107 protein-coding genes (2 of these 107 only partly in view) are annotated in these 110611 nt (G+C 70.4%); 66 read left to right on the top strand and 41 right to left on the bottom strand.

Annotated elements, in window-relative coordinates; translation table 11 throughout:
• Both ACZ5WE_RS01080 and ACZ5WE_RS01075 read left to right on the top strand, forming a co-directional pair.
• Window positions 1-591: the 3' portion of an NAD(P)-dependent oxidoreductase gene (locus ACZ5WE_RS01080; RefSeq protein ID WP_467690044.1), read on the top strand. Its footprint begins 303 nt before the window's first position; 591 of the gene's 894 nt are visible here — the last part of the coding sequence; the start codon falls outside the window, past its left edge; it ends in the stop codon at window positions 589-591.
• Window positions 592-739: 148 nt separating this feature from the next.
• On the top strand, window positions 740-2653 hold the full coding sequence (locus ACZ5WE_RS01075; RefSeq protein ID WP_467690046.1) for an FUSC family protein: 1914 nt from the start codon (window positions 740-742) through the stop codon (window positions 2651-2653).
• 68 nt (window positions 2654-2721) lie between these two features.
• Here ACZ5WE_RS01075 and ACZ5WE_RS01070 read toward each other — a convergent pair whose 3' ends face one another.
• The gene (locus tag ACZ5WE_RS01070) at window positions 2722-3207 is read right to left on the bottom strand and encodes a DUF3574 domain-containing protein (RefSeq protein WP_467690048.1); all 486 of its coding nucleotides are present in this window, start codon (window positions 3205-3207) and stop codon (window positions 2722-2724) included.
• 267 nt (window positions 3208-3474) lie between these two features.
• On the opposite strand from ACZ5WE_RS01070, the gene ACZ5WE_RS01065 reads away from it, so the two are divergent.
• On the top strand, window positions 3475-4554 hold the full coding sequence (locus tag ACZ5WE_RS01065) for a phosphatidylinositol-specific phospholipase C domain-containing protein (RefSeq protein WP_467690050.1): 1080 nt from the start codon (window positions 3475-3477) through the stop codon (window positions 4552-4554).
• Window positions 4555-4582: 28 nt separating this feature from the next.
• Here ACZ5WE_RS01065 and ACZ5WE_RS01060 read toward each other — a convergent pair whose 3' ends face one another.
• Window positions 4583-5539 (bottom strand): endonuclease/exonuclease/phosphatase family protein, encoded by a 957-nt coding sequence (locus ACZ5WE_RS01060; protein ID WP_467690051.1) that lies wholly within the window; start codon window positions 5537-5539, stop codon window positions 4583-4585.
• A 106-nt stretch (window positions 5540-5645) separates the two neighbouring features.
• On the opposite strand from ACZ5WE_RS01060, the gene ACZ5WE_RS01055 reads away from it, so the two are divergent.
• From ACZ5WE_RS01055 to ACZ5WE_RS01040, 4 genes are all read left to right on the top strand, one after another.
• Window positions 5646-7007, top strand: coding sequence for an amidohydrolase (locus ACZ5WE_RS01055; protein ID WP_467690053.1), 1362 nt, complete (start codon window positions 5646-5648; stop codon window positions 7005-7007).
• Window positions 7008-7058: 51 nt separating this feature from the next.
• On the top strand, window positions 7059-8270 hold the full coding sequence (locus ACZ5WE_RS01050; protein ID WP_467690055.1) for a cytochrome P450 family protein: 1212 nt from the start codon (window positions 7059-7061) through the stop codon (window positions 8268-8270).
• A gap of 140 nt (window positions 8271-8410) precedes the next feature.
• A complete protein-coding gene (locus ACZ5WE_RS01045) occupies window positions 8411-9100 on the top strand; it encodes a DUF899 domain-containing protein (RefSeq protein WP_467690057.1) in 690 nt (229 codons plus the stop codon).
• A 116-nt stretch (window positions 9101-9216) separates the two neighbouring features.
• Window positions 9217-9405: a hypothetical protein gene (locus ACZ5WE_RS01040; protein ID WP_467690371.1), complete on the top strand. Its 189-nt coding sequence runs from the start codon at window positions 9217-9219 to the stop codon at window positions 9403-9405.
• 130 nt (window positions 9406-9535) lie between these two features.
• On the opposite strand, the gene ACZ5WE_RS01035 is transcribed toward ACZ5WE_RS01040, so the two are convergent.
• A complete protein-coding gene (locus ACZ5WE_RS01035) occupies window positions 9536-9988 on the bottom strand; it encodes a hypothetical protein (RefSeq protein WP_467690059.1) in 453 nt (150 codons plus the stop codon).
• A gap of 45 nt (window positions 9989-10033) precedes the next feature.
• Window positions 10034-10474, bottom strand: coding sequence for an ATP-binding protein (locus ACZ5WE_RS01030; protein ID WP_467690060.1), 441 nt, complete (start codon window positions 10472-10474; stop codon window positions 10034-10036).
• A gap of 191 nt (window positions 10475-10665) precedes the next feature.
• Between ACZ5WE_RS01030 and ACZ5WE_RS01025 the strand changes: the two genes are divergently transcribed.
• Window positions 10666-11526: a helix-turn-helix domain-containing protein gene (locus ACZ5WE_RS01025; protein ID WP_467690061.1), complete on the top strand. Its 861-nt coding sequence runs from the start codon at window positions 10666-10668 to the stop codon at window positions 11524-11526.
• Window positions 11527-11619: 93 nt separating this feature from the next.
• Entirely contained in the window at window positions 11620-11835 is a 216-nt protein-coding gene (locus ACZ5WE_RS01020) for a DUF397 domain-containing protein (RefSeq protein ID WP_249593092.1), read from the top strand.
• 66 nt (window positions 11836-11901) lie between these two features.
• On the opposite strand, the gene ACZ5WE_RS01015 is transcribed toward ACZ5WE_RS01020, so the two are convergent.
• The 3 genes from ACZ5WE_RS01015 to ACZ5WE_RS01005 all read right to left on the bottom strand — a co-directional run bounded on the left by ACZ5WE_RS01015 (window position 11902) and on the right by ACZ5WE_RS01005 (window position 15329).
• Entirely contained in the window at window positions 11902-13392 is a 1491-nt protein-coding gene (locus ACZ5WE_RS01015) for a glutamate synthase subunit beta (RefSeq protein WP_467690063.1), read from the bottom strand.
• 149 nt (window positions 13393-13541) lie between these two features.
• Window positions 13542-14021: an anthrone oxygenase family protein gene (locus ACZ5WE_RS01010; protein WP_467690064.1), complete on the bottom strand. Its 480-nt coding sequence runs from the start codon at window positions 14019-14021 to the stop codon at window positions 13542-13544.
• Between the two features lie 609 nt (window positions 14022-14630).
• On the bottom strand, window positions 14631-15329 hold the full coding sequence (locus tag ACZ5WE_RS01005; RefSeq protein WP_467690065.1) for a DUF2293 domain-containing protein: 699 nt from the start codon (window positions 15327-15329) through the stop codon (window positions 14631-14633).
• A 479-nt stretch (window positions 15330-15808) separates the two neighbouring features.
• Here ACZ5WE_RS01005 and ACZ5WE_RS01000 point away from each other — a divergent pair, with 479 nt between their 5' ends.
• From ACZ5WE_RS01000 to ACZ5WE_RS00990, 3 genes are all read left to right on the top strand, one after another.
• Entirely contained in the window at window positions 15809-16450 is a 642-nt protein-coding gene (locus tag ACZ5WE_RS01000; protein ID WP_467690066.1) for a nucleoside/nucleotide kinase family protein, read from the top strand.
• 45 nt (window positions 16451-16495) lie between these two features.
• Window positions 16496-16900, top strand: a complete 405-nt coding sequence (locus ACZ5WE_RS00995; RefSeq protein ID WP_467690067.1) for a PPOX class F420-dependent oxidoreductase — start codon at window positions 16496-16498, stop codon at window positions 16898-16900.
• A 146-nt stretch (window positions 16901-17046) separates the two neighbouring features.
• A complete protein-coding gene (locus tag ACZ5WE_RS00990) occupies window positions 17047-17466 on the top strand; it encodes a CBS domain-containing protein (RefSeq protein WP_467690069.1) in 420 nt (139 codons plus the stop codon).
• A 38-nt stretch (window positions 17467-17504) separates the two neighbouring features.
• On the opposite strand, the gene corA is transcribed toward ACZ5WE_RS00990, so the two are convergent.
• Window positions 17505-18641: a magnesium/cobalt transporter CorA gene (gene corA / locus ACZ5WE_RS00985; RefSeq protein WP_467690071.1), complete on the bottom strand. Its 1137-nt coding sequence runs from the start codon at window positions 18639-18641 to the stop codon at window positions 17505-17507.
• 147 nt (window positions 18642-18788) lie between these two features.
• On the opposite strand from corA, the gene ACZ5WE_RS00980 reads away from it, so the two are divergent.
• On the top strand, window positions 18789-19589 hold the full coding sequence (locus ACZ5WE_RS00980) for a methyltransferase domain-containing protein (RefSeq protein WP_467690072.1): 801 nt from the start codon (window positions 18789-18791) through the stop codon (window positions 19587-19589).
• A 426-nt stretch (window positions 19590-20015) separates the two neighbouring features.
• Here ACZ5WE_RS00980 and ACZ5WE_RS00975 read toward each other — a convergent pair whose 3' ends face one another.
• From ACZ5WE_RS00975 to ACZ5WE_RS00965, 3 genes are all read right to left on the bottom strand, one after another.
• Window positions 20016-20975, bottom strand: a complete 960-nt coding sequence (locus tag ACZ5WE_RS00975; RefSeq protein ID WP_467690074.1) for a carbohydrate kinase family protein — start codon at window positions 20973-20975, stop codon at window positions 20016-20018.
• Window positions 20976-21224: 249 nt separating this feature from the next.
• Window positions 21225-21377, bottom strand: a complete 153-nt coding sequence (locus ACZ5WE_RS00970) for a hypothetical protein (RefSeq protein ID WP_467690075.1) — start codon at window positions 21375-21377, stop codon at window positions 21225-21227.
• Entirely contained in the window at window positions 21374-22288 is a 915-nt protein-coding gene (locus tag ACZ5WE_RS00965; RefSeq protein ID WP_467690372.1) for a pseudouridine-5'-phosphate glycosidase, read from the bottom strand. The genes ACZ5WE_RS00970 and ACZ5WE_RS00965 overlap by 4 nt, the downstream gene beginning before the upstream one ends.
• A 159-nt stretch (window positions 22289-22447) precedes the next feature.
• On the opposite strand from ACZ5WE_RS00965, the gene ACZ5WE_RS00960 reads away from it, so the two are divergent.
• Both ACZ5WE_RS00960 and ACZ5WE_RS00955 read left to right on the top strand, forming a co-directional pair.
• The gene (locus ACZ5WE_RS00960) at window positions 22448-22891 is read left to right on the top strand and encodes a VOC family protein (protein ID WP_467690077.1); all 444 of its coding nucleotides are present in this window, start codon (window positions 22448-22450) and stop codon (window positions 22889-22891) included.
• A 44-nt stretch (window positions 22892-22935) separates the two neighbouring features.
• Window positions 22936-23304: a cupin domain-containing protein gene (locus ACZ5WE_RS00955; protein WP_467690079.1), complete on the top strand. Its 369-nt coding sequence runs from the start codon at window positions 22936-22938 to the stop codon at window positions 23302-23304.
• A gap of 109 nt (window positions 23305-23413) precedes the next feature.
• Here the strand turns inward: ACZ5WE_RS00955 and ACZ5WE_RS00950 are convergent, their stop codons facing one another.
• From ACZ5WE_RS00950 to ACZ5WE_RS00940, 3 genes are all read right to left on the bottom strand, one after another.
• On the bottom strand, window positions 23414-24676 hold the full coding sequence (locus ACZ5WE_RS00950; RefSeq protein ID WP_467690081.1) for an MFS transporter: 1263 nt from the start codon (window positions 24674-24676) through the stop codon (window positions 23414-23416).
• A 67-nt stretch (window positions 24677-24743) separates the two neighbouring features.
• Window positions 24744-25334 (bottom strand): methylated-DNA--[protein]-cysteine S-methyltransferase, encoded by a 591-nt coding sequence (locus tag ACZ5WE_RS00945; protein WP_467690083.1) that lies wholly within the window; start codon window positions 25332-25334, stop codon window positions 24744-24746.
• Window positions 25335-25412: 78 nt separating this feature from the next.
• Window positions 25413-26333, bottom strand: a complete 921-nt coding sequence (locus ACZ5WE_RS00940) for a glycerophosphodiester phosphodiesterase (protein WP_467690084.1) — start codon at window positions 26331-26333, stop codon at window positions 25413-25415.
• Window positions 26334-26582: 249 nt separating this feature from the next.
• Here ACZ5WE_RS00940 and ACZ5WE_RS00935 point away from each other — a divergent pair, with 249 nt between their 5' ends.
• The 6 genes from ACZ5WE_RS00935 (at window position 26583) to ACZ5WE_RS00910 (ending at window position 34930) form a co-directional block, all read left to right on the top strand.
• Window positions 26583-27449: an MHYT domain-containing protein gene (locus ACZ5WE_RS00935; protein WP_467690086.1), complete on the top strand. Its 867-nt coding sequence runs from the start codon at window positions 26583-26585 to the stop codon at window positions 27447-27449.
• A gap of 40 nt (window positions 27450-27489) precedes the next feature.
• Window positions 27490-29628, top strand: coding sequence for an excinuclease ABC subunit UvrB (gene uvrB / locus ACZ5WE_RS00930; RefSeq protein ID WP_467690088.1), 2139 nt, complete (start codon window positions 27490-27492; stop codon window positions 29626-29628).
• Between the two features lie 134 nt (window positions 29629-29762).
• Window positions 29763-30341 carry a TerD family protein gene (locus ACZ5WE_RS00925; RefSeq protein WP_249590593.1) on the top strand — a complete coding sequence of 193 codons (579 nt, stop codon included), beginning with the start codon at window positions 29763-29765 and terminating at the stop codon, window positions 30339-30341.
• Window positions 30342-30436: 95 nt separating this feature from the next.
• On the top strand, window positions 30437-32389 hold the full coding sequence (locus ACZ5WE_RS00920; RefSeq protein WP_467690090.1) for a TerD family protein: 1953 nt from the start codon (window positions 30437-30439) through the stop codon (window positions 32387-32389).
• 297 nt (window positions 32390-32686) lie between these two features.
• Window positions 32687-33682, top strand: coding sequence for a TerC family protein (locus tag ACZ5WE_RS00915; RefSeq protein WP_467690092.1), 996 nt, complete (start codon window positions 32687-32689; stop codon window positions 33680-33682).
• A gap of 150 nt (window positions 33683-33832) precedes the next feature.
• Window positions 33833-34930, top strand: a complete 1098-nt coding sequence (locus tag ACZ5WE_RS00910; protein WP_467690094.1) for a calcium:cation antiporter — start codon at window positions 33833-33835, stop codon at window positions 34928-34930.
• A 22-nt stretch (window positions 34931-34952) separates the two neighbouring features.
• Here ACZ5WE_RS00910 and ACZ5WE_RS00905 read toward each other — a convergent pair whose 3' ends face one another.
• The gene (locus tag ACZ5WE_RS00905) at window positions 34953-36263 is read right to left on the bottom strand and encodes an MFS transporter (RefSeq protein ID WP_467690095.1); all 1311 of its coding nucleotides are present in this window, start codon (window positions 36261-36263) and stop codon (window positions 34953-34955) included.
• A 79-nt stretch (window positions 36264-36342) separates the two neighbouring features.
• Here ACZ5WE_RS00905 and aroQ point away from each other — a divergent pair, with 79 nt between their 5' ends.
• A complete protein-coding gene (gene aroQ, locus ACZ5WE_RS00900; RefSeq protein WP_467690097.1) occupies window positions 36343-36804 on the top strand; it encodes a type II 3-dehydroquinate dehydratase in 462 nt (153 codons plus the stop codon).
• 30 nt (window positions 36805-36834) lie between these two features.
• On the opposite strand, the gene ACZ5WE_RS00895 is transcribed toward aroQ, so the two are convergent.
• Window positions 36835-37491, bottom strand: a complete 657-nt coding sequence (locus ACZ5WE_RS00895; RefSeq protein WP_467690099.1) for an MBL fold metallo-hydrolase — start codon at window positions 37489-37491, stop codon at window positions 36835-36837.
• 10 nt (window positions 37492-37501) lie between these two features.
• Window positions 37502-38185, bottom strand: coding sequence for a maleylpyruvate isomerase family mycothiol-dependent enzyme (locus ACZ5WE_RS00890; protein ID WP_467690101.1), 684 nt, complete (start codon window positions 38183-38185; stop codon window positions 37502-37504).
• Window positions 38186-38408: 223 nt separating this feature from the next.
• Here ACZ5WE_RS00890 and uvrA point away from each other — a divergent pair, with 223 nt between their 5' ends.
• Window positions 38409-41468 carry an excinuclease ABC subunit UvrA gene (gene uvrA / locus ACZ5WE_RS00885; protein WP_467690102.1) on the top strand — a complete coding sequence of 1020 codons (3060 nt, stop codon included), beginning with the start codon at window positions 38409-38411 and terminating at the stop codon, window positions 41466-41468.
• Between the two features lie 120 nt (window positions 41469-41588).
• A complete protein-coding gene (locus tag ACZ5WE_RS00880) occupies window positions 41589-42371 on the top strand; it encodes a crotonase/enoyl-CoA hydratase family protein (protein WP_467690104.1) in 783 nt (260 codons plus the stop codon).
• An 80-nt stretch (window positions 42372-42451) separates the two neighbouring features.
• Here the strand turns inward: ACZ5WE_RS00880 and ACZ5WE_RS00875 are convergent, their stop codons facing one another.
• A complete protein-coding gene (locus tag ACZ5WE_RS00875) occupies window positions 42452-43390 on the bottom strand; it encodes a carbohydrate kinase family protein (RefSeq protein WP_467690106.1) in 939 nt (312 codons plus the stop codon).
• A 276-nt stretch (window positions 43391-43666) separates the two neighbouring features.
• Here ACZ5WE_RS00875 and ACZ5WE_RS00870 point away from each other — a divergent pair, with 276 nt between their 5' ends.
• Entirely contained in the window at window positions 43667-44089 is a 423-nt protein-coding gene (locus tag ACZ5WE_RS00870; protein ID WP_467690108.1) for a Rieske (2Fe-2S) protein, read from the top strand.
• 16 nt (window positions 44090-44105) lie between these two features.
• Here the strand turns inward: ACZ5WE_RS00870 and ACZ5WE_RS00865 are convergent, their stop codons facing one another.
• Entirely contained in the window at window positions 44106-45053 is a 948-nt protein-coding gene (locus ACZ5WE_RS00865) for a hypothetical protein (RefSeq protein WP_467690110.1), read from the bottom strand.
• A 227-nt stretch (window positions 45054-45280) separates the two neighbouring features.
• Here ACZ5WE_RS00865 and ACZ5WE_RS00860 point away from each other — a divergent pair, with 227 nt between their 5' ends.
• The 13 genes from ACZ5WE_RS00860 (at window position 45281) to pgi (ending at window position 61811) form a co-directional block, all read left to right on the top strand.
• The gene (locus tag ACZ5WE_RS00860; protein ID WP_467690111.1) at window positions 45281-45886 is read left to right on the top strand and encodes a papain-like cysteine protease family protein; all 606 of its coding nucleotides are present in this window, start codon (window positions 45281-45283) and stop codon (window positions 45884-45886) included.
• A 5-nt stretch (window positions 45887-45891) separates the two neighbouring features.
• Window positions 45892-46758, top strand: coding sequence for a hypothetical protein (locus ACZ5WE_RS00855; RefSeq protein ID WP_467690113.1), 867 nt, complete (start codon window positions 45892-45894; stop codon window positions 46756-46758).
• Between the two features lie 885 nt (window positions 46759-47643).
• Window positions 47644-49719, top strand: coding sequence for an excinuclease ABC subunit UvrC (gene uvrC / locus ACZ5WE_RS00850; protein WP_467690114.1), 2076 nt, complete (start codon window positions 47644-47646; stop codon window positions 49717-49719).
• The gene (rapZ, locus tag ACZ5WE_RS00845) at window positions 49716-50651 is read left to right on the top strand and encodes an RNase adapter RapZ (RefSeq protein WP_467690116.1); all 936 of its coding nucleotides are present in this window, start codon (window positions 49716-49718) and stop codon (window positions 50649-50651) included. The genes uvrC and rapZ overlap by 4 nt, the downstream gene beginning before the upstream one ends.
• Window positions 50648-51655 (top strand): gluconeogenesis factor YvcK family protein, encoded by a 1008-nt coding sequence (locus ACZ5WE_RS00840; protein ID WP_467690118.1) that lies wholly within the window; start codon window positions 50648-50650, stop codon window positions 51653-51655. The genes rapZ and ACZ5WE_RS00840 overlap by 4 nt, the downstream gene beginning before the upstream one ends.
• Window positions 51646-52635 carry a DNA-binding protein WhiA gene (whiA, locus tag ACZ5WE_RS00835; protein WP_160504363.1) on the top strand — a complete coding sequence of 330 codons (990 nt, stop codon included), beginning with the start codon at window positions 51646-51648 and terminating at the stop codon, window positions 52633-52635. The genes ACZ5WE_RS00840 and whiA overlap by 10 nt, the downstream gene beginning before the upstream one ends.
• A gap of 160 nt (window positions 52636-52795) precedes the next feature.
• Window positions 52796-55786 (top strand): M14 family metallopeptidase, encoded by a 2991-nt coding sequence (locus tag ACZ5WE_RS00830; protein WP_467690120.1) that lies wholly within the window; start codon window positions 52796-52798, stop codon window positions 55784-55786.
• A gap of 189 nt (window positions 55787-55975) precedes the next feature.
• On the top strand, window positions 55976-56986 hold the full coding sequence (gene gap, locus ACZ5WE_RS00825; protein ID WP_467690122.1) for a type I glyceraldehyde-3-phosphate dehydrogenase: 1011 nt from the start codon (window positions 55976-55978) through the stop codon (window positions 56984-56986).
• Between the two features lie 113 nt (window positions 56987-57099).
• Window positions 57100-58311 carry a phosphoglycerate kinase gene (locus tag ACZ5WE_RS00820; protein ID WP_467690124.1) on the top strand — a complete coding sequence of 404 codons (1212 nt, stop codon included), beginning with the start codon at window positions 57100-57102 and terminating at the stop codon, window positions 58309-58311.
• 6 nt (window positions 58312-58317) lie between these two features.
• Window positions 58318-59094 carry a triose-phosphate isomerase gene (gene tpiA / locus ACZ5WE_RS00815; protein ID WP_467690126.1) on the top strand — a complete coding sequence of 259 codons (777 nt, stop codon included), beginning with the start codon at window positions 58318-58320 and terminating at the stop codon, window positions 59092-59094.
• Window positions 59095-59219: 125 nt separating this feature from the next.
• Entirely contained in the window at window positions 59220-59450 is a 231-nt protein-coding gene (gene secG / locus ACZ5WE_RS00810) for a preprotein translocase subunit SecG (RefSeq protein ID WP_067430519.1), read from the top strand.
• Window positions 59451-59644: 194 nt separating this feature from the next.
• The gene (locus ACZ5WE_RS00805; RefSeq protein WP_078077905.1) at window positions 59645-59980 is read left to right on the top strand and encodes an RNA polymerase-binding protein RbpA; all 336 of its coding nucleotides are present in this window, start codon (window positions 59645-59647) and stop codon (window positions 59978-59980) included.
• 178 nt (window positions 59981-60158) lie between these two features.
• Complete coding sequence (gene pgi, locus ACZ5WE_RS00800; protein ID WP_467690128.1) at window positions 60159-61811, top strand: glucose-6-phosphate isomerase; 1653 nt, start codon at window positions 60159-60161, stop codon at window positions 61809-61811.
• A 66-nt stretch (window positions 61812-61877) separates the two neighbouring features.
• On the opposite strand, the gene pgl is transcribed toward pgi, so the two are convergent.
• From pgl to tkt, 5 genes are read right to left on the bottom strand one after another with little or no spacing between them, the layout of a single operon-like run.
• Window positions 61878-62657, bottom strand: coding sequence for a 6-phosphogluconolactonase (pgl, locus tag ACZ5WE_RS00795; RefSeq protein WP_467690130.1), 780 nt, complete (start codon window positions 62655-62657; stop codon window positions 61878-61880).
• Window positions 62654-63700: a glucose-6-phosphate dehydrogenase assembly protein OpcA gene (gene opcA / locus ACZ5WE_RS00790; RefSeq protein ID WP_467690132.1), complete on the bottom strand. Its 1047-nt coding sequence runs from the start codon at window positions 63698-63700 to the stop codon at window positions 62654-62656. The genes pgl and opcA overlap by 4 nt, the downstream gene beginning before the upstream one ends.
• Window positions 63697-65220, bottom strand: a complete 1524-nt coding sequence (gene zwf / locus ACZ5WE_RS00785) for a glucose-6-phosphate dehydrogenase (protein ID WP_467690134.1) — start codon at window positions 65218-65220, stop codon at window positions 63697-63699. The genes opcA and zwf overlap by 4 nt, the downstream gene beginning before the upstream one ends.
• Window positions 65221-65225: 5 nt before the next feature.
• Window positions 65226-66344, bottom strand: coding sequence for a transaldolase (gene tal / locus ACZ5WE_RS00780; RefSeq protein ID WP_467690136.1), 1119 nt, complete (start codon window positions 66342-66344; stop codon window positions 65226-65228).
• 35 nt (window positions 66345-66379) lie between these two features.
• Window positions 66380-68473: a transketolase gene (tkt, locus tag ACZ5WE_RS00775; protein ID WP_467690137.1), complete on the bottom strand. Its 2094-nt coding sequence runs from the start codon at window positions 68471-68473 to the stop codon at window positions 66380-66382.
• A 388-nt stretch (window positions 68474-68861) separates the two neighbouring features.
• On the opposite strand from tkt, the gene ACZ5WE_RS00770 reads away from it, so the two are divergent.
• From ACZ5WE_RS00770 to ACZ5WE_RS00760, 3 genes are all read left to right on the top strand, one after another.
• Complete coding sequence (locus ACZ5WE_RS00770; protein WP_467690374.1) at window positions 68862-69815, top strand: heme o synthase; 954 nt, start codon at window positions 68862-68864, stop codon at window positions 69813-69815.
• 95 nt (window positions 69816-69910) lie between these two features.
• Window positions 69911-70258 (top strand): hypothetical protein, encoded by a 348-nt coding sequence (locus ACZ5WE_RS00765; RefSeq protein ID WP_467690139.1) that lies wholly within the window; start codon window positions 69911-69913, stop codon window positions 70256-70258.
• 101 nt (window positions 70259-70359) lie between these two features.
• Window positions 70360-71448 (top strand): amidohydrolase family protein, encoded by a 1089-nt coding sequence (locus tag ACZ5WE_RS00760; protein WP_467690140.1) that lies wholly within the window; start codon window positions 70360-70362, stop codon window positions 71446-71448.
• 2 nt (window positions 71449-71450) lie between these two features.
• Here the strand turns inward: ACZ5WE_RS00760 and ACZ5WE_RS00755 are convergent, their stop codons facing one another.
• From ACZ5WE_RS00755 to ACZ5WE_RS00740, 4 genes are all read right to left on the bottom strand, one after another.
• The gene (locus ACZ5WE_RS00755) at window positions 71451-72440 is read right to left on the bottom strand and encodes a COX15/CtaA family protein (protein ID WP_467690375.1); all 990 of its coding nucleotides are present in this window, start codon (window positions 72438-72440) and stop codon (window positions 71451-71453) included.
• 92 nt (window positions 72441-72532) lie between these two features.
• Entirely contained in the window at window positions 72533-73303 is a 771-nt protein-coding gene (locus ACZ5WE_RS00750) for an ABC transporter permease (RefSeq protein WP_467690142.1), read from the bottom strand.
• A complete protein-coding gene (locus ACZ5WE_RS00745; RefSeq protein WP_467690144.1) occupies window positions 73300-74226 on the bottom strand; it encodes an ABC transporter ATP-binding protein in 927 nt (308 codons plus the stop codon). The genes ACZ5WE_RS00750 and ACZ5WE_RS00745 overlap by 4 nt, the downstream gene beginning before the upstream one ends.
• A 46-nt stretch (window positions 74227-74272) precedes the next feature.
• Complete coding sequence (locus ACZ5WE_RS00740) at window positions 74273-75085, bottom strand: AAC(3) family N-acetyltransferase (protein ID WP_467690145.1); 813 nt, start codon at window positions 75083-75085, stop codon at window positions 74273-74275.
• 161 nt (window positions 75086-75246) lie between these two features.
• Here ACZ5WE_RS00740 and ACZ5WE_RS00735 point away from each other — a divergent pair, with 161 nt between their 5' ends.
• The 8 genes from ACZ5WE_RS00735 (at window position 75247) to ACZ5WE_RS00700 (ending at window position 81799) form a co-directional block, all read left to right on the top strand.
• Complete coding sequence (locus tag ACZ5WE_RS00735; protein ID WP_467690147.1) at window positions 75247-75969, top strand: helix-turn-helix transcriptional regulator; 723 nt, start codon at window positions 75247-75249, stop codon at window positions 75967-75969.
• Window positions 75966-77387, top strand: a complete 1422-nt coding sequence (sufB, locus tag ACZ5WE_RS00730) for a Fe-S cluster assembly protein SufB (RefSeq protein ID WP_399385939.1) — start codon at window positions 75966-75968, stop codon at window positions 77385-77387. The genes ACZ5WE_RS00735 and sufB overlap by 4 nt, the downstream gene beginning before the upstream one ends.
• Before the next feature lie 62 nt (window positions 77388-77449).
• Window positions 77450-78631 carry a Fe-S cluster assembly protein SufD gene (gene sufD, locus ACZ5WE_RS00725; protein ID WP_467690149.1) on the top strand — a complete coding sequence of 394 codons (1182 nt, stop codon included), beginning with the start codon at window positions 77450-77452 and terminating at the stop codon, window positions 78629-78631.
• Window positions 78628-78945, top strand: a complete 318-nt coding sequence (locus tag ACZ5WE_RS00720; protein ID WP_190083272.1) for a bifunctional 3-phenylpropionate/cinnamic acid dioxygenase ferredoxin subunit — start codon at window positions 78628-78630, stop codon at window positions 78943-78945. The genes sufD and ACZ5WE_RS00720 overlap by 4 nt, the downstream gene beginning before the upstream one ends.
• Window positions 78946-78950: 5 nt before the next feature.
• Complete coding sequence (gene sufC, locus ACZ5WE_RS00715; protein ID WP_467690151.1) at window positions 78951-79715, top strand: Fe-S cluster assembly ATPase SufC; 765 nt, start codon at window positions 78951-78953, stop codon at window positions 79713-79715.
• Entirely contained in the window at window positions 79712-80980 is a 1269-nt protein-coding gene (locus tag ACZ5WE_RS00710) for a cysteine desulfurase (protein WP_467690153.1), read from the top strand. Before sufC ends, ACZ5WE_RS00710 begins: the two co-directional genes overlap by 4 nt.
• Before the next feature lie 16 nt (window positions 80981-80996).
• Window positions 80997-81467 carry a Fe-S cluster assembly sulfur transfer protein SufU gene (gene sufU, locus ACZ5WE_RS00705; protein WP_223773964.1) on the top strand — a complete coding sequence of 157 codons (471 nt, stop codon included), beginning with the start codon at window positions 80997-80999 and terminating at the stop codon, window positions 81465-81467.
• Window positions 81464-81799: a metal-sulfur cluster assembly factor gene (locus tag ACZ5WE_RS00700; RefSeq protein WP_160504340.1), complete on the top strand. Its 336-nt coding sequence runs from the start codon at window positions 81464-81466 to the stop codon at window positions 81797-81799. Before sufU ends, ACZ5WE_RS00700 begins: the two co-directional genes overlap by 4 nt.
• 56 nt (window positions 81800-81855) lie before the next feature.
• Here the strand turns inward: ACZ5WE_RS00700 and ACZ5WE_RS00695 are convergent, their stop codons facing one another.
• Window positions 81856-82986 carry a DUF7847 domain-containing protein gene (locus tag ACZ5WE_RS00695; protein ID WP_467690155.1) on the bottom strand — a complete coding sequence of 377 codons (1131 nt, stop codon included), beginning with the start codon at window positions 82984-82986 and terminating at the stop codon, window positions 81856-81858.
• A 136-nt stretch (window positions 82987-83122) separates the two neighbouring features.
• On the opposite strand from ACZ5WE_RS00695, the gene ACZ5WE_RS00690 reads away from it, so the two are divergent.
• From ACZ5WE_RS00690 to ACZ5WE_RS00675, 4 genes are all read left to right on the top strand, one after another.
• Window positions 83123-83443: a DMT family transporter gene (locus ACZ5WE_RS00690; protein ID WP_467690157.1), complete on the top strand. Its 321-nt coding sequence runs from the start codon at window positions 83123-83125 to the stop codon at window positions 83441-83443.
• Window positions 83443-84018 (top strand): TetR/AcrR family transcriptional regulator, encoded by a 576-nt coding sequence (locus ACZ5WE_RS00685; RefSeq protein ID WP_467690159.1) that lies wholly within the window; start codon window positions 83443-83445, stop codon window positions 84016-84018. The genes ACZ5WE_RS00690 and ACZ5WE_RS00685 overlap by 1 nt, the downstream gene beginning before the upstream one ends.
• Before the next feature lie 43 nt (window positions 84019-84061).
• On the top strand, window positions 84062-85051 hold the full coding sequence (gene dapD, locus ACZ5WE_RS00680; protein WP_467690161.1) for a 2,3,4,5-tetrahydropyridine-2,6-dicarboxylate N-succinyltransferase: 990 nt from the start codon (window positions 84062-84064) through the stop codon (window positions 85049-85051).
• A gap of 119 nt (window positions 85052-85170) precedes the next feature.
• Window positions 85171-85785 (top strand): hypothetical protein, encoded by a 615-nt coding sequence (locus ACZ5WE_RS00675; RefSeq protein ID WP_467690163.1) that lies wholly within the window; start codon window positions 85171-85173, stop codon window positions 85783-85785.
• On the opposite strand, the gene dapA is transcribed toward ACZ5WE_RS00675, so the two are convergent.
• Entirely contained in the window at window positions 85745-86698 is a 954-nt protein-coding gene (gene dapA, locus ACZ5WE_RS00670; RefSeq protein WP_467690164.1) for a 4-hydroxy-tetrahydrodipicolinate synthase, read from the bottom strand. The genes ACZ5WE_RS00675 and dapA overlap by 41 nt on opposite strands.
• Window positions 86699-86893: 195 nt before the next feature.
• On the opposite strand from dapA, the gene ACZ5WE_RS00665 reads away from it, so the two are divergent.
• From ACZ5WE_RS00665 to ACZ5WE_RS00645, 5 genes are all read left to right on the top strand, one after another.
• Window positions 86894-87061: a hypothetical protein gene (locus ACZ5WE_RS00665; RefSeq protein ID WP_467690166.1), complete on the top strand. Its 168-nt coding sequence runs from the start codon at window positions 86894-86896 to the stop codon at window positions 87059-87061.
• Window positions 87058-87726 carry a hypothetical protein gene (locus ACZ5WE_RS00660; RefSeq protein ID WP_467690168.1) on the top strand — a complete coding sequence of 223 codons (669 nt, stop codon included), beginning with the start codon at window positions 87058-87060 and terminating at the stop codon, window positions 87724-87726. The genes ACZ5WE_RS00665 and ACZ5WE_RS00660 overlap by 4 nt, the downstream gene beginning before the upstream one ends.
• A 71-nt stretch (window positions 87727-87797) precedes the next feature.
• Window positions 87798-88589, top strand: a complete 792-nt coding sequence (locus tag ACZ5WE_RS00655) for an SDR family NAD(P)-dependent oxidoreductase (RefSeq protein ID WP_467690169.1) — start codon at window positions 87798-87800, stop codon at window positions 88587-88589.
• Window positions 88590-88735: 146 nt separating this feature from the next.
• Window positions 88736-89299 carry an antibiotic biosynthesis monooxygenase gene (locus tag ACZ5WE_RS00650; protein ID WP_467690170.1) on the top strand — a complete coding sequence of 188 codons (564 nt, stop codon included), beginning with the start codon at window positions 88736-88738 and terminating at the stop codon, window positions 89297-89299.
• 80 nt (window positions 89300-89379) lie between these two features.
• A complete protein-coding gene (locus ACZ5WE_RS00645; protein ID WP_467690172.1) occupies window positions 89380-90120 on the top strand; it encodes an SRPBCC family protein in 741 nt (246 codons plus the stop codon).
• Between the two features lie 3 nt (window positions 90121-90123).
• On the opposite strand, the gene ACZ5WE_RS00640 is transcribed toward ACZ5WE_RS00645, so the two are convergent.
• Window positions 90124-91980 (bottom strand): endonuclease/exonuclease/phosphatase family protein, encoded by a 1857-nt coding sequence (locus tag ACZ5WE_RS00640; protein ID WP_467690174.1) that lies wholly within the window; start codon window positions 91978-91980, stop codon window positions 90124-90126.
• A 243-nt stretch (window positions 91981-92223) separates the two neighbouring features.
• Between ACZ5WE_RS00640 and ACZ5WE_RS00635 the strand changes: the two genes are divergently transcribed.
• Window positions 92224-93684, top strand: coding sequence for a hypothetical protein (locus tag ACZ5WE_RS00635; protein ID WP_467690176.1), 1461 nt, complete (start codon window positions 92224-92226; stop codon window positions 93682-93684).
• A gap of 54 nt (window positions 93685-93738) precedes the next feature.
• Here the strand turns inward: ACZ5WE_RS00635 and ACZ5WE_RS00630 are convergent, their stop codons facing one another.
• The 3 genes from ACZ5WE_RS00630 to ACZ5WE_RS00620 all read right to left on the bottom strand — a co-directional run bounded on the left by ACZ5WE_RS00630 (window position 93739) and on the right by ACZ5WE_RS00620 (window position 95659).
• Window positions 93739-94185: a hypothetical protein gene (locus tag ACZ5WE_RS00630; RefSeq protein WP_467690177.1), complete on the bottom strand. Its 447-nt coding sequence runs from the start codon at window positions 94183-94185 to the stop codon at window positions 93739-93741.
• A 28-nt stretch (window positions 94186-94213) separates the two neighbouring features.
• Complete coding sequence (locus ACZ5WE_RS00625) at window positions 94214-95368, bottom strand: chymotrypsin family serine protease (RefSeq protein WP_467690179.1); 1155 nt, start codon at window positions 95366-95368, stop codon at window positions 94214-94216.
• Between the two features lie 63 nt (window positions 95369-95431).
• Window positions 95432-95659 carry a hypothetical protein gene (locus ACZ5WE_RS00620; RefSeq protein ID WP_467690180.1) on the bottom strand — a complete coding sequence of 76 codons (228 nt, stop codon included), beginning with the start codon at window positions 95657-95659 and terminating at the stop codon, window positions 95432-95434.
• A 374-nt stretch (window positions 95660-96033) separates the two neighbouring features.
• Between ACZ5WE_RS00620 and ACZ5WE_RS00615 the strand changes: the two genes are divergently transcribed.
• The 4 genes from ACZ5WE_RS00615 to ACZ5WE_RS00600 all read left to right on the top strand — a co-directional run bounded on the left by ACZ5WE_RS00615 (window position 96034) and on the right by ACZ5WE_RS00600 (window position 99631).
• A complete protein-coding gene (locus ACZ5WE_RS00615; protein ID WP_467690182.1) occupies window positions 96034-97494 on the top strand; it encodes an alkaline phosphatase PhoX in 1461 nt (486 codons plus the stop codon).
• Window positions 97495-97556: 62 nt separating this feature from the next.
• Window positions 97557-98201: a GntR family transcriptional regulator gene (locus ACZ5WE_RS00610; protein ID WP_467690184.1), complete on the top strand. Its 645-nt coding sequence runs from the start codon at window positions 97557-97559 to the stop codon at window positions 98199-98201.
• A 16-nt stretch (window positions 98202-98217) separates the two neighbouring features.
• Window positions 98218-99240, top strand: coding sequence for a 1-aminocyclopropane-1-carboxylate deaminase (locus tag ACZ5WE_RS00605; RefSeq protein WP_467690186.1), 1023 nt, complete (start codon window positions 98218-98220; stop codon window positions 99238-99240).
• 163 nt (window positions 99241-99403) lie between these two features.
• Complete coding sequence (locus ACZ5WE_RS00600; protein ID WP_249590658.1) at window positions 99404-99631, top strand: CarD family transcriptional regulator; 228 nt, start codon at window positions 99404-99406, stop codon at window positions 99629-99631.
• A gap of 80 nt (window positions 99632-99711) precedes the next feature.
• On the opposite strand, the gene ACZ5WE_RS00595 is transcribed toward ACZ5WE_RS00600, so the two are convergent.
• The 7 genes from ACZ5WE_RS00595 to ACZ5WE_RS00565 all read right to left on the bottom strand — a co-directional run bounded on the left by ACZ5WE_RS00595 (window position 99712) and on the right by ACZ5WE_RS00565 (window position 107339).
• Entirely contained in the window at window positions 99712-100938 is a 1227-nt protein-coding gene (locus tag ACZ5WE_RS00595; RefSeq protein WP_467690376.1) for a TerD family protein, read from the bottom strand.
• Window positions 100939-101066: 128 nt separating this feature from the next.
• Entirely contained in the window at window positions 101067-102056 is a 990-nt protein-coding gene (locus tag ACZ5WE_RS00590; protein WP_467690188.1) for a zinc-dependent alcohol dehydrogenase family protein, read from the bottom strand.
• Window positions 102053-102922 (bottom strand): carbohydrate ABC transporter permease, encoded by an 870-nt coding sequence (locus ACZ5WE_RS00585; protein WP_467690190.1) that lies wholly within the window; start codon window positions 102920-102922, stop codon window positions 102053-102055. Before ACZ5WE_RS00585 ends, ACZ5WE_RS00590 begins: the two co-directional genes overlap by 4 nt.
• Window positions 102919-103875 carry a carbohydrate ABC transporter permease gene (locus tag ACZ5WE_RS00580; RefSeq protein WP_467690191.1) on the bottom strand — a complete coding sequence of 319 codons (957 nt, stop codon included), beginning with the start codon at window positions 103873-103875 and terminating at the stop codon, window positions 102919-102921. The genes ACZ5WE_RS00585 and ACZ5WE_RS00580 overlap by 4 nt, the downstream gene beginning before the upstream one ends.
• On the bottom strand, window positions 103872-105245 hold the full coding sequence (locus ACZ5WE_RS00575) for an ABC transporter substrate-binding protein (RefSeq protein WP_467690193.1): 1374 nt from the start codon (window positions 105243-105245) through the stop codon (window positions 103872-103874). The genes ACZ5WE_RS00580 and ACZ5WE_RS00575 overlap by 4 nt, the downstream gene beginning before the upstream one ends.
• 132 nt (window positions 105246-105377) lie before the next feature.
• Complete coding sequence (locus tag ACZ5WE_RS00570) at window positions 105378-106148, bottom strand: DeoR/GlpR family DNA-binding transcription regulator (RefSeq protein WP_467690195.1); 771 nt, start codon at window positions 106146-106148, stop codon at window positions 105378-105380.
• 381 nt (window positions 106149-106529) lie between these two features.
• Entirely contained in the window at window positions 106530-107339 is an 810-nt protein-coding gene (locus ACZ5WE_RS00565; RefSeq protein ID WP_467690197.1) for an NAD-dependent epimerase/dehydratase family protein, read from the bottom strand.
• A 305-nt stretch (window positions 107340-107644) separates the two neighbouring features.
• Between ACZ5WE_RS00565 and ACZ5WE_RS00560 the strand changes: the two genes are divergently transcribed.
• The 3 genes in view from ACZ5WE_RS00560 to ACZ5WE_RS00550 are tightly spaced (at most 48 nt apart) and all read left to right on the top strand, a layout consistent with a single transcriptional unit that may run on beyond the window.
• A complete protein-coding gene (locus ACZ5WE_RS00560; protein ID WP_467690199.1) occupies window positions 107645-108598 on the top strand; it encodes a 5-dehydro-4-deoxyglucarate dehydratase in 954 nt (317 codons plus the stop codon).
• On the top strand, window positions 108595-109782 hold the full coding sequence (locus ACZ5WE_RS00555) for a hypothetical protein (RefSeq protein ID WP_467690200.1): 1188 nt from the start codon (window positions 108595-108597) through the stop codon (window positions 109780-109782). Before ACZ5WE_RS00560 ends, ACZ5WE_RS00555 begins: the two co-directional genes overlap by 4 nt.
• A 48-nt stretch (window positions 109783-109830) precedes the next feature.
• Window positions 109831-110611, top strand: partial view of a S28 family serine protease gene (locus ACZ5WE_RS00550; RefSeq protein ID WP_467690202.1) — the 5' portion only. It continues 563 nt past the right edge of the window; only the first 781 of its 1344 coding nucleotides appear in the window; its start codon is at window positions 109831-109833; its stop codon lies off the right edge, out of view.

Genomic DNA, 110611 nt, shown 5'->3' with positions numbered 1-110611 from the left:
GGCGCGCGTGAGATGGCCGCCTGGGCCGCCGCGCGCGGGGCCCGGTTCCTCGACGGCGCGGTGAAGAACGTACCCGCGGCCGTGGGAAAGCCGGACACGCTGCTCTACTACAGCGGCGACAAGGCCGTCTTCGACGAGCACGCGGCGACCCTGTGCGTGCTGGGCGGCGACACCGTCCACCTCGGCACCGACGTGGACCTCGCAGCTCTGTACGAGTCAGCCGTCGGCGCCACTCTGCTGCCCGCCCTCCTGGGCTTCTTCGAAGGTGCAGCCCTCATCACCGCGCGCGGCCTGGAAGCGCGCACGATGGTGCGGTACACCGTGAAGTGGCTTGAGATGATCGCCTCCATCCTGCCCACCCTGGCGAGCGAGATCGACTCCGGCGACTACACCGAACCCGCCTCGTCGGTCGGCCTCTTCCACGACGCCATCGGCTACGAGCATCAGACGGGCGCGGAAGCGGGCATCGACCTCTCCTGGCACGAGCCCATGAACGAACTGCTGCGACGCGCGGTCGCCGACGGCCACCGCGACCACAGCATCTCGGCGCTTGTGGAGGTACTCAGGAAGCGGCCGGGGCAGATCGCCTAGCCGGGCACGCCCACCCGCCGCGGCGTCCGCGAGAACGTCACATTGCGGAAACGCTCGCGTCCCTTTCTCTCCAGGAACACCCCTTACGGTTGATCACAAGCCCAGGCCGACGTCGTCCGGCGGCACGTACCCGTCCATGCCCGTCCCGATGACGACAGGAACAACGGTGAGCCCGGTGATCCCGCGAGCAGCCTTTCCGCGCGCAGTGTCCCTTCCGCCCTGGCTCGGCCACGCCCTGCGTACGCAGCGTGGTCCCGTGCCGTGGCATGCCGTGTTGCGGGGTGCCGCGGCCGCGGGGCCGTTGCTGGGCGTGGGCGTGGTCGCGGGGCGGGTCTCCGTGGGGGTGGTGGCCGCGCTCGGGGCCATGCTGGCCGGGATCAACGACCGGCCGGGGAGCCGGCGCGCAGCCGTGCGGCGGCTCGGGGTGCCCGCGCTCGCTGGGGCCGGCGGGCTCGTCTTCGGGGCGTACGTCGCCGGAGTCGCCGGAGGGCCCAGTCTGCTCCCTGTGCTGTTCGCCGTCCTCGGTCTGTTCGCCGGAGCCTTCAGCGCTCTCGGGCCCGTCGCCTCCGCCGGTGGCACGCAGCTGCTCGTCGCCGCCGCCATCGGGGCGGGCATGCCATCGCCCGAGCCCGGCTGGCAGCGGGCGCTGTTCTTTGTCGCCGGGGCCGCCTGGCTGATCGTGCTGCGGCTCACGCTGCCGTCGCCCGACAGTCGCAAGCATCGCAAGGGTCGCAAGGGGCACAAGAGTCGCAAGGGAGTTGCCGGGGCTTTTCGCCTCGACGGCGAACGCGCCGCCGTCTCCGCCGTCTACGAGGCCGTCGCCGAGCTTCTTGACGCAGTCGGATCCCCCCACTCCACCACCCGCCGAGCAGCACTCACCGCCGCGCTCGACCAAGCCCAGGACGCCCTCTCCGGGCCGCGCCTGCGCAGGCACGCCGGTTCGGCGGCCGAGCGGCGGCTGCACGCGCAGTACCTCGCCGCGCTGCCGCTCGGTGAGGCGGCGACCGCGCTCGCCTGGACCGGTGAGCCGCTCCCGGCGCGTACGGGAGAAGGGCCGCGCCGCCTCGCCGCCGCCGTCCGCGACGGCGTCCCCGGCGGACCGCTTCCCGCGCCCGCCCGCTCCGGCGCCGGGTTGCGCGCCCTCGACGACGCGCTGCTGCACGCCGCCGAAGCCTTCGACAGCGGCAGCGACAGCACGACCGGGCCCCCGCACGCGCGACGCCGGCGCCCCGTCGACGTACTGCGGACCGCGGCCGGTCCCGGCGGGCGCGAGTACGGCGTGCGGGTCGCGCTCTGCTTCGGGGCGAGCGCCGCGGTCGCGCAGGCCCTGCACCACCCGCACTGGTACTGGCTGCCCGCCACCGCTGTCTTCCTGGTCAAGCCCGACCTCGGGCCGCTGGCGTCACGCGTCCTGTGCCGTGCTCTCGGCACCGTCCTGGGTGCCGTCCTTTTCGCGGGGATCGCCGCCCTGCTGTCACGGCCCGCCGGGCTCGTCACCGTCGTCGCCGTGTGCGGGGCGCTGATCCCCGTGGCCACCCGGCACTTCGCCGCCCAGACCGCCGTCGTCACCGTCCTCGTGCTCGCCCTCGTCATGGTGGGCGGGGAGCCGCAGGCCTCCTGGGGGCGGATCGGCGAGACCCTGCTCGCCTGCGGGATCGTCCTGCTCGTCGGGCATCTGCCCTGGCCGGTGCAGCGCGGCGGCCGCGTACAGGACCGGATCCTGGCTGCCCGCGCCTGTGCGCACGCGTATCTGCGCCATGTCCTGAGCGGCGCCGGTGACGGCGGTCCCGCGGGCGCGGACCACCGCGCCGCCCGCTGGGCCCTGCGGCGCGAGGCCTACCGGACGCTGGCCGAGGCACGCGCCGCGATCGACCTGGCGGCCGCCGAACTCCCCACCCTGGCGAAGCACTCCGAGGGATCGGAGCGGGTGGCGGCCACCCTCGAACACCTCGTCGACACCACGACCGCCTGCGCGGTGCACGTCGACGACACGGGACGCCTGCCGCGGCGGCACGCGGAGCGCATCGACGCGTTGCTCGTGGAGCTCACCGCGGTGGCGTGAGTACGCCGGGCCCAGGGCCCGGCGCGCGCCTCTGAAGTCGACGCGTACCGCAGAAGTCGACGCGCATCTCAGAAGTCGACGCGCACCTTGTCGTCGAGCCGCGCCACCGAATCCTGCTCGTACTTCCGCACGTAGTCCTCGCGGATGTCCTCGATCGCCGCGTCGAGCTTGTGCGCCCGCGACGTCCGGTACAGCAGGATCAGCTCGTACGAACGCTCACGCTCGATCCTGCCGTTCGAGTCCCGCCACTGGCCGCGGCCGTCCTGCACCGTGAGCCCGTCGGGGAACGACGGCGTCACCTCGACGTCGATGAACCTCATGAACTGCTTGTCCGTCACATCGGGGCCGCCGTCGGGGCGTTCGGTCCCGAAGAGGAGACGGGTCTCGGCGTACGCCTGGCCGCGGGACACCTGCGACGTGGTGGTCGTGCCGGGCGCGCGCGTGTCCGTGTCGAACGAGGCGTACGCGGCCGGGGCGCCGACCGCGAGGACCGTGGCGACGGCCGCGGTCACGGCGAGGCGGGTGCGGGAGATGCGGGAGAGGGCGAGAGGCATGGGGGTCCCTTTCTCTGCGTGGCTTGATCCACAACGTGGTCCACAACGTGATCCACAACGTGGTCCACAACGTGGTCCATAACTTGATCCATATCGGGCGCAGACGGTAGCCGACACGCCACACCCCGTGCCCCCTCCCGTGCGGCCGTACGGCTGGATATCTCTCCCCTCCCCTGTCCCCGCCCGTAAGTCGCCGTCTTCCCATGCGACACACAACTCCCATACGTTTCGCAGGACTTGACCGAAGCGGTGGAGGGGATGGCCGGCATGAAGGCACGTACTGGAGCAGGTCTTGCCATGGCGGTCGCGGCGGCGGGCGCACTGGCGTTCGGCACCGCGGGCTCCGCGAGCGGCACGGCCGGCACCGCGGGCGCCGCCTCGGTCGCCGACGATCCGGCGCCGCGGTCGCCGTACGCGGCCACCACCGGCGTCGGCGTCCACAACGCCTACGAGAAGGCGAAGTACCCGTACTTCGCCGACGCGCTCGACTCCGGCGCCGGGATGCTCGAACTCGACGTGTGGACCAATGTGTTCGGCAGCGGCTGGCGGGTCTCGCACAGCAACCCGGTCGGGAACGACAACAACTGCGAGAACGCCGCGACCCCGGCCGAACTGCGCACCAAGCCGCGCAACCAGACCCTCGCCGGATGTCTCGCGGACATGAAGAGCTGGCACGACGCCCACCCCGGACACCGTCCCATCCTGATCAAGATGGAGCTGAAGGACGGCTTCCAGGGGAGGAACGGCCGCGGGCCCGCCGACCTCGACGCCCTCCTCAAGAGCAGGCTCGGCGACGCGGTCTACCGCCCCGGCCAGCTCACCGCAGGGCACGCCACCCTCGACGACGCCGTACGAAGTGACGGCTGGCCCCTGCGGAGTGCCCTCGCGGGCAAGTTCATCGTCGAGCTCATCCCCGGCACCGTCGAACAGGGCAACCCGGCCGACACCCTGTGGACCGACCGCGAGTACGCCACCCATCTGCGCGACCTCGAGGCGGCCGGGCGCCTCGGTGAGGCCGCCGCCTTCCCCGCCGTGCTCGGCGCCGAGGCGGGCGACCCGCGCGGACGGTACACGGACGCGGCGATCCGGCCCTGGTTCGTGCTGTTCGACGGCGACGCGTCCGCCTACGCGGGCGGCACCATCGACACCAAGTGGTACGCCGACCGGCGCTATCTGGTCGTCATGTCCGACGCCCACAACGTCGCCCCGGCCATCGACTCCGTGAACCCCACCGAGGCGCAGGCCCGCGACCGCGTGGCCCTGCTCGCGCGGGGCCACGCCAGCATCGTGTCGTCGGACTGGTACCCGCTGCCGGGCGTCCTGTCGACGGTGGTCCCGCGCGGCTAGGCGGACACGGGACCCGTGGGCCCTGTCCCTAGCGTTCGATCCGTATCCACACCGGCGCGTGGTCCGAGCCGCTCGCGTTCCTCCGCTCCGCCGGATCCCCGTCCTGCACCGACGGCAGCGCGGTGGCCGTCGAGCCGGGCACACCCGTGCCCGCCGCCGTGACCAGGTCCAGCAGGCCGCGGCTCACCAGGACGTGGTCGATCAGCTCGCGGCGCCCCGCGTGGATACGGGAGTAGCGCTGCTCGGCGGGGATGCGCGGGGCCACGTTCCACAGCCGCTGCGCGTCGCCCTTGTCCGGCTTGTCGAATCCGGGGGTGCCGATCTCGGAGCCGGGCGGACCGAGCAGGATCTGGGTCGTCGCAGCGGACACCTCGTCGTTCAGGTCGCCGAGCACCACGACATCGTGTTGACCGCCGTCACCCTTCAGGAGACGGCCGGCCAGGGAGCGCACCAGCGTGGCCTCCGCCGAACGCCGGTACAGGGCGTACGCCCCGAAGCGGGCCCGCTCGCCCTCGTCCCGCGGCTGGAACCGGCCACCGCCGAACGACAGCAGCTTCGACTTCAGATGGCACACCACCGCGTCGAAGAAGAAGGCGCGCGTCGACACCGTCACCGCGAGCACCCCGCGCCCCGCCCGCGCCACCGGCTTGCCCGAGTCGCTGACCTGCACCGGGCCGAGCGGCCCGGGGAAGCGGTCCTCGTCGGCGGTGACCGAGACCGGCAGTTGGCTGAGGAAGCCGACGCGGGTGCCGCGCTCGTCCGCGTGCTCCGAGAGCGTGGTGTGCCAGGTGCCCTCCAGCATCCCGGCCAGATCCGTGAGGGCCTCCGGGTCGCCGACCTCCTGCACACCGAGCACGCTCGGGTTCAGCGCCCTGATCGTCGCCGCGAGCGAGGCCAGCTTCGCCTCGTAGGCGGCCTTGTCCTTGGGCCCGAACTTGCCGCCGGGCCGGTAGAGGTTCTCCAGGTTCCAAGTGCCGACGAGCATGGCGGGCTCCAACTGTTCTCGCGTGGTGTGTGAGTTGACGTCAGCGTGCTCGCGAAACCGGCGACGCGACAGGGCACGGGATGCGCACTCCCCGTACCTTGAAGAGATGACGCCGCCTCCCGCGCACGGCCCCGCCGATCTCGTCATCACGGGCTGCACGGCCCTCGTCCACGACGCCGATGGCCTGACCGGGTTCCTCGACGACGCGGCCATCGTCGTACGCGACGGCCGCATCGACGCCGTCACCACCACCCCCGAGGTCGCCGGGCTGCAGGCCGCCGAGCACATCGACGCACGCGGTCAGGCGGCCCTGCCCGGCCTGATCAACTGCCATACGCACACGCCGATGGTGGCCCTGCGCGGCATCGCGGAGGATCTGCCGGCGCACGAGTGGTTCAACGACTGGATCTGGCCCATCGAGTCCAACCTGACCGAGCGCGTCGTCGGGCTCGGCGCCCGGCTGGCGTGCGCGGAGATGATCCGGGGCGGCGTGACGACCTTCGCCGACCACTACTTCGCGATGGACACCGTCGCCGACGTCGTCACCGAGAGCGGTCTGCGCGCCAACCTCGGCGCGGCCTTCTTCTCCTCGCAGGGGCCTGATGGCCGCGCCGCGTCGCTGGAGTTCGCGCTGCGGCAGCGCGGCGTCGCCGACGGCCGCATCACCACCTCGCTCGCCCCGCACGCCCCGTACACCGTCGACGACGCGGACCTCGCCGCGACCGCCGAGCTCGCCCGCGAACACGGCCTCATGGTCCATCAGCACGCCTCCGAGAACCGCGCCCAGACCGACAACAGCCTGGACCGGCACGGCCACACCCCCATCGAGATCCTGCACCGCACCGGCCTGCTCGACGTCGACGTCCTCATCGCGCACGGCACCGGCATCCTCGACCGTGACCTGCCCGTGCTGCGCCGGGCCACGGGACGCGTCGCGGTGGCCTCCGCGCCGCGCGGCTACCTCAAGTTCGGCTGGGACACCACGCCCGTGCGCGCGCTGCGCGAGACCGGCATCCCCGTCGGCCTCGCCACCGACGGAGCCGCGTCGAACAACACCCTGGACGTCTGGGAGTCCATGACGCTCACCGCACTCGTGCAGAAGTCCACCGAGCGCGACCCGGCCTGGCTGACCGCGCGCCAGGCACTCGACCACGCCACACTGCAGAGCGCGCGAGCCGTCGGCCTCGGCGACGAGATCGGCAGCCTCGCGCCGGGCCGCCGCGCCGACATCGTCCTCGTCGGCCTCGACGGGCCGCACACCCAGCCCGTGCACGACCTCGCGGCCACGCTCGTGCACAGCGCACGCTCGTCGGACGTCACCACGACGATCGTCGACGGGCGGATCCTGATGCGCGACCGTCGCCTCCTGACCCTCGATGTGCCGTCAATCGTGGCGGAGTTGGGCGCCGAACTGCCCGCCCTTGTCGACCGCAGCCACGGAAAGCGGATCCAGGACTACGAGGGCTGAGATGCGGGGGCCGAAAACGGGCCCGGGGGAGCGGCTGCCTAGGGTGGGGCCATGTCACACGCCCCGCAGCCGGACCCCGCCGACGGCCTCATCGATGACCCGTACGCCACCTACGCACGGCTGCGCGACACCGCACCCGTGCACCGGGTGGCAGGGCCCGACGGCAGCCCGGCCTGGCTGGTCACGCGGTACGACGACGTACGCGCCGCGCTCGCCGACCCGCGGCTCTCGCTCGACAAGAGCCATGCGCTGCCCGGCGGTTACCGGGGCTTCGCGCTGCCGCCCGCCCTGGACGCGAACCTGATGAACATGGACCCGCCGGACCACACCCGCATCCGACGCCTGGTCGTCAAGGCCTTCACGTCGCGCCGGGTGGAGAGCCTGCGCGCCCCGATCCGGCATATCGCTGACGAACTCCTCGACGCCGTCGAGCCGTTGGGCCATGCCGATCTCGTCGCCGCGTACGCAGCCCCGCTCCCGATCACTGTCATCTGCGACCTCCTCGGGGTGCCGGCCGGGCACCGCCCGGACTTCCGGGTGTGGACCGACGCCCTGGTCGCGCCCGACCCCGCGCGGCCGCAGGCCGCGAAGGAGGCCGTCGTCGCGATGCTCAGCTTCTTCACGCAACTCCTCGCGGAGAAGCGCAAGGAGCCCGCCGACGACCTGCTCTCCGACCTCATCGCCGTACGGGACGAGGGAGAGGAGCGCCGGGGGAACGAGGACCGGCTGAGCGAGGACGAGTTGATGTCGCTCGCCTTCCTGATCCTCTTCGCCGGATACGAGAACACCGTCCAGCTCATCGGCAACGCGGTCCTCGCCCTCCTGCGCCACCCCGACCAGCTCGCGTCCCTGCGCGCGAATCCGTCCCAACTCCCGTCAGCCGTCGAGGAGTTCAGCCGGTACGACGGGCCCGCCCTGCTCGCCATCCGCCGCTTCCCCCTCGAAGACGTCACCATCGGGGGCGTCACCGTCCCGGCGGGCGAGACCGTACTGCTCTCCCCGTCGGCCGCCAACCGCGACTCGCGCCGCTACCCCGACGCCGACCGCCTGGACATCACCCGCGACGCCTCGGGTCACCTCGCCCTCGGGCACGGCATCCACCACTGCGTCGGCGCCCCCCTCGCCCGCCTGGAGACGGCCACCGCGCTGACCGCCCTCCTCGAACGCTTCCCCCGCCTCGCGCTCGCGGTACCACCCGGGGAACTGCGGTGGCGTCCCTCGATGCGGGCCCGCGGACTGCTCACGCTCCCGGTGGCGTTCTAGCTTTCCCCGGGCTTCTCGGGCTTCCTTCAGGATTCCTCGAAGTTTCTTCGCCGCGACCGATGAGTTCCGGCGGCCCCGCGGGTCACCCCTCGCAGAAGTACGGATCCGAGGGGCGGGTCCGCAGGAGGGACTGAGGGACCATGGGACTTCCCGACATCGTCACGCGCGAGGAGTGGCTCGCCGCGCGCCAGGAACTGCTCGCCAAGGAGAAGGCGGAGACACGGGCGCGTGACGCCCTCAACGCCGAGCGGCGGCGGCTTCCGATGGTCGAGATCGGCAAGGAGTACCTCTTCGACGGCTGTGACGGCAAGGCGACGCTGTTCGACCTCTTCGACGGGAACGCCCAACTCATCGTCTACCACTTCATGTTCGCCCCGGAATGGGACGGAGGCTGCCGCAGCTGCTCGGCATTCCTCGACCAGATCGGTCACCTGGCCCATCTCCGGGCCCGCGGCACGAACTTCATCGCCGTCTCCCGCGCGCCCTTCACCAAGATCCTGCCCTTCAAGGCACGGATGGGCTGGACGGTTCCGTGGTACTCCTCCCACGGCAGCGACTTCAACCACGACTTCGACGCCACCGTCGGCGAGGGCGACGAGTCCTTCGAGCAGCCGGGCCTCAGCTGCTTCCTGCGCGACGGCGACCGCGTCTTCCACACGTACTCGACCTACGACCGCGGCACCGACTGGGTCGCCTCGTACTCCAGTCTCCTCGACCTCACCGCCCTTGGCAGGCAGGAGGAGTGGGAGGAACCGAAGGGCCGGGCGACGGGGCTCGGAGCGCCCGCGGGCAGCAGCCGGCTGAGGTATCACGACGAGTACGACATGTGACGAACCGACACAACCAGGTGTCAGGTCCGTCACGTTGCGAGTCCTTTCCACCCCTCGGCGCGTTCTACTCCATGAGAGTCCGTCAGGACTGCCAACGGGGGAGCAGAAGGACGATGATGAACAGCCGAGTGGTACTTGAACGCTTTCCGGCCGGTGGGCCGCGAGGATCGTGGCCCGCGGAGGAGTTCGCGCGGGCCCGACGCATGGAGGGGCAGCGGGCGGAGGTCGTGATGGACCTCGTCTCCGACGCCTTCCTGGTGATCGTGCGCGAGACCGAAGTCCCCGAGGTGGCGGCTGCCGCCTGAGACCGCCGCGATCAGCGAGGGAAATTCCAGCCCGTCCGGCGTTTGAGGACATCTTTTACGGGGGTCCAGGGGGGGCGGAGCCCCATGGTTTCGGGATGGGGCGGGGTGGGGGGAAAGAACCCGCCGGAGGCTATGCCCGCACGGGCCGCGACCACGCCGGCGTAGTCCCCGTCGTCCTGCACCACGCCAGGTACAGCGGAATCGGCGGCGTATAAGGAACCTCGCCCCCGGCCGGGCTGTGGATCAGGGAGGGAGCGCGCCCGGCGCCCGGCACCACGGCTCCCGCGGCGTAGTACGCGGGGGACGGCCACTCGAGCGCGACATCGGAGTCCGCCGGCACGATCCACCACCACCGCCCCGAGTCCACGTCCTCGTACACGCACCCCACCCGAGGCAGCCGCGCCATCAGCCGGGGCCCGAACCGCGCGGGCACCGAGACCGCGTCGCACCCCAGCGGCTGCGACATCCCCGCCGGGACGGCGAGCCGCGTGGGCGGCGGGGGCGAGGCGGCGGCGCTCCGCCTCCGTTCGAGGCGGACCAGCGTGTCCAGGTCCAACCGCCGCCGCACCGTCACCGCGCTCACACGCCCCCTGTCCACGTCGTCCTCACGCCCGCACCCTCAGTCACGTCATGCCCGCAGTTCCGCCCAGACGGTGAGGCCTGCTCCGGGACCCTCGTCCCGCACACCCCACGCGTTGCTCACCGCATCGACGAGAAGCAGTCCCCTCCCGTGCTCCTCATCGGCGTCGGGCCCTTCCTGGGCGGGCCGCGGGACACCCGATCCGTATCCGTCGTCACGCACAGCTATGCGCAATGCTCCGGGTTTCGTGCAGAGCTCGCAGATGATCCGGTGACTGGCGGTGTGCACGATCGCGTTCGTGACCAGCTCGGACACCACGAGGGCCGCGGCGTCGCGGGCGTCCTCGCCTATGTCCCAGCCCAGGAGCTGGGCGTTCGCGAGCCGTCTGGCCTGTGAGGCGGAGCCCGGCCGTGGCACCAGCGCGAAGCTGACGCAGAGGTCGGAACCACCGTCGGCCCGCGCGTCGGCAGTAATGCCAACAGGGGCCATGGCGGCAGCTGTGTGTAACGGCGCGGGCGGAGTCACGCCATCCACTATCGCCCCGCCGGGAACACCTTGGCAAGACCCACTCTGAAAAGTGCACAGTGGCGTGTTCCTTCGAGACGGCACGTGGCACACTGCTCGCAACGGCTCCAGGTGCGGAGTGAATTGGCATGACATGGAGTACGTGGAGGTAGGACGTGAGCGAACCGCGGTCCGCGCCGACCGTCGGCCAGGTCGTCCTAGGCCGTCGCTTGCAGGACCTGCGTGAGCGCGCAGGCCTCAAGCGGGAGGAGGCCGCGCGGATTCTTCGCGTGGCCCCCGCCACGGTCCGCCGCATGGAGATGGCCGAGGTCGCACTCAAGATCCCGTATCTCCAGCTCCTCCTGAAGTCCTACGGCGTCGCCGACGACGAGGCCGACGCCTTCGTGACGCTCGCCGAGGAGGCGAACAAGCCGGGCTGGTGGCAGCGGTTCCACGACATCCTGCCGGGCTGGTTCAGCATGTACGTCAGCCTGGAGGGGGCAGCAGGCCTCATCAGGTCCTACGAACCGCACTTCGTTCCCGGTCTGCTGCAGACCGAGGAGTACGCGCGAGGTGTGATGCGCTCGGGGGCGATCGGCCAGACCCGCCCCGAGGACATCGAGCGGTATGTGGCGCTGCGCATGGAGCGTCAGTCGCTGCTCACCCGCGAAGACGCGCCAAGGGTCTGGATCGTGATGGACGAGACCGCCCTGCGCAGGCCGGTGGGCGGTCCCGATGTGATGCGCGAGCAGATCGACAAGCTGCTCGAAGCCGTCGAACTTCCTCATGTGACGCTGCAGGTCGCGCCGTTCGCGGCGGGTCCGCACCCGGGCACGTACGGACCGTTCGTGCTCTTCCGCTTCGCCATGGCGGAGCTGCCGGACATGGTCTACAGCGAGTACCTGACCGGCGCCGTCTATCTGGACGCGCGCTCCGAGGTGGCGACTCACCTCGAGGTCATGGACCGCATGGCGGCGCAGGCCGCGACGGCACATCGCACAAAGGAGATCCTCCGGGACCTCCGCAAGGAGCTGTGAATGGATCGACACCGAGCCGGAACGCGACCCGGGTCCAAGCCCGGAGCCGGGTCCCGCCCCGAGTCCCGGGACGACTCCCGGATCTACAACGGCATGCCTGCCCGTGAGCTCGGCAGCGAGGGCTGGCACAAGCCGTGGAGCGGGGGCAACGGCGGCAACTGCCTGGAGGCCATGAAGCTGGCCGACGGCAGGGTGGCGGTCCGCCAGTCGGCAGATCCGGACGGCCCGGCGTTGATCTACACGCACGGCGAGATCAACGCGTTCATCCAGGGGGCGAAGGCGGGGGAGGCCGACTTCCTGCTGTCGTGAGGCCGCTGTCGTGAGGCCGCTCTCGTGAGGCCGCTCAGATCCGCAGTGGCCGGGGGCCGCCCGGTCTCAGGCGGTCATCGGCCGGTCGTACGGGCCGATCGGTGCCGTGAGTTCCGTCGTGCCGGTCAGCCATCGGTCCACCGCGGCGGCGCTCGCGCGACCCTCGGCTATGGCCCAGACGACCAGCGACTGGCCGCGGGCCGCGTCGCCGGTCGCGAAGACGCCCGGCACGTTGGTGGCGAAGTCCGCGCCGCGGGCGAGGGTGCCCCGCTCCTCGACGTCCAGGCCGAGCTGGTCGATCAGGCCGCCCGCGGTCCGCTCGGGCCCGGTGAAGCCGAGCGCGAGCAGCACGAGATCGGCGGGGAGTTCACGGGTGGTGCCGGGGCGTGGGCGGCGGTCCGCGTCGACCTCGGTCAGGTGCAGGGCGCGTACCCGGCCCGCCGCGTCGCCGGTGAAGCGGAGGGTGGACGCGGCGAACAGGCGCGCGTCGGTGTCCGCCGCGGGGGCGGCGCGCAGCTCGCCCGCCTCCTCGTGCGCGGCGGAGAGGCGGTAGATCTTCGGGTACGTCGGCCATGGCTCGGCCAGTTCGTCGCGTACGTCACCGGGCCGCTCGTAGATGTCCAACTGGGTGACGGACGCGGCCCCTTCACGCAACGCCGTGCCCAGGCAGTCCGCCCCGGTGTCCCCGCCGCCGACGATCACGACGTGCTTGCCCGCGGCGGACAGCGGGGAGGTGTCGAAGTCGCCCTCGCACACGTGATTGGCGAGCGGGAGATACTCCATCGCCTGTTGGATGCCGCTCAACTCCCGCCCGGGGACATCGAGTTCGCGCCAGGCGGTGGCGCCGGTGGCCAGCACCACCGCGTCGTGCCCGGTCCGCAGCTCCGCGGCGCCGATGTCCCGCCCGATCGCGACGGACGTACGGAAGACCGTGCCCTCGTCCCGCATCTGCGCGAGCCGTCGCTCCACGTGGTGCTTCTCCATCTTGAACGCGGGGATCCCGTACCGCAGCAGCCCGCCCGCGCGGTCGTCGCGTTCGTACACCACGACGGTGTGCCCGGCACGCGTCAGCTGCTGTGCGGCGGCGAGTCCTGCCGGTCCCGAGCCGACGACGGCGACCGTCCTGCCGGAGTGCCGGTCCGGGGCGCGTGGTGGGTTGAGGCCGTCGGCCCAGGAGCGGTCGGCGATGGCCACCTCGACGTTCTTGATGGTCACAGCGGGCTGGTTGATCGCGAGAACGCAGCCCGCCTCACAGGGGGCGGGGCAGAGGCGGCCGGTGAACTCGGGGAAGCTGTTCGTGGCGTGCAACCGGTCGGCCGCGGCATGCCAGTCGGCCCGTGAGACGAGGTCGTTCCACTCGGGGATCAGATTGCCCAGCGGGCAGGCGTCGTGGCAGAAGGGGACGCCGCAGTCCATACAGCGATCGGCCTGTCGCTCGACGATGGGCAGCAGCGCGCCGGGGACGTACACCTCGTCCCAGTCCTTGACCCGTTCGCCGACGGATCGGCGCGGCCATTCCTGGCGGGGGGTGGTGAGGAAGCCCTTGGGGTCGGCCATGGCCGTCTCCCTCGCGTGCCTTCTCGCGTGCCTTCGTGCTGGTTTCTCGCGTGGTTTCGCGGGCTTTCGGCCACTGTACGACGGGTGGGCGGGCGCGGCACGCTCGCGGGGCGGAGGTGGGGCGGGGCCGGGGCGGGCCCGGCCGGAGGCTAGGTCAGGGCGAGGATGAAGGACGCCGACGCGGCCAGCGATGCTCCGACCCGGATGTGGTTCCACATCGTCCACTCACGGACGTACGTGCGCCAGCGGTCCGCGTTCTCCGGTGCCTGTGCGTCGAGCTTGGCGAGGGCGTCGTTGCGGGGGACGTTCGCGGCGATGGTCACGCCGAACGACCCGAACAGATACAGCGCGCTGCCGAGCAACAGCTCGACGGTGCCGTCGTCGGGCCAGAGGACGAAGGTGACGACGGCGACGACCGCGCTGAGGCCGGCGGCGCCCATGAACACGGTCATGAACCCGGCGGTGACCGCCTTGACGTTGATCGACTGCATGGCTGCGATGCCTTGCGCCGGGGGCAGCGCGGCAAGGCCCTGCATCACGAACGTCGAGAACGCGACGAACGCTCCTGCGACCAGGCCGCAGGCGAGTGCTCCCAGCACGACGAGCACGAAGTACGGTCCCTCGATCATGGCAACTCCCGCGTTGAGTAAGGCAGCCGTCAGGTGAGCGAGCCGCAGTGATCCTCCATGGCGCGGCCCCGCACCACAAGTGAATTGCCCCAGCGGGGTGGAGGGCCATGCGTGGGGCGCGCGGGGGCATGCGCGGGCGTCTGGCCGGGGGCCTTGGGGGGATGGCCTGCCACGAGCCACGAGCCACGAGCTTCCGGCTGACTTCGGCACCCGCTTTCTGCCGACTTCCGGGCTGACTTGCTGCCGGCTCGGCGGTGCTTTGTGTCTGCTTTGCGTCTGCTTCCCGCCCGCTTCGCGGTGGATTCCTCCCGCCCACCCGCCCGATTGCCCCGGGTCGAGGGGCGGGCGAACGGGCGGGGTGTTCTCGCCTGGGGTGGTTCGTCAGCTTTCCGTCGGCGTCACCGCGGCGCGGCGGGCCAGGAGCGCGCAACGGGAGGCGGGCAAGCAGATGGCAGCCCACCACCTGAACGACCACCTGAACGCCCGACAGGCGAGGCGAGCAAGCCGGTTCCGCAGGCCGCAGCAGGCCGCAGGCCAGGGCGTCCGGCACGTGCGACGCGGGCGAGGGAGAGGGCGAGGGGGACCCGCAGGGCCCCAGGGCCCGGCGGCTCAGACTGCCAGATCCTCCCCCCGCCCGGGCCCTTGCCAGGCCCGAAGCGCCGCATCCACCGCCGGGGCGATCCGGCGCCGGGCCTCGCCGCGGGGAACTCCGCTCATGAGCAGGCGGTCGTACGGCGTCTCCGTGTGCCGGAGAGCCGCCACCACGGCGGCCGTCACCGCGGTGGCGGACAGGGCCCGGCCCGCCGCGCTACGGCCCACCCGCCCACTGCCCCGCACGGACGCGTGGGCGGCGATCGTCCGGGACCGCTCATCGGGGCACCCCGGGAAGAGCCGCCGTATCTCGTTCGCGAAGGCGGCGGTGAAGCGGACGTCCTCCATGGCCCGGCGCGCGGCGTCCCGTGCCCGGCGGCGTGCCCGCGCCTCCGCGTCCGCGAGGCACTGCTCCTCGGCCCGCGCGAGCGCCGCCTCCTCGACGAGGACGCCCTGCCGCTCGTACCGGCCCTGGCGCCGGTTGAGGCGGACGACCACTGCCGAGAGCCCGCTCCCCTCGCGGGCCCGGCGCGTCAGTGCGGTGTCGCCGCGTGGCAGGAAGACGAGATGGCCCAGGTCGGCGCAGTCCAGGCAGCGCGGCTCGGAGTCCTCGACGACCAGGAGGTTGAGCGGGCCGCCGCCGCACTCCGCGCAGTGGCGGCGCTTGAGGGGCTGGATGGCGAGAAGTGCTTTCCGGGCGAGGGGAGTTGGTGCCATGAAGGATTCATTCCCCCGGTCGGCGGGTGCGTACCTCCGCGAGGCAGGGGTGGGGCCCCGGCGATACGCGGGGGAGGGCCCGGCGGCGTGGGTGGGAGGAGCAGGCGATACGCGGGGGAGGGCCCGGCGGCGTGGGTGGGAGGAGCAGCCCGGTGACCGGGGGAGGAGTGTGGAGGAGCCCGGGTCCCTGGGGGGTGAGGAGCCCGGGCCCCTGGGGGCTGAGGGGCTTGGCACCGTGGGGGGTGAGGGGCTTGGCACCGTGGGGGGTGAGGGGCTCGGCACTGTGGGGGGGGGGGAGGGGCTTGGCACCGTGGGGGGGGGTGATGGGCTCGGCGCCCTGGGAGGTGAGGAGCCCGGGTCCCTGGGAGGTGAGGAGCCCGGGTCCCTGGGAGGTGAGGAGCCCGGGTCCCTGGGGGGTGAGGAGCCCGGCACCTCGGGAGGTGAGGAGCCCGGCGCCCCGGCCGGAAGAGCCCGGCATCATGGGGTGGGTGCGACTCGAAGCGATCACCTGGGACCGGCTCACCGACACCCTCGCCGACCGGCTGCTCGACCTGAAGACGGCCGACGCGAGCCGCTGGCCCCGCGTCGCCTTCGACGGGGCTCCGGCAGGCAGGCCGGGCGAGCTGGCCCGGAGCGTGGCCGACGCGTTGCGGGTGCGCGGGCGGTCCGCGCTCGTCGTCGGCACGGAGGGCTTCCTGCGCCCCGCTTCCCTGCGCCTCGAATACGGGCGCGAGGACGTGGAGGCGTACTACAGCGGCTGGTTCGACACCGGCGCACTCTGGCGCGAGGTCTTCGGGCCGCTTGATCCTGGCGGCACGGGACGGGTGCTGCCCGACCTGTGGGACCCGCAAGCGGACCGCGCGACGCGCAGCCCGTACGTCCAACTCCAGCCCGGTGCCCTGCTGTTGCTGCACGGCCCGCTGCTGCTCGGCCACTGGTTTCCCTTCGACCTGACGGTGCACACGAGTCTCTCGCCGGGCGCCCTGCGGCGACGTACGGCCGAGAGCGAGCGGTGGACCCTGCCCGCCTTCGAGCGGTACGAGGCGGAGACCGCCCCCGGTGCGGCGGCGGACGTGGTCGTACGCGCGGACGACCCGCGGCACCCGGCGTGGAGCGGCTGAACCAAACCCCTTTTATATGCACGTGCATGTAGTTAGAGTCGGGGCATGGCAACGACAGCGCTCCACTTCAGCGAATCGGTCCGCACCCTCCTCGACGGCAAGAACTTCGCCAGCGTCGCGACCCTCGGCCCCGGCGGGGCGCCGCAGAACTCGGTGGTGTGGATCAAGAGGGAAGGCGACACCGTGCTGTTCTCCTCCACGGCCCGGCGGCAGAAGGTCCGCAACCTCGAACGCGACCCGCGCATCAGCATCTCGGTCTTCGACCTGGCCAACCCGTACATGTCGACCGAGATCCGCGGTGTCGCCGAGATCCTGCCCGATCCGGAGAAGCGACTTCCGCACGAGCTCTCGCACAAGTACCTGGGCATCGACCCTCCCGGCGAGAAGGACGAGGAGGTCCGGGTGATCATCAGAGTGCTCCCGGAGAAGGTCGTCGGCTTCTCCGCCTGAGGTCTGGCACCGTTCGACGCCCGCCCCGTGCCGTCAGGGGGCCCGCCTTCGGAGTGCGGACCTCCGGTGGCCCGGCGAGAATGAGGGGCGCCGGGACTAGCGGTGCCTCCGCGCCGCGCCGGCCGTCCGGCACCGGGAGGTACCACATGACCACCGCCGGAGACATCATGCACCGCGGCGCCCAGTGGATCCCCGCACACGAGACCCTGGACCGCGCGGCACAACTGATGCGTCAGCTCGACGTGGGCGCGCTGCCCATCAGCGACGAGAACGAGCGGCTCTGCGGCATCCTCACCGACCGCGACATCGTGGTCGGCTGCGTGGCGATGGGGCACGACCCGTCCCGGGTGACCGCGGGCGACATGGCCAAGGGAACGCCGCGCTGGATCGACTCGGGCGCGGGCGTCGACGAGGTCCTCCAGGAGATGAAGGGCAGCCAGATCCGCCGGCTCCCGGTCATCGAGAACAAACGCCTTGTCGGCATGATCAGCGAGGCCGATCTCGCCACGCACCTCGACGACAACCAGCTCGCGAGCTGGGTCGAGAGCGTCTACGCGAAAAGCTGATCCGCAGCCACCTCACGCTCGGGCGCGGCTCGTTCGACCTAGAGCCAGCCGTTGCGCCGGAAGCCGCGGTAGAGCGCGAGACAGGTGGTGGCGATCACGCCGACCACCAGTCCATAGCCGTACTTCCAGTGCAGCTCGGGCATGTGGTCGAAGTTCATCCCGTACATACCGCAGACCATCGTCGGTACGGCGATGACGGCGGCCCAGGCGGTGATCTTCCGCATGTCCTCGTTCTGCGCGACCGTCACCTGGGCGAGATGGGCCTGGAGGATGGAGTTCAGAAGCTCGTCGAAGGCGGCGATCTGCTCCGTCACCCGCTTGAGGTGGTCGTCGACGTCCCGGAAGTAGGCCTGTATCTCCGGGGCGATCACCCGCATCGGCTGGGTGGAGAGGGTCTGCAGGGGGCGGCCGAGCGGCACCACGGCCCGCTTCAGTTCGAGGAGTTCGCGCTTGAGCTGGTAGATCCGGCCGGGATCGGCGCGCTCTCCCTCCTTGGAGAACACGTCCATCTCCACCTGGTCTATGTCGGCCTGCACCGCGTCCGTCACGACGAGATAGTCGTCCACGACGTGGTCGGCCAGCGCGTGCAGGACCGCCGCGGGGCCCTGGGCGAGCTGCTCGGGCGCCGATTCGAGCTCCTCGCGCAGCGGGCCGAGCGAACCGTGGCGGCCGTGCCGCACGGTGATCACGAACTCCTTGCCGACGAAGACCATGATCTCGCCGGTGTCCACCACCTCGCTGGTCGCGGTGAGTTCGGCATGCTCCACGTAGCAAACGGTCTTGAACACGGCGAACAGCGTCTCGTCGTACCGCTCCACCTTCGGGCGCTGGTGGGCGTGGACCGCGTCCTCCACGGCGAGCGGGTGCAGGTCGAAGAGTTCGGCGATGCCCGCGAACTCCTCCTCGGTCGGCTCGTGCAACCCGAGCCAGACGAACCCGTCACCGCTCTTGCGGACGCGCTCGACCTCCTCGACGAGGTCGCGGCCGTCCTCCTGGCGCACGCCGTTGCGGTACGTCACGCACTTCACCACCGCCGAGCCCAGGGGAGAGCGGGCGGGGTGACTCAGGTCGACGCGCTTGTGCTTGCGCACGAACTGGGCGACCCGCGCGACTTTCCGCAGGCCGCCCACCTTGCGGAGGTTCCCTGCCTTTCGCAGGTTGCCTGCCATCGACATGCGTGGCTCCTCGTTCTGGTTACTTGACGTGCCAGTGTGCCAGTACGCCCTGTCGGTGCGGCCGCACCCTGTGGGAACGGAGTACTCCGCTCCGAGCGCTCGGAGCCGCCTACCGAGAGCAGGCCGGACAATCGCGATAATCAACGCATGACGCTCATTGACGGCTATCTGACCGGCAATCGGAATCGGCAGGCCGAGGGGGCGGGCGCGGGGCAGAGCTCCGAGGCCTTCTCCGCGCTCTTCGACCCCACGACCTTCCGGCACATCGAGCGGCTCGGCATCGGGCCGGGGTGGCGCTGCTGGGAGGTCGGCGCGGGCGGCACATCCGTCGTCTCCTGGCTCGCGAAGCGCGTCGGTCCCACGGGGCGGGTCCTCGCGACCGACGCGGACATCTCCTGGCATACGTCGGCCGCCCGAACGCCGGTCGAGGTACGCATCCATGACGTGGGGGCGGAGGGGCCGCCCGGCGGGGGCTTCGACCTTGTCCACGCGCGGCTCGTCCTCGCCCGGGTGCCGGACCGGGAGCTGGCGTTGCGCTCGATGATCCGGGCCCTGCGGCCCGGGGGCCGCCTGCTGATCGAGGAGGCGGATCCGGCGTTGCAGCCGCTGGCCTGTCCCGATGAGCAGGGGCCTGCCCAGCAGTTGGCGAACCGTCTTCGTGCCGCGCTGCTCGCCGGGCGTGGCGCCGACCTCGCGTACGGTCGCGGTCTGCCCCGTCTGCTCCGTGCGGCGGGCCTGCGGCAGGTGGAGGCCGACGCGTACTTTCCCCTGGCCTCGCCCGCCTGCGTGGCCCTGGAGACGGCCACGATCCAGCAGGCCCGCGCGGCTCTGACGTCCGAGGGGCTGGCCACGGAGGCCGACATCACCGACCACCTGTCGAACATCGCCTCCGAGCCGATGGACCTCGCAACGCCCCCTCTGATCTCAGCCTGGGCCCGCAAGCCGTAGCCCTCCGGGGGCCCCTTCCCCACCCACCCACCCACCCGCCCGTCACCCCGCATCCGCCCCTCCCCGAACAGGCCCCGCGGTGCGAGATGGGCGGCCCAAGCACCCACGCACCGGCAGTCGGCAGTGCACGTGAGGGGTCGTGTCGGTATGTCTGCCCGGACACGGTTCGCGGGTCTCGTTCGCCGAAGTAGCCGGGCGTTCGGGCCGTGATGGCGAGGACGGACATACCGGCGCGTCCCGGCCCCACGGGCGGTCGGTCCCGCAGGCCGTCCGCCCCGCAGGGTCACGCGCACGCAGTCCGCAGCGCACCCGAGGAGGCAGGGCGGCCCCTCCGCCAGAGCGCCCGCAGCCCCGCCCGCCCCCCCCGCAGTCGGCGACGCACCCGAGAGAGCATGTAGCGGCCCCCCCCGCCAGGGGCAACGCCCCCTAAGCCGGCCTGCCCCCCACCAGTTCGACGGCCCTCGCTCCCGCCCGGCACCCCTCCGTCGAAGCCTCGCAGAGCCCCGCGCCGGACAAGCGGGACGCAAGGAACGCCCCCGTGAACGCGTCGCCCGCACCCGTCGAGTCCCGCGCGACGGCAGGCAGCGCCGGGACCTCGGCCCGCACCTCACCTTCCCGCGCGACCAGCGCCCCCGCAGCGCCCCGCTTGACCACCACCGCCGGGAACTGACGGCTCAACTTCGCGGCCGCCTCCGCCAGGCCACCCACATCCGCCGCCCCCGCCGTGTCCCCCGGCTCAGGCGACCCCGCCAGCAACCGCACCTCCCCCTCGCTCGGCAGCAACACATCCACCCCGTCCACCGCAGCCAAGAACCGCTCCACGCCCAGCTCCGCCAGGAAGCCCGCCGACGCAGGGTCCACACTCACCGGCACTCCACGCGCGCGTGCCGCCGCCAGTGCCGCCTCGGCCGCCGCCCTGCTCTGGCTCGCAAAGAACAAGTACCCCGACAGGTGCAGCCACCCCACCCCGTCCAAAAGCGCCGGCGACCAGTCCGCGCCCGACAGACGCAGCGAGGCTCCGCTGTCCGTCAGGAACGTCCGCTCCGCGCCGGCCCCATCGCCCCCGTCGACCAGGCAGATCACGGTCCCCGTAGGCGCCTCGGAGTCGACGACGAGCCGGGGTCGCACCCCCGCGCGCATGAGCGCCTCCTCATGCCACGCCGCCGAGTCCGCGCCGACCCGCCCCAGGAACCGCACATCACGGCAGCCCCAAGAAGCCGCCCAGCACGCCACGTTGGCACCCGCGCCGCCCGGAACCGTACGGATCGCCGCAGCCGTGTCCGTGCCGGGAACCGGCGGCGTTCGGTGTCGGGCGACTATGTCGGTGACGGCGTCGCCGACGACAAGTAATGCCCGGCCCCGCCGCGCCGTCACCGCTCCACCCATGCCGCCACCGCCACCGCCACCGCCGCGTCCGCGTCCCTGCCAGGGTCCGGTCGCACCCGACTCTGCGCGACCACGTCAGTCACGGCGTCGCCGACGACCACCACCACCCGTCTCCGCCGCGCCGTCACCGCTCCCCCCACGCCACCACCGCCGCCGCGTCCCTGCCAGGGTCCGGTCGCACCCGACTCTGCGCGACCACGTCAGTCACGGCGTCGCCGACGACCACCACCACCCGTCCCCGCCGCGCCGTCACCGCTCCACCCACGCCGCCACCGCCACCGCCACCGCCGCGTCCGCGTCCGCGTCCCTGCCAGGATCCGGCCGCACCCGACATTGCGCGACCACATCAATCACACCGTCGCCGACGACCAGCAGCGCCCGGCCCCGCCGCGACGACCTCACCGCTCCACCCACGCCGCCGCGATCCGCCCCGCGAGCCGCACATTGCCCCGCACCGCCGCGAGATTGGCGCTCAGTGATGCTCCGTCGGTGCGTTGTACCAGCTGGTCCAGGAGGAACGGCGTGACCGCCTGCCCGGTGATGCCCCGCTCCGCGCACGCCTCCAACGCCTCGGCCAGCACGCGCGCGTGGAGCGCGGGATCGAGCTGCTCGGACTCCGGCACCGGGTTCGCCACGAGCAGCGCGGACTCCGGGCCGCCGACCGTGTCCTGGGCCCGCATCACCGCCGCGACCTCCGCGGGCGTCCGCAGCGTCCAGTCGACCGGATGCCCGGAGTCGGTGAGGTAGAAGCCGGGGAAACGGTCCGTCCCGTAGCCCGCGACCGCCACGCCCAGCGTCTCCAGGCGCTGCAGCGTCGCCGCCACGTCCAGGATCGACTTCACCCCCGCACACACCACCGTGACGCGCGTCCGGGCGAGCAGCCCCAGGTCGGCGGACTCGTCCTGGGTCACCGCCCACTCCCGGTGCACCCCACCGAGCCCACCCGTGGCGAACACCCGTACGCCCGCCCGCGCGGCGAGCAGTGCTGTCGCGGATACCGTCGTCGCCCCGCTCGCGCCCGCCGCCACCGCGAGCGCCAGGTCGCGGTGGCCCAGCTTGCGGATGCCGTCCTCGTTCGCGACCCGTTCCAACTGCTGCTTGTCCAGACCGATATGGGGGCGTCCGTCCAGGACGGCGATCGTCGCGGGGACAGCGCCCTCCCCACGTACGACCTCTTCGAGTTCACGCGCGACCTGGAGATTGCGCGGGCGCGGCAGCCCGTGCGCGATGATCGTGGACTCCAGAGCGACCACGGGCCGCCGGTTCGCCACAGCCGCCTGAACCTCGTCGGACACCACCACGTCGGTCACCATTACGTCGGACACCACGTCGGTCACCACCCCATCGGACACCACGTCGGACTCCTCCAGCACGGGCCTGCCTCCTGCCTGTCGGGTCTCCCCTCATCCCTGGCAGTCGGCGTGCCCCGCCAAACCCTTGCGGCGCCGAGGCCGGGACAGCAGCCTGAGGGCATGACGGACAACACGACACGTCTCGACCACGTCGTCCTGTGGGTACGCGACCCCGCGGCGGCAGCCGACTTCTACGAGAAGGTGCTCTGCCTCGAACCCCTGCGCGTCGCCGAGTTCACGGCGGGCAACGCCTCGTTTCCCTCCGTACGGCTCAATGAAGAGACCATCTTCGACCTCGCACCGCTCACGCTCGCCGAGCGCATGAACGTCGTGCCGGACGCGGACAAGAGCGCGGGCCACCCGGTCAACCACGTCTGCCTCGCCCTGGCGGAGACCGACTTCGAGGCGTTGCGTGCCCGTCTGGAGGAGCGCGGGACGCCGGTGTCGGACATCGCGCACGACGCGTTCGGTGCCCGCGGCAAGGCTCGTCGCAGCTTCTACTTCCGCGACCCGGACGGGAACATCTTCGAAGCGCGGCACTACGGGGAGGATGGAGAGGGCTGACCCGTTCCCGACGGGCCCGAGGTGCCCCGCTAAGGTGACCGGCCATGACCACGAATGACCAAGCTCTCGCGCCGTCCTTTGCCGTGCACATTCCGGATGTCGACCTGGAGGCCGAGCCCCTCGACCCGGGGCAGATCGTCTCCGGCACCCCGGAGGTCACCGGCAAGGTCCTGTGGGAGTCGGCCGACGGCAAGCAGCTGCGCGGCATCTGGCAGATCACGCCCGGCGTGGTCACCGACACCGAGGCGAACGAGCTCTTCGTGGTCGTCAGTGGCCGGGCCACCATCGAGGTCGAGGGCGGCGACGTGATCGAGCTCGGCCCCGGCGACGCGGCCGTGCTGCGCGAGGGCGACCGTACGACGTGGACCGTGCACGAGACGCTGCGCAAGGCGTACCACATCACGCTGCCCTGATCACGCTTCCTGAACGCCGGGCCTACGGGCCGCCGGGCCCACCGACTGGCGGGCCTACGGCCTGCCCGGCCCGCGGCCTGCCCGGCCCACGGGCCGCCCGGCCCCGAAGTCAGGCCTTCTTGAGCGCCCGGCGGAGCGCCACCGCCGCCATCGGCAGCAGTACGCAGACCCCGATGAGGTTGAGCCAGCCGTAGCTCGCCCGCGCGACGATCAGGCCGGCCGTCGCGCCGCCGATGCCCGCCGCCGTGTTCATGGTCAGGTCCGAGAGGCCCTGCACGGCGGCCCGGGCGGGCTGCGGCACCGAGTCGGTGAGCAGCGCGGAGCCCGAGACCAGACCCGCGGACCAGCCGAGGCCGAGCACGAAGAGACCTGCGGCCGTCTGGCCGTGGCTGGGACCCGCCGTGCCGGCAAGCAGCGCGGCGCAGCACAGCAGCCCGACCGCGAGGCCGATCACGGAGAGCCGCCCGAACCGGTCGGAGAGCCAGCCCATCACCGGCGAGAGCGCGTACATGCCCGCGATGTGACCGCTGATGACCAGGCCGACCAGTTGCAGGCTCGCCCCGTGGTGCCCCAGGTCGACGGGGGTCATGACCATGATCGAGACCATCACCGTGTGCGACGCGGCCACCGTCATCAGGGCGAGCCGGGCCATCGGTGACGCGGCCACGGCGGCGACACCGGCCCGCAGCGAGCGGCTCTGTGCGGAGTGGTCCTCCTGCGGGGCGAGCGCGCGGGCGGTGAGCAGCGGATCGGGACGCAGCAGTACCGCCACCACGAGACCGGTGACGGCGAAGATCCCGGCGGCGAAGAGGAAGGGGCCGGCCGCCTCGGGTATGGAGGTGCCGGCGAAGGCGCGGCTCGTGGGCGCCGCGATGTTCGGGCCGAGTACCGAGCCGATGGTCGTGGCCCAGATGACGAGGGAGATGGCGCGACCGCGCCGGTCGGGCTCGGCGAGGTCGGCCGCCGCGAAGCGGGCCTGCAGATTGGCCGACGAGCCCGCCCCGAAGCCGGCCATGCCGAGCAGCAGCAGGGGGAAGCTCTCGATGACGGTGGCCAGGACCACGAGTCCCGCTCCCAGCGCACCGATGAGATACGCGAGGACGAGGCCGGGCCGCCGTCCGCGTGACGTCATCAGGGCGGCGAGCGGCAGCGAGAGCAGGGCCGTGCCGGCCACGGACGCGGTGGGCGCGAGGCCGGACAGCGCCTCCGTCCCGCTCACCTCGGTCGCGAGCATGGGGGCGAGCGCGATGCCGATCGGTACCCCGAGCCCGCCCAGTATCTGACTGGAGACCAGCACCGCGGTGGTACGGCGGCGCAGTGCGGGCAGCGCTTCTGGCGTGGGTATGTCAGGAGCGTCGAGGGTCGAAGTCACTGACGCAGTGTGCCAGGGCGTACCTGCGCGGGAAACAGGGAGTTCACGGCTCGGCGGGAGAGGAGCCTCAGAACAGCGGCTCCGGCAGCACCCCCTCCAGGGCGAGGAGCTGCCGCTTGGTCTCGACGCCGCCGCCGAACCCGCCGATGCCGCCGTCGCTCTCGACCACACGGTGGCAGGGCACCACCACCGGCAGCGGATTGGCCCCCATCGCCATGCCGACCGCCTGGGCCGCGCCCGGTTGGCCGACCCGGCGGGCCAGGTCTCCGTACCCCACGACGGCGCCGTACGGAACGGCGGTCAGTTCGTGCAGGACCTGGCGGTTGAACCCGGAGATCAGCGACCAGTCGAGCGGCAGCTCGAAGTCGTGCCGCTCGCCCGCGAAGTACGCCGAGAGCTGGCGTATCGGCTCGGCGAGGAGCGGGGACCCGGGTGTCTCGACCGGCTCGGCCCCCAACCGGGAGCCGAGTCGCTCGAGTGCCTTGTCGCGCACCGCGTCCGTGGCGTGGAAGACGACGCTGACCAGACCCTCGTCGGTCGCGGCGAGCAGCAGGGGGCCGATGTCGCTCGCGACGACGGCCCACACCACCTGCCGCGGGTCGTCCTGACCCGGCCGGTCCTGCCCGTGCTGCCCGTCGGCCTGCCCATTGGCGTTCATGTGGACCACCGTACGACCGGGCACTGACAACGCCGCCGCGAGCACGTCCCGCGGTGACCGGCCCACGCCGGGCAGGCCTCAGCCGGAGATGGCCTTGCGCACGACATCGGGCGTGTTAGTGATGATGCCGTCCACCCTGAAGCCCGCCACACGCTGCGCGGCGGCCGCGTCGTTCACGGTCCAGGTGAAGATCTCCAGGCGCTTGCGGTGCGGTCCCTTGAGCGCGTGGATCGCGGCGACGTACTCACGGGAGATGGAGCCGTGCGTCGAGTTGATCTGGTCGGAGAACTCCGCGTACTTGGGCAGATCGGCGACCGCGGGCGTGCCGAGGAAGCCGGTCTTGATGTCGGGCCGCAGCTTGTGGACCGTCTTGACGCTGTCCGCGCTGAAGCTCTGGATGACGAGCTTGCTCCTGACGTGGTGCTTGCTCAGCCAGCCCGTCTTGCGCAGGACGGCGAGGCCCTGCTTCTCGATGCCCGGGTACAGCTCGGGCTTCTTGAACTCGAAGACGAGACTCTGGTGGTTGCGCGAGACGCGGTTCATGTACTGCTTCAGCGTCGGCACCCGCTGCCCCGCGTACTTCGGGCTGAACCAGCTGCCCGCGTCCAGCTTGGCGATCTCCGCCGCGGTGAAGTCCGCGACCTTCCACGGCGCGCGGTCGGGGAAGAGCTGCTCGACGTTCGTCGTCCGCTTCAGGGTGTCGTCGTGCATGATCACGAGCTCGCCGTCCTTGGTGCGCTGGACGTCGTTCTCGACCCAGCGGAACCCCATGTCAGCAGCCTTGTCGATGGCTGCGAAAGTGTTCTCGGGCGTATAGGCGGAAGCGCCCCGGTGCGCGACGACCAGCGGCCTGTCGTGCGAGGCGGACGACTGCGTGGACGTCCGCGTGGACGTCGGCGCCGACTTCTGGTCGGCGGCGTGAGCGGTGGCGGAGGGGAGAGCTAGTGCGCCGGCTCCAAGAAGAGCGGCGGTGGTGGCAGCGGCAACGCGTGCGTACAACGGTGACTCCTCGCGATGTTCGGGCACGGACCGGATGAGAGTGACAGTCCACGGCCAACGCGAGACAGGTGCAGGATGGCCACAGGTTGAACGGAGACAGCCGGGTCTCTTTCCCGGAAAATCGTTCGCAAGTTCCGGAGTGAGCTTTACTCTCTGCTTCAGCCCATGGCCTGTCAGTAGACGGTCGGCTGGGGCCACTTGGGGGCAATCCCGGGCATTTGGATACAACAGGCGGAAGGGCTACCGCTCATGCAGGGCACGGTCGACGGTTTCAGCTATGGAGTGATCACGCCGGTAGCGGCGTATCTCATGGCGTGTCTCGGCGGAGCGCTCGGCCTGCGCTGCACCACCAGGTCGCTCCTTGTCGCGCACTCCTGGCGGCCCGGCTGGCTCGCCCTGGGGTCGGCGGCGATCGGGTCCGGCATATGGACCATGCACTTCATCGCGATGATGGGGTTCACCGTCGAGGAAGCCCCGATCCACTACGACAAGGCGCTGACCTTCGCGAGTCTCGCCGTCGCCATCGTCATGGTCGGCGTCGGGATCTTCATCGTGGGTTACCGGGGCGCGACCGGGACGGCGCTGTTCACCGGAGGAACGATCACCGGTCTGGGCGTCGCCTCGATGCACTACCTGGGAATGGCCGGTATGCGTCTGCGCGGGACGCTGGAGTACAACACCCTCACCGTCTCCGCGTCCGTCGTGATCGCCGTCGTCGCCGCGACCGCGGCCCTGTGGGCGGCCGCGCAGGTCAGAGGTTTCCTCTGGAGCCTGGGCGCGAGCCTCGTCATGGGTCTTGCCGTCAGCGGCATGCACTACACCGGGATGGCCGCCCTCAGTGTCCATCTGCACGGTTCGCCCGGGACGCCGACCGGGGGAGACTCGCCCGCCGAGCTGCTCGCGCCCATGATGATCGGCCCGCTCGCCTTCCTGCTGCTCGCCGGAGTGATCGTGATGTTCGACCCGCTGATGGTGATGGGCAAGGCCGACCTCCAGAGCGCCGCACAGCGGCAGCATGCCCCCTACCCGGTGCCCCGCTCGGGCGACCGGCACGACCCGCGGGCCGGCCGCAGGCCCCCGCAGCGTCCCGGCCCGCGGACCCCGCAGAGCTGGTGATCCGACCCCGTTGTCAGTGCGGGGTCGTACGGTGGGTTCCATGCGGCCCGTATCCAAGATCGAACGCACGGTGGCGCCTTTCGAGGTCGTCAGCAACTACACGCCAAGCGGCGACCAGCCGGCGGCCATCGCCGACCTGGAGCGGCGCGTCAACGCAGGTGAGAAGGATGTCGTCCTGCTCGGCGCGACCGGCACCGGCAAGTCGGCCACCACCGCGTGGATGATCGAGAAGCTCCAGCGCCCCACCCTCGTGATGGCGCCGAACAAGACGCTGGCCGCCCAGCTGGCCAACGAGTTCCGAGAGCTCCTGCCGAACAACGCGGTGGAGTACTTCGTCTCGTACTACGACTACTACCAGCCCGAGGCGTACGTCCCGCAGTCGGACACGTACATCGAGAAGGACTCCTCGATCAACGAGGAAGTCGAGCGCCTGCGCCACTCCGCGACGAACTCGCTGCTCACCCGGCGTGACGTGATCGTGGTCGCCTCCGTCTCCTGCATCTACGGCCTCGGCACCCCGCAGGAGTACGTCGACCGGATGGTGCCGCTCAAGGTCGGCGACGAGATCGACCGCGACCAGCTCCTGCGGCGCTTCGTCGACATCCAGTACACACGCAACGACGTGGCCTTCGCCCGCGGCACCTTCCGGGTCCGCGGCGACACCATCGAGATCTTCCCGGTCTATGAAGAGCTGGCCGTGCGCATCGAGATGTTCGGCGACGAGATCGAGGCGCTCTCCACGCTGCACCCCCTCACCGGCGAGGTCATCAGCGACGACGACCACCTGTACGTCTTCCCGGCCTCGCACTACGTGGCAGGCCCGGAGCGCCTGGAGAAGGCGGTCACCGGCATCGAGAAGGAGCTCGCCGAGCGCCTCACCGAGCTGGAGAAGCAGGGCAAGATGCTGGAGGCCCAGCGCCTGCGCATGCGCACGACGTACGACCTGGAGATGCTCCGCCAGATCGGCTCCTGCTCCGGCGTCGAGAACTACTCGATGCACTTCGACGACCGCGAGCCCGGCACCGCCCCGAACACCCTCCTCGACTACTTCCCCGAGGACTTCCTCCTCGTCATCGACGAGTCGCACGTCACGGTCCCGCAGATCGGCGCGATGTACGAGGGGGACGCCTCCCGCAAGCGCACCCTGGTGGACCACGGCTTCCGGCTGCCGTCCGCCCTGGACAACCGCCCGCTGAAGTGGGAGGAGTTCCTCGGCCGCATCGGCCAGACGGTCTACCTCTCGGCGACCCCGGGGAAGTACGAACTCTCGCGCGGCGACGGCTTCGTCGAGCAGATCATCCGCCCCACCGGTCTCATCGACCCGGAGGTCGTGGTCAAGCCCACCGAGGGGCAGATCGACGACCTGGTGCACGAGATCCGCACCCGCACCGAGAAGGACGAGCGCGTCCTGGTCACCACGCTCACCAAGAAGATGGCCGAGGACCTCACCGACTACTTCCTCGAGCTGGGCATCCAGGTCCGCTATCTGCACAGCGACGTCGACACCCTGCGCCGCGTCGAGCTCCTGCGCGAGCTGCGCGCCGGTGAGTACGACGTCCTGGTCGGCATCAACCTCCTGCGTGAGGGACTCGACCTGCCCGAGGTCTCCCTGGTGTCGATCCTCGACGCCGACAAGCAGGGCTTCCTGCGCTCTGGCACCTCGCTGATCCAGACCATCGGCCGCGCGGCGCGAAACGTCTCCGGGCAGGTCCATATGTACGCGGACAAGGTCACCCCGGCGATGGAGCAGGCCATCGAGGAGACGAACCGCCGCCGCGAGAAGCAGATCGCGTACAACAAGGAGAAGGGGATCGACCCGCAGCCGCTGCGCAAGAAGATCAACGACATCGTGTCGGCGATCGCGCGCGAGGAGGTCGACACGGAGCAGCTGCTCGGCACGGACTACCGCAAGGCGAAGGAAGCCAAGGCGCCGGTGCCCGCTCTCGGCGGAAAGGCGGAGACGGCGCAGAAGGCGGGCAAGGTGGCCAAGGGCAAGGCCGCCGAGAAGGTGCCCACCGACCGCCCCGCGGCCGAACTGGCCGAGCAGATCGAGGAGATGACGGCGCGGATGCGCGCGGCCGCCGCGGACCTCCAGTTCGAGATCGCCGCACGGCTGCGTGACGAGGTGTCAGATATGAAGAAGGAGCTCAGGCAGATGAGGGAGGCGGGGCAGGCGTAGGCGTACTGCCTGGTGTGTTGCAAGAGCGACACAAAGTGCTGCCCACAGTGCGGCACTGTCAGTGCCTCTGCATAGGGTGCTGGGCAACCGCACAGACCGGCGGTTGCTCAGGGCAGTTCGAGAGGGGACAGCGCGTGACGGTCAACATGACCAAGGGTCAGGCCATCAGCCTGCAGAAGGACGACGGGGGCGCCCTCACCGCGGTGCGCATGGGACTCGGCTGGCAAGCGGCCCCGAGGCGGGGCCTGTTCGGCACGCGCACGCGTGAGGTCGACCTGGACGCGTCGGCGGTCCTGTTCGCCGACAAGCAGCCGGTGGACGTCGTGTTCTTCCGTCACCTCGTCAGTGACGACGGTTCCGTGCGGCACACCGGTGACAACTTGGTCGGCGGTGTCGGCCAGGGCGGGGACGACGAGGCGATCCTCGTCGACCTGGCGCGGATCCCGGTCCACATCGACCAGATCGTCTTCACGGTGAACTCCTTCACGGGCCAGACGTTCCAGGAAGTGCAGAACGCGTTCTGCCGCCTGGTCGACGAGACCAACGGCCAGGAGCTCGCCCGGTACACACTCGACGGCGGCGGTCAGTACACCGCGCAGATCATGGCGAAGGTCCACCGCGCGGGCACGGGCTGGCAGATGACGGCCATCGGCAATCCCGCCAACGGCCGCACGTTCCAGGACCTGATGCCGTCGATCCTGCCGCACCTGTAAGCACGCGGCACGACACGCGACGCGACGCGCGGCACTCCACTCATCAGTGACGCGCGGCACCCACAAGTACAGAGGGCACGAGGGGGACGAAGGCGATGACGGCCGAGCTGGTCCGGGGGCAGAACCACCCGCTTCCCGAGACCCGTCTGGAGATCCGGGTCTCGGTCGGCAAGCCGATCGTGGCGGGGGTCACGCTCAGCGACGACCAGGGCAAGGTGCGCGGCACCGACTGGGTGGCCCATCCCGGGTCGCCCACACTGCCGGGGCTCGAAGTACCCCGGCAGGCGGCCGCGGACCACCGCCTCGCGGTGGACCTGGGCGCGGTGCCGGAAGCGGTCCACCGGGTCAACGTCCTTCTCGCGCTGCCGGTCGGCGCCGGGGGACCGGCCAGCTTCGGCTCCCTCGCCGCCCCCTTCATCGCCGTCACCGCACTGGACGGCTCCGAGGTCGCCAGCTACACCATCACCGACCTGGACGCCGAGTCCGCCGTCGTCGCCCTGGAGCTCTACCGCAGGCAGGACGCCTGGAAGGTACGCGCGGTCGGCCAGGGGTACGCGGGCGGCCTCGCCGACATGCTCACCGACCAGGGCCTGCCGCAGGCCCACGAACTGGCGGGCTCGATCAACGAAGCGGTGGCCCAGGGCCTGGCCCGCTCGGTGGCCGCGCCCCCGCCCCGCCCCTCGGACGAGGCCCGCGTGCGGATGACGGGGCAGACGGCCGCCCCCGGCCCGGGAGCACCGGGCCCGGACAGCGCCGCCGCCTCCCAGCCGGCCCCCCAGCCCGCCCCGGCGCCGCGCCGGCCGGGCGACGCGAGCCCCGGCACGGGCGGCCCCGTCAACTACACCCACCCCGGCCGCCAGACCAGCGCACCGCCGCCGCCCCCGCCGGCCGCCGCCCCGGCCGAACCGGGCAGGACCGCCCAGCCCGTGGCCGGCGACGCCACCGGCTGGTCCATGGAGGAGCGCCTCTACAACCAGGTGTGGGGCATGTTCGAGGACCTGGCCCGCACCACGGCCGCGTACCGAAGCGCCGTCGACTTCGCCGAGTCGCGCATGGACCAGGAGCTCGACAAGGTCCTCTCCGACCCGCGCAGCCGCATCGGCATCACCGGTGACGTCGCGCGCGAGGCCGCCCGCGCCAAGCACGGCCTCCTCGTCGACCGGGCGAGGGCCGCCCTCGACCGGGACCTCGGCCAGCTCGCCGCCGAGTCCGAGGTCGTCGAACCCGCCCTGCCCATGGCGTACGCGGGCTGGGACAGTCCGGTGTGGCACGCCTACCGCACCCCGATGGAGATCCCCATGGCGCTGCGCCTCGGCGACCTCCATCTGCCCGAGCGCCCCGACCTGCACATCCCGATGCTGGTCAGGCTGCCCCTGGAGCGCGGCCTGTGGATCGACAGCGGCCGCTCTTCCGGCACGGATTCCCTGGCCGACACGGATCAGTTGCGTCGCCTCGCCATGGACAGCGCGGTCGCACACGCCGCGCGGCTGCTCGCGGTCTACCCCGCGGGCGAGTTCACGGTGCACGTCATCGACGCGGCGGGCTCCGCGGCCGGCGCGCTCACCCCGCTGACGGCGGCCGGAGTGCTCGCAGAGCCCCCCGCCGCCGGCGCGGCAGGAGTATCCGCCGTGCTCGCCAAGCTGACCCAGCGCGTGGACCTGGTGCAGATGGCGATCCGTGCGGGCGCCGCCGACGCACTGCCGCCGGACCTGGACACCGCCGAGCAGCTGCTGATCGTCAACGACTTCCCGCATGGCTTCGACGACCGAGCCGTCACCCAGCTCCGCTACCTCGCGGACGAGGGCCCCGCGGTCGGCGTGCACCTGATGATGATCGCCGACCGCGAGGACGCCGCCGAGTACGGCCCGCTGCTCGACCCGCTCTGGCGCGCGCTCCTGCGCCTGACCCCGGTGGCCGACGACCACCTCGCCGACCCCTGGGTCGGACATGCGTGGACGTACGAGCCGCCGATGGCGCCGCCCGGCAGCCGGGTGCTCGAGCAGGTCCTGAACCAGGTCGCGCACGCCCGGCGCACCGGCAGTCGCTGATCCCCGGCGTGCCCGGCACGTCACTCGTTCCCCTGACGGTAAAGCGACTTTCGGCCCGCGCTGACCTGGTCTTTTAGCTCTGTCTTGGATTCTCCTTTACCAACCCTTGGTGTTTCGCGTACTCTTCTTGCAGCGGAGGGGAGTACTCCCGAACGCGACGTGCCCGTCAATACGGACCGCCATCGGTCCCGGGGCGTCGGCCCGCGGGGCGGTGAGCCGCCCCGGGTGGAAGAGACCTCCGGCAGCGACGACGCTGATCAGTAGCCGTACGACGCCGGAGGCGCAGTGGACGTTTCAATGACCCTTTGGGTACTCACCATTCTTGGTCTGGGTGCCCTGATCGCGGTCGACTTCTTCATCGGCCGCAAGCCGCACGACGTATCGATCAAGGAAGCCGGAATCTGGACGATCGTCTGGATCGTGCTGGCCGCGCTCTTCGGAGTGGGCCTGCTGATCTGGGGCGGCGGCCAGGCGGGCGGTGAGTTCTTCGCGGGCTTCATCACCGAGAAGTCGCTCAGCGTCGACAACCTCTTCGTCTTCATCCTGATCATGGCGAAGTTCTCGGTGCCCAGCCATCTCCAGCAGCGGGTGCTCCTGTTCGGTGTGCTGATCGCGCTCGTACTGCGAGCGATCTTCATCGCGGCCGGTGCCGCGGTCATCGCCAACTTCTCCTGGGTCTTCTACATCTTCGGCGCGTTCCTGATCTACACCGCCTGGAAGCTCATCCAGGAGGCACGTGCCGGCGACGAAGAAGAGGACTGGGAGGAGAACCGCCTCCTGAAGGCCGCCGAGAAGAAGTTCGGCGTCGCCGACCGGTACCACGGCACCAAGCTGTTCATCCAGAAGAACGGCAAGAAGATCATGACGCCGCTCATGGTCGTCATGCTCGCCATCGGCACCACCGACCTGCTCTTCGCGATGGACTCGATCCCCGCGATCTTCGGCCTCACCCAGGACCCGTACATCGTCTTCACGGCGAACGCCTTCGCGCTGATGGGTCTGCGCCAGCTGTACTTCCTCATCGGCGGACTGCTCAAGAAGCTGGTCCACCTCAGCTACGGCCTGTCGGTCATCCTGGGCTTCATCGGCGTGAAGCTGGTCCTGCACGCCCTGCACGAGAACGGGGTGCACGTCCCCGAGATCTCCATCCCGGTCTCGCTCGGCGTCATCTGCGGTGTCCTGGTGATCACGACGATCACCAGCCTCATCGCCTCCAAGAAGCAGGCGCAGGAGGAGGCCGCGAAGACCGCGGCCGACGAGACCGGGACTCCGAAGGACAGCATCGAGGCCTGACGGCGTCGGGCGCAGTCGGACTCGGGAGTCACCAGCACGGGGAGTGGCCCGCGGCGGATCGCCGCGGGCCACTCCCCGTCGCCGTGCGTCGGTACGGTCACCGGGCAACCCCAGTCGCGTACCCGGTGAGGCCGAGGCAGCATCGAAGGCATGATCACTCGGCTCCGGGCACTCGTCACCCAGTGGACCGCGGCCGTGCCCGTCCTCGCCGTCGTCCTGCTCGCCTTCACCTGGGGACGCGATCTGCCGGGCGTGGGCGTGGCCGTGGTGACCCTCGTGCTCGCCGGTGCCGTGCTCGCCGCCGTGCACCACGCCGAGGTGATCGCGCACCGCGTCGGTGAGCCCTTCGGCTCGCTCGTCCTCGCGGTCGCCGTGACGATCATCGAGGTCGCGCTGATCGTCACACTCATGGCCGATGGCGGAGACAAGAGCTCCACGCTGGCCCGCGACACCGTGTTCGCCGCCGTGATGATCACCTGCAACGGCATCATCGGCCTGTGTCTGCTGGTGGGCGCCCTCCGCCACCGCGTCGTCATCTTCCAGTCCGAGGGGACCGGCGCCGCCCTCGCGACCGTCGCCACGCTCGCCACCCTCAGCCTGGTCCTGCCGACCTTCACCACGACCAAGCAGGGCCCGGAGTTCTCCACGGCGCAGCTCACCTTCGCCGCCCTCGCCTCGCTCGTCCTGTACGGCCTGTTCGTGACCACGCAGACCGTGCGCCACCGCGAGTACTTCCTGCCGATCACCCGCAAGGGCGAGGTGATCGACTCCGAGGACGCGGCAGGTCCCTCCACGCGCACCGCCATGATCAGCCTTGCCCTGCTCGCCCTCGCCCTGATCGGCGTGGTCGGCCTCGCCAAGGGGGTGTCGCCGACCATCGAGTCCGGCGTGGAGAGCGCCGGGATGCCGCACGCCGTGGTCGGTGTGATCATCGCGCTCCTCGTGCTGCTCCCGGAGACCATCGCGGCCGTGCGTGCCACCCGCCGCGACCGGGTGCAGACCAGCCTCAACCTCGCCCTCGGGTCCGCGATGGCCAGCATCGGCCTGACCATCCCGGCCGTCGCGGTCGCCTCCGTCTGGCTCTCCGGGCCGCTGGTGCTCGGACTCGGCCCGACCCACATGGTGCTGCTCGCGCTCACCTTGATCGTCGGCACGCTGACGGTGGTGCCGGGGCGTGCCACCCTTCTGCAGGGCGGTGTCCACCTGGTGCTGTTCGCGGCGTACTTGGAGCTCGCTGTCACTCCGTGACGAGCGCGCGGACGGCGTACGTTCACGCCGTGGCGGGAGCGGGTTCCGCAACGGGGCGCGTCTCGGGCAGCAGCGCGAAGCAACCGAGGCTCAGCAGAGCCACGGCCGTCAGATAGGCCGCGACGCCCCACGGTGTGCCCTCGCCGTGCGCCACCGCCGTCGCCACGATCGGGGTGAGCGCGCCGCCGAGAACCCCGCCCAGGTTGTAGCCCACCGCGGCGCCCGTACAGCGCACCCGCGGCTCGTACAGCTCGGGCAGGTACGCGGCGATCACCGCGAACATCGTGATGAACGCGATCATCGCCACCAGGAAGCCGAGGAACATCAGCAGTGGCTCGCCGGTCGCGAGCAGCGCGATCATCGGGAACATCCAGAGCGCGGAGAGCGCACACCCCAGCAGGCACAGGGGCCGCCGCCCGTACCGGTCACCGAGCATCGCGGCCACGGGGGTCAGCGCGCCCTTCACCACGACCGCCGCCATGATGCAGGCGAGCATGACCGTACGGCTCACGTCGAGCCGCTCCACCGCGTAGGCGAGGGACCACGTCGTCACGGCGTAGAACACGGCGTACCCGACGGCGAGCGCGCCCGCCGTGAGCAGGACGAGCCGCCAGTGATCGCGCACCACCTCGGCGAGCGGCACGCGCGCGTGCTCCCGCAGTTCCAGGAAGCTCGGGCTCTCCGCGAGGGACGCGCGCAACGCGAGCCCGGCCGCCGCGAGCACGCCCGCCGCCCAGAACGGCACACGCCATCCCCAGGAGGCGAACTGCGCCTCGGTGAGGGTCGCCGAGAGCACCAGCATGATCCCGTTGGCAAGCAGGAACCCGAGCGGTGGCCCCATCTGCGGAAAGCTGGACCACAGGCCGCGCCGTTCGGCCGGTGCGTGCTCGGCGGTCAGAAGCACCGCCCCGCCCCACTCGCCGCCGAGCCCGAGCCCCTGGAGGAACCGCAGCACGAGGAGCAGCACCGGAGCGGCGGTCCCGATCGACTCGTACGTGGGCACGCAGCCGACGGCGACCGTGGCGAGGCCCGTCAGGAGCAGCGAGCCGACGAGGACGGGCCGCCGCCCGCGCCGGTCACCGATGTGCCCGAAGAGGACGGACCCGAGGGGCCGCGCCACGAAGCCCACTCCGAATGTCGCGAACGCGGCGAGAGTTCCCGCGAGCGGCGAGAAAGTGGGGAAGAACAGCGGCCCGAGCACGAGGGCCGCGGCCGTCCCGTAGATGAAGAAGTCGTAGAACTCGATGGCGGTCCCGGCGAGCGAGGCGGCCGCGAGCCGGGGCAGGGAAGGGGGTTCGGCAGGGGCCCCGGCGGGGGAGTGGATCTTGCGCATGCCGCGTCAACTACCCACTGTGACGGCCGGTTACGGGGGCGTGCGGAGGCGCGGAGAGATCCCTCAGTACGCTGACGGCATGACGCGCACCCTTGCCAACGCCCCGATCATGATCCTGAACGGCCCCAACCTGAACCTGCTCGGTCAGCGCCAGCCCGAGATCTACGGCTCCGACACCCTCGACGACGTCGAGGCGCTGTGCGCCAAGGCGGCGGCAGCGCACGGCGGAACCGTGGACCTCCGGCAGAGCAACCACGAGGGTCAGTTGGTGGACTGGATCCACGAGGCGCGCGAGCACCACGTGGGCATCGTGATCAACCCGGCGGCCTACTCGCACACGTCAGTCGCGATTCTGGACGCGCTCAACACCTGTGACGGAATGCCGGTGTTGGAGGTCCATATCTCCAACATCCATCAGCGCGAGGCGTTCCGGCACCACTCGTACGTCTCCCAGCGCGCCGACGGCGTCATCGCGGGGTGCGGGGTGCAGGGGTACGCGTTCGCGGTGGAGCGGGTGGCCGCGCTGGTCGGCGCGGCCTGAGCCCCGCCCGCGTATGCCGGCGTAGGCGGCTCACCAGCCCCGCTGACGCCATTCCGGCAGGTGCGGGCGCTCGGCGCCGAGCGTCGTGTCGCTCCCGTGGCCGGGATAGACCCAGGTCTCGTCGGGGAGCGTGCCGAAGATCTTCGTCTCGACGTCGTGCAGCAGGCTCGCGAAGGCCTTCGGGTCCTTGTGTGTGTTGCCGATGCCGCCGGGGAAGAGGCAGTCGCCGGTGAAGACGTGCGGGTGGCCGTGCGGGTCGTCGTACACCAGGGCGATCGAGCCCGGCGTGTGGCCGACCAGGTGGCGCGCGGTGAGGGAGACGTGCCCGACGTTCACGGTGTCGCCGTCGATGAGCGGGATGTCCGTGGGTACGGGGATGCCGTCGACGTCCTCGCGGCCCGCGTAGGTACGGGCGCCGGTCGCCTCGACGACCGCGGCGAGGGCCTGCCAGTGGTCGCCGTGCTGGTGAGTGGTGACGACGGACGCGATGCCGTCGCCACCGATCAGCGTGAGCAGCGTCGAGGAGTCGTTCGCCGCGTCGATCAGAAGCTGCTCGTCCGTGGCCCGGCAGCGCAGCAGATAGGCGTTGTTGTTCATCGGGCCGACCGCGACCTTCGAGATCATCAGGTCCTGCAGCTCGTGCACATCCGCACCGCCGCCGACCTTCACTGCTCCGCTGTACGTCATGTGACTCAGCCTATAGCGGGGGCAGAGAGGGCAGGAGACCGCCTTCGGCCGTCAGCGCGGAGCCGTCACGACGACCGGAGAGCCAGCCGACCACGTCGGACGCGGGGCCGGAAGCGGTGACCTCGGGCTCGCCGTCCCGGCCGGTGCTCCACGCGTGCGTGCCGTCCGTGACCCGCGTCGGCGGCACATCCGGGTTACCCGAGAAACGGGCCGCCAGGAACGCGATCTCCCGCTGCACGAATTCCTCCGGCAGCTCTTCGAGCTCGTACCCGACACCGAGGTCGACGTGGTGCAGCTCGACCTCGACCCACCGCCGGAACGGCACCCGGGACGCGGAGTCGGTTACCCCGTTGCGCAGCTCGACGGTGCGGGACCAGTCGGAGGGGATCGTGCCCGCGGCCTCGAAGCGCTCCGCGGACTCGCGTACGTCGACGAGCTGCTCGGCCAGTGGCCGGGGCGCGTCCCGCTCGATGTCGTTGTCCCGCGCGTCGCCGCTCACGTACATCGGCCGACCGGCCAGCACATTCACGAGTGCGTCCGCGTTCCGGGCGATGTGAGCCAGGACATGACCGCGGGTCCAGCCCGGCAGGAGTGACGGCTCGGCGGTCGAATCGTTGTTCAGTTTCGTGGCTGCGGTGAGCAGTCGGTCGGTCGCGTCACGTACAGAGGCCAGGTCGCGCACATGATCAATCATGCGCCTGACGATAGCCGCGCCACACGTTCGGGTGAAGGTGTTGGAGCGGCACCGCTAATCGAATGCACGTGCTATATGGTCGGGTGCGGCATCGGGCATTCTTGGTGGTCCGGGTTTGTTATCAACCAGGGCGACCGCCCCGGCGTTGTCAGTGGCTCGCCCTAGTCTGTGAATGACGGGGGTCCCGCCCCTGTCACTTCTCTCAAGAAAGGTGCGGACCGGCGTGGCCGACCGTCTCATCGTCCGTGGCGCGCGCGAGCACAATCTCAAGAACGTCTCGCTCGACCTCCCGCGTGACTCCCTCATCGTCTTCACCGGGCTCTCTGGGTCGGGCAAGTCCTCGCTCGCGTTCGACACGATCTTCGCCGAGGGCCAGCGGCGGTACGTGGAGTCGCTGTCCTCGTACGCCCGGCAGTTCCTCGGTCAGATGGACAAGCCGGACGTCGACTTCATCGAGGGCCTCTCGCCCGCGGTCTCCATCGACCAGAAGTCGACCTCGCGCAACCCGCGCTCCACGGTCGGCACCATCACCGAGGTCTACGACTACCTCCGTCTGCTCTTCGCGCGCATCGGCAAGCCGCACTGTCCCGAGTGCGGTCGCCCCATCTCCCGGCAGTCGCCGCAGGCCATCGTCGACAAGGTCCTGGAGCTGCCGGAAGGCAGCCGCTTCCAGGTCCTCTCGCCGCTGGTGCGCGAGCGCAAGGGCGAGTTCGTCGACCTCTTCGCCGACCTCCAGACCAAGGGGTACAGCCGCGCGCGGGTCGACGGCGAGACGATCCAGCTCTCCGAGCCGCCCACGCTGAAGAAGCAGGAGAAGCACACCATCGAGGTGGTCATCGACCGCCTCACGGTGAAGGACTCCGCCAAGCGCCGCCTGACCGACTCCGTGGAGACCGCGCTCGGCCTCGCCGGAGGCATGGTCGTACTCGACTTCGTCGACCTCCCCGAGGACGACCCCGAGCGCGAGCGGATGTACTCGGAGCACCTGTACTGCCCGTACGACGACCTGTCCTTCGAAGAGCTCGAGCCCCGCTCCTTCTCCTTCAACTCGCCCTTCGGCGCCTGCCCGGACTGCACCGGCATCGGCACGCGCATGGAGGTCGACCCCGAGCTGATCGTCCCGGACGAGGACAAGTCGCTCGACGAGGGTGCCATCCACCCCTGGTCGCACGGCCACACCAAGGAGTACTTCGGGCGGCTCGTCGGCGCGCTCGCGGACGCGCTCGGCTTCTCCACCGACATGCCCTGGGCGGGTCTCCCGCAGCGCGCCAAGAAGGCACTCCTGAACGGCCACAAGACGCAGATCGAGGTGCGCTACCGCAATCGGTACGGCCGCGAGCGGGTCTACACCACCGCCTTCGAAGGCGCCGTCCCCTTCGTCAAGCGCCGCCACAGCGAGGCCGAGAGCGACGCCAGCCGCGAGCGCTTCGAGGGCTACATGCGCGAGGTGCCCTGCCCCACCTGTGAGGGCACGCGTCTCAAGCCGATCGTCCTGGCCGTCTCGGTCATGGGGAAGTCCATCGCCGAGGTCTCGGCGATGTCCATCAGCGACTGCGCGGACTTCCTCGCCGAGCTGAGGCTGGGCGCCCGCGACAAGAAGATCGCCGAGCGCGTCCTGAAGGAGGTCAACGAACGGCTGCGGTTCCTGGTCGACGTCGGCCTGGACTATCTCTCCCTGAACCGCGCGGCGGGCACCCTCTCCGGAGGCGAGGCCCAGCGCATCCGCCTGGCCACGCAGATCGGCTCCGGCCTCGTCGGCGTCCTGTACGTACTGGACGAGCCCTCCATCGGCCTGCACCAGCGCGACAATCACCGGCTCATCGAGACCCTCGTGCGCCTGCGCGACATGGGCAACACGCTCATCGTCGTCGAGCACGACGAGGACACCATCAAGGTCGCCGACTGGGTCGTGGACATCGGCCCCGGCGCGGGCGAGCACGGCGGCAAGGTCGTGCACAGCGGCTCCATGAAGGAGCTCCTGTCCAACGCCGAATCCGTGACCGGGCAGTATCTGTCGGGCAAGAAGTCCATCCCCGTGCCGGACATTCGCCGCCCCGCGGACCCCTCCCGTCAGCTGACGGTGCACGGCGCCCGGGAGAACAACCTCCAGGACATCGACGTCTCCTTCCCGCTCGGCGTCCTCACCGCCGTCACGGGCGTCTCGGGCTCCGGCAAGTCGACGCTGGTGAACGACATCCTCTACACGCACCTGGCGCGCGAGCTGAACGGCGCCCGCTCCGTCCCCGGACGGCACACGCGCGTGGAGGGCGACGACCTCGTCGACAAGGTCGTGCACGTCGACCAGTCGCCCATCGGCCGCACGCCGCGGTCGAACCCGGCGACGTACACCGGAGTCTTCGACCACGTCCGCAGGCTGTTCGCGGAGACGATGGAGGCGAAGGTCCGGGGCTATCTCCCCGGCCGCTTCTCCTTCAACGTCAAGGGCGGCCGCTGCGAGAACTGCTCCGGTGACGGCACGATCAAGATCGAGATGAACTTCCTGCCGGATGTGTACGTCCCCTGCGAGGTCTGTCACGGGGCGCGCTACAACCGCGAGACGCTGGACGTCCACTACAAGGGCAAGTCCATCGCCGAGGTCCTGGACATGCCGATCGAGGAAGCGCTCGACTTCTTCGAGGCGGTGCCGGCCATCTCCCGCCACCTGCGCACACTCAACGACGTGGGTCTGGGGTACGTCCGGCTCGGCCAGTCCGCGCCGACGCTCTCCGGCGGTGAGGCCCAGCGTGTGAAGCTGGCCTCCGAGCTCCAGAAGCGCTCGACCGGACGGACCGTCTACGTACTGGACGAGCCGACCACCGGTCTGCACTTCGAGGACATCAGCAAGCTGATCTCGGTGCTGTCCGGCCTGGTGGACAAGGGCAACACGGTCATCGTCATCGAGCACAACCTCGACGTCATCAAGACCGCGGACTGGGTCGTCGACATGGGCCCCGAGGGCGGCAACGGCGGCGGTCTCGTCGTCGCCGAGGGCACGCCCGAGGAGGTCGCGGGAGTCACGACGAGCCACACGGGCAAGTTCCTGCGGGACATCCTCGCGGCGGACCGGTTCAGTGATGGGGCCTCGCAGGGGCGTAAGCGGGCTGTTGCCTCGGCGGTGAAGAAGCCGGCCTCCGCCAAGGCCACGGCGAAGACCGCTGCGGCCAAGACGGCCCCTGCCAAGAAGGCTGTCGCCAAGAAGGCCGCCCCGACGAAGGCTGCTGCGAAGAAGGCCGCCCCGAAGAAGGCGGCTCCGAAGAAGGCGACCAAGGCTCGCAAGGCCTGATGGGAATGCGCGACCGGACGCGTGCGCCTGTGGGTGCGTCGTGGCCGGTCGCGCAGCTCCCCGCGCTCCTTGAGGGGCGCCTCTTGTCCGGCGGTCTGTTCTCATGTTCGCCTTGGCCGCATGACCGTACGTCTTGAACGCCAAGGCCCCGTCACCACCATCGTGCTGTCCAGGCCCGACGTGCGGAACGCCGTCGACGGGCCCACCGCCCACGCCCTCGCCGACGCGTTCCGTGCCTTCGAAGCGGACCCCGACGCGTACGTCGCGGTGCTGTGGGGCGAGGGCGGCACCTTCTGTGCCGGCGCCGACCTCAAGGCCATCGGGACACCGTCCGGGAACGAGGTGACCGAGAAGGGCGACGGACCCATGGGCCCGACCCGCATGCGCCTTTCCAAGCCCGTCATCGCGGCGATCTCCGGACACGCGGTCGCCGGAGGCCTGGAGCTCGCGCTCTGGTGCGATCTGCGGGTCGCCGATGAGGACGCCGTACTCGGCGTCTTCTGCCGCCGCTGGGGCGTACCACTCATCGACGGCGGGACGGTGCGACTGCCCCGGCTCATCGGCGAGAGCCGGGCCATGGACCTGGTGCTCACCGGCCGCCCCGTCCCCGCGGCGGAGGCGCTCGCGATGGGCCTGGTCAACCGGACCGTACCGCCGGGCACCTCCCGCGCCGCGGCCGAACGCCTCGCCGCGGAGATCGCCGCGTTCCCCCAGACCTGCCTCCGGAACGACCGGCTGTCCGTCCGGGAACAGGGCGGCCTGACCGAGGAGGAGGCGATGGCGGGCGAACTGCGCCACGGCCTGCGGTCCCTCGCCGACGCGGCGGACGGCGCGGCCAGGTTCGCCGCGGGGGAGGGGCGGCACGGTGAGTTCACGGAACCTGAGCCCCCGGCTGACTCCTGAGCCCCGGCTGACTCCTGAGCCCCGGCTGACTCCTGAGCCCCGGCTCACTCCTGAGCCCCCGGCTGACTCCTGCCGGGTTCTCAGCAGGTGCCGCGTTCGCCGCCGCTCACCCCCAGCTCCTTCGCATACGGAGGCTCCGCGCCCGGGCGGGACACGGTGATGGCTGCCGCGCGTGCCGCGAAGCGCAGGATCTCGCCCCAGCTGTCCGCGCCGAGGGAGGACAGGGGCTCCACGGAAAGCGCGTCCCGTGCGGAAAGCGCGTGCAGCAGGGCCGCGTTGACCGTGTCGCCCGCGCCGATAGTGTCCACCACGTCGACCTGCTCGCCCGGCACCGACCACTCCCCGCCGTCCCGCGTGAAGACGGTGAGGCCCTTGCCACCACGCGTGATCACCACTGCTCCGGGGCCGAACGCGAGCCACTCGCGCGGCGTGCCGCCGAGCCAACTCGCGTCGTCCTCCGAGAGCTTGAGCAGCGAGACCGTCGGCAGCCAGCTCTTGAACCGGGACCGGTAGGCGTCGGCGTCCGGAATCAGACCCGCCCGGATGTTGGGATCCAGCGCCGTGCAGACGCCCTGTGCCGCCGCCCGGCGCATCAGCTCCTCGTACGCGCTCGCACCCGGTTCGAGGACGAGCGAGCACGTGCCGAACGACATCGCGCGTACGTCGTCGGGCAGCTGCTCCGGGGCCGTGAAGAGCCGGTCCGCCGTGCCCTCGACGTAGAAGGAGTAATCGGCGGAGCCGTCCGCGCCGATCGAGGTGACGGCGAGCGTCGTCGGCTCGGCGCCCCGCTGGACGTACGACACGTCGACGCCCGCGGCCCGCAGTCCGTCGACCAGCGCGTCGCCGAACGCGTCCGCCGAGATCCGCGAGCAGAAGGCCACGGGGGAGCCGAGGCGGCCGAGGGCCACCGCGGTGTTGTACGGACCGCCGCCGAGCCGCGGGGCGAGCGCGGGCAGCCCGGCGTCGGCGGGGCCCTGCGGGACGAGGTCGATCAGGGCCTCTCCTGCGACGACTATCACGGGTGGTTCCTCTCGGCTCTGCGATCGTGGCTCTGCTGTCACGTCACTGCTGTCACGTCACTGCTGGCACGTCGCAGCTGGCGCGTGACTGCTGGCGCGTGACCGCGGTCGAGTCACTGCGGTCGTGTTCCCCGGCTTTGGCCACAGGCTAGGGCTTCACGGCGGCCCCGGCCCGACACGGGCGGCACTCGGGCACGGCCGCGCCCAACGCGGGCAAGCGGCACCCCACCGGTATGGTCTGATCCGTCACCGAAGCGACCGACCTGTGGAGATTCCATGCCCGGCACGCCGCCCCCCGCCCGCCGCACCGTGCTGCGCGCCGCCGCCCTCGTCCCCGCAGCCGGCCTGGGGATCACGGCTTGCTCGTCCGGCGGTGACGGCGGCGGCTCCAACCGGTCGGCGCCGACCGCGCCTGTGGACCTCGGGAAGTCCGACGAGGTGAAGGTCGGCGCGTCGAAGCTCTACACCGGCGAGAACGTCGTCGTCAGCCGCATCTCGGACGACGAGTACAAGGCGTTCAGCACGATCTGCACGCACGAGAAGTGCCCCATCAACAAGCTCGAGGGCCACAAGCTCATCTGCCCCTGCCACGGCAGTCAGTTCGACGCCACGAACGGCAAGGTGCTGCACGCCCCCGCCGTCAGGCCGCTGGAGGAGCTGCCGGTGAAGGTGGCGGACGGCAAGATCGTCGCGGGCTGAGGGCGGGCGCGCGCGTTCACTCCCAGTCCCACGCGATCCCCAGGATTCCCGCTCGCACCTGCGGCTCCACGAGGTGCACCGACCGATGGCTGCCGCTCAGCGTCAGCTCCTGGCGCCCACCGCGCGGCGCGGCGGCCGAATGCTGGGTGAAGCGGTGGCAGCGTACGGGCAGCGCCCCCTCGTCGAACCGCACCTGGAGCGCGTACTGCCCGCCCGCGAAGCTGAAGCCACGGAAGTACTCGGTGGCCGCCCCCGCCGTGCCGTCCTCGAAGCCGTAGCGGAACAGATGTGTGTCGCCCGCGCGCAGGCGCGCGTCGAAGAGCAGCTCGGCGACGAGCACCCCCGTCTCGTGGTGCCACCGCACGCGTCCCGTGCGGCAGTTCTCCAGGGCGTGCACGCCGACCCGTTCCGGTACGCAGCCGGGGTCGCCGTGATAGATCGCGAGGTAGCGGTCCACGGCGTCCCGGTGGGCGCGCACCACATGCTGCGAGTCGCGGCCGAGCAGCTCGCGCCGCCCGCCGATCCGCACCCGCTCATGGTGGCCGATGGTGTGCAGCCCGCCGTCGAGCGGCGACCCGAGCTCGGCGATCAGCTCCTGGAGGACGTCGGACGCGTCGAGGAGGGAGCGGTAGGAGCGCGCGGCGGGGCGTTCGCAGTCGGGGTGCTGGGAGGGCTTGGCGAGCAGCCGGATCAGTGATTCCTCGGGGAGTCCGAGGATCTCCTCGAGGGCGCGCACGGCGCGGAGCGACTCGGTGCGCTGGGGGCGCCGCGCGCCCTGCTGCCAGTAACTCAGGCTGGTCACCCCGACGTTGACGCCCTGGCGCGCGAGATGATGCCGTACGCGTTGCAGGGGAAGGCGGCGTGCGGCGATCGCGGCCCGCAGTGCCACGTGGAAGGGGCCGGTGCGCAGGGCGGCCTCCAGGTCCGCCGTCGCACCGTCCGCGAGCTGTGTGCCGTGCCGCATCGCAAGACCCTTCTGTGAACATTCACATCGGCCGTCCGGGCGTACGCGCCGGTCGGAGCGGGCCACCAGGTGGGCGTACGAGGGGTGTTCACATACGTACGCCGCCGTTCACGGCCCAAGTAATCCCGCATTGAACCTTGTTGACCTGCACCCGACAACACTCGATGCTCAATCGCAGCGTCCGGACGCGCTCCTCCACCACCCCCACCCCCCTCGGGAGGAACGCGATGCGCCATAGAACCAGCAGGTACGGCGGACGCAGACGGTTGTCCGCGCTCGCCCTCGTGGCGGCGGCCCTGGTCGCCGCACCGGCGGCCACGGCCACGGCCGCCCCCGATGACCCGTCCGTTCTCGCCTCCAAGCGCCTGAACATCACGATGCAGGCCCAGCAGAAGACCAACTGGTGCTGGGCCGCGGCCGGGAACACGATCGCCACCTTCTACGGCAAGCAGTACAGCCAGAACCAGTTCTGCAACGCCGCCTTCGGGCGCAACCAGAACACCGAGTGCCCCAACTCGCAGGCCACGCTCGGCGACGTGCAGAACGGTCTGGACTGGGCGGGCGTCAACGCCGGTTCGTACGTCAACGGCTGGCTGCGCTATCCGACCGTGCAGGCCGAGATCAACGCGGGCCGCCCGGTCGAGACCCGCATCCAGTGGTCCAACGGCGGCGGCCACATGCATGTGCTCTACGGGTACGACGACGCGAGCAGCTGGGTCTACTGGGGCGATCCGTGGCCCTCCAGCAGCCGCTACAACTGGGCCTCGCACAGCTGGTACGTCAACAACAACACCTTCTCCTGGACCCACTCGCTGTACCGGATCGGGGCGTGAGCGCGATGAACCGTCACCTTCCTCGTCAGCGCTCCCTTCGGCTTTCCTGTCGGCTTTCCCGTCAGCCGCTGAGGGCGGTGCTCGCCGGCTCGGCCGCCGTCCTGCTGCTCGGCGTCGCGGCGCCGCACGCCACCGCGGACTCCGGGCCATCGGACGCATCCCCCGCTTCCCGTGAGGCGGCTCACGACGCCGCGAGCGCACCCGGGACCCTCGACACGCTCTCCCGCTTCTTCGCGCGGGAAGGGGCGGTCAGCAAGGCCGCGGCGGACCCGCGCGTGCAGGGCACCGACGCCGTGCCCGTGCGGTACCTCTCCCCGGAGTTCGTCGCCGGAGAGAAGGGCGTGCCGGTCGCCCGCGTGGAATTCCTCGCCAGCAAGGCGGTCTCGTCGGACGGGCAGGAGGCGTCCCTGTGGACCGTGAAGCAGGGCGGCTCCTGGCAGGTCGTGAACATCGCCACCGGGGACGATGAGACGCACTACGCGCGCGTGGGCGCCGACAAGCTCCCCGGGGGCACGGTTTTCCACGAGCCGCAGATCAATGCCTGGTACGTGCAGGGGCGGGGGCGGGTGCTGCCGCTCGACGCGGACGCGGTGCGTGCCGTGGGCGCGGGCGGGGCCTCGGTCGCCGCCTACCAGAAGCGCGTGCACGCCGCCTACGCGGACAAGCTGCCGGGCTCCGCGTACGCGAAGTCCGGCGAGGCGGGGGGCTTCGCCCCGAAGGAGCGGGCTGCGGAGCCCCCAGCGGCTCCGGCGTCGGCTTCGGCCGAGGGACCCGTCACGGTCGCCTCCTCCGTGGCAGGAGCGGGGGCGCTGCTCGCCCTCGGCCTCACCGGAGTGGCCGTCCTGCGACGCCGCCCCCAGCAGCACAGCTGACCCGCCCCCGGCCTCCGGCCGGAAGCTTCCCCACCCACCCGCCCTACAGGGCGGGTGGGCTCAAGGGCTGAGGAGCCGGAGCCCGAGGCGACGGGCCGCCGGGCAGGGCGGCGCAGGCGCGGGGCGCCGACCTCCGAGCGAGCAGGGGACGCGCCCTCGATGGGTAGCGGCGGGCTTAGGTAAGCGGCTTTCGCGCGTGGCGGTGTATCCCTTCCGGCGGGGAAGTGGCGGCCTAGGCAGGCGGGGTCCGGGCATGGCGGGTTCCCCCTCTGGCGGGGAAGTGGCGGGCTCAGGTCGCTGGCCTTCGAGCGGGCAGCGGACGCGCGCCCCCGACGGGAGCGGCGGGCTCAGGTCACGGCTTTCGAGCGAGCAGGGGACGCGCCCGCGATGGGTAGCGGCGGGCTTAGGTAAGCGGCTTTCGCGCGTGGCGGTGTATCCCTTCCGGCGGGGAAGCAGCGTCCTAGACAGGCGGGGTCCGGGCATGGCGGGCTCCCCCTCCGGCGGAGGAGCGGCGGGCTCAGGTCGCCGGCCTTCGAGCGAGCAGCGGACGCGCGCCCCCGACGGGAGGGGCGGGCTCAGGTCGCCGGCCTTCGAGCGAGCAGCGGACGCGCGCCCCCGACGGGAGCGGCGGGCTCAGGTCATCGGCTTTCGAGCGAGCAGGGGACGCGCCCGCGATGGGTAGCGGCGGGCTCAGGTAAGCGGCTTTCGCGCGTGGCGGTGTATCCCTTCCGGCGGGGAAGTGGCGGCCTAGGCAGGCGGGGTCCGAGTGTGGCGGGCTCCCCCACTGGCGGGGAAGTGGCGGGCTCAGGTCGCCGGCCTTCGTGCGTGGCGGGGTGCACCCCCTCCAGCCTCTGACTGTCAGCCGCCGCCAGTAGGGTGTGGAGCATGGCAGACCCCTCCAGCTACCGCCCCAAGCCGGGACAGATCCCCGACTCGCCGGGGGTCTATCGGTTCCGCGACGAACACCGCCGGGTGATCTACGTGGGCAAGGCGAAAAGCCTGCGCCAGCGCCTGAACAGTTACTTCCAGGACCTCGCCCATCTGCATCCGCGTACCGCCACGATGGTGACGACCGCCGCATCCGTCGAGTGGACGGTGGTCTCCACCGAGGTCGAGGCGCTGCAGCTGGAGTACTCCTGGATCAAGGAGTTCGACCCCCGGTTCAACGTCAAGTACCGCGACGACAAGAGCTATCCGTACCTCGCGGTGACGATGAACGAGGAGTTCCCGCGGGTTCAGGTGATGCGCGGCCACAAGAAGAAGGGCGTCCGCTACTTCGGGCCCTACGGCCACGCGTGGGCGATCCGCGACACCGTGGACCTCCTCCTGCGGGTCTTCCCCGTCCGCACCTGCTCGGCCGGAGTCTTCAAGAACGCCGAGCGCACAGGACGCCCCTGCCTCCTCGGCTACATCGGCAAGTGCGCCGCGCCCTGCGTCGAGCGCGTCTCCCCGCAGGAGCACCGCGAACTCGCCGAGGACTTCTGCGAGTTCATGACGGGCCGCACGGGCGCGTACATCCGCCGCATCGAGCGGCAGATGGCGGACGCAGCCGAGGACATGGAGTACGAGAAGGCGGCCCGCCTCCGCGACGACATCGGGGCCCTCAAGAAGGCCATGGAGAAGAGCGCCGTCGTCCTCGCCGACGCCACGGACGCCGACCTCATCGCGCTCGCCGAGGACGAGCTGGAGGCGGCCGTCCAGATCTTCCACGTCCGCGGCGGCCGCGTGCGCGGCCAGCGCGGCTGGGTCACCGACAAGGTCGAGGCGGTCACCAGCGGCGACCTCGTCGAGCACGCCCTCCAGCAGCTGTACGGGGAGGAGAGCGGCGACTCCGTACCGAAGGAAGTCCTCGTACCCGCGCTGCCCGACCCCACAGAGCCCGTCCAGGAGTGGCTCACCGAGCGCCGTGGTTCGAACGTCTCGCTGCGCATCCCGCAGCGCGGCGACAAGAAGGCGCTCATGGAGACCGTGGCGCGCAACGCCCAGCAGTCGCTCGTGCTGCACAAGACCAAGCGCGCATCCGACCTCACGACCCGCTCCCGCGCTCTGGAGGAGATCGCCGAAGCGCTCGAACTGGACAGCGCCCCGCTGCGCATCGAGTGCTACGACATCTCGCATCTGCAGGGCGACGACGTCGTGGCCTCGATGGTCGTCTTCGAGGACGGCCTCGCCCGCAAGAGCGAGTACAGGCGCTTCCAGATCAAGGGCTTCGAGGGCCAGGACGACGTCCGCTCGATGCACGAGGTGCTCACGCGCCGCTTCAAGCGCTATATCGCCGACAAGGAGAAGACGGGGGAGTGGGATCCGGAGGAGTCCGGCGAGATCCCCGCGGGCAACGGCGACGCGAACAGCCTCACCGAGGAGGACGGCCGCCCCAAGCGCTTCGCCTACCCGCCCCAGCTCGTCGTCGTCGACGGCGGCCAGCCGCAGGTCGCGGCCGCCCAGCGGGCCCTCGACGAGCTCGGCATCGACGACATCGCGGTGTGCGGCCTCGCCAAGCGCCTCGAAGAGGTCTGGGTGCCGGGCGACGACGACCCGGTGATCCTGCCGCGCACCAGTGAGGGCCTGTACCTTCTCCAGCGGGTACGCGACGAGGCGCACCGCTTCGCGATCACGTATCAGCGCGCCAAGCGGGCCAAGCGCTTCAAGGCCGGACCGCTGGACGCCGTGCCGGGCCTCGGCGACGCCCGCAAGCAGACGCTGATCAAGCACTTCGGTTCGGTGAAGAGGCTGCGATCCGCGACAATTGATCAAATCTGCGAGATTCCCGGCATAGGCCGCAAGACGGCCGAGGCCGTCATCGTGGCCCTGGCCGGAGCGACGCCCGCGGGGCCCGCCGTGAACACGGCGACCGGAGAGATCATTGAAGAAGAGGAGCCCGCGAGCGCGGGAGCCTCGGACGATGGCGAGGAGCCCGTGTCCGCGGGCACCTCAGAAGAACGACGGGGGCAGGAGCCATGACCGAGCACGACGAAGGCGGCGAGCAAGTGAGTACGGGCACGACCATCACGCCAGGTGAGGCCGCCGAGACGGCGATCCCCGAGCTGGTGATCATCTCCGGCATGTCGGGTGCCGGACGCAGCACCGCGGCCAAGTGTCTGGAGGACCTCGGCTGGTTCGTCGTCGACAACCTGCCGCCCGCGCTGATCCCCACCATGGTGGAGCTCGGCGCCCGCTCGCAGGGGAACGTCGCCCGCATCGCGGTCGTCGTCGATGTGCGAGGCCGCCGCTTCTTCGACAACCTGCGCCAGTCCCTCGCGGACCTGGAGGCCAAGCACGTCACCCGGCGGATCGTCTTCCTGGAGTCCTCGGACGACGCCCTGGTGCGCCGCTTCGAGTCGGTCCGCCGCCCGCACCCGCTGCAGGGCGACGGCCGCATCGTCGACGGCATCGCGGCCGAGCGCGAACTCCTGCGCGAGCTGCGCGGCGACGCCGACCTGGTGATCGACACCTCCAGCCTGAACGTGCACGAGCTGCGGGCCAAGATGGACGCCTCGTTCGCGGGCGACGAGGAGCCCGAGCTGCGGGCCACCGTCATGTCCTTCGGCTTCAAGTACGGCCTGCCGGTCGACGCGGACCTCGTCGTGGACATGCGCTTCCTGCCCAACCCCCACTGGGTCCCTGAGCTGCGCCAGTACACAGGGCTCAACGAGGAGGTGGCGGCGTACGTCTTCAACCAGCCGGGCGCCAAGGAGTTCCTCGACCGGTACGCCGAGCTGCTCCAGCTCATCGCCGCGGGATACCGCCGCGAGGGCAAGCGTTACGTGACGATCGCGGTCGGCTGCACGGGCGGCAAGCACCGCTCCGTCGCCATGTCGGAGAAGCTCGCTGCGCGCCTCGTGTCCGAGGGCGTCGAGACCGTCCTCGTCCATCGGGACATGGGGCGAGAGTGAAGTCCTCCCTGCGGCTGAACCGTCTGGGCCGCAAGCGGGGCACCCAGCCCAAGGTGGTGGCGCTCGGCGGCGGGATGGGCCTGTCCGCCTCGCTCGCCGGGCTGCGCCGCATCACCGGTGACCTCACCGCCGTGGTCACCGTCGCCGACGACGGCGGCTCGAGCGGCCGGCTCCGCGACGAACTGGGCGTGCTGCCGCCGGGCGACCTGCGCAAGGCGCTCGCCGCCCTGTGCGGGGACGACGACTGGGGCCAGACCTGGGCCCGCGTCATCCAGCACCGCTTCCAGTCCAAGGGCGACCTGCACGAGCACGCGGTCGGCAATCTGCTGATCGTCGCCCTGTGGGAGCAGCTCGGCGACCACGTCCAGGCCCTCGACCTGGTTGGCAAGCTGCTCGGCGCGCACGGCCGTGTGCTGCCCATGTCGGCGGTGCCGCTGGAGCTCCAGGCCCTGGTCAAGGGGCACGACCCGGAGCGCCCGGACGACGTGGACACGGTGCGCGGGCAGGCCACGGTGGCGCTCACCCCGGGTGAGGTGCAGTCCGTGCACCTCGTCCCGCACGACCCGCCGGCCGTCCCCGAAGCGGTCGCCGCGGTGCTCGACGCGGACTGGGTGGTGCTCGGCCCTGGTTCCTGGTTCTCCTCGGTGATCCCCCATCTGCTGGTCCCCGAACTGCTCGACGCGCTCATCGAGACGAAGGCCCGCAGGGTGCTCTCGCTCAACCTCGCGCCACAACCCGGTGAAACCGATGGGTTCTCTCCGCAGCGTCATTTGGAGGTTTTGGCCCGACACGCCCCTAAACTCGCCCTGGACGTGGTGCTGGCCGACGACGCCGCCGTGCCCGACCGTGAGTCACTCTCCGATGCCGCCAAGCGGCTCGGCGCCACGGTCGAGCTGGCGCCGGTGGCCAGGCACGATGGCACTCCGAGGCACGATCCGGAGCTCCTGGCCACCGCGTACGACCGTATTTTTCGGATGCATGGAAGGATCGGCCCATGGCGATGACGGCAGCGGTGAAGGACGAGATCTCCCGGCTTCCCGTCACCCGGACCTGCTGCAGAAAGGCAGAGGTCTCGGCCATCCTGCGGTTCGCGGGCGGCCTTCACCTGGTGAGCGGCCGCATCGTGATCGAGGCGGAGCTGGACACGGCGATGGCCGCGCGGCGGCTGAAGCGGGACATTCTCGAGATCTTCGGGCACAGCTCGGAGCTGATCGTGATGGCCCCCGGCGGGCTGCGGCGCGGCTCGCGCTACGTCGTACGGGTGGTTGCGGGCGGCGATCAGCTGGCCCGGCAGACGGGCCTCGTGGACGGCCGTGGACGCCCCATCAGGGGACTGCCGCCACAGGTGGTCTCGGGGGCCACCTGTGACGCCGAGGCCGCGTGGCGCGGGGCGTTCCTCGCGCACGGCTCGCTGACCGAGCCGGGGCGCTCCTCGTCCCTGGAGGTCACCTGCCCGGGCCCGGAGGCCGCGCTCGCCCTGGTCGGCGCCGCGCGCAGGCTGCAGATCGCCGCCAAGGCCCGTGAGGTGCGCGGCGTGGACCGTGTGGTCGTCCGGGACGGCGACGCGATCGGCGCCCTGCTCACCCGGCTCGGCGCCCACGAGTCGGTGCTCGCCTGGGAGGAGCGGCGGATGCGCCGCGAGGTGCGCGCCACCGCCAACCGCCTGGCCAACTTCGACGACGCGAACCTGCGCCGCTCGGCCCGCGCGGCCGTCGCCGCGGGCGCTCGTGTGCAGCGCGCCCTGGAGATCCTCGGTGACGAGGTCCCCGAGCACCTCGCGGCGGCCGGACGGCTGCGCATGGAGCACAAGCAGGCCTCCCTGGAGGAGCTGGGCGCGCTCGCCGACCCGGCGCTGACGAAGGACGCGGTCGCGGGGCGCATCCGCCGACTGCTCGCCATGGCGGACAAGCGGGCGCAGGACCTGGGGATTCCGGGTACGGAGTCCAATCTGAGCGAGGAGCTCGCCGACAACATGGCGGTCTGACCGCCGAGGCATGTCACGTAAGCCGCCGGAGCCGCCCAGGCACCGGCGGCTTTTTCGCGTCGCTCCCGGACACCACCCAGATGCCGTATTGACATGATCATGAAGTGTCACGAGCCTGGCGTTCGCGCACAAAAGTGCCGGACAGTCGCAAGGGGGGCTCATGAGACGAAGAGAGAGATCCAAGAGAACCAAGAGATCCAGAGCCGGTTTCAGATCCGTCGTCGCCGCGGGCGCGCTGCTCGTCGGCGGCCTCGTCGCCGTGCCGCACGCCCAGGCCGACAGCGGGGCGAAGGCCCCGGCCGCCGACGACCCGGCAGCCGTGAAGGTCTACGAGGCCCAGGTCACCCAGAAGCAGATCCCGATCCTCGTCGAGGCGGGCCAGGACGCCCACGAGCTCGCCGGCCAGACCCGCGAGCGCGGCACCGCCCGCGTCGAGGTCTACCTGACAAAGGCGCAGGCCAAGGGCGTCGAGCAGGAGGGCGTCGAGCTCACCGAGCAGAAGGTCTCCGCCAGTACGCAGCACAGGCTCAAGGCCGCGGGGGACGGCGTGTTCCGGCCGTACAGCGGCAAGGGCGGCCTCAAGGAGGAGATCGTCAAGACCGGTCAGGCCCACCCCGGCCTCACCAAGGTCGTCTCCATCGGCAAGACCCTGGGGGGCCAGGACATCCTCGCCCTGAAGCTCTCCAAGGGCGCAGCGAAGTCCAAGGACGGCTCCAAGCCGTCCACGCTCTACATGTCCAACCAGCACGCGCGCGAGTGGATCACCCCCGAGATGACCCGCCGGCTGATGCACCACTACCTCGACAACTACGGCAAGGACAAGCGCATCACCAAGCTCGTGAACTCCACCGAGCTGTGGTTCGTGCTCTCCGCCAACCCCGACGGCTACGACTTCACGCACGCCGCCGACGGTGATCGCCAGTGGCGCAAGAACCTCCGCGACATCGACGGCGACGGCAGGATCGCGGCAGGCGACGGCGTCGACCTCAACCGCAACTTCGCCTACAAGTGGGGCTACGACAACGAGGGTTCGTCACCGAACGCCTCGTCCGAGACCTACCGCGGCACGGGCCCCATGTCCGAGCCCGAGACCAAGGCGCTCGACCGCTTCCAAAAGCGCATCGGCTTCACGTACGGGATCAACTACCACTCCGCGGCCGAACTGCTCCTCTACGGAGTGGGCTGGCAGGTCGCCACGCCGACCCCGGACGACGTCCTCTACAAGGCGCTGAACGGCACCCCGGAGAAGCCCGCCGTCCCCGGCTACCACCCGCAGGTCGCATCGGAGCTCTACACCACCAACGGCGAGGCGGACGGCCACGCCGGCAACATCAACGGCATCTCGATGTTCACGCCGGAGATGTCCACCTGCCAGACCGCCTCCGACATCGACCCGAACGATCCCTGGAAGCCCGAGGACTGCGCCTCCATCTTCACCTTCCCGGACGACGAGAAGCTGATCCAGCAGGAGTTCGCGAAGAACGTCCCGTTCGCGCTCGCCGTCGCCGAGACCGCCAGCCACCCCGACCAGCCGGTCTCCGTCACCGGCATCGAGGCCCCCGACTTCACGCCGGACGCCTTCACGGGCTCCTACGTGCGCGGCGGGGACCAGGAAGTCGCCGTGACCGCCCGCAAGTCGGTGCGCGACAAGGAGCTCAACTACCGGATCAACGGCGGCCGTACGCACGACGAGAACCTCAAGGCCTGGAAGGGCGGCGAGACGTACGGCGGCGAGGACAACCTCCACTTCGACCAGTACCGCGCCGAGGTCGAGGACGCGCGCGCGGGCGACAAGGTCGAGGTGTGGTTCACCGGCCGTACCAAGAAGGGGCGTACGGAGAGCCCGCACTTCACGTACACCGTCACCGAGCGGGCCAAGGCCAACACCCTCGTCGTCGCCGAGGAAGGCGCCCCCGCGACGCAGGCGCAGAAGTACGTCGACGCCCTGAAGGCCAACGGGCGCTCCGCCGTGGTCTGGGACGTCGCCAAGCAGGGTGTACCGCACCCGCTCGGCGTCCTGTCGCACTTCTCCGCGGTCGTGCACTACACCGGCGACCCGGTCCCGTCGGCCGCCACCCAACTCGCCCTGCGCGCCTACCTCAACGAGGGCGGCAAGCTGGTCGAGTCCGGTGAGCGCACCGGCACCAACGTGGACCTCGGGGACGCGCTCTCCGACGACTTCGCGCAGTACTACCTCGGTGCGTACGAGCGCCTCTCCGCGCCCGGCGCCACCAGCTTCGCCGGCAGCGGCGCCCTCGACGGCGTGCAGACGCCGCTCGCCGCGGCCGACGCCAACCCCCTGGACAAGGCGGGCCGTTACACCGTCACGTCCGACAACCTGCCCGCCGACGAGTTCCCGCAGTTCAAGAGCGCGGCGGCAGGCAGCTATCCCGGCCTCAGCAACCCCTACGCCCCCTTCGAGGGCCAGGGCATGGCGTCGGCCTCCCACGCCGACCAGGACTGGAAGCGGCTGACCCGCACCATCGACCTGACCGGGGTCACGGCCGCGGACCAGCCGCAGCTTCGGTTCGCCCTCAACTGGAACCTGGAGACCGGCTACGACCACGGCGTTCTCGAAGCGCACACCACCGGTGCCGACGACTGGACCACGCTGCCGGACTCGAACGGCAACTCGTCCCAGGCGGCGCCCGCCGAATGCGGGGCCGGGTTCTTCATCAACGGCCACCCGTTCCTGCGCCACTACCTGACGCAGTCGGCGACCGGCTGCACGGCGTCCGGAACGAGCGGTGCCTGGAACAGCCTCACCGGGTCCTCCAGCGGCTGGAAGCCCGTCTCCTTCGACCTGAGCGCCTACGCGGGCAAGACGATCGAGGTGTCGCTCAGCTCCATCACCGACCCCTCCAGCGGGGGCCGCGGACTGTTTGCCGACAACGCTCAGCTCGTGATAGGAGGCAACGCCACGCAGACCGAGGGATTCGAGGCCTCGCTCGGCACCTGGAGCGTCGCTCCGGCGCCCCCCGGAAGCCCCGGCATCACGGGTGACTGGGCCCGTACGGGAGAGCTCTACAAGCCCTATGCGGCCGTCACAGCGCGTGACAGCGTGCTGCTCGGCTTCGGGTTCGAGCATGTACCCGGAAACGCCGAACGGGCCGCTCTTATGGGCGCATCCCTTGCACATCTGCGCCGCTGACGCTGCGTAATCAGGACCAAGGTCCCGGTGGCTCGTGCTCCCTACTCGGGGGTACGGGCCACCGTGCCGTCCGGGCCCCCTGTCGATGTCACCCAAAGGCCATCAGAGAGGTAGGGTCGGAGGCGGTCGGGGACATCCCATACAACTCGCCGGCGTCTGAAACCGGCGTACCAACGAGGAGATCGGTTCGTGACGATCCGCGTAGGCATCAACGGCTTCGGCCGCATCGGGCGCAACTACTTCCGGGCGCTGCTTGAGCAGGGTGCGGACATCGAGATCGTGGCTGTCAACGACCTGGGTGACACCGCGACTACGGCGCACCTCCTGAAGTACGACACCATCCTGGGCCGTCTCAAGGCCGAGGTGTCGCACACCGAGGACACCATCACGGTCGACAACCACACCATCAAGGTGCTGTCCGAGCGCAACCCCGCCGACATCCCGTGGGGCAAGCTCGGCGTCGACATCGTGATCGAGTCGACCGGCATCTTCACCAAGAAGGCCGACGCCGAGAAGCACATCGCCGGTGGCGCGAAGAAGGTCCTCATCTCGGCTCCGGCCAAGGACGAGGACATCACCATCGTGATGGGCGTCAACCAGGACAAGTACGACGCGGCCAACCACCACGTCATCTCGAACGCGTCCTGCACCACCAACTGTGTGGCGCCGATGGCGAAGGTTCTCGACGAGAACTTCGGCATCGTCAAGGGCCTCATGACGACGGTCCACGCGTACACCAACGACCAGCGCATCCTGGACTTCCCGCACTCGGACCTGCGTCGCGCCCGCGCCGCCGCCGAGAACATCATTCCGACCACGACCGGCGCCGCCAAGGCGACCGCTCTGGTCCTTCCGCAGCTCAAGGGCAAGCTCGACGGCATCGCGATGCGCGTCCCGGTCCCGACCGGCTCGGCCACCGACCTCGTCGTCGACCTCCAGCGCGAGGTCACCAAGGACGAGGTCAACGCCGCGTTCAAGAAGGCCGCCGACGACGGCGCCCTCAAGGGCATCCTCTACTACACCGAGGACCCGATCGTCTCGTCGGACATCGTGAGCGACCCGGCCTCCTGCACCTTCGACTCCTCCCTGACCATGGTCCAGGAGGGCAAGACGGTGAAGATCCTCGGCTGGTACGACAACGAGTGGGGCTACTCCAACCGCCTCGTCGACCTCACGGTCTTCGTCGGCGGCCAGCTCTGATCACCAGAGCAGGCACCTCGATGTGAGCACAGGGTCCGGACCACGCATACTGCGTGGTCCGGGCCTTGTTGTTGTTGCACGTCAGCCCTTTTAAGGAGTCCTGGAGTCCAGCCATGAAGACGATCGACGAACTTCTCGCCGAAGGGGTCGAAGGCAAGCGGGTCTTCGTCCGCGCCGACCTCAATGTGCCGCTCGCCGACGGCACCATCACCGACGACGGCCGCATCCGCGCCGTCCTGCCGACCGTCACCAAGCTCGCCGAAGCCGGCGCCAAGGTGATCGTCGCCTCGCACCTCGGCCGCCCCAAGGGCGCACCGGACCCGGCGTTCTCGCTGCTTCCCGCCGCCGAGCGCCTCGGTGAACTCCTCGGCAAGCCCGTGGCGTTCGCCGAGGACACCGTCGGCCCCGCCGCGCACGACGCGGTCGACGGCCTCGAGTCCGGCCAGGTCGCCGTCATCGAGAACCTCCGCTTCAACGCGGGCGAGACGTCCAAGGACGACACCGAGCGCGGCGAGTTCGCCGACAAGCTCGCCGCCCTCGCGGACGTCTACGTAGGCGACGGATTCGGCGCGGTGCACCGCAAGCACGCCTCCGTGTACGACCTCCCGGCACGCCTGCCGCACTACGCGGGCTACCTCATCGCCACCGAGGTCGGCGTCCTGAAGCAGCTCACCGAGGACGTCAAGCGTCCGTACGTCGTCGCGCTCGGCGGCGCCAAGGTCTCCGACAAGCTGGCCGTCATCGACCAGCTGCTCGGCAAGGCCGACCGTCTCCTGATCGGCGGCGGCATGGCCTACACCTTCCTCAAGGCGCAGGGCCACGAGGTCGGCATCTCCCTCCTCCAGGAGGACCAGGTCCCGACCGTCAAGGAGTACATCAAGCGCGCGAAGGAGAGCGGCGTCGAGCTGGTCCTCCCCGTCGACGTGCTGGTCTCCACCGACTTCCCCGACCTGAAGACCAAGGCCCCTGCCAACCCCACCACGGTCGCCGCGGACGCCATCCCGGCCGACCAGGAGGGTCTGGACATCGGACCCGAGACCCGTAAGCTCTACGCCTCGAAGCTCGCCGACGCGGCCACCGTCTTCTGGAACGGCCCGATGGGCGTCTTCGAGCACCCGGACTACGCCGAGGGCACCAAGGCGGTCGCCCAGGCCCTCCTCGACTCCCCGGCGTTCACGGTCGTCGGCGGTGGCGACTCCGCCGCGGCCGTCCGGACCCTGGGCTTCGACGAGAACGCATTCGGCCACATTTCCACCGGCGGCGGCGCCTCCCTCGAATACCTCGAGGGCAAGACGCTCCCCGGCCTCGCGGCACTGGAGAACTGACACCTGATGACTACGCGTACCCCGCTGATGGCGGGCAACTGGAAGATGAACCTCAACCACCTTGAGGCCATCGCCCACGTCCAGAAGCTCGCCTTCGCCCTCGCCGACAAGGACTACGAGGCCGTCGAGGTCGCCGTCCTGCCCCCCTTCACCGACCTGCGCTCGGTGCAGACCCTGGTCGACGGCGACAAGCTCAAGATCAAGTACGGCGCCCAGGACATCTCGGCGCACGACACCGGTGCCTACACCGGCGAGATCTCGGGCCCGATGCTCTCCAAGCTGAAGTGCACCTTCGTGGCCGTCGGCCACTCCGAGCGCCGCCAGTACCACGACGAGACCGACGAGATCTGCAACGCGAAGGTGAAGGCCGCCTACAAGCACGGCCTGACCCCGATCCTCTGCATCGGCGAGGGCCTCGACATCCGCGAGGCCGGCCAGCAGATCCAGTACACCCTCGCCCAGCTCGACGGCGGTCTGAAGGACCTCCCCGCCGAGCAGGCCGAGACCATCGTCATCGCGTACGAGCCGGTGTGGGCGATCGGCACCGGCAAGGTCGCGACCCCCGAGGACGCCCAGGAGGTGTGCGGCGCGATCCGCGGCCGCCTCGCCGAGCTGTACTCGCAGGAGCTCGCCGACAAGGTGCGCATCCAGTACGGCGGCTCCGTGAAGTCCGGCAACGTCGCCGCGATCATGGCGCAGCCCGACGTCGACGGCGCCCTGGTGGGCGGCGCGGCGCTGGACTCGGAAGAGTTCGTCAAGATCGTCCGGTTCCGCGACCAGTGAGTATGCGGTAGCGCCGATACGTCGTACCCTTGCGGGGGCCGGACGGCTTCTCATCAAGAGGCATTCGGCCCCCGTCGTCGATACAGAGCCGATTCAGATCCGAGGAAGTTGGTCCAGCCGTGGTTATGGGGTTCTCGATCGCCCTGATCGTCTTCAGTGGGCTGATGATGCTCCTTGTGCTGATGCACAAGGGCAAGGGCGGCGGCCTTTCCGACATGTTCGGTGGCGGCATGCAGTCGTCCGTCGGCGGCTCGTCGGTCGCCGAGCGCAACCTCGACCGCATCACTGTCGTGGTCGGTCTTCTCTGGTTCGCGTGCATTGTCGTGCTCGGCCTGTTGATGAAGGTGAACAACTGACCGCGAAAGCGGCTTGATTGCTACCTTGCGAAAGCTTCACTCAAAGCCCCATGTACGGTGCGCGCCGCACGGCGCGGATTATCATGGGGCTTGCGTGTCGGGGTGAGGGTGTAACTCCGAACACTGGACGCGCGTTGGGCCTTACGTAGACTGAGGCGCCCGCAGCAGCACCATCACGCAGGGGAGTTACGACCGTGGCAAGTGGCAACGCGATCCGAGGAAGTCGGGTCGGGGCGGGGCCGATGGGCGAGGCCGAGCGCGGTGAGTCCGCGCCGCGACTGCGCATCTCCTTCTGGTGCTCCAACGGACACGAGACGGTGCCCAGCTTCGCCAGCGACGCGCAGGTCCCCGATACCTGGGACTGCCCCCGCTGCGGCTTCCCCGCAGGTCAGGACCGGGACAACCCGCCGGACCCGCCCCGCACCGAGCCGTACAAAACGCACTTGGCGTATGTGCGTGAGCGGCGCAGCGACGCGGACGGCGAGGCGATTCTCGCGGAGGCGCTGGCAAAACTGCGGGGCGAGATCTAGAGCGTGAGAAGGGCCGGACATCGTTGATGTCCGGCCGCTGTGTTTTTCATGCGGCGTTTACTGGCACGTGTGCGGACAGACGGCTTCAGAGATCTCATATCGGGCCCTGATCAATTAGGTTGGAACGTGCAGCGGGGCAAGGTACGTACACAGGTACGAGAGAAGGCTGAAGTCCGAGATGAACGCAGAAAGCCGCGCCAGGCTCAACCAGACGCCCGAATGGGCGGCGATCGGCAAGCACCGGGAGCAGCTGGGGGAGGTGCAGCTGCGTGATCTTTTCGCCAAGGATCCGGCGCGCGGCACGGCGTACACGCTCCAGGTCGGCGACCTGCACGTCGACTACTCCAAGCACCTCGTCACGGACGAGACGCTGACGCTCCTGCGCGAGCTTGCCGCGGCCACCGATGTCTTCGGCCTGCGGGACGCCATGTTCCGCGGCGAGAAGATCAACACCACCGAGGACCGCGCCGTCCTGCACACGGCGCTGCGTGCCCCGCGGGACGCGGTGATCGACGTCGACGGTGAGAACGTGGTGCCGGCCGTGCACGCCGTGCTCGACAAGATGGCCGCCTTCGCGGACAAGGTCCGCTCCGGCGAGTGGACCGGCCACACCGGCAAGCGCATCAAGAGCATCGTGAACGTCGGCATCGGCGGCTCGGACCTCGGCCCCGCCATGGCGTACGAGGCGCTGCGCTCCTTCACCGACCGCGACCTCACGGTGCGCTTCGTCTCGAACGTCGACGGCGCCGACCTGCACGAGGCCGTGCGGGACCTGGACCCGGCCGAGACGCTGTTCATCATCGCCTCGAAGACGTTCACCACCATCGAGACGATCACGAACGCGACCTCCGCGCGCGACTGGCTCCTGACCGGCCTGCGCGCCGACCAGAGCGCCGTCGCCAAGCACTTCGTGGCCCTGTCGACGAACGGCGGGAAGGTCTCCGACTTCGGCATCGACACGGCCAACATGTTCGAGTTCTGGGACTGGGTCGGCGGCCGCTACTCGTTCGACTCGGCGATCGGACTCTCGCTGATGATCGCGGTCGGTCCGGACGCCTTCCGCGAGATGCTGGCCGGCTTCCACCTCGTCGACGAGCACTTCCGTAACGAGCCCGCCGAGTCCAACGTGCCGCTGCTCCTTGGCCTGTTGGGCATCTGGTACGGCAACTTCCACGACGCCCAGTCGCACGCGGTCCTGCCGTACTCGCACTACCTCTCCAAGTTCACCGCCTATCTCCAGCAGCTGGACATGGAGTCCAACGGCAAGTCCGTCGGCCGTGACGGCGAGCCGGTCGACTGGCAGACGGGCCCGGTCGTCTGGGGCACGCCGGGCACCAACGGCCAGCACGCGTACTACCAACTCATCCACCAGGGCACGAAGTTGATCCCGGCCGACTTCATCGGCTTCGCCGAGCCCGTCGCCGATCTGCTGTCCGGCCTGGTCGCCCAGCACGACCTCCTGATGGCCAACTTCTTCGCGCAGACGCAGGCGTTGGCCTTCGGCAAGACGCCCGACGAGGTGCGGGCCGAGGGCGTGCCCGAGGAACTCGTGCCGCACAAGACGTTCAAGGGCAACCACCCGACGACGACGATCCTCGCCAAGGAGCTGACGCCGTCGGTTCTCGGTCAGCTCATCGCCCTGTACGAACACAAGGTGTTCGTACAGGGCGCGGTGTGGAACATCGACTCGTTCGACCAGTGGGGCGTCGAGCTCGGGAAGGTCCTCGCCAAGCGCATCGAGCCCGCCCTGACCGAGGGCGCGGACGTACCGGACCTCGACGGGTCCACGACAGCGCTGGTTGCCAAGTACCGGGACCTGCGCGGGCGTTGAGCCACTGAAACAGTACGGCCCGGTCCACCAGGAAAGTGGACCGGGCCGTACTGCTGTGCGTGAACCTCAGGGAGAAGCCGGCGGATACAGATCGCGCGGCAGCTGCGAGGCCGCCGCGGCGTCGAGCAGCCACAGCGTCCGCGACCTGCCGTACGCGCCCGCGGCGGGCGCCTGTACCTCGCCCGCGCCCGACAGGGCGATCGCCGCGGCGTTCGCCTTGTCCTCGCCGGCCGCGAGCAGCCACACCTCACGGGCCGAGCGGATCGCCTGCAGCGTGAACGTGATGCGGACGGGCGGCGGTTTGGGTGCGCCGTGCACGCCGACCACCGTCCGCTCCGTCTCGCGGACCGCGGGCAACTCCGGGAAGAGCGAGGCGACATGGGTGTCCGGGCCGACGCCGAGCATCAGCACGTCGAACGTCGGCACCGGACCGTGGTCCTCGGGCCCCGCGGCCGCGGTGAGCTCGGCGGCGTACATCCCGGCCGCCGCGTCCACCTCGTACGCGCCGTCCGACGCGGGCATCGGATGCACCCGGGCCGGATTGAGCGGCACCGAGTCGAGCAGTGCCTCCTTGGCCTGGGTGTAGTTGCGCTCCGGGTCGCCGTCCGGCAGGAAGCGCTCGTCGCCCCACCACAGGTCCAGGCGCGACCAGTCGATCGCGTCCTTCGCCGGGGACGAACTCAGCGCCGCGAGCAGGCCGTTGCCGTTGCGGCCGCCGGTGAGGACCACCGACGCGAAGCCGCGGGCGGCCTGCGCGTCGACGATCTTCGTGATGAGGCGGGCCGCCGCGGCCTGCGCCATCAGCTCCTTGTCGCGGTGCACGACCAGCTGCGGGGCCGCGCTCACTTCGTCGCCGCCTTGTTGGCCGGGGCCTTCTTCGCCGGGGTGGCCTTCTTCGCGGGGGCGGTCTTCTTCGCCGCCTCCGCTGGCTCCTCCACCGCGGGAACCGCGGTTTCCGCCGCGTACTCGCCCAGGCGTTCCACGCCGTACTTCAGCGCGGACGCGTAGGTGTCGTCCGGGTCGAGACGGCGCAGCTCCTCGGCGATCAGCTCGGCCGTCTCGCGGCGCTTGAGCGCCACCGCGCGGTCGGGCTGCCCCTGGACGGAGAGCGTGGCCAGCGAGCCGTCGGCCCGGCCGAGCACGATGGGACCGCAGTCGGTGTCCATGCGTACGCCGGTGAGGCCGGGCCCCGCGGACAGCGAGCGCTTCACGGGGACGTGGAGGCGGTCCGCGAGCCACATGGCGAGCAGCTCGCAGCTCGGGTTGAACTCCTCGCCCTCCACCTCGACCGAGGTCACCTTGCAGGCGATCTGGTCGAGAGCCGCCGCGAGCATCGAGCGCCACGGGGTGATCCGGGTCCAGGCCAGGTCCGTGCTGCCGGGGTGGTAGGACTCGGCGCGGGCGGTCAGCTCGCGGATCGGGTCCTCGGCCGCGTACGAGTCCGTGACACGGCGCTGAGCCAGGGCGCCGAGCGGATCGTTGGCAGCGTCGGCCGGGGCGTTCACCGGCCACCACACGACCACGGGGGCGTCGGGCAGGAGCAGCGGCAGGACGACCGACTGGGCGTGGTCGAGGACCTCGCCGTAAAGGCGCAGGATCACCGTCTCGCCGGTGCCCGCGTCCGCGCCGACCCGCACCTCGGCGTCGAGGCGCGACGTCGTGCGGTCGCGGGGCGAGCGCGCGGCGCGCTTGATGACGACCAGGGTGCGCGAGGGGTGCTCGCGGGACGCTTCGTTGGCGGCCTTCAGCGAGTCGTAGGCGTTCTCCTCGTCGGTGACGATGACGAGGGTGAGCACCATGCCGACGGCCGGGGTGCCGATGGCTCGGCGGCCCTTCACGAGCGCCTTGTTGATCTTGCTGGACGTGGTGTCCGTAAGGTCGATCTTCATGGGCGACGCCAGCTCCGTCCGTCTCGTGCGAGCATTTCGTCCGCCTCGGACGGGCCCCAGGTCCCGGACGAATACTGCGCGGGCTTGCCGTGCTTGTCCCAGTACTCCTCGATCGGGTCGAGGATGTTCCAGGACAGCTCGACCTCCTCCGTGCGCGGGAAGAGGTTGGCGTCGCCGAGCAGGACGTCCAGGATCAGGCGCTCGTACGCCTCCGGGCTGGACTCGGTGAAGGACTCGCCGTACGCGAAGTCCATCGACACGTCGCGGATCTCCATCGAGGTGCCGGGCACCTTCGAGCCGAACCGGACCGTGATGCCCTCGTCGGGCTGTACGCGGATGACGATCGCGTTCTGGCCCAGCTCCTCCGTCGCCGTGTGGTCGAAGGGGGAGTGGGGCGCGCGCTGGAAGACGACCGCGATCTCGGTGACGCGGCGGCCCAGACGCTTGCCCGTACGCAGATAGAAGGGGACGCCCGCCCAGCGGCGGTTGTCCACCTCCAGCTTGACGGCCGCGTAGGTGTCGGTCTTCGACTTGGGGTCGATGCCCTCTTCCTGGAGGTAGCCGACGGCCTTCTCGCCGCCCTGCCACCCCGCGGCGTACTGTCCGCGGACCGTGCTCTCGCCGAGGTCCTTGGGCAGCCGCACGGCGCCGAGGACCTTCGCCTTCTCGGCGACCAGCGCGTTCGCGTCGAAGGAGGCGGGCTCCTCCATCGCGGTCAGCGCCATCAGCTGGAGCAGGTGGTTCTGGATGACGTCACGGGCGGCGCCGATGCCGTCGTAGTAGCCGGCACGGCCGCCGATGCCGATGTCCTCGGCCATCGTGATCTGGATGTGGTCCACGTACGACCGGTTCCAGATCGGCTCGAACATCTGGTTGGCGAAGCGGAGCGCCAGGATGTTCTGGACGGTCTCCTTGCCGAGGTAGTGGTCGATCCGGAACACCTGGTCCGGGGCGAACACCTCGTGCACGATCGAGTTGAGCTCCTTGGCGGACGCCAGGTCGTGCCCGAAGGGCTTCTCGATGACCGCGCGGCGCCAGGAGCCCTCGGGCGCGTCCGCGAGCTCGTGCTTCTTGAGCTGCTGGACGACCTGCGGGAAGAACTTCGGGGGCACGGAGAGGTAGAAGGCGAAGTTGCCGCCCGTCCCCTGCGCCTTGTCGAGGTCCTGGATGGTGGCCTTGAGCTGCTCGAAGGCGTCGTCGTCGTCGAAGTTGCCCTGGACGAAGCGCATCCCCTGGATGAGCTGCTGCCAGACCTCCTCGCGGAACGGCGTACGCGAGTGCTGCTTGACCGCGTCATGGACGACCTGGGCGAAGTCCTCGTCCTCCCAGTCGCGGCGCGCGAAGCCGATGAGCGAGAAGCCCGGCGGCAGCAGGCCTCGGTTGGCGAGGTCATAGACAGCGGGCATCAGCTTTTTACGGGACAAATCGCCCGTGACGCCAAAGATGACCAGGCCCGACGGCCCCGCGATACGCGGGAGCCGTCGGTCTGCGGCGTCACGCAGCGGATTGCTGCTTGACAAGATGGTCAGCCCTCCGAAGGGGTGAGGCGCTTGAGCTCCGCCTCGGTGGACTTGAGCAGGTCGTTCCAGGACGCCTCGAACTTCTCGACGCCCTCGTCCTCGAGCAGCTGCACCACGTCGTCGTAGCTGATGCCGAGCTTCTCGACGGCCTCGATCTCGCCGCGCGCGGTGTCGTACGTCCCGGCCACGGTGTTGCCCGTGATCTGGCCGTGGTCGGCGGTGGCCTCCAGGGTCGCCTCCGGCATCGTGTTCACCGTGTTCGGCGCGACCAGGTCGTCGACGTACAGGGTGTCCTTGTACGCCGGGTCCTTGACACCGGTCGATGCCCACAGCGGACGCTGCTTGTTGGCCTGCGCCTTGTCGAGCGCGGCCCAGCGGTCGGAGGAGAAGACCTCCTCGTACGCCTCGTACGCGAGGCGGGCGTTGGCCAGCGCGGCCTTGCCCTTGGCGGACTTGGCCTCGTCGGTGCCAAGAGCGTCGAGGCGCTTGTCGATCTCGGTGTCCACGCGGGACACGAAGAAGGACGCCACCGAGTGGATCTTGGAGAGGTCCAGGCCGGCGGCCTTCGCCTTCTCCAGGCCCGCCAGGTACGCGTCCATGACCTCGCGGTAGCGCTCCAGCGAGAAGATCAGCGTCACGTTCACGCTGATGCCCCTGCCGATGACCTCGGTGATCGCGGGCAGGCCCGCCTTCGTCGCCGGGATCTTGATGAGCGTGTTCGGGCGGTCCACCAGCCAGGCGAGCTGCTTGGCCTCGGCGACCGTCGACTTCGTGTTGTGCGCCAGGCGCGGGTCGACCTCGATCGACACACGGCCGTCCTGGCCGCCCGTCGCGTCGAAGACCGGGCGCAGGATGTCGGCGGCGTCACGGACGTCCGCCGTCGTGATCATGCGGATGGCCTCTTCGACGGTGACACCGCGCGAGGCGAGGTCGGAGAGCTGCTGGTCGTAACCATCGCCCTGCGAGATCGCCTTCTGGAAGATCGACGGGTTCGTGGTGACACCCACCACGTGGCTCTGGTCGATCAGTTCGGCGAGGTTGCCGGACGTGATCCGCTTGCGCGACAGGTCGTCCAGCCAGATCGCGACGCCTTCGTCGGAGAGGCGCTTGAGTGCGTCTGTCATGGGGATTACATCTCCTACTTGGTCGTATGTCGGCGTCAGCGCTGAGCGGCGTCGATCGATTCCCGGGCTGCGGCGGCCACGGCGTCTCCGGTGAACCCGAACTCACGGAACAGCACCTTGCCGTCCGCGGAAGCACCGAAGTGCTCCAGCGAAACGATGCGCCCGGCGTCACCCACGAAGCGGTGCCAGGTCAGGCCGATGCCCGCCTCGACCGCCACGCGCGCCTTGACGGACGGCGGAAGGACGCTGTCGCGGTACCCCTGGTCCTGCGCCTCGAACCACTCGACGCACGGCATCGAGACGACGCGCGTGGGAACGCCCGCGGCCTGCAGCTGCTCGCGCGCCTCGACGGCGAGCTGCACCTCGGAGCCGGTGCCGATGAGGACGACCTCGGGGGCGCCGCCGTCGGCCTCGAAGAGGACGTAGCCGCCCTTGACGGCGCCCTCGGTGACCTCGCGGTCGTACGTCGGCACGCCCTGACGGGTCAGTGCGAGGCCGTGCGGGGCCCCCTTGCCGAACTCCTTGGTGTAGCGCTGGAGGATCTCGCGCCACACGATCGCGGTCTCGTTCGCGTCCGCGGGGCGGACCACGTTCAGGCCCGGGATGGCACGCAGCGAGGCCAGGTGCTCGACCGGCTGGTGCGTCGGGCCGTCCTCGCCCAGACCGACGGAGTCGTGCGTCCACACGTACGTCACCGGAAGGTGCATCAGCGCGGACAGACGCACGGCGTTGCGCATGTAGTCGGAGAACACCAGGAAGGTGCCGCCGAAGATGCGGGTGTTGCCGTGCAGCGCGATGCCGTTCATCTCCGCGGCCATGGAGTGCTCGCGGATGCCGAAGTGGATCGTGCGGCCGTACGGGTTCGCCCCCGGCAGCGGGTTGCCCGCGGGGAGGAACGACGACGTCTTGTCGATCGTCGTGTTGTTCGAGCCCGCGAGGTCGGCGGAGCCGCCCCACAGCTCGGGGATCACCGCGCCGAGCGCCTGGAGGACCTTGCCGGACGCGGCACGCGTCGCGACGCCCTTGCCGGTCTCGAAGACCGGGAGCTTCTCCTCCCAGCCCTGCGGGAGCTCGCCCGCGGCGACGCGGTCGAACTCGGTGGCGCGCTCGGGGGAAGCGGTGCGCCAGGCGGCGAAGCCCTTCTCCCACTCGGCCTTGGCATCGCGGCCGCGGTCGAGGGCGGCACGGGTGTGCGCGAGGACCTCGTCGGCGACCTCGAAGTTCTGCTCCGGGTCGAAGCCGAGGACGCGCTTGGTGGCCGCGACCTCTTCGTCGCCGAGCGCCGAGCCGTGCGCGGCCTCGGTGTTCTGCGCGTTCGGCGCGGGCCAGGCGATGATCGAGCGCATCGCGATGAAGGAGGGGCGCTCCGTCTCCGCCTTCGCGGCGAGGATCGCCTTGTAGAGGGCGGCCGGGTCGAGGTCGCCGTTCTCCTTGGGCTCCACGCGCTGGACGTGCCAGCCGTAGGCCTCGTACCGCTTCATGGTGTCTTCGGAGACCGCGGTCTCCGTGTCGCCCTCGATGGAGATGTGGTTGTCGTCCCACAGCAGTACGAGGTTGCCGAGCTTCTGGTGCCCGGCCAGCGACGACGCCTCGCCGGAGATGCCCTCCTGGAGACAGCCGTCACCGGCGATCGCGAAGATGTGGTGGTCGAACGGCGACTCGCCGGCAGCGGTCTCCGGGTCGAACAGGCCACGCTCGTAACGGGCGGCCATCGCCATGCCCACGGCGTTCGCGACGCCCTGGCCGAGCGGGCCCGTCGTCGTCTCCACGCCCGTGGTGTGCCCGTACTCCGGGTGACCGGGGGTCTTGGAACCCCAGGTGCGGAACGCCTTCAGGTCATCGAGCTCCAGGCCGAAGCCGGCCAGGTAGAGCTGGATGTAGAGGGTCAGGGACGAGTGGCCCGCGGAAAGAACGAACCGGTCGCGCCCGGTCCACTCGGCGTCCGCGGGGTCGTGCCGCATCACCTTCTGGAAGAGGGTGTACGCGGCAGGCGCGAGGCTCATGGCCGTACCCGGATGGCCGTTGCCGACCTTCTGTACGGAGTCCATGGCCAGGACGCGGGCAGTATCGACAGCCCGCTGGTCCAGTTCGGTCCACTCGAGGTCTGTGGTGGTCGGCTTGGTGCTCACCCTGAGTCAGGGCTCCTCTCCACATGTCGTATGCCGGCGATGTAGATCCCACCGGCCGATGTCGAGCCTACCGCTGTAAAGACGTGCATTTTTTCGAGTCATTCCAGAGTGCCGGGGTGTGCCGGTATCCGCCTCCCGAAAGGGATCCACGGTGTTCACCATGTGATCCCCAAGCCGCTCATCTGGACTCTCGAAACGAGTACCGCACCGCTCATCTGAACGGGTGTCGGGCCGTGTTTCGGGCGGCCCAACACGCCGCTCAACACGACCCCACCCCCGCGAAGGGCGAGGTATGGGCAACGTCTACAGTGGCGTGGTACGCGCGAGCCTTTACCGGATCTTCATGTCTGAACGTCCGACGCGGCTTGCTGGGAAGTCTCTGTCAGGGGTGTGCGTGACGGCCGTTGAATCCCGTCCAGCGGGAGCAATTGGGACGAGCTCTGGCCCGAGCCACCGGCCGCTCAGGGCCCGTGTCATGGCGTTCGTGGCGCTGACCAAGCCGCGAATCATCGAACTCCTCCTGATCACCACCGTTCCGGTGATGTTCCTCGCCGAACAGGGGGTGCCCGACCTCTGGCTGGTCTTCGTGACCTGCCTCGGCGGCTATCTGTCGGCGGGCGGCGCCAACGCGCTCAACATGTACATCGACCGTGACATCGACGCCCTCATGGACCGTACGTCCCAGCGGCCCCTGGTCACGGGAATGGTCAGCCCCCGCGAGTGCCTCGTGTTCGGCATCGCGCTCGCCGTCGCCTCCACGCTGCTCTTCGGCCTCGTCGTCAACTGGCTGTCCGCGTGGCTCGCCCTCGGGGCGCTGCTCTTCTACGTGGTCGTCTACACGATGATCCTGAAGCGCCGCACCTCGCAGAACATCGTCTGGGGCGGCATCGCGGGCTGCATGCCGGTCCTCATCGGCTGGTCCTCGGTCACGAACTCCCTGTCGTGGGCGCCGGTCATCCTCTTCCTCGTGATGTTCTTCTGGACGCCGCCGCACTACTGGCCGCTGTCCATGAAGGTCAAGGACGACTACGCGCGCGTGGGCGTGCCGATGCTGCCGGTCGTCGCGTCGAACAAAGTGGTCGCCCGTCAGATCGTTCTCTACAGCTGGGTGATGGTCGCCGTCTCGCTGCTGCTCCAGCCGCTCGGCTACACCGGCTGGTTCTACACCGTGGTCGCCTTCGTGACCGGCGGCTGGTGGCTGTGGGAGGCGCACGGGCTGCAGAACCGCGCCAAGGCCGAGGTCACGGGCGGCAAGCTCAAGGAGATGCGGCTCTTCCACTGGTCGATCACCTATGTCTCGCTGCTCTTCGTGGCGGTCGCGGTGGACCCCTTCCTGCGCTGAGTTCTCCGGCTTCGCCGACGGGCGGGGTGCGTGGTGTTGAACGCCACGTGCCCCGCCCGTCGCCAGTTGATCTACCCGTCGGTAGCATCCTGCTCATGGCAGAGACGCAGCAGGTCGAGGACAGCAAGCAGGCAGCCCGCGCGGACAAGAAGGCGGCAAAGCTGGCCAAGCAGATCGGTGCCTTCGCCCAGGCGCACGGCGGTGCCGAGGGGCAGATCGCGTACATCGGGCACGAGGGCACCCGCATCGTCCTGGTCGGCGGAGACGGCGGCTGGGGCGACCTGGTGGCGCCCACCTACGCGATCGCGCAGAGCGCCGTCGATAAGGCCGGGATCACGGTCCACGAGGACTTCGACGGTGACTTCGCGGCCAAGGTGAAGACCGGCCCGTACGAGTGGTCGCGGATGGCGGGCATTCAGCTCGGCGGCCCGAGCAACGGCTGAGCGCGCCGAGGCCGCGCGGGACAGAAGGGCTGTAAGCAACACCTGACGCCCGGGTCACCCGTTAGGACGGTAGGAGCACGGTCCGCCTACTGGGAGCCCGGATGATCGAAACGCCGTCCCTGGTGGACCAGTACTGCCACGGTGTGCTGCGTACGGAGCTTGGCCTTGGCACCTTCGAGGCCCACCTCGGGCGCGGCGAGGGGCCTCCCGCGCCCGGCACCACCTTCTTCGACACCCAGACGGGCTTCGCCGTACGCCGCTGGTGCCCGCCGCTGCTCGGCCTCGAACCGCACTGTCCGCCCGCCCGCTACCTCGCCCGCCGCCGCGACCTCGGCGTCCTGGAGGCGGGGCGGCGGCTGCTGCGGGGGAGTGGCATCACGACGTATCTCGTGGACACGGGGCTGCCCGGCGATCTGACGGGGCCCGGCGAGATGGCGTCCACCGGCGACGCCGACGCCCATGAGATCGTCCGCCTCGAATTGCTGGCCGAACAAGTGGCCGACACCTCGGGCACCGTCGACTCGTTCCTCGCCAATCTCGCCGAGTCCGTGCACGCGGCCGCCGCGAACGCCGTCGCCTTCACCTCCGTCGCGGGCGTCCGGCGCAGTCTGGCGCTGGCCCCCGAACCACCGGGTCCCGGCGAGGTGCGGGGAGCGGCGGGGCGCTGGCTCGCCGGGCGCCAGGTGGGCGGGGCGCTCCAGGACCCCGTGCTGCTCAGGCATCTGCTGTGGATCGCCGTCGCGTCGGGGCGTCCGCTGCAGCTGCAGGCGGGGTCCGGCGACCCGGAGGGTTACTTCGGCGGTTTCGCGCGGGCGACCGCGGGGCTCGGCACCGACCTGGTCCTGCTGCACGGCTATCCGTACCACCGCAACGCCGCGGACCTCGCGGGCGTCTTCCCGCACGTCTACGCCGATCTGGGTCCCGCCCTGGTGCGCACGGGGGCCCGGGCGGCGGCCGTGCTCGCGGAGATCCTGGAGCTGGCACCCTTCGGCAAGCTGCTGTTCTCCAGCGGCGCGCACGGGCTTCCCGAACTGCACGTGGTGGGCGCGCGGCTGTTCGGGGAGGCGCTGGGGCGCGTGCTCGGCGGGTGGGTCGCGGAGGGGGCGTGGTCGCTGCCGGACGCGCAGCGCGTCGCGGGGCTCATCGCGGCGGGCAACGCCCGCCGCGTGTACGGCCTGATCGACGGCTGAGGTCAGACGGCCGAGAGCTGTGAGTCGTCGGCCTGGGCGGGCAGACCCGCGGTGGTGTACGGACGCTCGCGCAGCGAGAGCAGGACACGCATCACGCCGATCCAGACCACGCAGGAGCCGAACATGTGCAGCCCGACCAGGACTTCGGGCAGGTCCGTGAAGTACTGGACGTAGCCGATCGCGCCCTGGGCGAGCAGGATCAGGAACAGGTCCCGGGTGCGGTGCAGCGGGCCCTTGGGCGCGTCGACCGCCTTGAGGACGAACCACAGGGCGAACGTCAGCGTCACCACGATCCAGGCGAACACGGCGTGCAGCTTGCTGACGGTCTCCCAGTCGAAGCCCATCCGCGGCACCTCGCTGGAGTCACCGGCGTGCGGCCCGGAGCCCGTCACGATGGTGCCGGCCGCGATGAGCAGCACGGACGCCGCGACCAGGAACCACACCAGCTGCGCCACGGCCTTCCCGACCAGTGGGCGCACCTCGCCGTCGCCCTCGCGGGTGCGCTGCCACATCGTGACGGCGACCGCGATCAGGGCGGTGGAGAGCAGGAAGTGCGCCGCGACGGTCCACGGGTTCAGACCGACGAGGACCACGATGCCGCCGAGCACGGCGTTGCCCATGACCAGCCAGAACTGGATCCAGCCGAGCCGGGTGAGGCTGCGCCGCATCGGCTTCTGCGAGCGCGCCGTGATGATCGCCCAGCCGACGGCCGCGCACAGCACGTACGTCAGCATGCGGTTGCCGAACTCGACGGCTCCGTGGAAGCCCATCTCGTGAGTGGCCGTCAGGGAGTCGTCCGTGCACTTGGGCCAGGTCGGGCAGCCGAGGCCCGATCCGGTCAGCCGGACGGCGCCGCCGGTGACCACGATGCCCACCGTCATCGCGAGCGAGATGAGGGCGGCGCGCTGGACGGTCCGCTGCTGCGGGGTCCAGCGTTCGGCGATGAAGGCGAGCGGGTTGCGCACGGCGGAGACGGCGTCGGCTCGGGTCACGTTTGGCACGGGCCCATCGTAGGGGGCCGCTTGTGCACGGCTTCACGAGGGGGACGTATCCGGGCCTTCTGTGACGCCGGTTACGCCCCCTGTCACTCCCAGCGGAAGAACCTGCCTGCCGCTCCGAGGCCCAACACCGCCCAGACCACGAGGATCCCGAGGTTCCCCCACGGCATCCCCGCGCCGTCCTGGAGCACATCGCGCAGGCCGTCGGAGAGGGCGGAGATCGGCAGCAGGCCGAGCACGGACTGGGCCGCGTCCGGGAACTTGTCCAGCGGCACGATGACTCCGCCGCCGACGAGAAGGAGCAGGAAGACCAGGTTCGCGGCGGCGAGCGTCGCCTCGGCCTTGAGGGTGCCGGCCATCAGCAGGCCGAGCCCGGAGAAGGCCGCGGTGCCGAGGACCAGGAGGAGGAGTACGGCGAAGGGGTTGCCGTGCGGTGACCAGCCGAGCGCGAAGGCGATCGCCGTCAGGAGCACGATCTGCAGGACCTCGGTGACCAGGACCGACAGGGTCTTCGCCGCCATCAGGGCCCAGCGGGGCAGCGGCGAGGCGCCGAGCCGCTTGAGCACGCCGTAGCGGCGCTCGAAGCCCGTGGCGATGGCCTGGCCGGTGAACGCCGTCGACATCACGGCCAGGGCGAGGATGCCGGGCGCGAGGAAGTCGACGGCCTCCCCCTTGCCCGTGTCGACGATGTCGACGGCGCTGAACAGCACGAGCAGGAGGGTCGGGATCACGACGGTCAGCAGCAGCTGTTCGCCGTTGCGCAGGAGCATCTTCGTCTCGAGCGCCGCCTGCGCGGCGATCATGCGGGCCAGCGGGGCGGCGCCCGGCTTCGGTGTGTACGTACCGGCGGCGCTCATCCGCGCAGCTCCTTGCCTGTGAGCTCCAGGAAGACGTCTTCCAGGGTGTGGCGTTCGACGGCGATCTTCTCCGGCATCACGCCGTGCTGGGCGCACCAGGAGGTGACGGTGGCGAGCAGCTGCGGGTCGATGGTGCCGCTCACGCGGTAGGCGCCGGGGGTGAGTTCGGCCGCTGCCGAGTCCGGTGGGAGTGCCTTGAGGAGGGAGGCGACGTCGAGGCCGGGGCGCCCGGAGAAGCGCAGGGTGTTCTCGGCGCCGCCGCGGCACAGGTCTTCCGGGGTGCCCTCGGCGATGACCTTGCCCGCGTCGATGATCGCGACCTCGTCGGCGAGCTGCTCGGCCTCGTCCATGTGGTGCGTGGTGAGGATGACGCTGACGCCGTCGGTGCGCAGATCGCGTACGAGATCCCAGGTGGCCCGGCGTGCCTGCGGGTCCAGACCCGCGGTCGGCTCGTCCAGGAAGACCAGCTCGGGCCGCCCGACCACGGCCATCGCGAGCGCGAGGCGCTGCTGCTGGCCGCCGGAAAGGCGCCGGTAGGTGGTGCGGCCGCAGCTCTCCAGGCCCAGGCGCTCGATCAGCGCGCCCACCTCCAGCGGGTGCGCGTGCAGCTTCGCCATGTGGCGCAGCATCTCGTCGGCGCGGGCGCCGGAGTAGACGCCGCCGGACTGGAGCATCACGCCGATGCGGGGGCGCAGCGCGCCGGCCTCGCGGACCGGGTCGAGGCCAAGGACGCGGACCGTGCCCGCGTCCGGCCTGCGATAGCCCTCGCAGGTCTCGATCGTGGTGGTCTTCCCTGCGCCGTTCGGTCCGAGGACCGCGGTGACGGTGCCCGCACGGACCCGGAGGTCGAGGCCGTCCACCGCGGTCTTCTTGCCGTACCGCTTGACCAGGCCGGTGACCTGGACGACGGACTCAATTCCCATGGCGGGAAGTCTAGAGAGGGGGAAGAGGGCCGCGGGCAGGGGGCTGTCAGCCCGCCCACTCGGCCCGTGAGCGGTGGGTCTCCAGCCAGCTCTGCGCGTAGGCGACCGCGTCCGCCACCGGGAAGAGCCGGGCCGTCGCCGCGCCCACCGTGCCGCGTACCACGGGGCGGTCCCGCTCGAAGTCCACGCCGAGTTCGTCGAAGCGCTCCTCGGAGATCGAGGCCTCGCGGACCGTCGTCCAGCGGCGTCCCTCCGGCGTCATGACCGCGAAGGAGTTCTCGACCTGGGGAGCCGGGAGCCGGTACTCGGCCAGGTGGAAGGAGGTGCAGGAGTCGAAGCCCGCGCCGAGCAGCAGGACCCGGGCGCCGGTCTCCTCCAGGCGGGCCAGCGGGCTGCGCTCACCGAGGCGGCAGTCGAGCGCGTGCCCCTCCAGGAGCGCTGCCGCTCGGGGGCCGACCGCGGCGAAGGAGGTCTGCGGGTGGGCGCTGCGCAGGGCACCGGGCCAGGTCCGTACGGTCTCGGGGATCACGCCCATGGCGCGCGTGGGGGTGGTGCGCGGGTCGTACGCGGGGATGGAGGCGCGGATCTCGGGCCACCAGGACTCCGGCACGGGAGGGTTCCCCCACTCGGCCGGGTCGGAGTTGTCGCTGGACTGCGTGGGGACGACCAGGGTCCCCTTTTGGCCCAGTACGTCCAGGAGTGCCTGGATGACGGCGACCGGGCCGCCGCTCACCCACCCCAGGGAGCTCATCGAGGAGTGCACGAGGAGGGTCTCGCCAGGGCCCACGCCGAGCTCGCGAAGCTCGGCCTCGAGGGACGCACGGGTACACAAAGGGCCGGTCGGAAGGGGTGTCGACATGGTCAGGGAGTCTCCTCGACCCCTCCTTCGCACGCCACCGATTTGATCGATCGGTGATCATTTCCGCAGGTCAGCTTAGGTATGCCTAAGTGATGCAGCGCACCGCGCCTTGATCCGGACGCGGGTTGTCAGGCTCTGAGGAATTACGCAACAATGGCGTTGTGAAAAACGTTGGCGAGGCTCCGCAGGAGGAACTCGCGACCGGGGAGCGGTCTACGCGCAACCGGGTCGCGCGCTCCATCCTGGACCACGGCCCCTCGACGGTGGCCGACCTCGCCGCACGCCTCGGCCTGACCCAGGCCGCCGTGCGCAGGCACCTCGACACCCTCGCCCACGAGAACGTCGTGGAGCCCCGCGAGCAGCGGATCTACGGAGCGCGCACCCGCGGCCGCCCCGCCAAGGTCTTCGCCCTCACCGACTGCGGTCGGGACGCCTTCGACCAGTCGTACGACAAGCTCGCCGCCGACGCCCTGCGCTGGATCAGCGAACGGCACGGCGAAGGAGCGGTCGTCGAGTTCGCCCGCGAACGGATGGCCGCCCAGGCCGTGGCGTACCGCAAGGCGATCGACGCGGCGCCCCCCGAGCAGCGCACGGAGGCTCTCGCCAAGGCGTTGACCGCCGACGGGTACGCTGCTACGGCTCGCAGCGCGCCGGTAGGCGAGCAGCTGTGCCAGCACCACTGCCCGGTCGCCCATGTCGCCGAGCAGTACCCACAACTTTGCGAGGCGGAGACGGAGATCTTCTCCGCCCTCCTGGGGACGCACGTCCAGCGGCTCGCCACCATCGCCCACGGCGACGGCGTCTGCACGACGTTCATTCCCCGCAACGCCCCACAGACCACCGACAACGCATCCGCAAGCACGGCCGGGAGGAACCCCGCATGACGCTCCCCACGGAGACTGCCCACCCCGAACTCGAGGGTCTGGGCACGTACGAATACGGCTGGGCCGACTCCGACGTGGCCGGGGCCTCCGCCAAGCGCGGCATCAACGAGGACGTCGTCAAGGACATCTCGGCGAAGAAGTCCGAGCCCGAGTGGATGACGAAGCTGCGCCTCAAGGGCCTGCGGCTCTTCGGCAAGAAGCCCATGCCCAACTGGGGCTCGGACCTGTCGGGCATCGACTTCGACAACATCAAGTACTTCGTGCGGTCCACGGAGAAGCAGGCACAGTCCTGGGAGGACCTGCCCGAGGACATCAAGAGCACGTACGACAAGCTCGGCATCCCCGAGGCGGAGAAGCAGCGCCTCGTCGCCGGTGTCGCGGCCCAGTACGAGTCCGAGGTCGTCTACCACCAGATCCGTGAGGACCTGGAGGAGCAGGGCGTCATCTTCATGGACACCGACACGGCGCTGAAGGAGCACCCGGAGCTCTTCAAGGAGTACTTCGGCACGGTCATCCCGGTCGGCGACAACAAGTTCGCGTCGCTGAACACCGCCGTGTGGTCCGGTGGCTCGTTCATCTACGTCCCCAAGGGCGTGCACGTCGAGATCCCGCTCCAGGCCTACTTCCGCATCAACACGGAGAACATGGGCCAGTTCGAGCGCACGCTGATCATCGTCGACGAGGACGCGTACGTTCACTACGTCGAGGGCTGCACGGCGCCGATCTACAAGTCGGACTCCCTGCACTCCGCCGTCGTCGAGATCATCGTCAAGAAGGGCGGCCGCTGCCGCTACACGACGATCCAGAACTGGTCGAACAACGTCTACAACCTGGTCACCAAGCGCGCTGTGGCGTACGAGGGCGCGACCATGGAGTGGATCGACGGCAACATCGGCTCCAAGGTGACGATGAAGTACCCCGCCGTCTACCTCATGGGCGAGCACGCCAAGGGCGAGACGCTGTCCATCGCCTTCGCGGGCGAGGGCCAGCACCAGGACGCCGGTTCCAAGATGGTCCACATGGCGCCCAACACGTCCTCCAACATCGTCTCGAAGTCCGTGGCGCGCGGCGGCGGCCGCACCTCCTACCGCGGTCTCGTCGAGATCGGCGAGGGCGCGGCCGGATCGAAGTCGAACGTGCTGTGTGACGCGCTGCTCGTCGACACGATCTCCCGCTCGGACACCTACCCCTACGTGGACGTCCGCGAGGACGACGTGTCCATGGGCCACGAGGCGACCGTCTCCAAGGTCTCCGACGACCAGCTCTTCTACCTGATGAGCCGCGGTCTGACCGAGTTCGAGGCCATGGCGATGATCGTGCGCGGCTTCGTCGAGCCGATCGCCAAGGAGCTGCCCATGGAGTACGCCCTGGAGCTGAACCGGCTGATCGAGCTGCAGATGGAGGGTTCGGTCGGTTAAGACCGGTCGCGTCCCCCGCAGCGAGCAGACTTCTTACCCAGAGAGAGAGCACGACGACAGCCATGGCTGAGGCTCAGAACATCCCGGTGGGCTCGACCACCGCCGGCTCCATCGCGGTGGCCGCCGAGTCCACCGTCGCCACCCGCATGAGCGCGCCCCCGTCCTTCGACGTGGCGGACTTCCCCGTCCCGCACGGTCGCGAGGAGGAGTGGCGGTTCACGCCGCTGGAGCGCCTTCGCGGGCTGCACGACGGCACCGCGGTCGCCGCCGGCGGCATCCGCGTCGAGGTGAGCGCCCCGGCGGGCGTGACCCAGGAGACCGTCGGCCGTGACGACGCGCGCGTGGGCAAGGCGGGCAAGCCCGTCGACCGCGTGGCGGCGCAGGCCTACAGCTCCTTCGAGAAGGCCTCGGTCGTGACCGTCCCCAAGGAGATGGTCCTGACCGAGCCGATCCGCATCGCGGTGCACGGCGAGGGCGGTACCGCCTTCGCGCACCAGGTGATCGAGCTGGGCGCGTTCGCCGAGGCACTCGTGGTCATCGACCACACCGGCGACGCCGTGCTCGCCGCCAACGTCGACTTCATCGTCGGCGACGGCGCCAAGCTGACCGTGGTCTCGGTCCAGGACTGGGACGAGAAGACCGTCCACGTCGCCCAGCACAACGCGCTGATCGGCCGGGACGCCTCCTTCAAGTCGGTCGTGGTGACCTTCGGTGGCGACGTCGTCCGCCTGCACCCCCGCGTCGAGTACGCGGGCCCTGGCGGCGAGGCCGAGCTCATCGGCCTGTACGTCACCGACGCCGGCCAGCACCAGGAGCACCGCCTGCTGGTCGACCACAACCAGCCGCACTGCAAGTCGAACGTCGTCTACAAGGGCGCGCTCCAGGGCGACGACGCCCACGCGGTGTGGATCGGCGACGTCCTCATCGAGGCCGCCGCCGAGGGCACGGACACGTACGAGTTGAACCGCAACCTGGTTCTGACCGACGGCGCCCGCGTCGACTCCGTGCCGAACCTCGAGATCGAGACCGGCGAGATCGTCGGAGCGGGCCACGCCTCGGCGACCGGCCGCTTCGACGACGAGCAGCTCTTCTACCTGCAGTCGCGCGGTATCCCGGAGGGCGAGGCACGCCGCCTGGTCGTCCGCGGGTTCTTCGCCGAGCTGATCCAGCAGATCGGCCTGCCCGACGTCGAAGAGCGTCTCCTCACCAAGATCGAAGAGGAGCTGGAGGCGTCGGCGGCATGACATTCGTACGCGCCTGTGGCCTGAGCGAGCTGTCGGAGGACACCCCGAAGCGGGTGGAACTCGACGGCACGCCGGTCTCGGTCGTCCACACCGAGGGCGAGGTGTTCGCGATCAACGACATCTGCTCGCACGCGAACGTCTCCCTCTCCGAGGGCGAGGTGGAGGACTGCCAGATCGAGTGCTGGCTGCACGGCTCCGCCTTCGACCTGCGCACCGGCAAGCCGTCCGGCCTTCCCGCGACGCGCCCCGTCCCCGTATACCCCGTAAAGATCGAAGGGGACGATGTGCTCGTCTCCCTCACCCAGGAGTCCTGAGGCACATGGCAACGCTTGAAATCCGCGACCTGCACGTCACCGTCGAGGTCGAGAACGGCACCAAGGAAATCCTCAAGGGTGTCGACCTGACCGTTAAGCAGGGCGAGACCCACGCCATCATGGGCCCGAACGGCTCCGGCAAGTCGACGCTCGCCTACTCCATCGCGGGCCACCCCAAGTACACGATCACGCAGGGCACCGTCACCCTCGACGGCGAGGACGTCCTGGAGATGTCCGTCGACGAGCGCGCCCGCGCCGGCATGTTCCTGGCCATGCAGTACCCGGTCGAGGTCCCCGGCGTCTCGGTCTCCAACTTCCTGCGTACGTCGGCGACGGCGATCCGCGGCGAGGCCCCCAAGCTGCGCACCTGGGTGAAGGAGGTCAAGTCCGCGATGGAGCAGCTCCAGATGGACCCTGCCTTCGCCGAGCGCAACGTGAACGAGGGCTTCTCCGGCGGTGAGAAGAAGCGCCACGAGATCCTCCAGATGGAGCTCCTCAAGCCGAAGATCGCGGTCCTCGACGAGACCGACTCCGGTCTGGACGTCGACGCCCTGCGTCAGGTCGCGGACGGCGTCAACCGCGTCCGTGAGACCGGTGAGGTCGGCACCCTGCTGATCACGCACTACACGCGCATCCTGCGCTACATCAAGCCCGACTTCGTGCACGTCTTCGCGAACGGCCGCATCGCCGAGTCCGGCGGCGCCGAGCTCGCCGACAAGCTCGAGGCCGAGGGCTACGAGGCCTACACGAAGGGTGGCGTATCCGCGTGACAGTGGCCCACCAGGGGCTCTCCGGCCTCCTCGACACCGAGGCGATCCGCAAGGACTTCCCGATCCTGGATCGCACGATCCACGACGGCAAGAAGCTCGTCTACCTGGACAACGCGGCGACGTCCCAGACGCCGCGCCAGGTGCTCGACGTACTCAACGAGTACTACGAGAAGCACAACGCCAACGTCCACCGCGGAGTGCACGTTCTCGCGGAGGAGGCCACGGCGCTGTACGAGGGCGCCCGTGACAAGGTCGCGGCGTTCATCAACGCGCCGAGCCGCGACGAGGTGATCTTCACCAAGAACGCCTCGGAGTCGCTCAACCTCGTGGCCAACATGCTCGGTTGGGCCGACGAGCCCTACCGCGTGGACCACGAGACCGAGATCGTCATCACGGAGATGGAGCACCACTCCAACATCGTGCCGTGGCAGCTGCTCTCGCAGCGCACGGGCGCGAAGCTGAAGTGGTTCGGTCTCACGGACGACGGCCGGCTCGACCTGTCCAACATGAACGAGATCATCACGGAGAAGACGAAGATCGTCTCCTTCGTCCTGGTCTCGAACATCCTGGGCACGCACAACCCCGTCGAGGCGATCGTCCGCCGTGCGCAGGAGGTCGGCGCGCTCGTCCTCATCGACGCCTCGCAGGCCGCCCCGCACATGCCGCTGGACGTGCAGGCGCTGCAGGCCGACTTCGTGGCGTTCACCGGCCACAAGATGTGCGGCCCGACCGGCATCGGCGTGCTGTGGGGACGGCAGGAGCTCCTGGAGGACCTCCCGCCCTTCCTCGGCGGCGGCGAGATGATCGAGACCGTGTCGATGAGCTCGTCGACGTACGCTCCCGCGCCGCACAAGTTCGAGGCGGGCACGCCCCCGGTCTCCCAGGCCGTCGGCCTGGGCGCGGCCGTGGACTACCTGTCCGCGATCGGCATGGACAAGATCGCCGCGCATGAGCAGGCGATCACCGAGTACGCGGTCAAGCGCCTCCTGGAGGTCCCCGACCTGCGGATCATCGGCCCGGCATCGGCCGAGGACCGCGGCGCCGCGATCTCCTTCACGCTCGGCGACATCCACCCGCACGATGTGGGCCAGGTTCTGGACGAGGAAGGCATCGCGGTCCGCGTGGGTCACCACTGCGCCCGCCCGGTCTGCCTCCGTTACGGAATTCCTGCGACCACGCGAGCGTCGTTCTATCTGTACTCCACGCCCGGCGAGATCGACGCGCTCGTCGACGGCCTGGAGCACGTACGGAACTTCTTCGGCTGAGGGGCTGACCGGGAACGTGAAGCTGGATTCGATGTACCAGGAAGTCATCCTGGACCACTACAAGCACCCGCACGGGCGTGGTCTGCGCGATGGCGACGCCGAGGTGCACCACGTCAACCCGACGTGCGGCGACGAGATCACGCTGCGCGTGAAGTACGACGGGTCGACGATCGCCGACGTGTCGTACGAAGGGCAGGGCTGTTCCATCAGCCAGGCCAGCGCATCCGTCCTGAACGACCTGCTGGTCGGCAAGGAGCTCGCCGAGGCGCAGAAGATCCAGGAAGTGTTCCTGGAGCTGATGCAGTCCAAGGGCAAGCTGGAGCCGGACGACGCGATGGAGGAGGTCCTGGAGGACGCCGTCGCGTTCGCCGGGGTCTCGAAGTACCCGGCGCGTGTGAAGTGTGCTCTGCTGAGCTGGATGGCGTGGAAGGACGCGACGGCCCAGGCACTTGGTACCGACGACGTCGCTGAGAGGAAGACCGCATGAGCGAGAACGAGACCCTGACCAAGCCGGCCTCCGAAGAAGAGGTCCGCGAGGCGCTGTACGACGTGGTCGACCCCGAGCTGGGCATCGACGTCGTCAACCTCGGCCTGATCTACGGCATCCACGTCGACGACGCGAACATCGCCACGATCGACATGACGCTCACCTCGGCGGCCTGCCCGCTGACGGACGTCATCGAGGACCAGGCCAAGTCCGCCACCGACGGCATCGTCAACGAGCTCAGGATCAACTGGGTCTGGATGCCGCCGTGGGGCCCGGACAAGATCACGGACGACGGCCGCGAGCAGCTTCGCGCGCTCGGGTTCAACGTCTGAGACACCTACCCATGGTTCGGCCCCCCGCACTTCGGCGCGGGGGGCCGAACTGTTTTCTACGGCACGGGCCGCGGGGCCGATGAGGCTTCCGTCAGGGTGTGCGCCAGGCCCTCCTTGCGGATGCGGCGGTCGATGTACAGCAAGGCGGTCACCAGCGGGAGGAACACGGTGGCGGCCAGTTGGGTGAGGAAGCTGCCGAGCAGACCGAGAACGGCGTACAGGCCGAACTGGGAGCGCAGTTGGTCGAGGAGGTAGGCCGACGCGGAGTCGTCCGGGTCGACCGGCGGCGGGGTCGGTGCGGCGAACTGCAGGGGGAGTCGCAGGGCAAGGGAGACGCCCAGCACGATGAGGCCCGCGAGCAGCGAGATGCCGAAGGTGTGCCACCAGGCGCCGCGCACCAGGCGCACGGAGCGCCGCAACGCCGTGAAGGGGCCCGCCGTTTCCAGGACCGCGGCCGCCGGGGCGAAGGCGAACAGGACGTACAGCCAGGCCGCGAGCGGGATCGTCACCAGGAACAACGGGAAGACCAGGCCGATGGGGATGGTCGACTGGGTCATCATCAGGAAGAGGATGGAGAAGAGGACCAGCAGGAAAGCGGCTACCGGCAGCATCAGGATCAGCGAGAGCAGCAGGGTCACGGCCAGCACGGACGGCGTCCGTGACCACGCCCTGCGCCAGACCGCGCCGAACGTCGCCGGACGGCCGAGGACCGCCTCGTGCAGCGTGGCGGCGCACGAGGCCTGGATGAACGAGTTGACGACCAGCGTGGCGAGCATGAACAGCAGCCACGCCAGGCCGAACGCGACGAGGATCGGCCTGCCCTCGTCCCAGGAGAAGTCCGCGCCCGCTTCGTTCATGGCGCTGACGTGCTCCCGCGTCGCGACGTAGACGAGCCCGAGACCTGCCACGACGACGACGGCGAGCAGGCCGTACGCCGCGATCGCGGTGCCGAACAGCGGCTTCGCGTACCGCCGCATCGTGGCGAACGTGCCGCCCAGGACCTTGTCGACGCCCAGCGGGGCGAGGGGGATGACGCCCGGCTGGGGCGGCGGGGGCGGCGGCGTCCGGCCCCAGCCCGGCGGCCCCCCGTACGGCCCGTACGGACCCGGCGGTCCCCCGTACGGACCCGGCGGTGGATACGGGCCTGGATACGGCCCCTGTGGTCCCCACCCCGATGTGTCTGACATCGCTCTCGTGCTCCGTGGTGTCGTGCGGTTCTCGCCGTGTGTCGCCTGTGGCCCCCCACAGTGATCGCGTCACCTTAACCGGTTCGTTCACCTGCGTTATGTACGGCCGTACGCAACGTTGTGTACACTCGTACGCATGGGATACGGACTGCTGGCCGCGGCCATCGCGGCGGAGGTGGCCGGGACGACGGCCATGAAGTACAGCGAAGGGTTCAGCAAGCTCTGGCCTTCGCTGATCACTGTCGCGGGGTATGTGATCGCCTTCACGCTGCTCGCGCAGACCCTGAAGACGTTGTCCGTCGGGACGGCCTACGCGATCTGGGCGGGGATAGGGACCGCCGCGGTCGCCGCCATCGGCATGATCTTCATGGGCGAGTCCGCCAGCCTGGTCAAGATCTCCGGGATCGCCCTCGTGATCCTGGGTGTCGTCGTGCTCAACCTCGGCGGTGCGCATTGATGGCCCGGCGCTACGACCCCGAGCGGCGGCAGCGGATCATCGACGCCGCGATCCGGGTGGTGGCGGACAAGGGGATAGCCGGGCTCAGCCATCGCTCGGTCGCCGCGGAGGCCGATGTACCGCTCGGTTCGACCACCTATCACTTCAAGACGCTCGACGAGCTGCTGGTGGCCGCGCTGCGGCAGGCCAACGAGGGGTTCGCCAAGGCGGTCACCGCGAGCGGCGCGTTCGAGGACACGCGGGTCGATCTCGCCGGGGAGCTCGCCGAGCTGCTCGGGGAGTGGCTCGCCGGGGACCGCACCGAGCTGGAGCTGGAGTACGAGCTCTATCTGGCCGCCCTGCGCAAGCCCGCCCTGCGGGCCGTCGCCGCCGAGTGCGGCGACGGGCTCGCCGAGGTCCTGCGGCGGCGCACCGATCCCGTCACCGCGCAGGCGCTGGTCGCGCTCGTGGACGGCATCTGTCTGCAGGTGCTGCTCACGGGCGTGCGTTACGACGAGGCGTACGCCCGCGAGGTGTTCCACCGGCTCGTGCCCGCCGACGGGGCGGACGGCGCCGTGGCGGAGCCCGGCCACTGAGACCGGTTGGCCCGCGCGGCGCACCGCCGGTTAGGTTTTCCCCATGACCGACACGAACGCTTCCCGCACCACCGGCGCCGTCGCCGCAGGCCTCGCCACCGTCACCGCCGACGGCACCGTCCTCGACACCTGGTTCCCCGCGCCCGAGCTCGTCGCCGAGCCGGGCCCCGCCGGCTCCGAGCGACTCACCGCCGAGCGCGCCGTGCAGCTGCTCGGCGAGGGCGCGGCCAAGGCCGTCGGCCAGGACGCCCGCCGCGGCGTGGAGACCATCGCCGTACGTACGGTCATCGCGTCCCTCGACGACAAGCCGCTGGACGCCCACGACGTCTACCTGCGCCTGCACCTGCTCTCGCACCGCCTGGTCAAGCCGCACGGCGTGAACCTCGAAGGACAGTTCGCCTTCCTGGCCAACGTCGCCTGGACCTCGCTCGGCCCGGTCGCCGTGGACGACGTCGAGAAGGTGCGGCTCAACGCCCGCGCCGAGGGACTGCACCTCTCGGTGACCTCCGTCGACAAGTTCCCCCGCATGACCGACTACGTCGCGCCGAAGGGGGTCCGCATCGCCGACGCCGACCGCGTGCGGCTCGGCGCGCACCTCGCCGAGGGCACGACCGTCATGCACGAGGGCTTCGTGAACTTCAACGCGGGCACGCTCGGCACCTCCATGGTCGAGGGCCGCATCTCCGCCGGTGTCGTCGTCGGCGACGGCTCCGACATCGGTGGCGGCGCCTCCACGATGGGCACCCTCTCCGGCGGCGGCAACGTCCGCATCGTGATCGGCGAGCGCTGCCTGATCGGCGCCGAGGCGGGCGTGGGTATCGCGCTCGGCGACGAGTGCGTCGTCGAGGCCGGCCTCTACGTCACCGCGGGCACCCGCGTGACCATGCCCGACGGGCAGATCGTCAAGGCCCGCGAGCTCTCCGGCGCCTCGAACATCCTCTTCCGCCGCAACTCCGTCACCGGCGCCGTCGAGGCCCGCCCGAACAACGCGGTGTGGGGCGGCCTGAACGACGTGCTGCACAGCCACAACTGAGCGTCGCCGCAGCCTGACAGAGCGCCCTCCGGTCTCCCCCGAGGGCGCTCTTCGCGTGTGCCGTGCGTAAGCTGCCCTGTCACGTGTGCGCGGGCCGCGTGGGACGACGGGAGAATGACATGCGCCGAGCGGGGATACGGGCCCTTGCCCTGGGTGGAGTGGCGGTACTGGGTCTGGTGGCCGGGTGCGGCCAGAGCGCCGGTCAGGGGCAGGACGCCGGTGCCGGGGCGGCGCAGACGGTGAGCCGCACCGCCGTCGGAACCGGCGACCACAGCTATCCGCTGGAGAAGAGCGACCTCCCCTGGAGCGGCAGCCCGAGCCCGTTCAACGCACAGGTAAAGCTCGCCGACGGGCGTCGCGTGGCGATGCACTACATGAAGGGCAAGGGGCTCTTCGTGCAGGACTACAGCCCCAAGGCCAAGGGGTGGTCCAAGTCGGCCCTGGTGTACGGGACGAAGAGCGACGCCTGCCAGGGGATCACGCTCAAGGCCAAGGACGGCACCGTCGCTGCCTTCGGGGACTTCGGCGACTACTGCGCCGACGGTGAGCCGCCGACCGAGTCGGTCGCCGCGGTCGCCACGGGCCCGCTGACGAAGTGGGCCACGCACCTCACGAAGGACTTCGACGGCTGGGAGAAGATCGCCGTCGCGGACGGGGGCAAGAAGGCCACGTTCACCCGCGGTGCCGACCAGCTCATCTGGACGAAGGCAGGAGGCTTCCCGGCCGCGGGCTGAGGCCTCTGTCCGGCGCCTGCCGGAGCGCCTCGTACGCCGCGGTCAGCCCGTCGGTCGCCTCGCGGCCGGCGGGCCGCAGCGGTGCGCGGACCGGGCCGCCGGGCAGGCCGAGCGCCCCGAGCAGCGCCTTGGAGGTGACCGTGCCCGGGAGGCCGGAGCCCATCATCAACTCGATGAGTTCCATGGCCTGTTGCTGGAGCTGGCAGGCCTGAACGGTGTCGCCCGCGTCGAACGCGTCGATGATCGAACGGAGTTGGCGCGGTGCGACATTCGCCACCGTGCTGATGTAGCCCGCGCCGCCCACCGCGTACAGCGCGAGGATGAACTCGTCGCAGCCTGTGTAGTACGCCAAGTCGGTCCGGGACAGGACCTTCTGGGTGCCCATCAGGTCGTATGCGCAGTCCTTCACGGCGACGATCCGCGGATGCTCCGCGAGGCGCAGCATCGTCTCCGGTTCGATGCGGGTTCCGGTGCGCCCCGGGATGTCGTAGAGCGCGAGCGGCAGCCCCGAGGCGTCGGCGACCTCGAGGAAGTGCGCCTCGACGGCGTCCTGCGGCGGCTTGCTGTAGTAGGGCGTGACCACCAACAGGGCGTCCGCGCCCGCCTTTTCGGCCGCGAGCGCCATCTTGACGGTGTGCCGGGTGGCGTAACTGCCGACGCCCGCGACGATCGAGGCCCGGTCGCCGACCGCCTCCGCGACGGCGCGCACGAGCGCGGCCTTCTCGCTGTCGGACGTGGTGGGGGACTCGCCGGTGGTGCCGGAGAGCACGAGCCCGTCGCAGCCGTCGGCCACGAGCCGGTCGGCGAGCAGCTGGGCGCCGTCGAGGTCGAGCAGGCCGTCGCCGGTGAAGGGCGTGACCATCGCGCAGAGGGCGCGGCCGAAGGGAGGAGGCGTTGATGAGGGTGAGGTCATAGAGGCAGTGTCGGCACGCCAACCCTGAAGCTCCACTTAATTCTGCTACGAGGTAAGGGGCAGGAACGCTACGAAGCGGCCGCGAGCGGACCGCCCCGTGACCGCCCCCCTAGTGCCAAATCGCCCCCGTATGAGCCACCATGGGCCGACGGTAGTCGACGGACGGCCGCGCGGCGGCCGGCCACAGGAGGCGTCATGAGGCTGGGCAAAGCACTCGCCACCGGGATCGCCGAGGAAGACCCGCAGGAGCGCCTGCGGCAGAAGGACCTCGGGCAGCAGACGGCGCCCGAACCCGAACCGGCGGTGACGGCCGACGAGCCCGCGGCCGAAGTCCCCGCGGCCGAGGTCCCCGCGGTCCGATGAGGCTGCGGCTCCCCGCGGAACGCCCGAAGGAGCCGCCGACCGGATACAAGATCGCCCGCCTCGCGCTGTCCCAGGACGGCGCGAGAGCGGGCTTCACCGGCGTCTCCCTGGGCGCGGCCCTGCCCTACGGCGTGCTCGACGAGGCCCGCTGCGTCTACGGGCGACGGCACGCGGCCCCGCACCGCCGCTGCGACTGCGGGTTCCACTGCGTCCACGACTCCGCCACGGCCCAGGCCCTCCTGTGCACCGCCGAACACCGGGGGGCGGCGCTGCTGCAGGTCACGGTGCTCGGCGCGTACATCCGCTTCGAGCGGGGCTTCCGGTACGCGCGCCAACGGGTGCGCGCCGTGACGGTGCAGCCCTGCAGCTGCGGGGCGCGCGCCTCGGTCCTCGCGGACGCCGGGTGGGGCAGGCCGGGGTGGCGGGTCGTGGAGGGGGCGTGCGGTGCCTGCGCGGGCAGGCGCACATCACTGGAACTCCCGGCGTTCGCCCGCCTGGCCGGAGAGGGCCTCACGGTCACCGGGGCGGGCCCCGAGACGGTGCCGGGGTCGCCGTCCGAGGCCATGGGCGTACCCGAACTGGTCGCGGAGGCGGCGCTGCTGCAGGCCCGGCTCGACGTGTTCCAGGGGGAGTTGGCACGGCTGGCGGGGGACGGGCGGGAATAGGGACCCGGAGAGCTCTCTGGCATGATCGGCGCGGGGCGCGACAGGCCGACATGACGAAGGCATGAGGCTTGATGAACAAGAACGAAACCCGAGCCGGGACAGCGAACGACAACCGGGCGGGGACGGCACAAGAGGCGCGCGTGGCCCTGGTGACGGGCTCGTCGTCGGGCATCGGCGCCGAGGTGGCCAGACGTCTCGCAGCGGCAGGGATCCGCGTGGTGCTCAACTCCGCCCGCTCGGTCGAGGCAGGCGAGAAACTGGCCGCCGAACTCCCCGACGCCCGTTATGTCCGGGCGAACGTCGCCGATGAGGACGACGCCAAACGCCTGGTCCGGTCCGCTGCCGACGCCTACGGACGACTGGACATCCTGGTCAACTGCGCGGGAGCCACCCGCTTCATCCCGCACGACGACCTCGAGACCGCGAACCCCCAGGTCTGGCGCGATCTGTACGACATCAACGTCATCGGCGTCTGGCAGACGATCACGGCGGCCGTCCCCCACCTCAGGGCGAGCGGAACGGGCAGCGTCGTCACCATCTCCTCTCAGGCGGGCGTGCGCCCCGGCGGCAGCTCGATCCCGTACTCGGTCAGCAAGGCCGCCGTGAACCACATGACGAAACTGCTCGCCAAGACGCTCGGCCCGGACATACGGGTCAACGCGGTCGCGCCCGGCATGATCGACACCCCGTGGTTCGACGGAGTGGAGGGCATCGAGTCCGCGATGGAGGAGACCGCGGCGCGGCTCCCGCTGCGCCGCGTGGGCCGGCCGCAGGACATCGCGGACGCCGTCTTCGACCTGGTGAACGCCTCGTACATCACCGGCGAGATCCTTCTGGTGGACGGCGGCGGCCACCTCCTGTGACCGGCGGTCGTGACGGGGCGCGGCGTCCCGGGCTCGGGCCGGTCGCCGCTTCCCCTGAACGGGCTTGACCTCAAGTTGGCTTGAGGTCGCAGGATGTGCGTGCGTCGGGCCGAGCAGCGCCCGTCCACCCGCAGAAGGAGCAGGTCATGAAGGCACATGTCGACACCACCTCCCTCCCCGACCCGGCACGCGCGCGCGGCGGGCTCGTGTTTCTCAGTACCTGGAGCACGGGTACGCCGGAGCGGCAGCGGGCGGCGGTCGAGGCGATCGCCGCGGCCTGGGGGAGTCGTCCGTGGCCGCACGAGGGGCTCCTGTCGTACACCGTGTACGCCGGCGCGGACGGGTCGACGCTGGCGCACCGCTCGCACTGGCGGGACGAGGCGGCGTACCAGGACTTCTTCGCCCACGGCAGGGACGAGCGGAACGCCGAGATCGACGAGGCCGTGCCGGGCATCGAACGGCTGGGGCTGCGCAAGACGCGGCTGCGGGACGGGGTGGCGCGGGCGGCCGGGGATGACCGGGTGGCAGGGGCGATCGTGATCACCGAGGGGGAGGACGCGGATCCGCAGACGGCGCCCGGCCTGATCTCCCGCCACTTCCACGTGACGACGGACGGTGAGCGGGTGATCAGCTACGCCGAGTGGGAGAGCGCGGAAGGGCTGCCGGCGGCGGGCACGTACCGCCTGGCTTGCGCTCTCGAGCCGCGTTGACCCACGTCGCCCACCGCCCTGGACGGAAAGGGGCGCCGGTGGGATGTTGAAGCGAAGTGGGGCGTCAGGGGGGAGTCGTCATGACCGCGGGCAAGGAGTTCGAGATCGCGCGGGAGTTCGAGGTCGACGCCTCTCCCACCGAGGTCTGGGAGGCGTTCACCACCGGCACCGGCGGCTGGCTGTGGCCCATGGCGGAGTACGAACCCCGGGAGGGCGGCGCCGCCCCCTTCGGTGGCGTCGTCACCCGCTGGGAGCCCCCGCACCGCCTCACCGACCGCGTCGACGACCCCGAAGGCCTCCCGCCCGGCCAGACCCGCAACCAGCTCGACCGCACCATCGAGCCGCGCGACGGCGGCCGCCGCTCATGGGTCCGCTATGTGCACAGCGGCGTCCTCACCAGCGACTGGGCCACCCAGTACGACGCGGCCACCAAGCACACCGACTTCTACCTGCACACCCTGCGCCAGTACCTGACGTACTTCCCGGGGCTCCCCGTCACCTTCACCGGCCTCGACGGCCCCGCCCCCGCCGCCGCCCCGGACGCCTTCACGAGGCTGGGCCGGCGCCTCGGTCTCCCCGACGACGCGTCGGAGGGCGCCCGCGTACGCGTGGACGCCCCCGGCGAACCCCTCGACGCGATGGTCGACTTCCGCAGCAGGCACTTCATCGGCCTGCGCACGGACACCGCGCTCTACCGCTTCTTCGGCCGCAACCACTTCGGCGCCCCGGTGGGCATCAGCATCCACGACTTCGCGTCGCAGGCGGACGCCAAGGGCACCGAAATGGCCTGGCGGGACTGGCTGCTCAGGCTCTACGGCTGACGCCTACGGCCGGAACCGCAGCACCTGAGGGTCATGATCACTGTTCTGCTCCGCGAACTCCGCGTTGATGTGCACGCTGTCGTACGCGAAGCCCTTCCCCACCCCGGGGCTCGTCAGAATCTGGTCAAGGACCTGGGAGTTGCCCTGGTAGACGTACGAGTAGCGCTCCGACCGGGGCAGAGACCTCACGGCGGACTTCAGTGCGCCCCCGGCCTCCAGCGCGGCCGTCGTCTGCGAGAACTCGAAGTCGTTCACGTCCCCCACGACCACCACGTCAGCGCTCTTCTGCACCTTCCGCACGTCCCGCACGAAGGAGTTCACCGCCTGCGCCTGCCGAAGACGCTTCGCCTCCGACGACCGCACCGGCGGCTGATGCCGCGACGTCAGCCCCTCGTCGCCGCCCTTCGACCCGAAGTGGTTGGCGACCACGATCACACTGCGCCCCCGGAAGGCGAACTCTCCGGCCAGCGGCTTGCGGCTGTCCGCCCACGCGGTGTTCGCGGGGTCGACGCGCCCGGGTGAGAGCGTCAGCGCGGCACGCCCGCCGGCGGAACGCTCGACCTCCGTGCCCGTCGTCGCGTCCCCCTGGCCCCGGTCCGTGAAGGAGACCCGCTCGGGGTTGAAGAGGAACACCTGGCGGATGTTCCCGCCCGGCTCCCCGCCGTCCTGGTTGTTCTCCGGGGCGATGGACCGCCACTCGTACCGGGGCCCGCCCGCGGCAACGATCGCGTCCGCGAACTTCTTCAAGGTCGCCTCCGCCGAGACGGTCCCGTCGTTCTTCGCGCCGTTGTCGTCCTGGATCTCCTCCAGGGCGAGGATGTCGGGCGAGGCGAGATGCGAGACGATGGCACCCGCCAGCGCGTCGAACTTGGTCTGCGGGTCACCGGGGTCGAGGTTCTCGACGTTGTACGTCGCGACAGCGAGCTCGCCCTTGGCCTGCCGCCGGGTGCTCTCCCGTACGAGACCCTTGTCCGTGACCTTCCCCAGCGTCCGGGCGACCAGTGTGTAGCCGCCGAACTGGTTGAAGTCCAGGGGCCCTTCGGCGCCATCGGACAGCGTGTCGCCGACGTTCGCCTTCGGGAAGGGCTGCTCGGAGATCGGAGCCAGCTGCTGGATCTGCAGGCGCCCGGTGTTCTGGTCGTCGTAGGACTCGTACACCGTGCCGCCGCGCCGGTTCGGGTTCTCGCGCGGCTTCACGGTGACCCACAACTCCGCGTACGGATCCGTGGCGCCGACCACGCGCGAGGTGCCGACGCGTACGTTCATGCCCTCCAGGGACTCGTACAGGTCGAGGGCGTACGAACGGGGCTTCAGGCGCAGTGCGTTGATGCTGCCGCCGTCCTCGGGGTCGCCGTCGGGCGCGTACGCGGAAGGCACCGACTTGGCGTTGACCGCGACGGGCGCGGGCAGCGCGTTGCCGGACGACTCGACCGTGACCGTCGGCCTGGTGAGCTGGGTCAGGGACTGGTTGCCGGACGCCTCGCCGCCGGGAACGTACTCGCTGACGGTCCCGGAGACGCGAACCGCGTCACCGGCCTTGACGGTCAGGGCTGCCGACCCGGTGTAGACGAAGATGCCCTCGCTGGTCGCACGGTCGGCATCGCCCTTCGGGTCCTGGATCCAAAAGCCCTTCGAGCCGTACGCGCGGACGCCGGTCACGATGCCCGTCACGTCAGTGACCTGCTGACCCGCGAGGGGCGAGAGGCGGGTGGTGCCCTGGATGTCGTGGACTCGCACGTCGGCGGCGGACGCGGACGAGGAGCTCACGGCGAGCAGACCGGCCGCCAGCGCGGTCGCCACGACGGTGGAGACGGCGGCGGATCTCACGATGGGCCGGGTGGCACGGGATATGTGCGGCATGGGAAGAACACTCCGGGTGAGTGAGGGTGAGGGTGAGGGGCGTACGAAGCAGGCCGGACGGGTGGGCGCTCAGCGCTCTACGCGCGTCAATCTCTTGTGTGACCAGGGGAGTTGTCAAGGTTCGGCGGGTGTTCTCGCCGTGTATGTCTTCTGACAGGGACATGAACCGGGCGGCATGCGTCCAAATCCGTCTAGGCTTCAACCCAGCCGAACCGTTGCTTTGCCCCGGAGGAGAACCAGCCGATGTCCGTAAGTCCCGCCACCCTGCCGCCGGTGCTGCTGCACTCCGAAGCGGAACTCGCGCGGGCCGCGCTCGCCACGCCGCTGCTCTCCCGCGCCGCGCGGCTCGCCCGCTGGGCGGGCCCCGAGACGCGGGTCGGGGCGGGCGGTGAGCTCATCGAGGAGCAGCTGCCGGCGGCCGCGGCGGAGCTGGGTCTCGAAGCGGACGACCCGGACGCCGCCGCGTACGCGAGCGAGGCCTGGCGCGTGGCCGTCGACACCGGTCTGGTGGACGTCACGGACGCGGACGAGTCGGAGGGTGAGGACGCGCCGGGCACGGTGACCGCGGGCGAGGACCTCGCCGCGCTCACCTCCGGCAGCCCGCAGGACATCCTGGCCGTCTGGCTCGGCGCCCTGGACACCGTGTACTCGGACGCGACCGTGCCCGACATGGACAACCTGCTCGACGTCCTGGAGGAGAAGGGCGAGGTCGACTTCGAGGAGCTCGGCTGGGATCCGCAGTCGGAGGAGGACTTCCTGGACGGCGTGCTCGGCAACCTGTACCTGCTCACCGCGGGCGAGGCGGGGGCGGGCGAGGGCCCGGTGCCGTTGCCCGCGCTCGCCGCGTCGATGATCGTGCCCGACGACATGGGGGAGCCGACGGACGACATCCTGGAGCAGGTGTCGGACGCGATGATGAAGCTCGACGACCAGTTCCGGCTCTTCGAGCCGCTCGGGCTCGTCGAGTACCAGCCGGTCGACGAGGCCCTCATGGTGGACATCGACGAGGCTCAGGCCCCGCTGCCGGACGACGACGAGGACGTCACCCGGTACGGCATGGTCAAGCTCACCCCGCTCGGTGTGTACGGCATCAGGGCGCGGATGCTGGAGGCCGGCGTGGACGCTCCCGCGGTCGGTGATCTCGCGGACAAGGGCGCCGACGCGCTGCTCGAAGGGACGGCAGGCTTCCCGCAGGCCGCCGCGCAGGCCGAGATCGAGCAGTGGCTCGCCCGGCACGAAGCGCTGGGCGCCGCACGGGAGTTGCTGGCCGCCGCGCGGGGCGGGGACGAGGGGGCGCCGCTCAGGCGGCTCCGGTGCCAGCAGGCGCTCTCGCTGGTGGGCGGCGAGGCGGAGCCCGCGCTGCGTGAGGTGCTCGACGACGCCGAGCTGGGCGGGCTCGCCCGGGTGTGGCTTGCCGAGCACGGGGCGGCCGACGTGCCCGCGCCCTCCGAGGCGCTGGTCTTCTGGCTGACCATCGACACGATCGCCGCGCAGCTCGCCGCCGAGGGCAACTCGGACGAGCTGCAGGGTCTCGTGGAGGGCCTTTCCGAGCAGCACAGCGGGTTCTTCGCCGCGGCCTGGCGGGTCGAACACCCCGCCACCGCGGATGTCCTGGAAGCGATGGGGCGGTTGCACCCCGACAAGAAGGTGGCCAAGGAAGCGCGCAAGGCGGCGTTCAAGGCCCGTTCGCAGCAAGGCATGTGATGTTCTGGGGCACCCGCCGGGCCGGCGATACGGCCCGGCAGGGCCCGGTTCAGCTCAGCACTGGTACAGCGTCGTGTGCTTGAACGACGACGTCGCGCCGTTGAAGCCGTACGTCCCCCGGTACGCCGGAGGGTTCTGGTACTCGCCGACGAGCGTGATCGTGTCGGCGCAGGAGCCCTGCCCCGTGCGCTTGGCGTCCAGGCGCATGGTGTCGCCCATGAAGCCACCCGTGATCTCCCACGGAGCGCCGCAGATGCCGGAGGTGATCTGGCCGCCGGTCACCACGTGCGGGTAGGTGCTCGGGTTGAACTTCACCTCCATGGCGAAGGTGATCGCGCCGCTGTGCAGCTCCAGCTTGCAGGTGGTGGTGACCGCCTCGGCGGACACCTCCTGGGGCGCGGCGAACGCCTCGTCGCGCGTCTTGACCTCGGCGCCCTGCGGGTTGTGGAAGCGGTGCTCCGCGCGGGCCTGCCCCTTCTGCTTGCGTGCCTGAGTGGTCATGAAAGCCCTCCTCTCGTGGTGCGACCGGTCAGGCCAGCTGTTCGGAGACCTCGATGCGCAGCAGCGCGCGGACGTTCTCGAGGTGGTTGAGCACGGTGACGGTCGAGGAACCGGCGAACAGCAGGCCGAGCGCGACGTTGTCGAGCGAGGTCACCAGGGACCCCGAGTCGCCGCCCGCCGAGATGTTCGTCGTCAGGATCTGGTCCTTGAAGCGGGCTGTGCCCGCCGTGCCGTAGTTGACGTCGATGGTCGCGTCCACGGCGATGATCCGGCCGAAGGAGATGTTGGTCGTGCGGCCGGTCTTCTTGACCAGGTCGCCGACCGCGACGTTCGCCTTGCGGCGCCACGCGCGCGGCGCCCCGCTGAAGTACGTCTCGCGGGTGGCGTCCTGGAAGTCGACGGTGCCGAGTGCCGCGTCGACGACGTTGTTGTGCCGCTCCAACGGAATCTGCGGGGCGAACTGGATCGTGATGAAGCGCTCCAGGGTCGCGATGCGGTCGGCCGGGTCCTGGCCGCCGTCGAAGACACCCGGCTGCACGATCGCGCTGCCCAGCTGGGCGCGGTTGGAGTCGGCGAGCACGTGGTTGTTGGACAGGATGTAGAACTTCGCCGGTATGCCGAGGCCGGGGCCCGGCGGGTCGACCGAGGCGCCGGGCAGGAAGTCGTAGACCACGCTGCCGAGCGTGCCGGCCGTCACGCGTACGTTGCCGACCGAGGCGCCGGAGGGGCACGGGCGCATCCGGCGCTTGAGGAGCTGCGGCTCGAACGCGCCGAGTCCGCTGAGCTCTTCGAGCATGGGCTGCGAAAGGCCCGCGAGCTGTTCGCTCACGCCGCCGTCGGGGCCGTACGTCACCGAGGGGTCCTCGGCGCGGCCCGCCTTGCGCTGCTGCCGCTGTGCGGCGACGTGGCCGACGGCGACGACGTCGGTGGGGGTGCCGTCGTCCATCTGGGACGGGATGACGTCCCGCTCCGGGAGCATGGACTCCGGAACCTTCTGCGTCACGAACACGATGACCGCGGGTTCGCCGGTGGGCTCTCCGTCGATCCACTTCACGCCGTGGCCGAAGCCGACGACGTTGGCCGGCGACGTCTGGGGGCCCAGGAAGTCCCCTGTCGCCTGCTGGCGTGAGCTGTCGCTGAGCTGACCGCCGGTGGGTCCTCGCATCAATTCGGGCTGGCTCACCACGCCAGACCACCTCTTCCCCTTGGTTGAAGGGTGGAGTTCCGATCGTCTTCGCAGGCCGTCCTACTGCGCTGCGGGCTCACCGATGGCGAGCACGCGCACAGGGACGCCTTCGAGCACTTCCGGAACCACGTCTTCGTCCCGGAGCCGGTCACGGGGCACCTTGCGGGTCACGAACACGACGATCACGTCCGCTCGCGAGTGATCGTCCTTCCCGATGCCGACGCCGGTGACATTGGCCAGCTTCATCAGCCGGTCCTCATGGAGGCGGCGTGCCTGCGATGCGTCCACGCGGCTCGCCTCCCCCAACGGGTGATGCAGGTAGGGGATGTCTATTGCCGTGTGGATGGCGGGTCAAGCCGTTCTGCACGAAATCTTGGCTTTATGGGTGATCCGCGCTTGATGACCTTCTTTACGAAGACTCTTCCAACCTCTCGGTCAGGTGCGCAGACGCGAGGCCCCGCTGATCAGGACACGGCGGGCGGTGGCAGGCAGGTTCATGGAAGGGAGCCCCTTGACGTCGGACGGTGTTCAACCGCCGTTTGTCCGCGAGCGGGAACGTGACGCCGACAGCAGCCCGGCCGAAACTGGAAGTATGCAGGCCGAGAGTCGCAGCACGTACACAGCCAGCCCGTAGCCCACTCGTACGCGCCTCAGGAGACATCATGTCGCTCACCCGCAGGGACTTCGCCAGACGCTCCGCGATCACCGGTGCGGGCGTCGCGCTGGTCGGCAGCGTCGGCGCTCTCGCCACCGCGCCCGGCGCGCTCGCGGCCCAGGAGACGGCGGAGGACGAGGCCGACCTCCTCGGCGCCCCCGGCTACGGCCCCCTCGTCCCCGATCCGAAGGGCCTGCTCGCGCTGCCCGCCGGATTCTCGTACCGCGTCCTCACCCACAGCGGCAGGACGAAGCTGGAGACCGGCGAATTCACGCCGTCCAACCACGACGGCACGGCCGCCTTCGAGGGCCCGCGCGGCGTGACGCTGCTCGTCAACAACCACGAGCTGAGCGGCCCCCGCTCCAAGTGGCCGCACCCGGTCCCCCTCACCGACGGCCTGGTCTACGACCCGGCCGCGTCCGGCGGCTGCACGGTCGTCGAGGTCCGCCGCGACGGGCACGTCGCCGAGTGGGTCGGCATCGCGGGCACCGCCACCAACTGCGCGGGCGGCTCCACCCCCTGGGGCACCTGGCTGACCTGCGAGGAGACCGAGGACAAGGCCGGCCAGAACGGTATGACCAAGGACCACGGCTACGTCTTCGAGGTCGACCCCTACGACCGGCGTGCCAACCGGGCGCCCAAGCCGATCAAGGCGCTCGGCCGCTACGCCCACGAGGCCGTCGTCGTCGACCCCAAGCGCGGGCACCTGTACCTCACCGAGGACGCCGACGAGCCCAACGGCCTGCTCTACCGCTGGACGCCGCCGCACGGCCTCAAGCACGGCCGCGGCAAGCTGCGCGGCCTCGCCGACGACGCGGGCGTCCTGAAGGCGCCCAGGTGCTACGACTCCGGCGGCCGTTTCGTGGACGACCTGTCCCGCGCCACCAAGATCGGCACCGTGTACGGGGTGGACTGGGTGGAGGTCCCGGACCGCGACGCCCGCACGGTCCCGGTGCGCGAGCAGTTCGACGACGGCGACATCACGCGCGCCCGCAAGCTGGAAGGCATGTGGTGGGGTGACGGCGGTGCCTACATCGTCGCCTCGTACGCCCGTGACGAGAGCCCGGTCCAGCACGACGGCCAGGTGTGGTTCTACCACCCGGCCCGCCGCACCCTGACCCTGAAGGTCCTCCTCGGCGTCAATCAGGACCCTTCCAGGGACGGCGCCTTCGACGGCCCCGACAACATCACCGTCTCCCCGTACGGCGGCCTCGTCATCGCCGAGGACGGCTCCGGCATCCAGCACCTCTTCGGGGCGACCGAGCGCGGGCGCACGTACCCGATCGCACGCAACGAACTCGCTGTGACATCAGCCGCTGCCGCGGCGGGGGGCACCCCCGAGAAGCCCTCCTACAGCGAGTTCACCGGCGTCACGTTCTCGCCCGACGGCAAGACGCTCTACGCCAACATCCAGTCACCCGGCATCATGCTGGCGATCACCGGGCCGTGGCGCAGGCAGCGCGGCTAGACCGAGCGCAGGCGTCCATGTCCCTTGCCCGCCCCGGGAGTTGACATCTAACATTTCAGTGCATGGGAGCCATGCGACCGGTGCGCCGTACCCTCCTCAGGGATCAGGCGTACGCATCGATCCGCGACGCCATCGTCGGCGGTGACATTCCGCCGGGCAGCGTCGTGCGGGACACCGAACTCGCCGCCTCGCTCGGGCTGTCCCGCGCGCCCGTCCGCGAGGCGTTCGCGCGGCTTGTCGACGAAGGGCTCCTGGAGAGCAAACCGCAGAGCCACACCCGCGTGACGCCCCTGGACGCGGCCGGCGTCAGGGACGCGGCGGCCGTCGTCCGCGCCATGCACGAACTTGTCGCCCGCGGCGCGGTGCCCCGCCTGGAGCCCGCGCACCTCCACGCGATGCGGCAGGCCAACCGCCGCTTCGCGGCGGCCGTCGCGTCCGGCGACGTGGAGCAGGCCCTGCTGGCCGACGACGATCTGCACGGCGTCCTCGTCGGCGCCTGCGGCAACAGCGCTGCCGCGGCCACCATCACCCGCTACACCCCCCTCATCCGCCGCCTGGCGAGGCAGCGCTTCGGCGAGGGCGTGACCTGTGGCTCCGCCGAACTGCACGAGCGGCTGATCGACGCGTGCGCGAAGGGCGACCCGGAAGCGGCGGCGGCCGTCACCACGGAGATCTGGCGCGTCCTGGAAGAGCTCGCCCACCCCTGAACCTCCCGGAGGCCCCGTGTCCGCACCCCTCGACTCCTACGCCCGCTACCCCCTCCTCTTCGGCCCCTCGCCCGTCCACCCCCTGGACCGCCTCACCCACCACCTCGGCGGAGCCGCGCTCTGGGCCAAACGGGAGGACTGCAACTCCGGCATCGCGTACGGCGGCAACAAGACCCGCAAGCTGGAGTATCTGGTCGCCGACGCCCTCGCCCAGGGCTGCGACACCCTCGTGTCGATCGGCGGTGTCCAGTCCAACCACACCCGCCAGGTCGCGGCCGTGGCGGCCCGCGCGGGTCTGAAGTGTGTGCTGATCCAGGAGAGTTGGGTCGACTGGCCCGATTCCGTCTACGACAAGGTCGGCAACATCCTCATCAGCAGACTCGCGGGCGCCGACGTACGCCTCGTGCGCGCCGGGTTCGGCATCGGCATCAAGGAGAGCTGGGCGCGGGCGGTGCGCGAGGTCGAAGAGGCGGGCGGGCGGCCGTACGCGATCCCGGCGGGCTGCTCCGAGCACCCTCTCGGAGGTCTGGGCTTCGCGCACTGGGCGTACGAAGTCGCCGAACAGGAGGAGGAGTTGGGGGTCTTCTTCGACACCGTCGTGGTCTGTTCGGTCACGGGGTCCACGCAGGCGGGCATGATCGCCGGCTTCGCCGCGCTCGCGGAGGAGGGCGGCCGCCCCCGCCGCGTGCTCGGCATCGACGCCTCCGCCGATCCCGGCCGCACCCGCGAGCAGATCGCCAGGATCGCGCGGGGGACGGCCGGACTCATCGGCGTGCAGGCAGAGGTCGAGGACGCCGACATCGAGCTGGACGCGCGCTACCACGCGGGCACCTACGGGCTCCCCGACGAGGCGACCCTCGACGCGATGCGGCTCGCCGCCCGCACGGAGGGCATGGTGACCGACCCGGTGTACGAGGGGAAGTCGATGGCCGGGATGATCGACCTGGTGGACAGGGGGGAGATCGCACGCGACGCGACCGTCCTGTACGCCCACCTCGGCGGGCAGCCCGCCCTGAATGCGTACAGTGCCTTGTTCTGATCCGGGGGCGTGGCGTCTGGGGTACATATGTGCGCGCGGTGCCACCGAACGACTACGTAGCGCTGTGGGGAACAGGAAATTGTGTGTCGGTTTGATGCCGATGTGAGGACCGTGTGAGCTCGGAGCATGGTGCGTCGGGGTCCGGAGGGCGCATACTCGGAACATGACGAGGCCCCCCGGTACCCGACGCCACCTGCCGAACAGCCCCTTTAACGTTCCGCCGCCGCCCGCACCGCCCATCGAGCAGTTCGCCGTGGGCGACCGGGTCTCGCACGACCAGTACGGACTCGGACGGATCGTCGGAGTCGAAGGCGAGGAAGCGGTGGTCATCGACTTCGCCGGCCGCCAGGGACGGTTCCTGAGCCCGTATCCCAAGCTGTCCAAGCTCTGATCCCCTGATCTGCGTACGACAATGGGGCGGCCGCCGGGAGGAATCCTCCGGGTGGCCGCCCCTGTACATGCCCGCTGCCGCTAGAGCGCCTGCGCCGCGGGCTTCACCATTCCGCGCACGGTCCGTGACTTCACGAAGTCACCCATGCCGGTCATTTCCCACTCTCCGGTGAACTGCTTGATCAGCTTGGCCATCATCACGCCCGTCTGCGCCTCGGCGTTCGTGAGGTCGAAGCGGACCAGCTCCTCGCCCGTCGCCGCGTCGAGCAGACGGCAGTACGCCTTGGCGACCTGCGTGAACTTCTGGCCCGAGAACGAGTTCACCGTGAAGACGAGACCCGTCACCTCCTGCGGCAGACGGCCCAGGTCCACGACGATCACCTCGTCGTCACCGCCGCCCTCGCCCGTGAGGTTGTCGCCGGAGTGCTTGATCGCGCCGTTCACGATCGACAGCTTGCCGAAGTAGCAGCTGTCCACGTGGTTGCGCTGCGGGCCGTACGCGATGACGGAGGCGTCCAGGTCGATGTCCTTGCCGCCGTACGCCGGCTCCCAGCCCAGGCCCATCTTGACCTGCGAGAGCAGCGGCTTGCCGCCCTTGACCAGGGACACGGTCTGGTTCTTCTGGAGGCTGACCCGGCCCTTGTCCAGGTTGATCTTCCCGGCACCGGGCGCGGGCGCCAAGGGAGCGGCGGGAGCGGCCGGTGCCGCGAGGCGGGGGTCCGCGACCGGCGGGGGCGGGCTCTGGACCGGGGCGGCGGGCGGCGGCGCCATCGGGGCGGCGGGCGCGGCGGCGGCCGGAGCGGCCGGGGCCGCGGGCTCCTCGACCGAGACACCGAAGTCCGTGGCGATCCCGGCCAGGCCGTTCGAGTACCCCTGGCCGACGGCGCGCGCCTTCCATGCGCCGTTGCGCAGATAGACCTCGACGATCACCAGGGCGGTCTCGCCGCCGAGCTGCGGGGGCGTGAACGTGGCGAGGACGGAACCGTCGTCCGCGTTGCGGATGGTGGCGGTGGGCTCGATGCCCTGGAAGGACTGGCCCGCCGCGTCCGGGCTCGCGGTGACGACGATCTTCTCGATGCCCGCGGGCACGGCGGTGGTGTCCACCGTGATCTTGTCGGGGGTCGTGCCGCCACCCGACTCGTAGGTCACGCCGGGGCCGGCGGGCTGGTTGAAGAAGATGAAGTCGTCGTCGGAGCGCACCTTGCCGTCGGCGGTGAGCAGCAGGCCCGATACGTCGAGCCGCACCGGAGCGGCGACGTCCACCGCCACACGGGTGGCGGAGAGAGGGATGTTCGAGCCGGGTGTCATAGCGGTCATGCACGGGGTAACGAACGTCCCGGCTTTGCCGTTCCCTTACCCGCGGAAGTTTTCTCTCGTCCTCGATCGCCGGACGGGCTGAAATCTCAGACCCGTCCGGCGATCGAGGACCGGGGCCCTTACGGCACCACCACGATCTTCCGGCCCACCCCCGACGCGAACCGGTCGAGCGCCTCGGGGTACGCATCCAGCGGCATCCGGTCGCTGATGAAGACCTCCGGATCCAGCACGCCGCCGGCGAACAGCTCCGCCGCCCGCTCATAGCTGTGCAGCACCGCCATCGACCCGGTGATGGTGATCTCCTGGTTGTAGATGCGGTAGGGATCGATGCTCACCCGCGTCGCGTAGTCGGCCACCCCGAACTGCAGGAACGTCCCCGCCTTGGCGACCCGCCCGAGGCCGTCCTGGATCGCGTTCGCGTTGCCCGTGGCGTCGACCACGATGTCCCAGCCCTGCGGCCGGTCCAGCTCGTCCGCGCCCGCAGCAGACCCCGATACGCCCAACTGCCGCGCCGTGGCGAGACGGTCCGGGTTGAGATCCACGACGTCCACGCTCGCCGCCCCCGTCCGCTTGGCGAGCTCCAGCATCATCAGGCCCATCGTTCCGGAGCCGTAGATCAGCACGTGGGCGCCCAGCTGGGCGCGGAGCACGTCGTAGCCGCGTACCGCGCAGGACAGCGGCTCGATGAGGGCCGCGTCCTGGGTGCGGACGTTCTCCGGGAGGCGCACGCAGTTCGCGACGGGCGCGAGTGCGTACTGGGCCGCGCCGCCCGCCGTGGTGACACCGATCGCGGCCCACCGCTCGCAGAGGTTGTTGTGGCCGGTGCGGCAGTAGCGGCACTCGTAGCAGTAGAGCGAGGGGTCGACGGCGACGCGGTCGCCCACCGCGAGCTCGGTGACCTCGCGCCCGAGACCCACCACCTGCCCGGCGAACTCGTGCCCCGGCACCACCGGCAGCGTGGGCGCGAACTCGCCCTGCAGGATGTGCAGATCGGTCCCGCACAGACCGCACGCGGCGACCTCGACGACGACTTCGCGCGGCCCCGGAGTGGGGTCGGGCACCTCGCCGACGACAGCCTTGCCGACGGACTCGATGATGGCGGCCTTCACTTGACGGCTCCCAACGACAGGCCCTGGACCAGCTTGTCCTGGGCGGCGAACCCCGCGGCGAGCACCGGCAGGGAGATCACGAGCGACGCGGCGCACACCTTCGCCAGGAACAGGCCCTGGCTGGTGATGAAGCCGGTCAGGAACACGGGCGCGGTCTGGGCGACCACGCCCGTGAGCACCCGCGCGAAGAGGAGTTCGTTCCAGCTGAAGATGAAGCAGATCAGGGACGTCGCCGCGATGCCCGGCAGCGCGATGGGAGCCACCACGCGCGCGAGGACGGTGGGCAGCCGAGCCCCGTCGATCTGCGCGGCCTCGATGATCGCGACCGGCACCTCGGAGAGGAAGGACTGCATCATCCACACCGCGATCGGCAGGTTCATCGACGTGTAGAGGATGACGAGCAGCCAGATGTTGTCGAGCATCTCGGCGTTCTTGGCGAAGAGATAGATCGGGAGCAGGCCCGCCACGACCGGCAGCATCTTCGTCGACAGGAAGAAGAACAGGACGTCCGTCCACTTCTTCACCGGCCTGATGGAGAGCGCGTACGCGGCCGGCAGCGCGAGGAGCAGCACCAGCAGGGTCGAGGCCACCGACGCGACCGTCGAGTTGATGAGCGAGGGCCAGGGACTCGCGCCGCCGCCCGATCCGAAGAAGTCGCGGTAGCCGTCCAGGGTGAGCGACGCGGCGAGCGAGGGCGGGTTGGTCGCGGCGTCCTCCTCCGAGTGGAAGGAGGTCAGCGTCATCCAGGCGATGGGCAGGAAGAACAGGATGCCGGCCAGCCAGGCGGCGAGGCCGAGGCCCGCGGAGCCACGGATCCGGAACCGGCTCCCGGGCTGGGTACGTGTCTGCGTCACGGCAGTGCTCATGCGCGGGACGCCTCCTCACGGAACAGGGACGAGACGACCCGCAGCGCGAAGGTCGCGATGATGATGGAACCGATGACGACGAGGACACCGGCGGCGGACGCCAGGCCGTTCTCGTGGGCCTGGTAGAAGCTCTGGTAGACGGTGTAGGGCAGGTTGGCGGTGCCCAGGCCGCCCGAGGTGATCGTGAAGACGGCGTCGAAGTTCTGCACGATGTAGATCGAGCCGAGCAGCGCGCCGAGCTCCAGATAACGGCGCAGGTGCGGCAGCGTCAGATAGCGGAACACCTGCCAGTTGCCGGCGCCGTCCATCCGGGCCGCTTCGATGAGTTCACTGTCGCGGCTCTGCAGGCCCGCGAGCAGGATCAGCATCATGAAGGGCGTCCACTGCCAGATCAGGGAGGCCTCGATGGCGATCAGCGGGGTGTTGGAGACCCAGTCGGGCTGGGTCGCGCCGTCGCCGCCCACCCAGTGGAGCAGGCCGTTGAAGAGGCCGTACTCGGGGTTGTAGAGCACGTGCTTCCACAGCAGCGCGGCGGCCACCGGCACCAGCAGGAACGGCGCGATGAGCAACGTACGCACCATGCCCCGGCCGCGGAACTTCCGGTCGAGGAGCAGGGCGAGGCCGAGGCCGATGACGACGCTCGCGATCACGACGGTGGCCGTGAGCACGATGGTCGTCAGAACGGACTTGCGCAGGTCCGGGTCGGTGAGGACCTCGGAGTAGTTGTCGAGGCCGGCGAAGCTGCGGGCGTCGGGGTAGAGCGCGTTCCAGTCGAAGAAGGAGATCACCAGCGTGGCCACGAACGGCAGCTGGGTGACGACGACCATGAAGATCAGGGCGGGCAGCAGCGGGGCCCTGGTGGCCCAGGCACGCAGCCGTCCCGACTTCCCGGCTCCGGGCACGCGCGCGGTGGTGGGCGCGACGGTGGGGGTGGTACTGGCGGTGGCGGTCATCGTCCCTCGTACTCCTCGGCGATCTTCTCGGCGAGCTTCTGTGACTTCTTGAGGGCCGATTCGACGGACTGGCGCCCGGCGATGGCCGCGCTGATCTCCTGGGAGACCTTCGTGCCGAGGTCGGTGAACTCGGGGATGCCGACGAACTGAATGCCGGGCGCGGGCCTGGGCTGCACGCCGGGGTCGGTCGGCCGGGCGCCCTCGATGGCGTCGTGGGTGACGTCCTGGAAGGCGGCGGCTTCCTTGCGGTACTCGGGGTTGTCGTAAGTCGAGGAGCGCTTGCCCGCGGGGACGTTGGACCAGCCGATCTTCTCGCCGACCAGCTGCTCGTACTCCTTGCTGGAGGCCCAGGAGACGAACTTCCAGGCCTTGTCCGGGTTGCGCGAGGCCTTCTGCAGGCCCCAGGCCCAGGTGTAGAGCCAGCCGGAGCTCCTCGTCTTCTCCACGGGCGCCGGTACGTAGCCGATCTTGCCCTTGACCGGGGACTTGGCGGACTCCAGCGAACCGGCGGCGGCCGTGGCGTCGTACCACATGGCGGTCTTGCCCTGGGTGAGGTTGTTCAGGCACTCGGCATAGCCGGACTGGGCGGCGCCGGACTCGCCGTGCTTGCGAACGAGGTCCACGTAGAAGCGAGTTGCCTTCTCGAACTCGGGTGAGTCGAGGCGGGCCTTCCACCCCTTGTCGAACCACGTCCCTCCGAAGGTGTTCACCACGGTCGTCAGCGGCGCGATCAGTTCACCCCAGCCCGGAAGCCCGCGCAGACAGATGCCCTTCATCCCGGGCTCGGCGCCGGCGTCTTCGACGTCACCCGCGAGCTTCGCCACCTGCTGCCAGGTGGGGCGCTTCGGCATGGTGAGGCCTGCCTTCTTGAACACGTCCTTCCGGTACATCAGGAAGGACGACTCTCCGTAGAAGGGCTGTCCGTAGAGCTTGCCGTCGTCCCCGGTGAGGGACTGGCGCATGGACGGCAGTACGTCCTTCTCGTCGTACGCCTTGTCCTTCCGGGTGTACGAGCCGAGTTCGTGCAGCCAGTCGTTCTTGGCGTAGATCGGGATCTCGTAGTTGCTGAGCGTGGCGACGTCGTACTGGCCTGCCTGGTTGGCGAAGTCCTGGCTGATCTTGTCGCGGACGTCGTTCTCGGGCAGGACCGTGAAGTTCACCTTGATGCCCGTTTCCTTGGTGAAGTGGGCGGCGGTGAGCTTCTGCAGTTCGACCATCTGCGGGTTGTTCACCATCAGTACGTTGATGGAGTCACCGCCAGAACCGGTCCCGCCGGCCCCGGCCCAGCAGCCGGAGAGCAGCGGGGCAAGCAGCGTCCCTGCGGCTGCCGCGGCGAGTGCGCGCGGCCTCCGTCGACTCTGGGTTCGCATGAATGCTCCTGCACGTAGGGGACGTAGGGGACGTAGGTGGATGTATCGGGATCTACAGGGGTGAGCGGGGGGTGAATTTGGGCGTACGGGATCACGAGAGGTGCCGGGGGAGGTGAGGTGAGCGGGGGCGGGTCAGACGCGGATGACCTGCGGGCCCTGGAGTGAGTAGCGGTGCGCCTCGGATGCGGGCAGCTGCGTGCTCGTGACGATCGCCTCCAGCTCGCCGACGTGCGCGAACCTGCAGAAGCTGGTCGCCCCGAACTTGGTGTGCACGCCCGCGAACACCGTGCGCCGTGACGCGCGGATGGCCTGCGTCTTCACCTCGCTGACCGCCGGGTCGGGTGTGGTCAGGCCGTGCTCACGGGAGATGCCGTTGGCCCCGATGTAGGCGAGGTCGATCACGAACCCGGCCAGCATGTGCGTCGTCCAGTGGTCGACGGTGGCGAGGGTGCCGGGGCGGACGCGGCCGCCGAGGAGGAGGACGGACATGTTGTCGGCATCGGCGAGGGCTCCGGCGGTGGCCAGGGAGGCGGTGACCACGGTCAGGGGGCGGCCCTCGGAGGCTTCGGGGAGCGCCTCGGCGATGAGCTGCGGGGTGAAGCCCTCGTCGATGAAGACCGTTTCGGCGTCGCCGAGGAGGTCGGCGGCGGCGGTGGCGATCCTTCTCTTCTCCGGGACGTGCATGGTGGTGCGGAAGGCGAGGGTCGTCTCGAAGCCCGCGCTCTCCACGGGATAGGCGCCGCCGTGGGTGCGGCGGACCAGGCCGTGGTCCTCCAGGGCGCGGAGGTCGCGGCGGACGGTTTCCTTGGCGACGCCCAGTTTGGTGGCGAGTGCGGTGACGTCCACGGAGCCGGAGGTCCGTGCCGCCCTGACGATCTCCCGCTGGCGCTCTTCCGCGGTCATGGCCGCCGCCTCCTTCCCTCGCTGTGCCCGTTCGGGCCCTGTGGGAAGTTCTACAGCGGGGGGCGGTGCGTGAACAGGCTCGGAGCGGGGGTGATGGTGCCCGGCTGTGCCCGTTTGACAGCGCGGGGGCCTCTGCTTCGGGCTTGGGGGGTGCCCGTTCGGGGGGTGGGGGGTGCCCGTTCGCTGCCCGCTTGGGGTTCGGGGCTTTCCTTTCCCCAACCCCGCCCCTTCCCGAAAACCCGCTCGGCGCGGGGGCCTCGGTTGCTGTCATCACCGGCTTCGCCGAGTTCGTCCTCAAACGCCGGACGGGCTGAGATTCCCGCCGGTCCGGGGAAATCTCTCAGCCCACAGTCGGGAAGGGGCGGGGTGGGAAAGGAGCCCTTAGTACGGCCACACCGGCGGATTGGTGCAGAAGTGGCCCCCCAGGTTCGCGTGGTCGGGGTTCGCGGGATCCAGTTCACCCTGCTCCGCGACCAGCTTCTCCGCGTACTGCTCGGAGTCGTCCTCCGGCGCGTAGCCGAGCGCCCGCGCCGACGAAAGGTCCCACCACAGCCGCGTGTTGGCGGACGACCCGTACACCACCGCATGCCCCACCGCGGGAGCGGTCAGCGCCGCGTGGAAGAGCCGTGCCCCGTCCCCGGGGCTCATCCAGACCGACAGCATCCGCACACTCGTCGGCTCCAGGAAGCACGAGCCGATCCGCACCGAGACCGTTTCCACCCCGTGCTTGTCCCAGTAGAACTGGGCGAGATCCTCGCCGAAGGACTTGGACAGGCCGTAGAACGTGTCGGGGCGGCGCGGCGCGTCCACCGCGATCAGCGGATCGTCGCCGACGGGCCGCGGCGTGAACCCCACCGCGTGGTTCGACGACGCGAAGACGACACGGCGGACGCCCTCCTCGCGCGCCGCTTCGTAGAGGTTGTACGTCCCCTCGATGTTCGCCCGCAGGATCTTGTCGAAGGAGGACTCCAGGGAGATGCCCGCGAGATGGATGACCGCGTCGACGCCCCGCACGGCCTCCCGCAGCGCCTTCTTGTCGGCGAGGTCCGCCGTGATCGCGTCCGGCTCGCCCTCGATGGGCCGCACGTCGAGCAGCCGCAGTTCGTAGCCGTAGGCCGGAAGGAGCCCCCGCATCAAGGTGCCGAGGCCGCCTGCGGCGCCGGTGAGCAGGACGGTGCGGGGAGCGGGCATGAGGGGGTCTCCTCGGATCAGCGGCTGCATTCGCGTGTACGTACAGCACTATTCGCGTGGACGTACAGCATTCACATCTGTGGACACGCTAGGGATCAACGGCTCGTCGCGTCAAGTGGTGTACGGAGGTAGGTCGTCCGCTCGCCGATCGCCCATGGATCATTGTTTTGTTGCGGACCTAGTTCCGACCTAGTGCCGACCTTGTGCCGACCTTGGCGCTTGACCGGGGCTCAAGCGGCGGCTTAGCGTGGGTGTGTTCAGAAATATGGACGTGAATCAGAAACGTGCACGCTAAGGGAGAGCCCGTGACGTCAGCACCCCTCGCCGCTCGACTCGACATCCCCAGCGGGCCGCTCTTCTTCCCGGTCACCGCCTACGGCCCCGACGGCTCCATCGACCTCGATGTCTTCCGCGCGCACGTGCGCGCGGGGATCGAGGCGGGAGCGGCAGCCGTGTTCGCCTGCTGCGGCACGGGTGAGTTCCACGCCCTGACGCCCGAGGAGTTCCGGGCCTGCGTCGGCGCCGCCGTCGAGGAGTCGGCGGGGCGGGTGCCGGTGGTCGCGGGCGCCGGGTACGGCACCGCGCTCGCCGTGCGGTACGCCGAGCTCGCCGAGGACGCGGGCGCCGACGGGCTGCTCGCGATGCCGCCCTATCTCGTCGCGGCCGAGCAGGAGGGACTGCTGAGGCACTACGCCGAACTGGCCGCCGCCACCTCCCTCGACGTCATCGTCTACCAGCGCGACAACGCCGTGTTCACCCCGGAGACGGTCGTCGAGCTCGCCCGCACCGAAGGCGTCATCGGCTTCAAGGACGGCCTCGGCGACATGGACCTGATGCAGCGCATCGTCAGCGCCGTGCGCGCGGAAGTCCCGGAGGAGTTCCTCTACTTCAACGGCCTGCCCACCGCCGAGCTGACCGGGCTCGCCTACCGCGGCATCGGCGTGACGCTCTACTCCTCGGCGGTCTTCTGCTTCGCGCCCGACATCGCGCTCGCCTTCCACCGGGCCTTCAACGCAGGGACCGCCGAGGGCGATGCCACCGTGAACCGGCTCATCGACGGCTTCTACCGCCCCTTCGTGGAGCTGCGCAGCGAGGGCAGGGGGTACGCCGTCTCCCTCGTCAAGGCCGGCGTACGGCTGGCCGGGCTCGACGTCGGCGGGGTGCGGACGCCGCTGCACGAACCCGCCGACGAGCACATCAAGCGCCTCGCCGAGCTGATCGAGCGCGGGCGGGCCCTGCTGCGGGAGGAGGGCGCATGAAGACCTCCGCCTTTCTCTATCCCTGGGACGTCGTCGGGGACCCCGCTGCGCCCGCGCGCGTCGCGGACCTCGGCGTCCAGCAGGCCACCCTCGCCTCCGCCTACCACTCCACGCGCGCGCTGACCCCCCGCCACCCGCGCCACCGCATCGTCACCGCCGAGCACGCGGCGGTGTTGTACGCACCCGTCGGCCGGTGGGAGGGGCGCGCACTCCGTCCGTACGCGGCCGGCGACTGGGCGCCGGGCGACGCCTACGGAGAGGCCGCCGAGGCGCTGGCGGCCACCGGGCTCGACGTGCACACCTGGGTGGTCCTCGCCCACAACTCCCGTATGGGCGCCGACCACCCGGACACGTCCGTCGTCAACGCCTACGGAGACCGCTACCCCTGGGCGCCCTGCATCGCACAGCCCGCCACGCGCGCGTACCTCGTCGACCTCGCCGCCGAGGCCGCCGTCCGCCCCGGCGCGAGCGGCACCGAGCTGGAGTCCCTCGGCTGGTACGGACTCGCGCATCTGCACGCCCACGACAAGATCGCCGGGGTGGCGCTCGGCGAGGCCGGGCAGTACCTCATGTCGCTGTGCTTCTGCGCGGACTGCCGTGAGGGGTACGCACGGCAAGGCCTCGCCGCCGCCGAGTTGGAGACCCGAGTCCGCCGCGCCCTGGAGCCCGTGTGGAGAGGTGACGAACCCCCCGGCGGCTGGAGCGCGGTGGAGAAGTTCATCGGCGCCGAGACGGCGAGCGCCACGCGCGCGTGGCGCGAGGAAACCGCCCGCACACTCCAGGAGGCGGCGATCGCGGCCGTGCGCGCCGCCGCCCCCGACGGCTTCCAAGTGCTGCTGCACGCCGATCCGGTGACCTACCACTGCGGTGCCAACGCCGGTGTCGACCCACGGCACATCCTCTCCGTGGCCGACGGGGTGGTGGTGCCCTGCACGGGCGGCGCGGACGCCCTGACCGCGTTCGCCCCGTACCGCACCGACCGCACCACCCTCGCGGCGAACCTGACCATCGTGTCCGGCATGGGCGGCAGCCCCGACACCCTCGCCGCCGACGCGGCGCACGCGCTCTCGCGGGGCGCGGACGAACTGCGGCTCTACCACGCCGGGTTGGCGTCGGACGCGGATCTCGCGCAGGTGAGGACGGCCCTTTCGGAGCTCAAGCAGCCCCTGTCGTCCGCCGAGTGAAGACGGTTACCATCCGCGCAACCATTCGCTCCAGTAAGAGGAGACAAGGTGCGCAACAAGGGGATATCGGCGCTGTTCTGCGCCGGGTTCATGGCAGGCGCGGCGATACTCGGCGGGGCCGTCCCCGCCGCCGCGCAGACGGGTGGGGGGCAGGCCGCCGCGCCCGACATCCGGGACCGGTTGGAGAAGATCCCCGGCATGAAGGTCGTCTCCGTGGCCGACAGGGAGGGCTACCCCTTCTACACGCTCACGTACGCCCAGCCCGTCGACCACGGCAACCCCCGCGCGGGCACCTTCACCCAGCGCGCCACGCTCTGGCACAAGGCCACGGACAAGCCGACCGTCCTCTACACCGGCGGATACACCCTGGCGTCCAACACCACAGCCCTCACCAAGCTGATCGACGCCAACCAAGTCAGCGTCGAGCACCGCTACTTCGAGCAGTCCCGCCCCTCGGGCGCGACCGGCTCCGACTGGTCAAAGCTCACCGTCGAGCAGGAGGCCGCCGACGAGCACCGCCTCACTCAGGCGCTGCGCGGCATCGAGAAGGGCAAGTGGCTCGGCACGGGCGCGAGCAAGGGCGGGATGACGGCGACGTACCACGAGCGCTTCTACCCCGACGACCTCGACGCGGTCGTCGCGTTCGTGGCTCCGAACGACGCGAACAACAAGGACGACAGCGGCTACGAGCGCTTCTTCAGGACGGTCGGCACGGCCGAATGCCGCAAGGCCCTGAACGCCGTTCAGCGCGAGATGCTGGTGCGCCGCGAGGCACTGCTCCCCAGGTTCGAGGCGGACGCCAAGGCCAACGGCGACACGTTCGAGGAGA

The organism is Streptomyces sp. NPDC033180 (assembly GCF_055577645.1).
The sequence above is the reverse complement of the archived record's forward strand: the minus strand, read 5'-3'. Positions and strand labels throughout refer to the sequence as shown.

What these genes read in the sequence shown, in the direction of transcription:
- ACZ5WE_RS01075 (WP_467690046.1), top strand. Translation starts at nt 740, where the DNA reads ATGACGACAGGAACAACGGTGAGCCCGGTGATCCCGCGAGCAGCCTTT.
- ACZ5WE_RS01070 (WP_467690048.1), bottom strand. Translation starts at nt 3,207, where the DNA reads ATGCCTCTCGCCCTCTCCCGCATCTCCCGCACCCGCCTCGCCGTGACC.
- ACZ5WE_RS01065 (WP_467690050.1), top strand. Translation starts at nt 3,475, where the DNA reads ATGAAGGCACGTACTGGAGCAGGTCTTGCCATGGCGGTCGCGGCGGCG.
- ACZ5WE_RS01060 (WP_467690051.1), bottom strand. Translation starts at nt 5,539, where the DNA reads ATGCTCGTCGGCACTTGGAACCTGGAGAACCTCTACCGGCCCGGCGGC.
- ACZ5WE_RS01055 (WP_467690053.1), top strand. Translation starts at nt 5,646, where the DNA reads ATGACGCCGCCTCCCGCGCACGGCCCCGCCGATCTCGTCATCACGGGC.
- ACZ5WE_RS01050 (WP_467690055.1), top strand. Translation starts at nt 7,059, where the DNA reads ATGTCACACGCCCCGCAGCCGGACCCCGCCGACGGCCTCATCGATGAC.
- ACZ5WE_RS01045 (WP_467690057.1), top strand. Translation starts at nt 8,411, where the DNA reads ATGGGACTTCCCGACATCGTCACGCGCGAGGAGTGGCTCGCCGCGCGC.
- ACZ5WE_RS01040 (WP_467690371.1), top strand. Translation starts at nt 9,217, where the DNA reads ATGAACAGCCGAGTGGTACTTGAACGCTTTCCGGCCGGTGGGCCGCGA.
- ACZ5WE_RS01030 (WP_467690060.1), bottom strand. Translation starts at nt 10,474, where the DNA reads ATGGCCCCTGTTGGCATTACTGCCGACGCGCGGGCCGACGGTGGTTCC.
- ACZ5WE_RS01020 (WP_249593092.1), top strand. Translation starts at nt 11,620, where the DNA reads ATGCCTGCCCGTGAGCTCGGCAGCGAGGGCTGGCACAAGCCGTGGAGC.
- ACZ5WE_RS01015 (WP_467690063.1), bottom strand. Translation starts at nt 13,392, where the DNA reads ATGGCCGACCCCAAGGGCTTCCTCACCACCCCCCGCCAGGAATGGCCG.
- ACZ5WE_RS01010 (WP_467690064.1), bottom strand. Translation starts at nt 14,021, where the DNA reads ATGATCGAGGGACCGTACTTCGTGCTCGTCGTGCTGGGAGCACTCGCC.
- ACZ5WE_RS01005 (WP_467690065.1), bottom strand. Translation starts at nt 15,329, where the DNA reads ATGGCACCAACTCCCCTCGCCCGGAAAGCACTTCTCGCCATCCAGCCC.
- ACZ5WE_RS01000 (WP_467690066.1), top strand. Translation starts at nt 15,809, where the DNA reads ATGGGGTGGGTGCGACTCGAAGCGATCACCTGGGACCGGCTCACCGAC.
- ACZ5WE_RS00995 (WP_467690067.1), top strand. Translation starts at nt 16,496, where the DNA reads ATGGCAACGACAGCGCTCCACTTCAGCGAATCGGTCCGCACCCTCCTC.
- ACZ5WE_RS00990 (WP_467690069.1), top strand. Translation starts at nt 17,047, where the DNA reads ATGACCACCGCCGGAGACATCATGCACCGCGGCGCCCAGTGGATCCCC.
- corA (WP_467690071.1), bottom strand. Translation starts at nt 18,641, where the DNA reads ATGTCGATGGCAGGCAACCTGCGAAAGGCAGGGAACCTCCGCAAGGTG.
- ACZ5WE_RS00980 (WP_467690072.1), top strand. Translation starts at nt 18,789, where the DNA reads ATGACGCTCATTGACGGCTATCTGACCGGCAATCGGAATCGGCAGGCC.
- ACZ5WE_RS00975 (WP_467690074.1), bottom strand. Translation starts at nt 20,975, where the DNA reads ATGGGTGGAGCGGTGACGGCGCGGCGGGGCCGGGCATTACTTGTCGTC.
- ACZ5WE_RS00965 (WP_467690372.1), bottom strand. Translation starts at nt 22,288, where the DNA reads ATGGTGACCGACGTGGTGGTGTCCGACGAGGTTCAGGCGGCTGTGGCG.
- ACZ5WE_RS00960 (WP_467690077.1), top strand. Translation starts at nt 22,448, where the DNA reads ATGACGGACAACACGACACGTCTCGACCACGTCGTCCTGTGGGTACGC.
- ACZ5WE_RS00955 (WP_467690079.1), top strand. Translation starts at nt 22,936, where the DNA reads ATGACCACGAATGACCAAGCTCTCGCGCCGTCCTTTGCCGTGCACATT.
- ACZ5WE_RS00945 (WP_467690083.1), bottom strand. Translation starts at nt 25,334, where the DNA reads ATGAACGCCAATGGGCAGGCCGACGGGCAGCACGGGCAGGACCGGCCG.
- ACZ5WE_RS00935 (WP_467690086.1), top strand. Translation starts at nt 26,583, where the DNA reads ATGCAGGGCACGGTCGACGGTTTCAGCTATGGAGTGATCACGCCGGTA.
- uvrB (WP_467690088.1), top strand. Translation starts at nt 27,490, where the DNA reads ATGCGGCCCGTATCCAAGATCGAACGCACGGTGGCGCCTTTCGAGGTC.
- ACZ5WE_RS00920 (WP_467690090.1), top strand. Translation starts at nt 30,437, where the DNA reads ATGACGGCCGAGCTGGTCCGGGGGCAGAACCACCCGCTTCCCGAGACC.
- ACZ5WE_RS00915 (WP_467690092.1), top strand. Translation starts at nt 32,687, where the DNA reads ATGACCCTTTGGGTACTCACCATTCTTGGTCTGGGTGCCCTGATCGCG.
- ACZ5WE_RS00910 (WP_467690094.1), top strand. Translation starts at nt 33,833, where the DNA reads ATGATCACTCGGCTCCGGGCACTCGTCACCCAGTGGACCGCGGCCGTG.
- ACZ5WE_RS00905 (WP_467690095.1), bottom strand. Translation starts at nt 36,263, where the DNA reads ATGCGCAAGATCCACTCCCCCGCCGGGGCCCCTGCCGAACCCCCTTCC.
- aroQ (WP_467690097.1), top strand. Translation starts at nt 36,343, where the DNA reads ATGACGCGCACCCTTGCCAACGCCCCGATCATGATCCTGAACGGCCCC.
- ACZ5WE_RS00895 (WP_467690099.1), bottom strand. Translation starts at nt 37,491, where the DNA reads ATGACGTACAGCGGAGCAGTGAAGGTCGGCGGCGGTGCGGATGTGCAC.
- ACZ5WE_RS00890 (WP_467690101.1), bottom strand. Translation starts at nt 38,185, where the DNA reads ATGATTGATCATGTGCGCGACCTGGCCTCTGTACGTGACGCGACCGAC.
- ACZ5WE_RS00880 (WP_467690104.1), top strand. Translation starts at nt 41,589, where the DNA reads ATGACCGTACGTCTTGAACGCCAAGGCCCCGTCACCACCATCGTGCTG.
- ACZ5WE_RS00870 (WP_467690108.1), top strand. Translation starts at nt 43,667, where the DNA reads ATGCCCGGCACGCCGCCCCCCGCCCGCCGCACCGTGCTGCGCGCCGCC.
- ACZ5WE_RS00865 (WP_467690110.1), bottom strand. Translation starts at nt 45,053, where the DNA reads ATGCGGCACGGCACACAGCTCGCGGACGGTGCGACGGCGGACCTGGAG.
- ACZ5WE_RS00860 (WP_467690111.1), top strand. Translation starts at nt 45,281, where the DNA reads ATGCGCCATAGAACCAGCAGGTACGGCGGACGCAGACGGTTGTCCGCG.
- ACZ5WE_RS00855 (WP_467690113.1), top strand. Translation starts at nt 45,892, where the DNA reads ATGAACCGTCACCTTCCTCGTCAGCGCTCCCTTCGGCTTTCCTGTCGG.
- uvrC (WP_467690114.1), top strand. Translation starts at nt 47,644, where the DNA reads ATGGCAGACCCCTCCAGCTACCGCCCCAAGCCGGGACAGATCCCCGAC.
- rapZ (WP_467690116.1), top strand. Translation starts at nt 49,716, where the DNA reads ATGACCGAGCACGACGAAGGCGGCGAGCAAGTGAGTACGGGCACGACC.
- whiA (WP_160504363.1), top strand. Translation starts at nt 51,646, where the DNA reads ATGGCGATGACGGCAGCGGTGAAGGACGAGATCTCCCGGCTTCCCGTC.
- ACZ5WE_RS00830 (WP_467690120.1), top strand. Translation starts at nt 52,796, where the DNA reads ATGAGACGAAGAGAGAGATCCAAGAGAACCAAGAGATCCAGAGCCGGT.
- ACZ5WE_RS00820 (WP_467690124.1), top strand. Translation starts at nt 57,100, where the DNA reads ATGAAGACGATCGACGAACTTCTCGCCGAAGGGGTCGAAGGCAAGCGG.
- tpiA (WP_467690126.1), top strand. Translation starts at nt 58,318, where the DNA reads ATGACTACGCGTACCCCGCTGATGGCGGGCAACTGGAAGATGAACCTC.
- secG (WP_067430519.1), top strand. Translation starts at nt 59,220, where the DNA reads ATGGGGTTCTCGATCGCCCTGATCGTCTTCAGTGGGCTGATGATGCTC.
- pgi (WP_467690128.1), top strand. Translation starts at nt 60,159, where the DNA reads ATGAACGCAGAAAGCCGCGCCAGGCTCAACCAGACGCCCGAATGGGCG.
- opcA (WP_467690132.1), bottom strand. Translation starts at nt 63,700, where the DNA reads ATGAAGATCGACCTTACGGACACCACGTCCAGCAAGATCAACAAGGCG.
- tal (WP_467690136.1), bottom strand. Translation starts at nt 66,344, where the DNA reads ATGACAGACGCACTCAAGCGCCTCTCCGACGAAGGCGTCGCGATCTGG.
- ACZ5WE_RS00765 (WP_467690139.1), top strand. Translation starts at nt 69,911, where the DNA reads ATGGCAGAGACGCAGCAGGTCGAGGACAGCAAGCAGGCAGCCCGCGCG.
- ACZ5WE_RS00760 (WP_467690140.1), top strand. Translation starts at nt 70,360, where the DNA reads ATGATCGAAACGCCGTCCCTGGTGGACCAGTACTGCCACGGTGTGCTG.
- ACZ5WE_RS00750 (WP_467690142.1), bottom strand. Translation starts at nt 73,303, where the DNA reads ATGAGCGCCGCCGGTACGTACACACCGAAGCCGGGCGCCGCCCCGCTG.
- ACZ5WE_RS00745 (WP_467690144.1), bottom strand. Translation starts at nt 74,226, where the DNA reads ATGGGAATTGAGTCCGTCGTCCAGGTCACCGGCCTGGTCAAGCGGTAC.
- ACZ5WE_RS00740 (WP_467690145.1), bottom strand. Translation starts at nt 75,085, where the DNA reads ATGTCGACACCCCTTCCGACCGGCCCTTTGTGTACCCGTGCGTCCCTC.
- sufB (WP_399385939.1), top strand. Translation starts at nt 75,966, where the DNA reads ATGACGCTCCCCACGGAGACTGCCCACCCCGAACTCGAGGGTCTGGGC.
- sufD (WP_467690149.1), top strand. Translation starts at nt 77,450, where the DNA reads ATGGCTGAGGCTCAGAACATCCCGGTGGGCTCGACCACCGCCGGCTCC.
- ACZ5WE_RS00720 (WP_190083272.1), top strand. Translation starts at nt 78,628, where the DNA reads ATGACATTCGTACGCGCCTGTGGCCTGAGCGAGCTGTCGGAGGACACC.
- sufC (WP_467690151.1), top strand. Translation starts at nt 78,951, where the DNA reads ATGGCAACGCTTGAAATCCGCGACCTGCACGTCACCGTCGAGGTCGAG.
- ACZ5WE_RS00700 (WP_160504340.1), top strand. Translation starts at nt 81,464, where the DNA reads ATGAGCGAGAACGAGACCCTGACCAAGCCGGCCTCCGAAGAAGAGGTC.
- ACZ5WE_RS00695 (WP_467690155.1), bottom strand. Translation starts at nt 82,986, where the DNA reads ATGTCAGACACATCGGGGTGGGGACCACAGGGGCCGTATCCAGGCCCG.
- ACZ5WE_RS00690 (WP_467690157.1), top strand. Translation starts at nt 83,123, where the DNA reads ATGGGATACGGACTGCTGGCCGCGGCCATCGCGGCGGAGGTGGCCGGG.
- ACZ5WE_RS00685 (WP_467690159.1), top strand. Translation starts at nt 83,443, where the DNA reads ATGGCCCGGCGCTACGACCCCGAGCGGCGGCAGCGGATCATCGACGCC.
- dapD (WP_467690161.1), top strand. Translation starts at nt 84,062, where the DNA reads ATGACCGACACGAACGCTTCCCGCACCACCGGCGCCGTCGCCGCAGGC.
- ACZ5WE_RS00675 (WP_467690163.1), top strand. Translation starts at nt 85,171, where the DNA reads ATGCGCCGAGCGGGGATACGGGCCCTTGCCCTGGGTGGAGTGGCGGTA.
- dapA (WP_467690164.1), bottom strand. Translation starts at nt 86,698, where the DNA reads ATGACCTCACCCTCATCAACGCCTCCTCCCTTCGGCCGCGCCCTCTGC.
- ACZ5WE_RS00665 (WP_467690166.1), top strand. Translation starts at nt 86,894, where the DNA reads ATGAGGCTGGGCAAAGCACTCGCCACCGGGATCGCCGAGGAAGACCCG.
- ACZ5WE_RS00660 (WP_467690168.1), top strand. Translation starts at nt 87,058, where the DNA reads ATGAGGCTGCGGCTCCCCGCGGAACGCCCGAAGGAGCCGCCGACCGGA.
- ACZ5WE_RS00655 (WP_467690169.1), top strand. Translation starts at nt 87,798, where the DNA reads ATGAACAAGAACGAAACCCGAGCCGGGACAGCGAACGACAACCGGGCG.
- ACZ5WE_RS00650 (WP_467690170.1), top strand. Translation starts at nt 88,736, where the DNA reads ATGAAGGCACATGTCGACACCACCTCCCTCCCCGACCCGGCACGCGCG.
- ACZ5WE_RS00645 (WP_467690172.1), top strand. Translation starts at nt 89,380, where the DNA reads ATGACCGCGGGCAAGGAGTTCGAGATCGCGCGGGAGTTCGAGGTCGAC.
- ACZ5WE_RS00640 (WP_467690174.1), bottom strand. Translation starts at nt 91,980, where the DNA reads ATGCCGCACATATCCCGTGCCACCCGGCCCATCGTGAGATCCGCCGCC.
- ACZ5WE_RS00635 (WP_467690176.1), top strand. Translation starts at nt 92,224, where the DNA reads ATGTCCGTAAGTCCCGCCACCCTGCCGCCGGTGCTGCTGCACTCCGAA.
- ACZ5WE_RS00630 (WP_467690177.1), bottom strand. Translation starts at nt 94,185, where the DNA reads ATGACCACTCAGGCACGCAAGCAGAAGGGGCAGGCCCGCGCGGAGCAC.
- ACZ5WE_RS00615 (WP_467690182.1), top strand. Translation starts at nt 96,034, where the DNA reads ATGTCGCTCACCCGCAGGGACTTCGCCAGACGCTCCGCGATCACCGGT.
- ACZ5WE_RS00610 (WP_467690184.1), top strand. Translation starts at nt 97,557, where the DNA reads ATGGGAGCCATGCGACCGGTGCGCCGTACCCTCCTCAGGGATCAGGCG.
- ACZ5WE_RS00600 (WP_249590658.1), top strand. Translation starts at nt 99,404, where the DNA reads ATGACGAGGCCCCCCGGTACCCGACGCCACCTGCCGAACAGCCCCTTT.
- ACZ5WE_RS00595 (WP_467690376.1), bottom strand. Translation starts at nt 100,938, where the DNA reads ATGACACCCGGCTCGAACATCCCTCTCTCCGCCACCCGTGTGGCGGTG.
- ACZ5WE_RS00585 (WP_467690190.1), bottom strand. Translation starts at nt 102,922, where the DNA reads ATGAGCACTGCCGTGACGCAGACACGTACCCAGCCCGGGAGCCGGTTC.
- ACZ5WE_RS00580 (WP_467690191.1), bottom strand. Translation starts at nt 103,875, where the DNA reads ATGACCGCCACCGCCAGTACCACCCCCACCGTCGCGCCCACCACCGCG.
- ACZ5WE_RS00575 (WP_467690193.1), bottom strand. Translation starts at nt 105,245, where the DNA reads ATGCGAACCCAGAGTCGACGGAGGCCGCGCGCACTCGCCGCGGCAGCC.
- ACZ5WE_RS00570 (WP_467690195.1), bottom strand. Translation starts at nt 106,148, where the DNA reads ATGACCGCGGAAGAGCGCCAGCGGGAGATCGTCAGGGCGGCACGGACC.
- ACZ5WE_RS00565 (WP_467690197.1), bottom strand. Translation starts at nt 107,339, where the DNA reads ATGCCCGCTCCCCGCACCGTCCTGCTCACCGGCGCCGCAGGCGGCCTC.
- ACZ5WE_RS00555 (WP_467690200.1), top strand. Translation starts at nt 108,595, where the DNA reads ATGAAGACCTCCGCCTTTCTCTATCCCTGGGACGTCGTCGGGGACCCC.